Annotated in this window: 103 protein-coding genes, 3 pseudogenes and 1 CRISPR repeat array (2 of these 107 cut by a window edge); of the genes and pseudogenes, 54 read left to right on the plus strand and 52 right to left on the minus strand. The window is 66.7% G+C overall.

Features of this window, described 5'->3' with window-relative positions; translation table 11 throughout:
* Positions 1-283: a CRISPR direct-repeat array (repeat unit 29 nt; unit sequence CGGTTCATCCCCACACCCGTGGGGAACAC) (it extends 356 nt beyond the left edge of the window).
* 260 nt (positions 284-543) lie between these two features.
* Entirely contained in the window at positions 544-3120 is a 2577-nt protein-coding gene (locus ACM0M4_RS20320; RefSeq protein WP_003082532.1) for a PAS domain-containing protein, read from the plus strand.
* 22 nt (positions 3121-3142) lie between these two features.
* Here ACM0M4_RS20320 and ACM0M4_RS20325 read toward each other — a convergent pair whose 3' ends face one another.
* Entirely contained in the window at positions 3143-4915 is a 1773-nt protein-coding gene (locus tag ACM0M4_RS20325; protein WP_003086721.1) for a S8/S53 family peptidase, read from the minus strand.
* Between the two features lie 79 nt (positions 4916-4994).
* A complete protein-coding gene (locus ACM0M4_RS20330; protein WP_003086720.1) occupies positions 4995-5555 on the minus strand; it encodes a TetR/AcrR family transcriptional regulator in 561 nt (186 codons plus the stop codon).
* Between the two features lie 164 nt (positions 5556-5719).
* Here ACM0M4_RS20330 and ACM0M4_RS20335 point away from each other — a divergent pair, with 164 nt between their 5' ends.
* The 5 genes from ACM0M4_RS20335 to ACM0M4_RS20355 all read left to right on the plus strand — a co-directional run bounded on the left by ACM0M4_RS20335 (position 5720) and on the right by ACM0M4_RS20355 (position 11938).
* Complete coding sequence (locus ACM0M4_RS20335; protein WP_054376198.1) at positions 5720-6517, plus strand: crotonase/enoyl-CoA hydratase family protein; 798 nt, start codon at positions 5720-5722, stop codon at positions 6515-6517.
* 56 nt (positions 6518-6573) lie between these two features.
* Positions 6574-7458: an alpha/beta hydrolase family protein gene (locus ACM0M4_RS20340; RefSeq protein ID WP_003086717.1), complete on the plus strand. Its 885-nt coding sequence runs from the start codon at positions 6574-6576 to the stop codon at positions 7456-7458.
* Between the two features lie 382 nt (positions 7459-7840).
* On the plus strand, positions 7841-9289 hold the full coding sequence (locus ACM0M4_RS20345) for an efflux transporter outer membrane subunit (protein ID WP_004348732.1): 1449 nt from the start codon (positions 7841-7843) through the stop codon (positions 9287-9289).
* The gene (locus ACM0M4_RS20350) at positions 9286-10437 is read left to right on the plus strand and encodes an HlyD family secretion protein (protein WP_023096883.1); all 1152 of its coding nucleotides are present in this window, start codon (positions 9286-9288) and stop codon (positions 10435-10437) included. Before ACM0M4_RS20345 ends, ACM0M4_RS20350 begins: the two co-directional genes overlap by 4 nt.
* Positions 10427-11938, plus strand: coding sequence for an MDR family MFS transporter (locus ACM0M4_RS20355; protein WP_003082523.1), 1512 nt, complete (start codon positions 10427-10429; stop codon positions 11936-11938). The genes ACM0M4_RS20350 and ACM0M4_RS20355 overlap by 11 nt, the downstream gene beginning before the upstream one ends.
* 2 nt (positions 11939-11940) lie before the next feature.
* Here ACM0M4_RS20355 and ACM0M4_RS20360 read toward each other — a convergent pair whose 3' ends face one another.
* The gene (locus ACM0M4_RS20360) at positions 11941-12723 is read right to left on the minus strand and encodes an AraC family transcriptional regulator (RefSeq protein WP_003123116.1); all 783 of its coding nucleotides are present in this window, start codon (positions 12721-12723) and stop codon (positions 11941-11943) included.
* A 191-nt stretch (positions 12724-12914) separates the two neighbouring features.
* Between ACM0M4_RS20360 and ACM0M4_RS20365 the strand changes: the two genes are divergently transcribed.
* Positions 12915-13418 (plus strand): thioredoxin family protein, encoded by a 504-nt coding sequence (locus tag ACM0M4_RS20365; RefSeq protein ID WP_003123117.1) that lies wholly within the window; start codon positions 12915-12917, stop codon positions 13416-13418.
* A 21-nt stretch (positions 13419-13439) separates the two neighbouring features.
* Here ACM0M4_RS20365 and ACM0M4_RS20370 read toward each other — a convergent pair whose 3' ends face one another.
* From ACM0M4_RS20370 to ACM0M4_RS20385, 4 genes are read right to left on the minus strand one after another with little or no spacing between them, the layout of a single operon-like run.
* Positions 13440-13697 (minus strand): DUF2790 domain-containing protein, encoded by a 258-nt coding sequence (locus tag ACM0M4_RS20370; protein ID WP_003107483.1) that lies wholly within the window; start codon positions 13695-13697, stop codon positions 13440-13442.
* Positions 13694-15733 (minus strand): FUSC family protein, encoded by a 2040-nt coding sequence (locus ACM0M4_RS20375; RefSeq protein WP_016851868.1) that lies wholly within the window; start codon positions 15731-15733, stop codon positions 13694-13696. The genes ACM0M4_RS20370 and ACM0M4_RS20375 overlap by 4 nt, the downstream gene beginning before the upstream one ends.
* Positions 15733-16641: an efflux RND transporter periplasmic adaptor subunit gene (locus ACM0M4_RS20380; protein ID WP_003112442.1), complete on the minus strand. Its 909-nt coding sequence runs from the start codon at positions 16639-16641 to the stop codon at positions 15733-15735. Before ACM0M4_RS20380 ends, ACM0M4_RS20375 begins: the two co-directional genes overlap by 1 nt.
* Positions 16642-16653: 12 nt before the next feature.
* A complete protein-coding gene (locus ACM0M4_RS20385) occupies positions 16654-16851 on the minus strand; it encodes a DUF1656 domain-containing protein (RefSeq protein ID WP_003082517.1) in 198 nt (65 codons plus the stop codon).
* 133 nt (positions 16852-16984) lie between these two features.
* Here ACM0M4_RS20385 and ACM0M4_RS20390 point away from each other — a divergent pair, with 133 nt between their 5' ends.
* Together ACM0M4_RS20390 and ACM0M4_RS20395 are read left to right on the plus strand one after the other, a co-directional pair.
* Entirely contained in the window at positions 16985-17791 is an 807-nt protein-coding gene (locus ACM0M4_RS20390) for an AraC family transcriptional regulator (RefSeq protein ID WP_003082516.1), read from the plus strand.
* Between the two features lie 109 nt (positions 17792-17900).
* A complete protein-coding gene (locus ACM0M4_RS20395; RefSeq protein ID WP_003082515.1) occupies positions 17901-18251 on the plus strand; it encodes a hypothetical protein in 351 nt (116 codons plus the stop codon).
* A 76-nt stretch (positions 18252-18327) separates the two neighbouring features.
* Here the strand turns inward: ACM0M4_RS20395 and ACM0M4_RS20400 are convergent, their stop codons facing one another.
* Together ACM0M4_RS20400 and ACM0M4_RS20405 are read right to left on the minus strand one after the other, a co-directional pair.
* The gene (locus ACM0M4_RS20400; RefSeq protein ID WP_079741970.1) at positions 18328-19176 is read right to left on the minus strand and encodes an aminoglycoside phosphotransferase family protein; all 849 of its coding nucleotides are present in this window, start codon (positions 19174-19176) and stop codon (positions 18328-18330) included.
* 38 nt (positions 19177-19214) lie between these two features.
* A complete protein-coding gene (locus tag ACM0M4_RS20405; protein ID WP_003133652.1) occupies positions 19215-19823 on the minus strand; it encodes a TetR/AcrR family transcriptional regulator in 609 nt (202 codons plus the stop codon).
* Between the two features lie 105 nt (positions 19824-19928).
* Between ACM0M4_RS20405 and ACM0M4_RS20410 the strand changes: the two genes are divergently transcribed.
* Positions 19929-20555 (plus strand): NAD(P)H-dependent oxidoreductase, encoded by a 627-nt coding sequence (locus ACM0M4_RS20410; RefSeq protein WP_003082512.1) that lies wholly within the window; start codon positions 19929-19931, stop codon positions 20553-20555.
* Between the two features lie 7 nt (positions 20556-20562).
* Here ACM0M4_RS20410 and ACM0M4_RS20415 read toward each other — a convergent pair whose 3' ends face one another.
* On the minus strand, positions 20563-21342 hold the full coding sequence (locus tag ACM0M4_RS20415) for an NAD(P)H-dependent oxidoreductase (RefSeq protein ID WP_003112444.1): 780 nt from the start codon (positions 21340-21342) through the stop codon (positions 20563-20565).
* An 84-nt stretch (positions 21343-21426) separates the two neighbouring features.
* Here ACM0M4_RS20415 and ACM0M4_RS20420 point away from each other — a divergent pair, with 84 nt between their 5' ends.
* From ACM0M4_RS20420 to ACM0M4_RS20490, 15 genes are all read left to right on the plus strand, one after another.
* Positions 21427-22320, plus strand: a complete 894-nt coding sequence (locus ACM0M4_RS20420) for a LysR family transcriptional regulator (protein WP_046602377.1) — start codon at positions 21427-21429, stop codon at positions 22318-22320.
* A gap of 95 nt (positions 22321-22415) precedes the next feature.
* A complete protein-coding gene (gene mltA / locus ACM0M4_RS20425) occupies positions 22416-23573 on the plus strand; it encodes a murein transglycosylase A (protein WP_014603159.1) in 1158 nt (385 codons plus the stop codon).
* Positions 23574-24356: 783 nt separating this feature from the next.
* Positions 24357-26114 (plus strand): non-ribosomal peptide synthetase, encoded by a 1758-nt coding sequence (locus tag ACM0M4_RS20430; protein ID WP_223818589.1) that lies wholly within the window; start codon positions 24357-24359, stop codon positions 26112-26114.
* Positions 26111-27373, plus strand: a complete 1263-nt coding sequence (locus ACM0M4_RS20435; RefSeq protein ID WP_010793931.1) for a hypothetical protein — start codon at positions 26111-26113, stop codon at positions 27371-27373. The genes ACM0M4_RS20430 and ACM0M4_RS20435 overlap by 4 nt, the downstream gene beginning before the upstream one ends.
* Positions 27367-27981: an alpha/beta fold hydrolase gene (locus tag ACM0M4_RS20440; protein WP_016253705.1), complete on the plus strand. Its 615-nt coding sequence runs from the start codon at positions 27367-27369 to the stop codon at positions 27979-27981. Before ACM0M4_RS20435 ends, ACM0M4_RS20440 begins: the two co-directional genes overlap by 7 nt.
* Positions 27978-28856, plus strand: a complete 879-nt coding sequence (locus ACM0M4_RS20445) for a phytanoyl-CoA dioxygenase family protein (RefSeq protein ID WP_003082507.1) — start codon at positions 27978-27980, stop codon at positions 28854-28856. The genes ACM0M4_RS20440 and ACM0M4_RS20445 overlap by 4 nt, the downstream gene beginning before the upstream one ends.
* Entirely contained in the window at positions 28853-30220 is a 1368-nt protein-coding gene (locus ACM0M4_RS20450) for a 2-isopropylmalate synthase (protein WP_003082506.1), read from the plus strand. The genes ACM0M4_RS20445 and ACM0M4_RS20450 overlap by 4 nt, the downstream gene beginning before the upstream one ends.
* Positions 30217-30963, plus strand: coding sequence for a class I SAM-dependent methyltransferase (locus ACM0M4_RS20455; RefSeq protein WP_003112447.1), 747 nt, complete (start codon positions 30217-30219; stop codon positions 30961-30963). Before ACM0M4_RS20450 ends, ACM0M4_RS20455 begins: the two co-directional genes overlap by 4 nt.
* 9 nt (positions 30964-30972) lie before the next feature.
* Entirely contained in the window at positions 30973-32451 is a 1479-nt protein-coding gene (locus ACM0M4_RS20460) for a class I adenylate-forming enzyme family protein (RefSeq protein WP_034076029.1), read from the plus strand.
* Positions 32451-34049, plus strand: coding sequence for an asparagine synthetase B family protein (locus ACM0M4_RS20465; protein WP_003123124.1), 1599 nt, complete (start codon positions 32451-32453; stop codon positions 34047-34049). The genes ACM0M4_RS20460 and ACM0M4_RS20465 overlap by 1 nt, the downstream gene beginning before the upstream one ends.
* Positions 34046-35005 (plus strand): clavaminate synthase family protein, encoded by a 960-nt coding sequence (locus tag ACM0M4_RS20470; protein ID WP_003082503.1) that lies wholly within the window; start codon positions 34046-34048, stop codon positions 35003-35005. Before ACM0M4_RS20465 ends, ACM0M4_RS20470 begins: the two co-directional genes overlap by 4 nt.
* Positions 35002-36231, plus strand: a complete 1230-nt coding sequence (locus ACM0M4_RS20475; protein ID WP_003082502.1) for an MDR family MFS transporter — start codon at positions 35002-35004, stop codon at positions 36229-36231. Before ACM0M4_RS20470 ends, ACM0M4_RS20475 begins: the two co-directional genes overlap by 4 nt.
* A complete protein-coding gene (locus tag ACM0M4_RS20480; protein ID WP_019372014.1) occupies positions 36228-36863 on the plus strand; it encodes an alpha/beta fold hydrolase in 636 nt (211 codons plus the stop codon). The genes ACM0M4_RS20475 and ACM0M4_RS20480 overlap by 4 nt, the downstream gene beginning before the upstream one ends.
* A 117-nt stretch (positions 36864-36980) precedes the next feature.
* Entirely contained in the window at positions 36981-37679 is a 699-nt protein-coding gene (locus tag ACM0M4_RS20485) for a pirin family protein (RefSeq protein WP_003086661.1), read from the plus strand.
* 169 nt (positions 37680-37848) lie between these two features.
* Positions 37849-38784, plus strand: coding sequence for a DedA family protein/thiosulfate sulfurtransferase GlpE (locus ACM0M4_RS20490; protein WP_003112452.1), 936 nt, complete (start codon positions 37849-37851; stop codon positions 38782-38784).
* 16 nt (positions 38785-38800) lie between these two features.
* Here the strand turns inward: ACM0M4_RS20490 and ACM0M4_RS20495 are convergent, their stop codons facing one another.
* The 7 genes from ACM0M4_RS20495 to ycaC form a co-directional block, all read right to left on the minus strand.
* On the minus strand, positions 38801-40300 hold the full coding sequence (locus tag ACM0M4_RS20495) for a flavin-containing monooxygenase (protein ID WP_003159806.1): 1500 nt from the start codon (positions 40298-40300) through the stop codon (positions 38801-38803).
* A 166-nt stretch (positions 40301-40466) separates the two neighbouring features.
* Positions 40467-42308 (minus strand): glutathione-regulated potassium-efflux system protein KefB, encoded by a 1842-nt coding sequence (gene kefB, locus ACM0M4_RS20500; RefSeq protein ID WP_003112454.1) that lies wholly within the window; start codon positions 42306-42308, stop codon positions 40467-40469.
* Between the two features lie 2 nt (positions 42309-42310).
* Positions 42311-42784, minus strand: a complete 474-nt coding sequence (locus ACM0M4_RS20505) for an SRPBCC family protein (RefSeq protein ID WP_003082488.1) — start codon at positions 42782-42784, stop codon at positions 42311-42313.
* A gap of 159 nt (positions 42785-42943) precedes the next feature.
* Positions 42944-43891, minus strand: coding sequence for a pirin family protein (locus tag ACM0M4_RS20510; RefSeq protein WP_003145400.1), 948 nt, complete (start codon positions 43889-43891; stop codon positions 42944-42946).
* A gap of 26 nt (positions 43892-43917) precedes the next feature.
* Positions 43918-44475 carry an NAD(P)H-dependent FMN reductase gene (locus ACM0M4_RS20515; RefSeq protein ID WP_003082483.1) on the minus strand — a complete coding sequence of 186 codons (558 nt, stop codon included), beginning with the start codon at positions 44473-44475 and terminating at the stop codon, positions 43918-43920.
* A 27-nt stretch (positions 44476-44502) separates the two neighbouring features.
* On the minus strand, positions 44503-44910 hold the full coding sequence (locus ACM0M4_RS20520; RefSeq protein ID WP_003082478.1) for an OsmC family protein: 408 nt from the start codon (positions 44908-44910) through the stop codon (positions 44503-44505).
* Between the two features lie 142 nt (positions 44911-45052).
* Positions 45053-45670 (minus strand): isochorismate family cysteine hydrolase YcaC, encoded by a 618-nt coding sequence (gene ycaC, locus ACM0M4_RS20525; RefSeq protein WP_003082476.1) that lies wholly within the window; start codon positions 45668-45670, stop codon positions 45053-45055.
* Between the two features lie 300 nt (positions 45671-45970).
* Here ycaC and ACM0M4_RS20530 point away from each other — a divergent pair, with 300 nt between their 5' ends.
* Positions 45971-46885 (plus strand): LysR family transcriptional regulator, encoded by a 915-nt coding sequence (locus tag ACM0M4_RS20530; RefSeq protein WP_003082475.1) that lies wholly within the window; start codon positions 45971-45973, stop codon positions 46883-46885.
* Between the two features lie 7 nt (positions 46886-46892).
* Here the strand turns inward: ACM0M4_RS20530 and ACM0M4_RS20535 are convergent, their stop codons facing one another.
* The 5 genes from ACM0M4_RS20535 to ddaR form a co-directional block, all read right to left on the minus strand.
* Positions 46893-47555, minus strand: a complete 663-nt coding sequence (locus tag ACM0M4_RS20535; RefSeq protein WP_003086626.1) for an O-methyltransferase — start codon at positions 47553-47555, stop codon at positions 46893-46895.
* 19 nt (positions 47556-47574) lie between these two features.
* Complete coding sequence (locus ACM0M4_RS20540) at positions 47575-48108, minus strand: C40 family peptidase (protein WP_003082473.1); 534 nt, start codon at positions 48106-48108, stop codon at positions 47575-47577.
* 82 nt (positions 48109-48190) lie between these two features.
* Positions 48191-48808 (minus strand): C40 family peptidase, encoded by a 618-nt coding sequence (locus tag ACM0M4_RS20545; protein WP_003082470.1) that lies wholly within the window; start codon positions 48806-48808, stop codon positions 48191-48193.
* A gap of 65 nt (positions 48809-48873) precedes the next feature.
* Positions 48874-49644: an NAD-dependent deacylase gene (locus ACM0M4_RS20550; protein WP_003112457.1), complete on the minus strand. Its 771-nt coding sequence runs from the start codon at positions 49642-49644 to the stop codon at positions 48874-48876.
* Positions 49645-49656: 12 nt separating this feature from the next.
* Positions 49657-51057: a transcriptional regulator DdaR gene (ddaR, locus tag ACM0M4_RS20555; RefSeq protein ID WP_003112458.1), complete on the minus strand. Its 1401-nt coding sequence runs from the start codon at positions 51055-51057 to the stop codon at positions 49657-49659.
* A 210-nt stretch (positions 51058-51267) separates the two neighbouring features.
* On the opposite strand from ddaR, the gene ddaH reads away from it, so the two are divergent.
* A complete protein-coding gene (gene ddaH / locus ACM0M4_RS20560; protein ID WP_014603162.1) occupies positions 51268-52032 on the plus strand; it encodes a dimethylargininase in 765 nt (254 codons plus the stop codon).
* A gap of 104 nt (positions 52033-52136) precedes the next feature.
* Positions 52137-53555 carry a basic amino acid/polyamine antiporter gene (locus ACM0M4_RS20565; protein ID WP_003112459.1) on the plus strand — a complete coding sequence of 473 codons (1419 nt, stop codon included), beginning with the start codon at positions 52137-52139 and terminating at the stop codon, positions 53553-53555.
* Position 53556: 1 nt separating this feature from the next.
* Here ACM0M4_RS20565 and ACM0M4_RS20570 read toward each other — a convergent pair whose 3' ends face one another.
* Positions 53557-54228, minus strand: coding sequence for a DNA-3-methyladenine glycosylase I (locus tag ACM0M4_RS20570; RefSeq protein WP_003086605.1), 672 nt, complete (start codon positions 54226-54228; stop codon positions 53557-53559).
* Positions 54229-54274: 46 nt separating this feature from the next.
* Positions 54275-55099 carry a tRNA 2-thiocytidine(32) synthetase TtcA gene (ttcA, locus tag ACM0M4_RS20575; RefSeq protein ID WP_003082462.1) on the minus strand — a complete coding sequence of 275 codons (825 nt, stop codon included), beginning with the start codon at positions 55097-55099 and terminating at the stop codon, positions 54275-54277.
* 102 nt (positions 55100-55201) lie between these two features.
* On the opposite strand from ttcA, the gene ACM0M4_RS20580 reads away from it, so the two are divergent.
* The 3 genes from ACM0M4_RS20580 (at position 55202) to ACM0M4_RS20590 (ending at position 57218) form a co-directional block, all read left to right on the plus strand.
* A complete protein-coding gene (locus tag ACM0M4_RS20580; RefSeq protein WP_003082458.1) occupies positions 55202-55795 on the plus strand; it encodes a DNA-J related domain-containing protein in 594 nt (197 codons plus the stop codon).
* A 158-nt stretch (positions 55796-55953) separates the two neighbouring features.
* Positions 55954-56553 (plus strand): Yip1 family protein, encoded by a 600-nt coding sequence (locus ACM0M4_RS20585; RefSeq protein WP_003082455.1) that lies wholly within the window; start codon positions 55954-55956, stop codon positions 56551-56553.
* Positions 56554-56720: 167 nt separating this feature from the next.
* Positions 56721-57218 (plus strand): SprT family zinc-dependent metalloprotease, encoded by a 498-nt coding sequence (locus ACM0M4_RS20590; RefSeq protein WP_003082453.1) that lies wholly within the window; start codon positions 56721-56723, stop codon positions 57216-57218.
* 1 nt (position 57219) lies between these two features.
* Here the strand turns inward: ACM0M4_RS20590 and ACM0M4_RS20595 are convergent, their stop codons facing one another.
* The 4 genes from ACM0M4_RS20595 to ACM0M4_RS20610 all read right to left on the minus strand — a co-directional run bounded on the left by ACM0M4_RS20595 (position 57220) and on the right by ACM0M4_RS20610 (position 61376).
* Positions 57220-58401: a CaiB/BaiF CoA transferase family protein gene (locus ACM0M4_RS20595; RefSeq protein ID WP_003082450.1), complete on the minus strand. Its 1182-nt coding sequence runs from the start codon at positions 58399-58401 to the stop codon at positions 57220-57222.
* Between the two features lie 88 nt (positions 58402-58489).
* Complete coding sequence (locus ACM0M4_RS20600) at positions 58490-59629, minus strand: acyl-CoA dehydrogenase family protein (RefSeq protein ID WP_003145419.1); 1140 nt, start codon at positions 59627-59629, stop codon at positions 58490-58492.
* Between the two features lie 101 nt (positions 59630-59730).
* The gene (locus ACM0M4_RS20605) at positions 59731-60750 is read right to left on the minus strand and encodes an LLM class oxidoreductase (protein WP_003112461.1); all 1020 of its coding nucleotides are present in this window, start codon (positions 60748-60750) and stop codon (positions 59731-59733) included.
* On the minus strand, positions 60747-61376 hold the full coding sequence (locus tag ACM0M4_RS20610; protein ID WP_003112463.1) for a glutathione S-transferase family protein: 630 nt from the start codon (positions 61374-61376) through the stop codon (positions 60747-60749). Before ACM0M4_RS20610 ends, ACM0M4_RS20605 begins: the two co-directional genes overlap by 4 nt.
* Before the next feature lie 201 nt (positions 61377-61577).
* Here ACM0M4_RS20610 and ACM0M4_RS20615 point away from each other — a divergent pair, with 201 nt between their 5' ends.
* Positions 61578-62468, plus strand: coding sequence for a LysR substrate-binding domain-containing protein (locus ACM0M4_RS20615; RefSeq protein WP_054376209.1), 891 nt, complete (start codon positions 61578-61580; stop codon positions 62466-62468).
* A 74-nt stretch (positions 62469-62542) separates the two neighbouring features.
* Here the strand turns inward: ACM0M4_RS20615 and dctA are convergent, their stop codons facing one another.
* A complete protein-coding gene (gene dctA, locus ACM0M4_RS20620; RefSeq protein ID WP_003082442.1) occupies positions 62543-63853 on the minus strand; it encodes a C4-dicarboxylate transporter DctC in 1311 nt (436 codons plus the stop codon).
* 335 nt (positions 63854-64188) lie between these two features.
* Between dctA and ACM0M4_RS20625 the strand changes: the two genes are divergently transcribed.
* Positions 64189-65190, plus strand: a complete 1002-nt coding sequence (locus tag ACM0M4_RS20625; RefSeq protein ID WP_003106595.1) for an AraC family transcriptional regulator — start codon at positions 64189-64191, stop codon at positions 65188-65190.
* Positions 65191-65193: 3 nt separating this feature from the next.
* On the opposite strand, the gene ACM0M4_RS20630 is transcribed toward ACM0M4_RS20625, so the two are convergent.
* The 4 genes from ACM0M4_RS20630 to ACM0M4_RS20645 all read right to left on the minus strand — a co-directional run bounded on the left by ACM0M4_RS20630 (position 65194) and on the right by ACM0M4_RS20645 (position 71360).
* Positions 65194-68556, minus strand: a complete 3363-nt coding sequence (locus ACM0M4_RS20630) for a diguanylate cyclase (RefSeq protein WP_003082440.1) — start codon at positions 68554-68556, stop codon at positions 65194-65196.
* A 101-nt stretch (positions 68557-68657) separates the two neighbouring features.
* Positions 68658-70004 (minus strand): two-component system sensor histidine kinase PhoQ, encoded by a 1347-nt coding sequence (gene phoQ / locus ACM0M4_RS20635; protein ID WP_003082438.1) that lies wholly within the window; start codon positions 70002-70004, stop codon positions 68658-68660.
* A complete protein-coding gene (gene phoP, locus ACM0M4_RS20640) occupies positions 70001-70678 on the minus strand; it encodes a two-component system response regulator PhoP (protein ID WP_003082436.1) in 678 nt (225 codons plus the stop codon). The genes phoQ and phoP overlap by 4 nt, the downstream gene beginning before the upstream one ends.
* A gap of 79 nt (positions 70679-70757) precedes the next feature.
* Positions 70758-71360, minus strand: a complete 603-nt coding sequence (locus tag ACM0M4_RS20645) for an outer membrane protein (protein ID WP_003082431.1) — start codon at positions 71358-71360, stop codon at positions 70758-70760.
* Between the two features lie 221 nt (positions 71361-71581).
* Between ACM0M4_RS20645 and napE the strand changes: the two genes are divergently transcribed.
* Genes napE through ACM0M4_RS20675 form a run of 6 tightly spaced genes read left to right on the plus strand, consistent with a single transcriptional unit; the run spans position 71582 to position 76165 of the window.
* Positions 71582-71749, plus strand: coding sequence for a periplasmic nitrate reductase, NapE protein (gene napE, locus ACM0M4_RS20650; protein WP_003082429.1), 168 nt, complete (start codon positions 71582-71584; stop codon positions 71747-71749).
* Between the two features lie 8 nt (positions 71750-71757).
* Complete coding sequence (gene napF / locus ACM0M4_RS20655; protein WP_003116340.1) at positions 71758-72249, plus strand: ferredoxin-type protein NapF; 492 nt, start codon at positions 71758-71760, stop codon at positions 72247-72249.
* A complete protein-coding gene (locus tag ACM0M4_RS20660) occupies positions 72242-72571 on the plus strand; it encodes a chaperone NapD (protein WP_003082422.1) in 330 nt (109 codons plus the stop codon). The genes napF and ACM0M4_RS20660 overlap by 8 nt, the downstream gene beginning before the upstream one ends.
* A complete protein-coding gene (napA, locus tag ACM0M4_RS20665) occupies positions 72552-75056 on the plus strand; it encodes a nitrate reductase catalytic subunit NapA (RefSeq protein WP_003107632.1) in 2505 nt (834 codons plus the stop codon). The genes ACM0M4_RS20660 and napA overlap by 20 nt, the downstream gene beginning before the upstream one ends.
* A gap of 10 nt (positions 75057-75066) precedes the next feature.
* Positions 75067-75558, plus strand: coding sequence for a nitrate reductase cytochrome c-type subunit (locus ACM0M4_RS20670; protein ID WP_003082414.1), 492 nt, complete (start codon positions 75067-75069; stop codon positions 75556-75558).
* Between the two features lie 10 nt (positions 75559-75568).
* Complete coding sequence (locus ACM0M4_RS20675) at positions 75569-76165, plus strand: cytochrome c3 family protein (protein WP_003082412.1); 597 nt, start codon at positions 75569-75571, stop codon at positions 76163-76165.
* A gap of 31 nt (positions 76166-76196) precedes the next feature.
* Here ACM0M4_RS20675 and ACM0M4_RS20680 read toward each other — a convergent pair whose 3' ends face one another.
* Positions 76197-77393, minus strand: coding sequence for a lytic murein transglycosylase (locus ACM0M4_RS20680; protein WP_003106696.1), 1197 nt, complete (start codon positions 77391-77393; stop codon positions 76197-76199).
* 456 nt (positions 77394-77849) lie between these two features.
* Here ACM0M4_RS20680 and ACM0M4_RS20685 point away from each other — a divergent pair, with 456 nt between their 5' ends.
* Positions 77850-78584 (plus strand): TerC family protein, encoded by a 735-nt coding sequence (locus tag ACM0M4_RS20685; protein WP_003106697.1) that lies wholly within the window; start codon positions 77850-77852, stop codon positions 78582-78584.
* A gap of 43 nt (positions 78585-78627) precedes the next feature.
* On the opposite strand, the gene ACM0M4_RS20690 is transcribed toward ACM0M4_RS20685, so the two are convergent.
* The 3 genes from ACM0M4_RS20690 to ACM0M4_RS20700 form a co-directional block, all read right to left on the minus strand.
* Positions 78628-80685 (minus strand): lipoxygenase family protein, encoded by a 2058-nt coding sequence (locus tag ACM0M4_RS20690; RefSeq protein ID WP_030046548.1) that lies wholly within the window; start codon positions 80683-80685, stop codon positions 78628-78630.
* Between the two features lie 77 nt (positions 80686-80762).
* A complete protein-coding gene (locus ACM0M4_RS20695; protein ID WP_003082401.1) occupies positions 80763-81083 on the minus strand; it encodes a hypothetical protein in 321 nt (106 codons plus the stop codon).
* Positions 81084-81582: 499 nt separating this feature from the next.
* Positions 81583-82254: a polysaccharide lyase family 7 protein gene (locus ACM0M4_RS20700; protein ID WP_003082396.1), complete on the minus strand. Its 672-nt coding sequence runs from the start codon at positions 82252-82254 to the stop codon at positions 81583-81585.
* A gap of 175 nt (positions 82255-82429) precedes the next feature.
* Here ACM0M4_RS20700 and ACM0M4_RS20705 point away from each other — a divergent pair, with 175 nt between their 5' ends.
* The gene (locus ACM0M4_RS20705; RefSeq protein ID WP_023096898.1) at positions 82430-83218 is read left to right on the plus strand and encodes a dienelactone hydrolase family protein; all 789 of its coding nucleotides are present in this window, start codon (positions 82430-82432) and stop codon (positions 83216-83218) included.
* Positions 83219-83444: 226 nt separating this feature from the next.
* Positions 83445-84173, plus strand: a complete 729-nt coding sequence (locus ACM0M4_RS20710) for a 4'-phosphopantetheinyl transferase family protein (RefSeq protein WP_003082383.1) — start codon at positions 83445-83447, stop codon at positions 84171-84173.
* Here the strand turns inward: ACM0M4_RS20710 and tcdA are convergent, their stop codons facing one another.
* Complete coding sequence (gene tcdA, locus ACM0M4_RS20715; RefSeq protein ID WP_003082382.1) at positions 84174-84986, minus strand: tRNA cyclic N6-threonylcarbamoyladenosine(37) synthase TcdA; 813 nt, start codon at positions 84984-84986, stop codon at positions 84174-84176.
* A gap of 211 nt (positions 84987-85197) precedes the next feature.
* On the opposite strand from tcdA, the gene ndvB reads away from it, so the two are divergent.
* From ndvB to ACM0M4_RS20735, 4 genes are all read left to right on the plus strand, one after another.
* Complete coding sequence (gene ndvB / locus ACM0M4_RS20720; protein ID WP_034001278.1) at positions 85198-87807, plus strand: glycosyltransferase NdvB; 2610 nt, start codon at positions 85198-85200, stop codon at positions 87805-87807.
* Positions 87808-87921: 114 nt separating this feature from the next.
* Positions 87922-89073 (plus strand): succinyl-diaminopimelate desuccinylase, encoded by a 1152-nt coding sequence (dapE, locus tag ACM0M4_RS20725; protein WP_034001280.1) that lies wholly within the window; start codon positions 87922-87924, stop codon positions 89071-89073.
* Entirely contained in the window at positions 89073-89876 is an 804-nt protein-coding gene (locus ACM0M4_RS20730) for a putative RNA methyltransferase (RefSeq protein ID WP_003101808.1), read from the plus strand. The genes dapE and ACM0M4_RS20730 overlap by 1 nt, the downstream gene beginning before the upstream one ends.
* A gap of 17 nt (positions 89877-89893) precedes the next feature.
* Positions 89894-90277 carry a hypothetical protein gene (locus ACM0M4_RS20735; protein WP_003163102.1) on the plus strand — a complete coding sequence of 128 codons (384 nt, stop codon included), beginning with the start codon at positions 89894-89896 and terminating at the stop codon, positions 90275-90277.
* Positions 90278-90382: 105 nt separating this feature from the next.
* On the opposite strand, the gene ACM0M4_RS20740 is transcribed toward ACM0M4_RS20735, so the two are convergent.
* The 3 genes from ACM0M4_RS20740 to ACM0M4_RS20750 all read right to left on the minus strand — a co-directional run bounded on the left by ACM0M4_RS20740 (position 90383) and on the right by ACM0M4_RS20750 (position 93322).
* A complete protein-coding gene (locus ACM0M4_RS20740; RefSeq protein ID WP_003082372.1) occupies positions 90383-90592 on the minus strand; it encodes a cold-shock protein in 210 nt (69 codons plus the stop codon).
* Between the two features lie 319 nt (positions 90593-90911).
* On the minus strand, positions 90912-92528 hold the full coding sequence (locus ACM0M4_RS20745; RefSeq protein ID WP_003449089.1) for an ATP-binding protein: 1617 nt from the start codon (positions 92526-92528) through the stop codon (positions 90912-90914).
* 83 nt (positions 92529-92611) lie between these two features.
* Positions 92612-93322 carry a winged helix-turn-helix domain-containing protein gene (locus ACM0M4_RS20750; RefSeq protein WP_003082360.1) on the minus strand — a complete coding sequence of 237 codons (711 nt, stop codon included), beginning with the start codon at positions 93320-93322 and terminating at the stop codon, positions 92612-92614.
* 732 nt (positions 93323-94054) lie between these two features.
* Between ACM0M4_RS20750 and ACM0M4_RS20755 the strand changes: the two genes are divergently transcribed.
* The 4 genes from ACM0M4_RS20755 to ACM0M4_RS20770 all read left to right on the plus strand — a co-directional run bounded on the left by ACM0M4_RS20755 (position 94055) and on the right by ACM0M4_RS20770 (position 100961).
* Positions 94055-96946: a ribonucleoside-diphosphate reductase subunit alpha gene (locus tag ACM0M4_RS20755; RefSeq protein WP_003159790.1), complete on the plus strand. Its 2892-nt coding sequence runs from the start codon at positions 94055-94057 to the stop codon at positions 96944-96946.
* Positions 96947-97209: 263 nt separating this feature from the next.
* Positions 97210-98457 (plus strand): ribonucleotide-diphosphate reductase subunit beta, encoded by a 1248-nt coding sequence (locus ACM0M4_RS20760; RefSeq protein WP_003086547.1) that lies wholly within the window; start codon positions 97210-97212, stop codon positions 98455-98457.
* 112 nt (positions 98458-98569) lie between these two features.
* Positions 98570-99508 (plus strand): 5'-nucleotidase, encoded by a 939-nt coding sequence (locus tag ACM0M4_RS20765; protein ID WP_023090736.1) that lies wholly within the window; start codon positions 98570-98572, stop codon positions 99506-99508.
* Positions 99509-100331: 823 nt separating this feature from the next.
* Positions 100332-100961 (plus strand): BRO-N domain-containing protein, encoded by a 630-nt coding sequence (locus ACM0M4_RS20770; protein WP_181883754.1) that lies wholly within the window; start codon positions 100332-100334, stop codon positions 100959-100961.
* Here the strand turns inward: ACM0M4_RS20770 and ACM0M4_RS20775 are convergent.
* The 10 genes and pseudogenes from ACM0M4_RS20775 to ACM0M4_RS20820 form a co-directional block, all read right to left on the minus strand.
* A protein-coding gene (locus ACM0M4_RS20775) for an IS3-like element IS222 family transposase (RefSeq protein ID WP_101476525.1) occupies positions 100892-102054 on the minus strand; the annotation gives its coding sequence in 2 pieces (ribosomal slippage) (positions 100892-101799 and positions 101799-102054; 1164 coding nt in all). The two genes, ACM0M4_RS20770 and ACM0M4_RS20775, sit on opposite strands and share 70 nt — an antisense overlap.
* Before the next feature lie 276 nt (positions 102055-102330).
* Complete coding sequence (locus ACM0M4_RS20780) at positions 102331-102564, minus strand: pyocin S6 family toxin immunity protein (RefSeq protein ID WP_003116336.1); 234 nt, start codon at positions 102562-102564, stop codon at positions 102331-102333.
* Positions 102561-102813 (minus strand): annotated as a pseudogene (locus ACM0M4_RS20785) (colicin E3/pyocin S6 family cytotoxin). The gene ACM0M4_RS20780 and the pseudogene ACM0M4_RS20785 overlap by 4 nt, the downstream one beginning before the upstream one ends.
* 166 nt (positions 102814-102979) lie before the next feature.
* On the minus strand, positions 102980-103252 hold the full coding sequence (locus ACM0M4_RS20790) for a colicin immunity domain-containing protein (protein WP_015648363.1): 273 nt from the start codon (positions 103250-103252) through the stop codon (positions 102980-102982).
* 16 nt (positions 103253-103268) lie between these two features.
* A complete protein-coding gene (locus ACM0M4_RS20795; protein ID WP_003082347.1) occupies positions 103269-103613 on the minus strand; it encodes a hypothetical protein in 345 nt (114 codons plus the stop codon).
* A gap of 157 nt (positions 103614-103770) precedes the next feature.
* Positions 103771-104030: pseudogene (locus ACM0M4_RS20800) on the minus strand (hypothetical protein).
* Positions 104031-104128: 98 nt separating this feature from the next.
* Positions 104129-104392: a pyocin-S1/S2 immunity protein gene (gene imm / locus ACM0M4_RS20805; RefSeq protein ID WP_023129045.1), complete on the minus strand. Its 264-nt coding sequence runs from the start codon at positions 104390-104392 to the stop codon at positions 104129-104131.
* Between the two features lies 1 nt (position 104393).
* Positions 104394-105266: an S-type pyocin domain-containing protein gene (locus ACM0M4_RS20810; protein ID WP_170292257.1), complete on the minus strand. Its 873-nt coding sequence runs from the start codon at positions 105264-105266 to the stop codon at positions 104394-104396.
* Positions 105230-105610 (minus strand): hypothetical protein, encoded by a 381-nt coding sequence (locus ACM0M4_RS20815; RefSeq protein WP_170292258.1) that lies wholly within the window; start codon positions 105608-105610, stop codon positions 105230-105232. Before ACM0M4_RS20815 ends, ACM0M4_RS20810 begins: the two co-directional genes overlap by 37 nt.
* Positions 105603-106468, minus strand: a pseudogene (locus tag ACM0M4_RS20820) (hypothetical protein). The gene ACM0M4_RS20815 and the pseudogene ACM0M4_RS20820 overlap by 8 nt, the downstream one beginning before the upstream one ends.
* 475 nt (positions 106469-106943) lie before the next feature.
* Here ACM0M4_RS20820 and ACM0M4_RS20825 point away from each other — a divergent pair.
* The 4 genes from ACM0M4_RS20825 (at position 106944) to ACM0M4_RS20840 (ending at position 112511) form a co-directional block, all read left to right on the plus strand.
* A complete protein-coding gene (locus ACM0M4_RS20825; protein WP_003159786.1) occupies positions 106944-107312 on the plus strand; it encodes a DUF2195 family protein in 369 nt (122 codons plus the stop codon).
* Positions 107313-107561: 249 nt separating this feature from the next.
* A complete protein-coding gene (toxA, locus tag ACM0M4_RS20830) occupies positions 107562-109478 on the plus strand; it encodes an exotoxin A (protein WP_115288838.1) in 1917 nt (638 codons plus the stop codon).
* 259 nt (positions 109479-109737) lie between these two features.
* Entirely contained in the window at positions 109738-111228 is a 1491-nt protein-coding gene (locus ACM0M4_RS20835; RefSeq protein WP_003082330.1) for an APC family permease, read from the plus strand.
* Positions 111229-111329: 101 nt separating this feature from the next.
* A complete protein-coding gene (locus tag ACM0M4_RS20840) occupies positions 111330-112511 on the plus strand; it encodes an iron-containing alcohol dehydrogenase (RefSeq protein ID WP_003101834.1) in 1182 nt (393 codons plus the stop codon).
* A 4-nt stretch (positions 112512-112515) separates the two neighbouring features.
* On the opposite strand, the gene ACM0M4_RS20845 is transcribed toward ACM0M4_RS20840, so the two are convergent.
* Positions 112516-112752, minus strand: partial view of a LysR family transcriptional regulator gene (locus tag ACM0M4_RS20845; RefSeq protein WP_003116332.1) — the 3' portion only. Its footprint extends 666 nt past the window's final position; the window shows 237 of its 903 coding nt (coding positions 667-903); its start codon lies off the right edge, out of view — the gene reads right to left on this strand; it ends in the stop codon at positions 112516-112518.

Genomic DNA, 112752 nt, shown 5'->3' on the forward strand with positions numbered 1-112752 from the left:
CGATGATCGCCGGTTCATCCCCACACCCGTGGGGAACACGACTTGGCGCCGATCATGGCCTCCAACTCCTCCGGTTCATCCCCACACCCGTGGGGAACACTCTACATGGAGGGCCGCTGAAGCTCGTAAACACGGTTCATCCCCACACCCGTGGGGAACACATGAGAGTAGAGGCGGCGCTAGCCTGAGCAGCCGGTTCATCCCCACACCCGTGGGGAACACGTAGTCCTGGCCACGCGGGCAATCGCGGCGGACGGTTCATCCCCACACCCGTGGGGAACACCCTTACCGTATCCCATTGTTTTAAAAAAAGAAAAACAACAGCAAAATTCCACCGGGCCAAGCGGCCCTCGCGCCGCTCCTGGAAATGAGGGCCGTACTCATCCCACAGCCTAATCCGGCAGCTCCCTCGGGACCAGTCGAAACCTACCCGCATCGGGATCCCGCGGTCCCCCAAGCTGATTGAACGCAAGCGCACCCACCGCCCTCCTATATTCCATACGACCCACCACCTCAACCGGAACCGAGCAAGACTCCGCAGACATGGCACAGCCTTTCACCATCGAACCGGACCCGAACACCCTCGACCATCCACCGGCCTTCCTGGCCAACGGAGGAGCGGTCGGGAAACTGTTGCTCAGCCTCGACGCGGCCAGTTCGCCCCTCGGCCCGCCGGACGCCTGGTCGGCGAGCCTGAAGACAACGATGGCCACGCTGCTGCCGGCCAAGGCGCAGATCGTGCTGTTCTGGGGCGCGGAATTCGTCGCCCTGTACAACGATGCCTACGCGCCGAGCATCGGCGACAAGCATCCGCGCGCCCTCGGCCGGCCGGCGATAGAGAACTGGCGGGAGCTGTGGGATGACCTCGAACCGCTGCTGCGCGGGGTGTACGAGACCGGTGAAACCTTCGCGGCAAAGGATCGGCCCTTCTACATCGAACGCCATGGACGCGGCGAGACGGTCTATTTCGACGTGTCCTATTCGGCGGTGCGGGAAACCGACGGTTCCGTCGGCGGCGTGCTGTGCATCGTCACCGAGACCACCGAGCGGGTGCGTTTCGAACGCCGCCAGGCGTTCCTCCTGGAACTGGGCCAGACCCTGCCGTCCCTGGCCGATCCCCTGGAGATCGAAGCCACCGCCCTGCGCCGGCTCGGCGAGGAGCTGGGCGCGTCGCGGATATTCTTCGGCGAGGACAACGGCGACGGCATGACCTTCCAGGTTCATCGCGACTATCTCCACGACGGCCGCTCGGCGGTCGGTCGGCATCGCTACCTGTCGTTCGGCGCCACCCTGTCCGGCGAACTGCATGCCGGACGCAGCGTGGCGCGGGAAGACCTCGCCGGGGAGCGCGGCATGAGTCTCGACGAGGCGGCGAGCCGCGCGCGCCTGGGGCTGGGCGCCACGCTGCACGTCCCGGTGCTGCGCCACGGCCGGCTGGAGGCGCTGCTGGCGATCCACTTCGCCCATCCGCAGGCGCTCGGCGAAGATCCGCGCCGCCTGGCGGAGGAAGCCGCCAAGCTGGCCTGGACCTCGCTCACCCATGCCCGCGCGGAGCTGGCGCTGCGCACCAGTTCCGCGCAACTGGCGGCGATGTTCGACCAGGCCAGCGCGGGCATCGCGGTATGCGACCGGAACTGGCGCTTCACCCGGGTCAACGATCGCTACTGCGAGATCGCCGGCCGTTCGCGCGAGACCCTGCTCGGCCTGCGCATGCAGGACATCCTCGACCCCGCCGACTTCGCCCTCCCCGCGGCGCCAGGCGGAGCGACCGGCGCGGCGTTCGAGATGAGCGGCCGCTACGTTCGCCCCGACGGCGATACGGTGTGGGTGCAGAACCAGGTCACGCCGCTGGTGGACGAGCAGCATGCCGCCAGCGGCCTGCTCTGCGTGTGCATGGACATCAGCGCGCGGGTACGCGCCGAGAACGAGCTGCGCGAACTCAACGAAAGCCTGGAAGAACGTGTCGCGACCATGCTCGCCCAGCGCGAAAGCGCCCTGGCGCAGCTTCACGAGGCACGCAAGATGGAGATGGTCGGCCAGTTGACCGGCGGCATCGCCCATGACTTCAACAACCTGCTGACGCCGATCATGGCCTCGCTGGAACTGATCCGCCGGCGGCTCGACGACGCCCGCTCCACCGACCTCATCGACGGAGCGCTACAGTCCGCCGAACGGGCGCGGAACCTCGTCGGTCGCCTGCTCACCTTCGCCCGCCGGCAAACCCTCAAGCCGCAGGCGGTGGCCCTGCGCGAGCTGGTCGAAGGCATGCACGACCTGATCGAGCGCTCGCTCGGCCCGACCATCGAGGTCCGCATCGAGATCCCGGAACGCCTGCCGGCGGTGGTGGTGGATCCGCACCAGTTCGAACTGGCCATCCTCAACCTCGCGGTGAACGCCCGCGACGCCATGGGCGAAGGCGGCCGCCTGGAAATAGGCGCGCGGACCGACCTGGTGATCGACGGCGCAGTGGACGGTCTCGGCGCCGGCCGCTACGTGTGCCTGGAAGTCGCCGACAACGGCGGAGGCATGCCCGCCGAGGTGCTGGCCCGCTGCATGGAGCCGTTCTTTTCCACCAAGGGCGTGGGCAAGGGCACCGGCCTTGGCCTGTCGATGGTCCAGGGCCTGGTCGCCCAGTCCGGCGGCGGCCTGGGCATCCACTCGGAGATCGGCAAGGGGACCCGGGTGAGCATCTGGCTGCCGATCACCGCGGAGCAGACGCAATCCACCGCAGAAAGCTGCCCGGACGCACCGGAAGCGTTGCGGCCGACCCACGTGCTGCTGGTCGACGACGACAGGATGGTGCGCTACACCACCGCGCTGCTGCTCGGCGATCTCGGCTACCAGGTCAGCGAGGCGGCGTCGGCGGAGGAAGCCCTGGGCGAGGTCGAGCGCGGCCTGGCGCCCGACCTGCTGGTCACCGACCATCTCATGGCCGACAAGACCGGCGTGCAGCTTGCCGAGGAACTGCGCCAGCGCTTCCCGCAATTGCCGGTGCTGGTCATCACCGGCTACGCCAACCTCAGGCCCGAGCAACTCAACGGCTTCGAGGTGTTGACCAAGCCGTTCCGCCACAACGAACTCGCCGAACGCCTCGCCCGGCTGCTGGAAGCCTCGCCGTGAGGCCCCGGGCCGGCGGAACGCCTCAGCGCACGCGCTCGCGGCTCTTCACCGCCAGGTCCAGGGCTTTCTGCATGTCCAGCCGCGCCGAGCGGCCGACGTCGCGGTGGTCCAGGCGGTAGCCGCGCTCCGAGGGCAGGATCGGTGCGGTGAGGTCCTCGGCATCGGCCGGCTCGAAATCGTAGTCGCCGCCGATGGTCATGGCGCTGCGCCGGAGCAGCATGCGGATCTCCTCGGGTCGCAGCCGCGGGTTGAGGGAAAGCATGGCGGCGACCGTGCCGGCGACCATCGGCGTGGCATAGGAGGTGCCGCAGTGCACCTCGCCCCGCGCGTCCCGCTCCAGGGTCGAGGCATGGGTACAGGCGGCGGCGGTGACATCCACCCGCATGTCGACGTTCGAGGTGCTGCGCTTGACCGCGTAGGCCGGGTCGTCCACCGCCAGGCCTTGGCGCTCGCTGCGCTGGTGGCCGCCCACCACCAGCAACTGCTCGGTGACGAAGGAGGACGGCAGGCGGTATTCGTCGGTACCGGAGTAGGACGAGCCGTTGCCGGCGGAGTTGACCACCAGCACGTCCGGATGCTCCTTGCGCAGCCAGAGGAAGAACTCCTCGAGCAACTCCTCGTAGCCGCTCATGGCAATCCCCGAGCGCACCAGCGAATCCACCTCGTCGCCATCGACGTCGCGAGCGCCGACGCGGTGGATGCCCCAGCTCCAGTTGAGCACCCGCACGCCATCCTCCACCAGGTTCACCGAGGCGGCGACGTTGGCCGTGATGCCAGCATCCGAATTGCGCTCGACGATCACTTCGAAACCCTGGCTGGCGCGGTCCAACCCACGCAGGAAACCACTGTTGCCGCCCTGGTCCCAGCGCGCGGCGAGGATGCCGGCGACCGTCGAACCGTGGTTGTCGGGACGTTCGGCATCGCGCGCGTAGAGGCAGGTACGCGGTGCGGGCGCCTTGCAGGGGCCGAGGTAGTCGGCGAAGTCGGGAGCGTCGAAGTCGACGTCGCGCTCGATCACCCCGATGCGCACCGGGCGGGTTTCCAGCGGCGCCTGGCGGGCGCGGACCCGACGCTGGTAATAGTTCACCGCGTCCATGAAACGATTGGCCGCCCACTCGTCGGAGTCGCTGTCCGGCTTGTCCACGGGCCGGCGCGCCGCCTCGGTTTCCTCGCCCTTCTCCGGCGCGGACTCCTCCACCACCACGGCGTCCACGCTGGTCTCGCTGCCGATGCGGAGGACCAGCGCGTCGCGCTGGACGAGGTCGCGCGCCGGCAGGCGCAACTGGTAGAGGTTCAACGGCGGGATCGCGCCGACCACCCGCGCGCCATATTTATCGGCCAGGCGTTCGGCCTCCCGGCGACCGTCGTGGTTCTCCTCGATCAACAGGCTGACCAGGTCGACGTAGGTGGTCAGGCCATCCATGTTCTTCGCCACCTCGTCGGGACCGGCGGCGAGCACATGACTGCCGTTCAGGGTCAGCCATACCGGATTGCTGCTGCGCCCGCCCTGCTCCAGCCAAAGCGGACCGCTGGCGTGGCCACGGCGGTCCAGGCGGAGCCGCAGGCCGTCGCCCTCGCGCCGCAGGGCGGTGGCCGGCAGTTCGCGGCCGTCCAGCAACAGGCGCGGCAGGCCGGCGCCCAGGCCGCGCACGCGCAGGCACCACTCCTGCCGCTCGCTGGCCAGGAGATCGCCGCAGCGCTCCAGGCGCTCCAGGCGCAGGGGTGTTTCGGCGGCGACCAAAGGACTGCCCAGGGACGCGAAAAGGATGGCGAAAACGGCACGGCGCAGCGGCATGGACTCAGCTTCCGGAACGGGGACCTGTTGTTCCGACCGCCTGGCGAAACGCTTCGTTCAGGTTGAAGGCGGGCGCAGGCTAGCCCGCCAGTTGCTCCAGCGCTCGCCGGGTGACGCCATCGATATAGCCCGGCTCGCCATAGATGCGCGCCAGCAGGATGGCGCCTTCGAAATCGGCCACCAGTTGCCGGCCGCGCTCCAGCGCCTGCGCCTCGTCGAAGGCCGGGCGGTAGAGCTGGGCGAAGGCTTGCGCCCAGTCGTCGAGGAAACTGCGGATCGGCGCCATCAGCTCGCTGCGACCATAGCTGGCGTCGACCGCGACCACGCCCATCAGGCAGCCGATGCTGTCGTCCTGGAACAACCGGGCGGCCTTGCGGCCGAGTTTTTCCAGGCGCTCGCGGGGCGTCAGCAGCGGGTCGTAGGCGATGCTGAAGAGCGTCTCGGCGAGCCGCTGGTGGGTCCATTCGAGAACGTCGCGGAGCAAGGCTTCCTTGTTCGGGTAGTGGTGGTAGAACGAGGCCTTGGTCAAGCCGCAGGCGCTGGACAGCATTTCCATGGTGGTGCCGTGGTAGCCGTAGCGACGGAAGGTGCCGGCGCAGCGCTGGAGAAGCTCGTCGCGGGAGATTTTCAACGGACGCACGCAAGGTTCCTGCTCTCGATCAAAGGCGTTGATTCTATGCCATAAGCCTTGGCGCCTCAATTTGACGGTTACCGAATGTTTGTTTAGTTTTTACAAACCGAATGCTCGGTAGGTAACTAGAAGAAGTTTCCGCTCCACCAACCCAAGCACAGGAGAGAGGCATCATGAGCGAAGCCAACAGCGGCCCGGGCCGCGTCACCCGAGAGCAGCGCGGTCATCTGTTTCTCATCGGCCTGGACCGCGCGGGCAAGCGCAACGCCTTCGACAGCGCAATGCTGGCGGACCTGGCGCTGGCCATGGGTGAATACGAGCGCAGCGAGGAATCCCGCTGTGCCGTGCTCTTCGCCCATGGCGAGCACTTCACCGCAGGGCTCGACCTGATGGAACTGGCATCGAAGCTCGCCGCCAGCGGTTTCCGCTATCCGGACGGCGGCGTCGATCCCTGGGGCGTGCTCCAGCCGCGTCGGAGCAAGCCGCTGGTGGTCGCGGTGCAAGGCACCTGCTGGACCGCCGGGATAGAGCTAATGCTCAATGCCGACATCGCGGTGGCCGCGCGCGGCACGCGCTTCGCCCATCTGGAGGTGCTACGCGGCATCCCGCCGCTGGGCGGATCCACCGTGCGCTTCCCGCGCGCGGCGGGCTGGACCGACGCCATGCGCTACATCCTCACCGGCGATGAGTTCGATGCCGACGAAGCCCTGCGCATGCGCCTGCTCACCGAGGTGGTGGAACCCGGCGAGGAACTGGCACGGGCCCTCGAATACGCCGAGCGGATCGCCCGGGCCGCGCCGCTGGCGGTGCGCGCCGCGCTGCAATCGGCGTTCCAGGGGCGCGACGAGGGGGACGATGCGGCGCTGTCGCGGGTCAACGAGTCGCTGGCCGCGTTGATCGGCAGCGAGGACGTCCGCGAGGGCGTGCTGGCGATGGTGCAAAAGCGCGCGCCGGCGTTCAAAGGCCGCTAGCTCCCCTGCGGGTCGACCCCCGGTCGCTCCGCTCCATCTCTCCTGCGGAAACCGACATGACTTCGTTGACTCAACATTCCGCAGCGCCGGTGCGGATGGAACGCCTGGCCCTGCCCGCGACCGACGGCTATCCGCTGTCCGCCTACCGCTACCACGCGCCGGGCCACGCCCATGGCAACCTGCTGGTGGCCGGCGCGACGGGCGTCGCCCAGCGCTTCTACCGGCGTTTCGCCGAACACGCCGCGCGCCAGGGCTTCGACGTACTCACCCTGGACTATCGCGGCATCGGCGAATCCGCGCCGGCAAGCCTGAAGGGCTTCGCCATGTCCTACCTGGACTGGGCCTACCGGGACCTCGCCGCCGCCGTCGAGCTGCTCGGCCGGGAGGAGCGGCCGCTGTACTGGATCGGCCACTCCTTCGGCGGCCACGCCATCGGCCTGCTGCCCGACCATGGGCGGCTCGCCGCCTGCTACAGCTTCGGCAGCGGCGCCGGCTGGAGCGGCTGGATGTCGCGCCGCGAAGCGCTCAAGGTGCGCCTGCTGTGGACCCTGGTGCTGCCGCCGCTGGTGGCCTGGAAAGGCTACATGGCCTGGAGCCTGCTGGGCATGGGCGACGACCTGCCGCTGGGGGTCTACCGCGACTGGAAGCGCTGGTGCCGCCATCCCCGCTACTATTTCGACGACCCGGCGATGCGCCACCTCCACCAGCGCTACGCCGCAGTGCGCACGCCCTGTCTGTTCGCCACCGCCCTGGACGATCCCTGGGCACCGCCGCGCTCGCGGGACGCCTTCGTCGAGGCCTACCGCAACGCACCGCTGGAAACCCTCGACCTGCGACCCGACGGTGGACCGCTCGGACACATGGGCTACTTCCGCGCCGGTGCAGAGGCGCTGTGGGACGACGCCCTGCGCTGGCTGAGACGGCATCCGGAGAACGCCTGAAAGACCAGCGAGCGCGCGCCATGCACCCGTTGCCGTTGTCCCTTCGCCTGTTCGCCGTCGCATTCTGGCTGGGCGTGGTCGCCGTGGAGTTCCTTCTCGAACGCAGCCGCGCCGAAAGCCGCGACCGGGGTTTCGCCGGGAGACCGCCACCAAGGCCGACAGCTTTGCCGGGGTGAACCGCTACTCCCGGCAGATCGCCCGCATCTCCCTGCTGGCCATCCCGGCCGGGCTGCTGGCCCTGGGCTGCGGCCCGTACCTGATGCGACAACGCTGAAAAATCCGCCGACTGTCCATTTCGCGACGATGACTGGCGCTTTTGCCGGCGCAGGCCGCCTGCGCCTGCCTTACCGTTCCCCGCTCTTTCAGACACGGGAGCAGGGCAATGCCGCTTGCCAGTCATCTGCGTTGCGTGGCGCTGGCGCTGGGGATCTCCACCGCGCTGGGCTGCGCGAACCGCAACCAACCCGCGCCACGCGCGGAAAGCCTCGACCCTGGCCTGTCGAGGGTGGCGGGAACCCGCGGCGACGCGCTGCCCGCCCAGTGGTGGACGCTCTACCAGGACCCTGGGCTGAACCACCTGGTGGCCGCCGCGCTGCGCCACAACCGCGACCTGGCCGCAGCCGATGCCCATGCCCGCGCGCTCCTCGGTCATCTGCGCGGCGCACAGGGCGAACGCTGGCCACGGACCGAGGTCGGCTATGGCTACCAGTATGGGCGCGACGGCGACGACCAGACCCTCGCCGAAGCCACCGACGAGGACCTGCGCAGCCAGTGGAAACACACCGCCCGCCTCGACCTGTCCTACCAGTTGGACCTGTGGGGCGAAGTCCGCGCCCGCATCGCCGCGGCGAAGGCGGATGCCGAAGCGGCGCAAGCGGCGCGCGACCTGCTCAGGGTCAGCGTGGCCAGCCAGACCACCCTCGCCTACGTCCGCGCCTGCGCCCTGGCGCGACGGGCAGAGGTACAACGCCGATCGGTCGGTCTACTCGACGCGAGCCTGGCGCTGAGCGAACGCCAGCTCGCCGCCGGCCTTTCCAGCGAGCTGCAGCGACGCCGGCTGCTGGCCTTGCGCGAGCGGACCCGCGCCGCGCTGCCGATGCTCGAGGCGCGGCGGCGCGCGGCACTCTACGAACTGGCGCTGCTCAGCGGGCGCTCGCCGCGCCAGTTGGACGCTCCTGCCGCGACCTGCGCCGGCATACCGCAACTGCGCCGTGCCCTGCCCACCGGCGACGGCTGGAGCCTGCTGGCGCGCCGCCCGGACGTCCGCGCGGCCGAGCGCCGGCTCGCCGCCGCCGACGCCCGGCGCGCGCTGGCCAAAGCCGAGCTGTACCCGCGCATCAGCTTCGCCGTCGGCGCCGAAACCTCCGCAGTGACCCTCGCCGGCCTCGGCGGCAGCGGCGCGCTGGCCTACGCGGCCGGCCCGCTGCTGAGCTGGCGCTTCCCCAACCGGGAAAGCGCGCGAGGCCGCCTGGACAGCGCAGCGGCAGAGCGCGACGCCGCCCTGGCGCGCTTCGACGGAGCGGTGCTCGGCGCCCTGCGCGAGGTCGAGCGTGCCCTGGCGCTGTATGCCGGCGAGCGCCAGCGGCGTGCCGACCTCCAGCGTGCCCTCGACGAGCAGCGCCACGCCTACCGGTTGGCGCGCAGCAACTATCGCGCCGGCGCCCTCGATGCCCTCGAGCTGCTCGACAGCCAACGCAGCCTGGTCGCCGACCGGGCGCGCCTGGTCGACGCCGAGATGCGCGTCGCCGAGCGCCAGGTCGAACTGTTCCGGGCTCTCGGCGGCGGCTGGCAAGCCGCTCCCAGCCCCTCCCACCAGGAAAACGGACAATGAACCAGGCAATCAGGGAACCCATCGAACACACCACTGGCGAAACCATGCCAGCAGCCACGCGCCGGCGCCGAACCTGGCTGCTGAGCGGCCTCGCCGGCGCCATCGCGCTCGCCGCCCTGCTGGCCTGGTGGTGGAGCAGCGGACGCTTCCTGGAGGGCACCGACGATGCCTATGTACGCGCCGACTGGGTGGCGGTCAGCGCGCAGGTCTCCGGCTACGTCGCCGAGGTGCTGGTGGCCGACGACGCCGACGTCCAGGCCGGCGACCTGCTGCTGCGCCTGGACCCGCGCGACTTCCGCCAGCGCCTGCGCGCCGCCGAGGCCCGCGAAGCGGCGGCGCAGGCGGCGCTGGAAGCCCAGCGCGCGAAGCTGGAGACCCTCGATCGGCAACTGCTGGAGCAGGCGCAGACGATCAGCCGCGCCCGCGCCGATGGCGAAGCGGCGCGAGCCGAATGGCGCCGCGCCGAGACCGACTGGCGACGCTACCGGCAATTGGCCGACGAGCATGCCACCAGTCGCCAGCGCCTGGAGAACGCCGACGCGGCGCACCAGCGAGCGCGGGCGGCGGCGCGGCGGGCAAGCGCCGAGGAAGGCCGCCAGCGCGCCGCCAAGGACGTACTGAAGAGCCGGCGACGCGAGGCGGAGGCGGCGCTCGCCCAGCGCCAGGCGGAGCTGCAGGAAGCCGCGGCGGCGCGCGAACTGGCGCGCCACGCCCTGGACGATACCGAAATCCGCGCCCCATTCGCCGGCCGCGTCGGCCAGCGCAAGGTGCGCCTGCGCCAGTACGTCACGCCGGGGCTGCCGCTGCTGGCGGTGGTGCCGCTGGAGCAGGCCTACGTGGTGGCCAACTACAAGGAGACCCAGCTCGAACGCATCCGTCCCGGGCAACCGGTAGAGCTGGAGGTGGACACGTTCGGCCGCCGCTGGCGCGGCCGCGTCGACAGCGTGGCGCCGGCCTCCGGCGCGGTATTCGCGCTGCTGCCGCCGGACAACGCCACCGGCAACTTCACCAAGATCGTCCAGCGCTTCCCGGTGCGTATCCGCCTGGACGCCGACGCCGCCGAGCGGGGCCGGCTGCTTCCGGGGATGTCGGTGATCGCCACCGTGGACACTCGCGAACCGGACGGAGCCTCCGCCGATGAGCGCTGACGACAAGGTATCGCTGCGTGCCTGGGTCGCCGTCACCGGCGGCCTGTTCGGCTGCTTCATGGCCGGCATGAACGTGCACGTCACCAGCGCGGCGCTGCCGGAGATAGAAGGCGCGCTGGGAGCCACCTTCGAGGAGGGCTCGTGGATCTCCACCGCCTATCTGGTCGCGGAAATCAGTATGATCCCGCTTACCGCCTGGCTGGTGGAAGTGTTCTCCTTGCGCCGGGTGATGCTCCTCGGCTCGCTGGTGTTCCTGCTCAGTTCGCTGAGCTGCGCGCTGGCGCCGAACCTGTCGACGCTGATCCTGATCCGGGTGATCCAGGGGGCTTCGGGGGCGGTGCTGATCCCGCTGTCGATGCAACTGATCCTCACCGAGCTGCCGTCCAGCCGGATACCCCTCGGCATGGCGCTGTTCAGCCTTTCCAACAGTGTGGCCCAGGCCGCCGGCCCGTCGATCGGCGGCTGGCTGGCGGATGCCTATTCCTGGCGCTGGATCTTTCTCCTGCAACTGTTGCCGGGGATCGCCCTGCTGGCCGCGGTGGCCTGGTCGATCCGCCCCCGCGACGGCGACCGCGAACGCCTGCGCCAGGCCGACTGGCTCGGCATCGGCGCGATGGTCGCCGGCCTCGGCGCGCTGCAGATCGTGCTGGAGGAAGGTGGCCGCCGCGACTGGTTCGAGTCCGGCTTCATCCGCACCTTCGCCGTCCTCGCCGTGCTCGCCCTGCTGCTCTTCGTACAGCGCCAACTGTGGGGCGCGCGGCCGTTCATCAACCTGCGCCTGCTGGGCAGCTACAACTTCGGCGTGTCCAGCCTGGCGATGGCGGTGTTCGGCGCGGCGACCTTCGGCCTGGTGTTCCTGGTGCCCAACTACCTGTCCCAGTTGCAGGGTTTCAACGCCCGGCAGATCGGCGACAGCCTGATCCTCTACGGCCTCGTGCAACTGCTCCTGGCGCCGCTGCTGCCGCGCCTGATGCGCTGGCTGAACCCCAAGCTGCTGGTGGCCGGCGGCTTCGCGATCATGGCCCTGGGCTGCTGGATGGGCGCGCACCTGAACGCCGACGCGGGACGCAACGTGATCATCCCCTCCATCGTCGTGCGCGGCATCGGCCAGCCGCTGATCATGGTCGCGCTCTCGGTACTGGCGGTGAAGGGCCTGGACAAGGCCCAGGCCGGCTCGGCCTCGGCGCTGATCTCGATGCTGCGCAACCTCGGCGGCGCGATCGGCACCGCGCTGCTGACGCAACTGGTCTCGCTGCGCGAGCGCTTCCACTCCGAGCGGATCGGCGAGACCCTGACGATCTTCGACGGCGCCCTGCAGCAGCGCCTGGGCGGTGGCCAGGTGCGGATACAACTGCCGGAGCAGCAGCAGGCGCTGGCCCTGCTCGACCACGGGGTGCGCCAGCAGGCCTACCTGATGGCCTACTCCGACGCCTTCTACCTTTCCTGCGTGGCGCTCCTGGCCTGCGCCCTGGCCTCGCTGATGCTGCGCCAGAAGGACTGAACTCAGTCGCCCTCGGCCACTCCGTAGGCGGCGCCGCGGCCGAAATAGAGGCTCGGCGAAACGCCCAGGGTCCGGCGAAACATGGCGCTGAAGGCGCTCTGGCTGTCGTAGCCGAGGTCCAGTGCGACCTCGAGGATCGAGTGCCCTGCCGCCAGCGCATCGAGGCTGGCGAGCAGGCGCATGCGCCGCAGCCACTGGACGAAGCTGAGACCGGTTTCGCGCTGGAAGGCGCGGGTCAGGGTCCGTGGGCTGACGCCCAGGCGACGCGCGGCATCGCCCAGGCTCCAGTCGGCGGCCGGCTCGGCGCGCAGGCTGCGGCACAGCGCCGCCAGTCGCGGATCGACCGGCTGTGGCACGTGCAGGGCGAGGATCGGCAGCACCCGCAGTTCATCGAGGATCAGCTCCATCACCCGCTCGTCGCGGCCACCCGGCGGGTAGTCCGGGGCGATCCGCATCGCCGCGACGATCAATTGCCGCAGCAACGGCGGCACGTCCACCACCCGGCAGTCCCGCGGTAGGTCGTGGCGCGCCTGCGGGGCGATGAACAAGGTGCGCATGCGCACCTGGCCGGCGAAACGCAGGCCATGCTCGATACCGGCCGGCAACCAGACACCGCGTCCCGGCGGCACCACCCAGGTGCCCTCGGCGGTGCCGACCGTGACCACCCCGCTGAGCGCATGGATCAATTGCGCGCGCGAATGCCGGTGCAGCTCGACGCGCTCGCCGTGGAGATAATCCTGGGCATAGGCGAAGACCGGACGGGTGGAAGGCAGGTCGATCAGCATCGGGCGGGCCTTGGCGGGCAGTGGGGGCGCTGTCTTTTTACCAGCCGCGCCATGCTAACGACCAGTCCCGGCGAAGCACGCCGGCGCTCGCCGCGACGCGGCGAGCGCGCTACCCTGGCCGCCCCGGCGTGGCGCGACTACCTGGCGTATCCGCCGCGCCATCCCTCCCCAAGCACAGGAGCGAAACCAGCATGGCCTCTTACGCGGAACTGTTCGATATCGGAGAAGACTTCGCCGCCTTCGTCGGCCATGGCCTGGCCACGGAACAGGGCGCGGTCGCGCGGTTCCGGCAGAAGCTGGAAAGCGACGGGCTGCCGAGCGCGCTGACGGAACGCCTGCAACGCATCGAACGGCGCTATCGCCTGCTGGTCGCCGGGGAAATGTGGTGCCCGGACTGCCAGATCAACCTGGCCGCGCTGGACTTCGCGCAGCGCCTGCAACCGAACATCGAGCTGGCGATCATTTCCAAGGGCCGCGCCGAGGACGACCTGCGCCAGCGCCTGGCGCTGGAGCGAATCCCGATTCCGCTGGTACTGGTGCTGGACGAGGAGTTCAACCTGCTCGGACGCTTCGTCGAACGGCCGCAGGCGGTGCTCGACGGCGGTCCGCAGGCGCTTGCGGCGTACAAGGCGGGCGACTACCTGGAGCACGCCATCGGCGACGTCCTGGCGATCATCGAAGGCGCGGCGCGCTGAGACAGCGCCTGCGCCCGCTTCTCAGTGCCGCGAACAGCCCGCGCCAAGGCCTCGGTACTGCAAGCGATGTAGGCGTCCGGCGCTGTCGCGGTAGAGCATCACCAGCGGCACCACGCCACAGGTGGCCGGCACCGGCGTGACGGAAAGCACCCGCTCGATGTCCAGCGGCATGCCGTAGTCGTAGCGCTCGATCGGCGGCAACTCTTTCCCGTCGTCGTCCGCCGCCTGGACCTGGGACCAGCAGGACAGCAGCAAGGCCAGCAAGAACGAGGTTTTCATGAGGTCTTTTCTCCATGCTGCGCCCCGTCGGACGAGACGCTTTGCGAATAGGCCCGGAGCAACCAGGCGAGGTCGGTGAGGATCGCGGCCAGGCGCCACTCGCCGGCGGCCGCCAGGCGGGCGCCGGCACGGCGTGCGTGCCGCGCGGCGAGCGGCGGATCGCGATGGCGGACGGCGATGGCTCGCAGTGCGCGCTCGATCCACCGCGCCTCCGCGGCGGCCGGGTCGAGCCCGGCCAGGGCGCGCCACAGGCGCCGCGACTCGCGGCCGAGTTGCAGGGATACGAAGCCCAGGCGCAGGGCCAGCGCGCTGCGCGGATGTTCCATGCCATGCAGCGCGCCCAACTGGGCGATGCGATGCTGCTGGCGGGCCTGCCAGGCATGCGCGTCGAAACCGGCGCGACGACGCAGCAAGGCGAGGGTCTCGCGGCGCAGATGGTCGAGCAGCGACGCCGAATGCCGTTCCAGGTCCTTCGGCAGCAGGCGGTAGACCAGCAGGCTGATGCAGAGCGCCAGCACCCAGGCGCAGGACTGGTTGGCGAAGTCGCCGAAATCGAAGCGGGCGAGATTGCCGGTGGCGACCAGGGTGTTGAAGGCGATCAGGTAGGCGATTCCCTGCAACGCCCGCCTGGGCACTGTGGTGGCCTGGATACCGAACGACCAGAAGAAGGCGAGGCACAGCAGCAGCAATGGAAAGCCGTTGATCAGCGGTAGCAGAAGGAATTTGCAGAGCAATGCGGCAGGTATCGCGTAGAGCGTGCCGCGAATGAAATTGCGCGTGCCCTCGGCGGGAAAGGGCGAGGCTGCCAGCAGCGTGCAGTAGGGGCCGAGCACCGCCAGCAGGGTCGGCCCCTGGTCCCACCCGCTGAGGAACCACAGGGCGCCGCCGACCAGCATCGCCAGCCAGGCTCGCGCGCCGTTGCGCAAGGCCTCGCGGTAATGTCGATGGAAGGCCGCTGGGCGGACGTCGGCGCGGGCCCGGCCGTCGAGCCGGGCGAACCCCCGCAGGGCGGCCTGCAGGTCATCCAGTTGCTCGTCGAGACGCTCCATGAACAGCCCTTCGCGACAGGCATCCGCTTGGTCTGTCGGAAGTCCGCGCCGAATCGCCGCCAGGCGACCGCGCAAGCTCGCGAGCCGTCGCGCGGCGCCGGCGAAGTCGAGCTCGCCGCGATCCAGTTGGCCGCCCAGCAGGCGCAGGTCGTCGGCCATCGGCAGCGCCAGTCCACGCTCCGCCAAGCGCCGGGCCCAATGCGTCTCGCCGGCGAAGCGGAACTCCATCAGCGTGGAAAACAGCGCCGCCAGGCCACCGCGGATCGCCGGGAGCGCAGCGCTCAGCGCCCGCGACTCGGCGCGACCGACACCCAGCAGGTCGTCTACCGCGTAGACCTCGCCGGCCAGCGTCCGGCGACGGCGCTCCAGTTCCCCGTCAGCCGCACCGGCATGCCGCGCAGCGACCAGCGCCAGCGTCGCCGCGCAGAGCGAGACGAGACGCTGGCGCACCCGCCCGGACACGGTCCTGCGGCTGAAAAGCACGGTCACCAGGCTCAGGCAGCAGACCCCGACGATTACCGCCGAGGCGCGGGTGACGATGTGCTCGAAGGCCGCCTCGGGCTCGACCATGGCCGGTCCCAGCGCCAGGCACACGGTGTAGCCGGCGACCACCGCGGCGGTGGCGTAGAAGTGCCGGACCAGGCTCATGACGCCGACGCAGAGACCCAGCCAGAAACCCAGGGCGACGACGAACAGCAGCATCTTCTGGGTGAACAGCGCGGTCAGGACGAAGGCAGCGAGCGTGCCGACCAGGGTACCCACGGCGCGCCACCAGCCCTTGCCGACCACCGCTCCCTGCACCGGATTGATCAGCAACAGCACAGTGGACGCCGCGGAAAACGGCGAATCCAGTTGCAGGTAGAGCCCCAGGCCGAGCGCCAGAGCGGCAGCGCCGATGCTGCGCAGCACGTAGTCCAGGCTGTCGGTCCGCCAGGGCAACGGCAACGCCGCGTACCAATCGCGCCCGCCGGACGCCGACGCCGCCATCAAAGGTACTCCTGCAACCAGCGGGTCAGCCGCCAGTGCCGCGCGGTCCCCGCCTGCAGCACCTCGACACTGCCGGTCATGCCGGCGGCAAGCACCACGCCCGCCGGTACCCGGTCGAGTTCGATGCGCACCGGCACGCGCTGCGCCAGGCGTATCCAGCTGAAGTTCGGGCTGACCTGCGGCAGGCCGCTGTCGGCACGGCTTTCGTTGAGGTCGGCGACACCGCGACCGATGCTCGCGACATGGCCGTCGAGCAGCGGATCGAACCCCATCAGCTTGATCGTCGCCGGCGCGCCGACCTGTACATTGCGCAGCTTGGTTTCCTCGAAATAGCCGGTGACCCAGAAGCTTCGCCGATCGACGATGAAGATGTTGGTCCGGCCCGCCGCCGCGTAATCGCCGGGCTGCACGCGCAACTGCGTCACATAGCCGTCCACCGGCGAGCGCAACTCGCTGCGCCGCAGGTCCAGCCGCGCCTGGTCGAGCGCCGCCCCGGCGGCCTCGGCGCGGGCGCGGGCGATACGCAGGGCGCGACCGGCGTTGGCGACCTCCTCGCGCGAAACCGCGCCGGCCAACTGCATGCGTCGGCGCCATTGCTCGTCACGTTGGCGCAGGGTTTCCCGCGCCTGCTCCAGCTCCGCCTCGCGCTGGCGCACGGCCAGGCGATAGCTGCGCGGATCGATGCGGTACAGCGGATCGCCGCGGGCCACCCGCTGGTTATCTGCGACGAACACCGCCTCGACGCTGCCGGAGACTTCCGGCGCGATGCGGATCACCTGCGCGCTGACCCGCCCGTCGCGGGTCCAGGGCGCCAGCACGTAGGCTTGCCACAACTGCAACGCCAGGCACAGGGCGAGCAGGCCGCAGGCGAAGGTCGCAGCCACCTTGGAAAGACGAACGATGGACATGGGGACCTCGGCTCAGAACTTCAGCACCAGCACGGACAGCACGATGAACGACAGGAAGAAACGCAGCAGGCCGGGATGCCAGGCGCATTCCAGCCAGCGCCAGGCGAGGCGCTCCAGCAGCAGGTAGAGCGGCATCGCCAGGCACAGGTAGAGGAACAATGGCGGCACGTAGAGGCCGGAAACGGAGACTTCGCTCAGCATGCAGGGCACCAGGGTATCGAGGGCGCGGAGCGGTCGGCCGCTCCTGTCGGGTTGAGGAGCACAGGCTACGGGTCGTGGCGATTTGCAAATATCGACTACTCAGCCAGAAAATAATCGAATTCGGACAACCACAGGACCTGCCGTGAGCCGTGAACCGCAGACCTACCTCGCCCAACGCTTCGATCCCGACGCGCTCGGCCAGCCGGCCCTGGCCCTGCAGCTGGAGGCCCGGCACAACGACACCGAAGTGCCGGTGCACCGGCATCGCAAGGGCCAGCTGGTGGTGGCCTGCCGCGGCGGCATCACCTGCACGGTGCCCGATGGCCTGTGGATGGTGCCGGCCGGTTTCGGTGTGTGGATTCCCGGCGGCATCGCCCATAGCAACCGGGTCACCGCCAACGGCAAGGTCTGCTTCCTCTTCGTCGAGCCGGGGGCGGCACGCCTGCCGAGCGACTGCTGCACCCTGGCCCTGTCGCCGCTGGTCCTCGAACTGATCCTGCACCTGAGCGCGCAACCGCAGGACTATCCGCACGACGGCCCGCTCGCACGTCTCGCCGGGGTGCTGCTGGAACTCCTGGAACAGGCGCCGACCGAACAGCTCTACCTGCCGCTGCCGGACAACCGCGGCCTGCGCCGCATCGCCGACGAACTGACCCGCGCCCCCGGCGACCGCGCCAGCATGGCCGAATGGGCCAGGCGAGTGGCGATGAGCGAGCGGTCCCTGGCGCGGATGGTGCGCCGGGAGACCGGCATGACCTTCGGCCAGTGGCGCCAGCAATTGCAGATCATCATCGCCCTGCAGCAACTGTCCGCCGGCGTTTCGGTGCAACGCACCGCCGAGATCCTCGGCTACGAGTCGGTCAGCTCGTTCATCGGCATGTTCCGCAAGGCGCTCGGCAGCCCCCCGGCCCGCTACGTGCGCGACAGCATGCGGCGGCCAGCCGACTGAACGAAGGTCGACGGAAAGGTCTTGCAGTTCGTCAGCTGTTCTCCCCCGAGGCTGGCACTCGAAGACACTTCTGGGAATAATGCCGCCCTTTTTTCTCCAGGAGGATCAGATGGTTACGCACTTCTTGAGCGAATCCGGCCAGGCAGCCTGCGGGCGCGGCGACAGCAACGTGAACGGCTCGAGCGACGTCGGCCAGGTCAGTTGCAAGACCTGCCGGCGCACCAACGCCTTCGCCCAGGCCCAGGAAAACGCCGCTCCGGCCAGTGCCCCTGTCACCCCCACCGCCGCTGCGCCAGTGATCGACAAGGCCGCGCCGCGGCCGAAAGCCGAGGCCAGGCTCGCCGCCGCGCAGCGCCAGGACCGCGATGCCGCCCGCAAGGCCTGGCAGGCGCGTCTCAACGAATTGTCCGGGAAGAACCGCATGCCGCGCTCGCGGCGCCGCGCGCAAGCCTATCTCTGAGCGGTAGCGGTACTTCGCGGCGAATGTCCGCACGCGGGCATATCCGTCCTGCCCAGCACGACCGCGCGTCCCCTCATCAGGCCAGGCCCTGCGCCTCCGCCAGGGCCAGGCCGTCGAGGGCGCCGGCGAGCATGTCCGGCAGATGGCGCGGGTCGTCGGCCAGCTCGGCCAACTCCGACAGCCGATGCGCCGCCGTCAGCAAGGCGATCCGCCGACGCTCCAGGCGCCGACCGCTGAAGCGCTCGTAGGCGGCGACGATGCGCTCGGTGAGGTCGGCATCGATGAACGCGGAATAGATGAATTCCTGGTGCAGCGGACCGATGCCCGCGTCGGCGAAGTCGTACACACCGTTCAACCGCCCGGCCTCGCTATCGAATGCCATGTTCCAGCCATGGCCGTCGAAGAAGCCGAAGATCGAACCCAGCGGATCGGCAGGCAGCTTGGCATATTCCCGCACCAAGCGTTCCGCGCGTTCGCGCCTTGCCGCAGGCAGCAGCGGCAAGGCGCGCCTGCGCATCGCCGCGGGCGACTCCCAGGGACGCACCGGCAAGGCTCCAACCGCCCGCATGCGCGCCGGTGGCAGTCGATGCAGCTCGGCGTAGAAGCGCCCCAACGCATCGCCGACCGCCTGCCGTGCGGGTTCGTCCAGGCGCCGGTAGTCCTCGCCCAGGAGGTAACCGCCAGGCAGTTTCTCGTGGCGGGAAAACAGCGGCGGTCCCGCAAACACCTGCGGCGCCGGCACCGGCAGGCTCACCGCCGGACGCACCAGGCGTAGCACGGCGGCCTCGCGCAGCAGCGCCGCCTCGGCCTCCGCGCCGCGCGGAAACTTGAACACCCAGCGCCCTCCGACCTCCACCGCCGTGGAATGCCAGCCCGAGGCCAGGATGGCGAAAGTGGCGTCCGCCAGTTCCGGACAGGCCGCCACTATCGCCCGGCGATATTCCTCCAGGGCACGCGGTTCCTTCACCGACGACTCCGCGCGACCATCGCCACGATCGCCTCGTACAGTTCCCGCCGCGCCTCTTCCGGGGCGATCTCTTCGGTGGCGGCCGCGTGCGACAGCGCTTCGGCGGCGCCGATCATTGCGCGCAGAGCGGCGACGGTCAGCCGTCCGCCGCCGGCGAAGGGCTCCAGCACGGCGCGGCACTTGTCCATGAAGAGAACCTCGTAGTCGCGCTTGATCCGCTCCAGCTCCGGCGAGCTGGCGAGGGCCGCGACCACCCCGGGAATCTCCCGGCCTTGTTGCATCACGCAGTCGACATAGGCGCGGGCGATGACGTCGGCGCGCCCCTCCAGGGTCGCCTCGCTCGCTTCCAGGGCAGCCTCCATCAGCGCCGTCTGGCGCAGGTCGTAATCCTGGTAGAGCGCCGCCAGCAGGCCTGCGCGGGTGCCGAAGTGGTCATAGACCACCGGCTTGGTCACCCCGGCCTGCTCGGCCAGGCGTCCGAGGGTCAGCGCCTCGGTACCTTCTTCGCGGACCAGCCGCCAGGCCACCTCGAGCAACTGGCGCTGGCGCTCGTCGCGGGACAGGCGGCGGCGTGGCGACGGGTCGTCTGGGGAGTGCATTGACATAGATAACCTACTAAAAGTAACTTACTAAAGGTAACCTACAGAAGGTAGGTTTTACCCAGACTATCGACTTGCCCCCCTTCCCGCAATTCCCGGAGGAATTCGCCCATGCATGCCCTGATCGTCGTCGCCCATCACCATCCTCGCTCTCTCACCCACGCCCTCGCCGCGCGCATCGCCGAAGGCGTGGTCCGCGCCGGTCATTCCGCGGAAACCGCCGACCTGGCGGCGGAAGGCTTCGAGCCGCGCTTCGGCCTGGCCGACCACGCCGTGCATCGCGGCCAGGCGTCGCCTCCCGCCGACGTCCTCGCCGAGCAGGCGCGCATCGATCGCGCCGATACCCTGGTGCTGGTCTACCCGATCTACTGGTGGTCGATGCCGGCCCTGCTCAAGGGCTGGATCGATCGCGTGTTCTCCAATGGCTGGGCCTTCGACTACAGCATCGGCGGCGACCTGCGGAAAAAGCTGCAGCGCCTGCGCGTGGTGCTGGTCGGTGTCGGCGGCGCCGATGCCGGCACCTTCGAGCGGCACGGCTACGCCGGGGCGATGCGCACCCAGATCGACCATGGCATCTTCGATTACTGCGGCGCACGGGTGGTCCGTTCCGAACTGTTGCTGGAGTCGGAGAGCGCCGATCCGATCCGGCATCTGGACCAGGCCCTGCACATCGGCAGCCAGCTCTTCGCCGCACGCGGCGCGCAGGGGGCCGCCCAGGCGCAGCCGCTGGAGGCCTGACCCCAGGTCATTCGGCCAGGTGCATGGCGAAACCGGCCCGCTGCGGGGCAAGTTCGTCGCGCAGGGTCAGCGCCGGGATCAGGTAGTCGCCGCCGTTCTGCCGGCGGAACGGGATCGGCGCAGCGCGCTGCAGGTCATCGAGGCGCCGGCCCAACTGCTCGCTCAGCGCGGCGAAACGCTCCGCGTCGATCCGGCCGCTGCGATAGACGACGAACGGCGGCAATACCTCGAAGCCGGGGTAATGCAGGATGCCGTGGTGGATGGGGAACAGCAGGTCGTCCATCGGTCCGTTGATACCGCGCGCGGCGTAGTGCGACTCCCAGCCGCCGGCGGTGACTACCAGCATCGCCCGCTTGCCCTGCATCCGGCCCTCGCCGTAGCGGTCGCCCCAGTGGCTGTCGGAATGTTCGCCGACCCCGTAGGCGAAGCCGCAGGCATAGACGCGATCGATCCAACCCTTGAGGATCGCCGGCATGCTGAACCACCAGAGCGGGAATTGCAGGATCAGCGTATCGGCCCAGCGCAGCTTGTCCTGCTCACCGGCGATGTCGACGCTCTGCCAACCGTTCTCGAAGGCGCGCAGGGAAGTTGCGGAAGGATCGAAGCGTTCGCTGGCCTCGCGCTCGAGGCTGTCGCCGGCATCGAGCACGGCCTTCCAGCCCATCGCGTAGAGGTCCGAAACCTGCACCGCATGGCCGGCCGCCTCGAGGCGGGCGACCGCGAAGTCCTTGAGCGCACCGTTGAGGGAGCGCGGCTCGGGATGGGCATAGACGATGAGTACGTTCATGGCGGGTCTCCGGCAAAAGGTGGGCGCAGGATCGGCCATCGCCGGATATAGTTGAAATGAATATCTGCAATTCCAGGTATATGGATGATTAATCTCCGGCGACTGGACCTGAACCTGCTGGTGACCCTCGACGTGCTGCTCACCGAACACAATGTGACGCGCGCGGCGGAACGCCTGAATTTTTCCCAACCCTCGGTGAGCGTGCACCTGGCCAAGCTGCGGGCGATCTTCAACGATCCCTTGCTGCTTCCCGGCCCGCGCGGGATGCGCCCGACGGCGCGGGCGGAGGAGCTGCGCGAGCCGTTACGCCTGGCCCTGGAAGCCCTGGAGCAGGCGGTGGCGCCGGCCGCGCCGTTCGATCCGACGCAGTCACGGCATACCTGGCGCGTCGCCGCCACCGACTACGCCGAGTCGGCGATCCTCCTGCCGATCCTCGCCAGTCTTCGCCGCCAGGCGCCGGGCAGCCGCCTGGCGGTGCTGGAGCTGGCGCCGACGCGAATCGTCAGGCAGGCGGAACGCGGCGAGATCGACCTGGCCTTCCACACCCTCGAAGAAGCGCCGCCGGGACTGCGCTGTCGCCGGCTGTTCAGCGAGCGCTATGTGCTGGCCGGGCGCGCCGGGCATCCGGGGCTGCGTCGGCGACCGACGCTGAAGCAGTTCTGCCGCCTCGAGCAGGCGATCGTCTCGCCCGACGGCGGCGGCTTCCTAGGTCCCACCGACCAGGCGCTCGCCGAACTCGGCGCGGAACGCCGGGTGGCGTTGTCGGTGCCGCACTTCCTGTTCCTCCGCGCGGTGCTGGAAAGCACCGACCTGGTGGCGCTGCTGCCGTCGCGACTGGTACGCGAGCGCGACAGGTTGCGGGTGGTCGAGGCGCCCCTGGAGGTGCCCGGCTACGACCTGGCCATGCTCTGGCACGAGCGCTCGCACCGCGATCCGGCCCATCGCTGGCTGCGCGAACTCATCGCCGCCTCGGTGTAACGCGGCGATACGCTTCGGTCGTCGCCGCGGTTTGACGCACCGTCGCGCTTTGCCCAAGCTAGCGGGCTTCGATCCACCACCAGGAAGTCCTTGGCGTGAAGTTTCCGTTCCATCCCTGGCGCCGCCTGCTGCTCTGCGCGCTCCCTTTCGCCGCCCTGCTGACCGCATGCGACGACGGCAAGAAAGAGCCCCCGCCCAAACCCGCCGAAGTCACCACCTACAACAGCGTGCCCTGGGACGCCCTGCCGGCTACCAGCGACGCCGACCTGCTCGCCGGCTTCAATGCCTGGCGCTCGGCCTGCGCGCGGCTGGCCAAGGACCCGGTATGGGGCGAGCCCTGTGCGAGCGCCACGACGGTCGCCGCCGATCCGACGGCGGTGCGCGCGTTCCTCCAGGAGCGGATGCAGGTCTATAGCCTGCGTTCCTCCAGCAACGGCGACCAGGGCCTGATCACCGGCTACTACGAACCGGTCTACCACGGCAGCCTGAGCCAGGGCGAAAAAACCCCGGTGCCGGTCTACGGCGTACCGGACGACCTGGTGGTGGTCGCGCTGGAAAGCGTCTACCCGGAACTCAAGGGCAAGCGCCTGCGCGGACGCCTGGAAGGCCGGGTGCTGAAACCCTACGACGACGCCGCGACGATCCGCGACAACGGCTCCAGCGCGCCGGTGCTCGCCTGGCTGGGCGACCCGATGGACCTTCAGTTCCTGCAGATCCAGGGTTCCGGGCGCATCCAGCTGGAAGACGGCCGGCAACTGCGCATCGGCTACGGCGACCAGAATGGCCACCCGTACAAGCCGGTCGGCCGCTGGCTGGTCGAGCAGGGCCTGGTGCCGAAGGAAGAGGTCAGCATGAAGCGCATCCGCGACTGGGCCGAGGCCAATCCGCAGCGGGTCTCCGAACTGCTGGCGAGCAATCCCAGCTTCGTGTTCTTCAGCCTGCGCCCGGACAGCGACGAAGGTCCGCGCGGCTCGCTGAACGTACCGCTGACCGACGGCTACAGCGTGGCCATCGACCGCAAGGTGATTCCGCTGGGCAGCCTGATGTGGCTGTCCACCACCCGCCCTGACGACGGCAGCGCGGTGGTCCGTCCGGTGGCGGCCCAGGATACCGGCGGGGCCATCGTCGGCGAGGTCCGCGCCGATCTGTTCTGGGGCACCGGCGACGCCGCCGGCGAACTCGCCGGACACATGAAGCAGCCGGGCCGGCTCTGGCTGCTATGGCCCAAGGGCGCGCCGCTGCCCGCCTCCTGAAAACCTCCGGCCGGTGCCGACGCACCCGGCCGGGACGGCTGGCCAACGCAACGCCAGCGAGCGCCCGACACCGCAGACCAGCATCGACGGCGCCGGGCGCGCTTGCGGCAGCAACCATTCAAACGATGAATGACGCCGCAGAATCCTCTGTGATGATCGCCGCGCCAGCCGGACCTCCGCGCCTCGCCGCAGCGGCCAGGCCCCCCGACACCACTTGTCCGTGCTACCCCCGGCAGGCGTAGCCGCGGCAGCCTGCCTCGGCAAAAAGCCATCAGCCGGCGCGCTTCGACACCCCTCATACCGCCCTTTCGCCAACTACCAATTCTCATAGTTGTGAGGGGAAATTTGTATCTTATTTTAAATACCCACGAAACATATAAAAACACACACAGCGAAACACTTCGGAAACCCAACGTAAGGTGGAAGTGCAATGCGTGACCGTGAATCCATTCTCATCGCTTTTCTCTCTTTCCTGACGATAAGACTGCATGGCAGCAGTTGACTGCCCTTGAGTCGACGGCACTCCGTATTTCCATAACGTTTTTTCCGGGCAAGGCGCCTCGACGCTTGCCGCTCGCGTGAGCGAGCCGGTGGGCGGCGGACGACTGGCAGTTCCCGGGAAGACTCGGCCGCTGTCCTCACGAAAAACCAAAAACCCTTCATTTAGCCGAAGAAGCCGGCATATGGACTCATTTTTTCAAAAAAAAGGCGATTGCCAGAATGTCCCAGAACTCCCTGCTCGACCTGTACGCGCACCCAACGGTGGTGGCCCGCTTCAGCGAAATGGCAGCGCTTCATCCCCATCGCGAAGCCATCAGGGACCGTTTCGGAAGTGTCGACTATCGGCAACTCTTGCATAGCGCCGAACAACTTTCAGACTATCTTCTCGAGCATTATCCGCAGCCGGGAGTTTGTCTTGGAGTGTACGGCGAATATTCTCGGGAAAGCATTGTCTGCCTGCTCGCCATACTATTATCCGGCCATCACTACTTATATATAGACCTGAAACAACCGGCGGCCTGGAATGCAGAGTTGTGCCGGCAGGTCGACTGCCGCCTGATCCTCGACTGCTCGACCACGCCGACGCCCGCCAACGGTCTTCCCTGCGTCCCGGTCAGGCACCTGCCTGCCGCTCCAGCCTCGGTCGCCCGGCCATGCTTCGCGGCGGACCAGATCGCCTACATCAACTTCTCCTCGGGCACCACCGGCCGCCCGAAAGCCATCGCCTGCACCCACGCCGGCATTACCCGTCTGTGCCTGGGCCAGTCGTTCCTCGCGTTCGCTCCGCAGATGCGCTTCCTGGTCAACTCGCCGCTGTCCTTCGATGCGGCGACCCTGGAGATCTGGGGCGCGCTGCTCAACGGCGGCTGCTGCGTGCTGAACGACCTCGGCCCCCTCGACCCGGGCGTGCTGCGCCGGCTGATCGACGAGCGCGGAGCCGACAGCGCCTGGCTCACCGCCTCGCTGTTCAACACCCTGGTGGACCTCGACCCGGACTGCCTCGGCGGCCTTCGCCAGTTGCTCACCGGCGGCGACATCCTCTCGGTGCCGCACGTGCGCCGGGCGCTGCTGCGGCATCCGCGACTGCACCTGGTGAATGGCTACGGACCGACGGAGAACACCACCTTCACCTGCTGCCATGTCGTCACCAACGACGACCTCGAGGAAGACGACATCCCCATCGGCAAGGCCATCGCCGGCACCGCGGTGCTCCTGCTCGACGAGCACGGACAGGAGATCGCCGAGCCCGACCGGGCCGGGGAGATCGTCGCCTTCGGCGCCGGCCTGGCGCGGGGTTATCGGAACGATGCGACGCGCACCCGCGCCAGCTTCGTCGAGTTGCCCTATCGCGGCCGCCTGCTGCGTGCCTACCGTACCGGCGACCGCGCTCGCTACGACGAGCAGGGTCGGCTGCGCTTCATCGGCCGCGGCGATGGTCAGGTCAAGCTGAACGGCTATCGCCTCGACCTCCCCGCCCTGGAACAGCGCTTGCGCCGCCAGCCGGGCATCCTCGACTGCGCCCTGCTGGTCCGCGAGCGCAACGGCGTCAAGCAACTGCTCTGCGCCTGGACGGGAAAAGCCGACGCCAGCCCGCAGGCCCTGCTCCGCCAACTGCCCACCTGGCAGCGCCCGCATGCCTGCGTCCGGGTCGAGGCCTTGCCCTTGACGGCGCACGGCAAGCTGGACCGCGCCGCCCTGCTGCGCCGCCTGGAAGAACCGCTGGAGCGCTGCGCCAGCGCGCTCGATCCCGACCAACGCGGCTGCGCGCAGCTGTGGAGCGAATTGCTGGGTTGCGAGGTCGGCGCCGCCGACCAGGATTTCTTCCTCTGCGGCGGCAACTCGTTGCTCGCCCTGCAACTGGTCGCCCTCTGTCAATCGGCGGGTGCGGGAGCAAACCTGGGACTCGCCGACTTGCAGGCAAACTCGCGCCTCGACCAGTTCAGCCGTCTCCTGCGCAGCCACGGCCTGGCGCCGGAGCGTCTGCTGGAACGGGCGGCGACGCCGGAGCAGCCGCTGGTGCTGTCGAGGAGCGCGGCATGAACGTCGGTCTCTCCGCGGAGGTGCGCTACCACTGGTTCCGCGAGCACCTGGTGGTGGTCGGCGATTGGCACCGCCTGTCCCCCTCCGAGCGCGACCGCCTGCGGCACCAACCGATGCCGGATGAGGCCGCGCAGTCCTTGCGCGTCGACCTGTCGCCCTGGTCCTGCGGGATGGTCTTCAGCGAGCTGCTCGGCGCCGACCTGACCCGCTTCGGCCTCTGCTACCTGGCTCCGGCCGAGGTGCCGGCATCCGACCTGACGCGCCTGGGGCGGCGCCTGCGCGAAGAGTTCCCGTTGCTCGACAGCCAGGTGGACAGCGGCGCGGAAGGTTTCGAACTGGTCGTCCACGGGCAGCCCGAGGAGAGCCCGGCGCTGGAAGTCGGCCCCTTCGCCGACGAAAACACGCTCATCGCAGCGCTGCTGCAACGCCCGCATTCCCTGTTCGAGCGCGGCCTGCTGCGACTGTTCCACGGGCGCTGCGGAGGACGTGCGCGCTGGGGCGTCTGGCTGCATCACCTGGTCGCCGACGCCGACTTCGCCAGCGTGCTGCTGGCCCGCCTGGCCGTGCTCAACGCCGACCCCACGACCGAAGCGGCGGCCCCCGAGTTCGGATTCCTCCAGCAGCAATGGCGCCTGGAGCGCCAGCTGCGCGAGCGCAGGACCAGGCTGGAAGACTACTGGAGCGAGCGCGGCGAGGCGTTCCGTGAACTGGCGAGCCTGCCCTGGGCGGAGCTCGCCAGCCATTGCGAGGATTTCCGCTTGGCTGCCACGCCAGGAGGCGGCGAAGCCGCCCTGCTGACCCGGCTCGCCTGCGCCCTGGCTCTCGCCCTGGCCAGCCAGGGCGCCACCGGCAAGGTCCTGGCGCTGACCCCGGTCAGCCTGCGCAGTCGCCGAGGCACGGCGGTTTCCGGTTGCTGGCTGAACCTGGTGCCGCTGTTGCTGGACGCCGCGACCGCCGAGGACACCTTCGAACGACACAGGCTCGAGGCCTTCGAGCACAGCCTGCTGCCGGCGGAGGCCATCGCCGAACGGGCCGGGCTGCGCTATGCCGACGCCCAGGTGATGATCAATGTCATCGACCAGCCATTCCGCAGCGCCGGGTTCATCCACCGGCCGACACTGAAGAGCCGCCTGCCGCTGACCCTGACCCTGGTCCGGCGCGACGACGGCGGCTGGGACGCCAGCCTGGCCAGCCGCTTCGGCCGCGAACGGACCCTGGCGCTGGCGGCGGCCATGGCCGAGGCGCTACGCCCATGCTGATCCTGCTGCCTGACTTCATCGGCCACCCGAGCTGCTTCCGCGGGCTGCTGGCACGCCTCGGCGCAACGGACTGCCGGCTGGTCGACTACCACCGGCTGGATGCCTACGCCAGCATCGAAGCCCTCGCCAGCCAGGTACTCGACGGCCTGGCGGAAGAACCGGACTGGCTGATCGGCTATTCCTTCGGCGGCCTGGTCGGCTACGAGATGACCCGCCAGTTGCCGGCCAGCCGCCTGCTGATGATCGACAGCCACCTGCCCTGGCCGGCCCTGCGGCGAATGCCGCCGAGCGAGCAATACCAGCGCTGGCTGAGCGCCGAGATGCGCGAATGGATCGCCCTGATGAGCGAGCTTGGCGAACTGCGCGAAGAGGTCCTGCTGCGCAATGTCGAGCTGTTCGGCCGCTGGCAGCCCCGCCATCGCCTCGCCCGCGCCAGCTGGGTGCGCTGCCGGGACGACGCCGGCCGCGACCCGGCCGCCGAACGCTGGTGCGACCTGATCGAGCGGCTCGACACCTTCCCCTGCGAGCGTCCGCACCACCTGGCCCTGCAGGACCCGGCGGTGATCGATTTCATCGTCCACACCGTCAGCAAGGAGTCCGTCCAATGAAACACTATCGGCAGGTGGTATCCCCGCAATTGCGCCAACAGGCGCTGGACTGGATCCTCGCCGCGGCGCAGCGGCCGGACCCGGCGCTGGAACCGGAATTCGACATCGCCGACGACGAGCGCCGCGAGGCGAAGAAGGTGCGCAACCTGCACCGCCACGACCCGCTCTTCTGGGACGACTGGTTCGCCCGCTCCGGGCTCGACGCGCTGGTCCGCGACCATCTGCGCAAGCCGCGCCTGCTGCGCCACGCGGCGTTCATCAAGCGCCACGCCGACGAGTCCTACATCCCGCTGCACCAGGACATCGCGCTATGGGAGAAGCGCTACGAAAGCGCGCAGACCTTCTGGGTCGCCCTGACCCCGTCGCGGAACGACAACGGTGGGATGTTCTATTACCCCGACGACCGCACCATCTTCCCCCACGAGTTCGACCTCGCCTACCCGATGTTCAAGTGCATCGACCTACAGGCCAACGGCATTTCCCGCGAGCAACTGGTGGATGCCGAGCTGGACGCCGGCGACGTCCTGGTCTGGCCCGCCCGCACCGCACATGGCAGCCACAACAACCGCAGCGGCCAGCTGCGCATCGGCATGCCGATCGTCTTCGTCGAGGACGACGAATTCCACCAACTGAATCGAGAGGACAGCATGAAAACCTGGATCGCTTCCAACCTGAAAAGCGTGTTCCCGGACGAGGCAATCACCGAGGACAACCTCGACCACTATCTTCCGCAGCTGTGCGACTACTCGCTGAAGATGGTCACCTTCCTCGCCCGTTTCTCCCGCCAGTTCGGCCATGCGCCGAAGATCCACGACTTCATCAGGGAGCCGCGGCTGGCGACGCTGTCGGCCTCGGACGCGGGAGCGAGACGATGATCCGGGTCATCGACTGCACCCTGCGCGAGGGGTGCCAGGCCCGCCAGTGCAGCTTCGACAGCGCGCAGTCGGTCCAGCTGGCGAGGGAAATCGCGGCGCTGGGGGTGGATATGATCGAGTGCGGCCACCCGCGGATTTCCGCGGACGAACGCGAGCGGGTACGCGCCGTGGTGGCGGCGGTTTCCACGCCGGTGCTGGCCCACGCCCGGGCGCGCCGGGAGGATATCGACGCGGTGCTGGAAACCGGTGCGCAGTGGGTCGGGCTGTTCGCCTCGATCAACGCGATCTCGCTGGAAACCAAGTTCAAGGGCATGAGCCGCGAGGAGGTGCTCGAACTGTTCCACGACGCGATCCGCTACGCCCGCGAACGCGGCCTGCGGGTCCGGGCCACGGTGGAAGACGCCGCGCGCACCTCGGTCAGCGACCTGGTCAGCATGATCGCCACCGCGCGCGACGCCGGCGCCGATCGCATCTGCTTCGCCGACAGCGTCGGCATCCTGCTGCCGGACGAGACCTTCGACGTGCTCTCGCTGCTGCGCCACGAGTTCCCCGACGTGGTCTTCGAGTACCACGTGCACAACGACCGCGGCCTGGCCCTGGGCAATACCCTGGCGGCGATCCAGGCCGGGGTCCAGTGGCACTCGGCGAGCTGCAACGGGATCGGCGAACGCGCCGGGATCACCGACACCTTCCAGTTGCTGACCCTGCTGCACACCAAGTTCGCCGCCGACCGCTTCAACCTGAAGAACGTCCTCGCGGTCTCCGAGCTGGTCGAGGCGCACAGCCGGATCAAGCGTTCACCGATGCACCCGGTGGTCGGCGAGAACGCCTTCGTCCATGTCGCCCGCCTGCACCAGTTGGCCATGCAGGAAAACCAGGACGCCTACAGCGCCTTCGATCCGGAACTGATCAACGGCCGCGTCTCGCTGCAACGCTACACGCCGATGCACCGCCAATCCCTGTTCCTCACGCCTTTCGAGAAATCCGCCAGCGAACTGAAGTACCACCGCCACGGCCCCGGCAAGCGCTTCGTCATGCTCGACCGGCGCCTGCTCGACGGCTCGCCGTTCTACTTCATCGCCCGCCAGTTCCACGACGTCGGCGACGGCGGGCCGGGCCACGTCGACAGCCACGTGCACAACTGCGACTCGGTGTTCCTGTTCCTCGGCAGCGACGAGGACTACCGCGGCCTGGAGGTGGAAGTCCTGCTCGGCGGCCAACTGCGCCGTTTGCAGAGCCCGGCCAGCGTGTTCATCCCCGCCGGCGTCGAGCACAGCTACCGCTACCTCGGCGGCAGCGGCACCTACATCAATTTCGTCCACAAGGGCGATTACCACGAGAGCCTACTGGAGATTACCCAATGAAGCAGTTCGACAAGCACGCAGACGCCTACAACGTGGTCCGCGGCAAGATCGCCTATCCGGATTCGCTCTACCGCAACCTCGCCGAACGCGCCCCGGCACGCGAAGCGGCGCTGGACATCGGCTGCGGCAACGGCGTCTCGACCGTCCGCCTGCAACCCTGGTTCCGCTACGTGGAAGGCAGCGACCTGGGCGAGGCGCTGATCGCCAAGGCCCGCGAGAACTACCCGGAGATCCGCTTCAGCGTGTCGCCGGCGGAAACCTTCGCGCCGCAACGCCGCTTCGACCTGGTCACCAGCGCCACCTCCTTCTACTGGATGGACCGCAAGCAGGTGCTGACGCGCATGGCCGACTGGCTGACCCCCGGCGGGCTGTTCTGCGCCTACAAGTACGACTTCCCGATCGCCTACGGGCCGCTGCGCGACTTCATCGAGCACGAACTGGTGAACAAGTGGGCCAAACACCGTGATCCGCGCCTGACCCGCTATGACGACACCCTGGAGATCATGGGCAGTTGCCCGCACCTGCGCGACTGCCGCCGCGAAGTGTTCGCCAACATCATCTTCCTCAGCCCGGAGGAGGTCGCGCTGTTCTTCCTCTCCACCAGCTACGTGACCCGCTACATCGAGCAGGAAGGCGGCGAAGACTACGCCGACCGCTTCATCGCCGCGGTGCGCGAGATCGAGAGCGCGCCGCAGGTGGCGGTGAACTTCGACATCCACGCCTTCACCGCGCTGAATCGCTGAGGAGCCGGCATGAGCAGCCTCCCCGTACCCGTATCGCTCGACAGCACCCTCCGCCATCTCGGCAGCGCCGACCCGCGGCGGCCGTTCCTGATCGACGCCCGCGAGCCGGAGCGACCGCTGGAATACACCTGGGGCGACGCCGACCGCCAGGTCGATGCCCTCGCCGAGCAGATCGCCGCGCATGCCTGCCGCAGTGTCGGCGTGCTGCTCGACAACAGCTACCGCAACCTCTGCCTGATCTATGCGGTCATGCGCGCGGGCAAGCATCTGGTGCTGATCGATCCCGAGTGGGGGGAGGCCGCGAAGCAGGCCATCGTCGACGAGATGCGCCTGGACGCGCTGGCCAGCGAACATCCGCTCAAGGGCGCGCTGGCCGGGCTGCGCCTGGCGCTGGACTTCGAGCGCAGCGCGACGCGCCGGCTCGACCGCGCCGCGCACAGCCACATGATCCTGTTCACCTCGGGCACCACCGGCCAGCCGAAAGGCATCGAACTCAGCCAGCAGGCCATGCTCCATGCCTACCGCATCGGCCGCGACTGCCTGGGCATCGGCGAGCACACGCGCTCCGGTTGCTTCTACCGGATCAGCGGCCTGGGCATCCTCGGCATCAATTTCCTCTTCCCGCTGCTGTACGGCGGCAGCGCGGTGCTCCTGCCGCTGCACTGCTGGGCCGACAGCGAAGGCTTCTGGGAATACGTGGAACGCTTCGGCATCAGTTTCCTCTACCTGGTGCCGCCGGTGGTCAACCACATGGTCAAGGAAGGCACTCCGCCGCCGCGCCGCTTGCCGTTGCAGCGCCTGCTCTGCGTCGCCGGCTCGGCGCGCCTGGACGCCGACCTGCAGGCGGCCTTCCAGCGCGACTACGCGGCGCTGGCGAACATCTACGGCCTCAGCGAGTGCGGCTTCGCCTTCCTCTTCGGCAAGCGTCGCGGCGATGCGTTCGACAACTCGGTGGGACCTGCCGTCGGCCTGGAACTCAAGCTGACCGACCCCGATGGCCGCCCGCTGGAGGGCAGCGGCGAACGCGGGCGCCTGTGGGTGCGCACGCCGAGCCTGTTCTCCGGCTACGTCAACCGCCCCGACCTGACCGCCCAGGTGCTCGAGGACGGCTGGCTGAACACCCAGGACCTCGCCTACTTCGACGAGGACCGCTGCGTGCACGTCCTCGGCCGTTGCGACGGCACCATCAACAAGGGCGGCAACCTGTTCCACCTGAATGAATGCGAAAGGGCGCTCAACGGCCTGGACGAGGTGATCGACGTCTGCTGCCTGAAGGTCGACTGCCCGCTCTATGGCGAAGACTATGTCGCCGTGATCCACACCGCGCCGCAGGTCGAGTTCGCCTTCCTGCCCTGGCTCCAGCAGCAGCTCGGCACCCTCCGCGCGCCACAGCGCGTGGTGCTGTCGCACCAGGCCCTGCCGCTGAACGGCGCCGGCAAGCACGACCGCCGTGCGCTCGCCGCCCTGCTGCAACGGGAAGCCTCGTGATGTGCGGCATCCTCGGTTACGTCGGCACCGGTTTCAGTGTCTCGCGCTTCGCCGGAGCGCTACGCCTGCTGGCCCATCGCGGCCCGTTCGGCGAGGGCATCGCGGCCCTGCCGAACGGCGCCATCGGCATGACCCGCCTGCCGATGTCCGGCGCCGCGGCGGTACCGCTGCCGCCGCAGGAGGGCCAGCGGCGGGTCGCCTACAACGGCGAGGTCTACCAGGCCGGCTGCGAAATCCATGGCGAGATCCGCCTGCTGCTCGACGGCTTGCAGCGCGGGGTACTGCCGGACGGCATGTACGCCCTCGCCAGCTGGGACCCGCAGACCCGGCAATTGACCCTGCTGCGCGACGAGTTCGGCATCAAGCCGCTGTACTACAGCTACCAGCCCGAGCGCGGCCTGCTGGCCTTCGCCTCCGAGCCGCGGGCGCTGCTGCACCTGCTCGGCGGCGCCCGCGCCGACGCCGAGGCGATCGCCCAGGTGGTCGCCGCCGGCGTGCCGCTGGAAGGCCAGACCCTGTTCCAGCAGGTCCGTCTGCTGCTGCCCGGCGAGGTGTTGCGCTTCGATCTCTCCCAGGAGCGTCCGCGCCTCTGCCAGCGCCAGCGGCTGGCCACCGCCCCGGCCAGCGAGGTGGACAGCCTCGACGAGCAGCTCGGCGAAACCCTCGAACGCTGCCGCCAGACCTTCCGCCCCTGCGCCCTGCTGGTCAGCGGCGGGGTCGATTCCAACCTGCTCGGCAGCTACCTGGACCCGCAGTTGCAACGCTTTCACCTGTGCCTGGAAGGCGACGAGGAAAGCCTGCTGCCACACCCTCGGCTGCAACGCTTCGAGCTGCGCCAGGAAGCCTTCATGCCGCTGCTGCGTCGCGCGGTCGGCAACTTCGGCGGGGCGACACGGATGTCCAGCCTGCTGATGTACCAGCGCCTGGCCGACGGTATCGGCGAGCAGGGCTATCACTGCGTGCTTCTCGGCGAAGGCGCCGACGAACTGTTCTGGGGCTACCCGCGCCATCTCGAACTCTGGCGCCGGCGCGACGCACCGGAACCGCGGCGCTTCGCCGCCGCCTGGTTCGGCGAGTACCGGCGCAAGGCCGCGCTGCTGGCGGAACCGGCGGGCCGACGGGTCGCCGAGCGGATCGAGGAACTCGCCCACGAGGCCCTCGGCCAGGGCCTCGAGGCGGCGATCGGCCAGTTCGACCTGCACTACTCGCTGGAGCCGCTGCTGCGCCGCGCCGACCATCTGCTGATGTCGCGCACCATCGAAGCGCGCACCCCCTACCTGCATGGCGCCCTGGCGCAGCGCGCCGGGCGCCTCCAGCGGATCGTCGGCGACACCGCCAAGGCACCGCTGGTGGCGCTCCTGGAGCAGCGCGAGAAACGCTGGCAGGCGCAGCCGAAACGGCATTTCCGCCTGCCGTTCGAACGTTGGCCGCAGGCCCTCGGGGAAATGCGCCGGCACCTCGCCGAACGCCTGCCGGCGCTCCACGACCTCGGCCTGGAAGGCCTGGATGCACCGAGCGTCGCGGCGCTGCCCGGCGACCAGTTGTTCACCCTCACCACCCTGTCGCTCTGGCAGCAGGAATACGGAGCCTCGCTATGACAACCATCCATCGTCGCCCCGCGCCCTGGCGGGGCAACGCGGTGTTCTGCGCTTCGGCCGCTTTCGCCGCCGGCCTGGAAACGCTGTTCGCGCGCCTGCTGGAGCGGCGTCCCGCGGATAGCGCGGAGGCTCTCCTGCGCCAGCGCCTGCATCACGAACTGGAGCATGGAAGCGGCGTGCTGCTGCACGATTCCGCGCTGCTGCGCGGACTCGCCGAGGACGAATTCCAGCGGGTGTTCCGCGCATTCTGCCAATGGCTGGGACGCACCGTGGCGATCAACCGCAACGGCGAGTACCTCAAGGAAGTGCGCGACCTCGGCCTGCGCGACGCCCGCGACGCGCCGCAGCGCGGCCACCTGACCAGCCAGGAACTGGCCTTCCACTCCGATCGCGCCGACCTCACGGTGCTCGCCTGCTGGTCGCCGGCACGCCGGGGCGGCGCCTTCCGCATCCGTTCCTCGGCCGACGTCCTCGCCACCCTGGAAGCCGCCAATCCGGCCTGGCTGCCCCTGCTCGGCCAGCCGATCCCCCACGACCTGCGCGACGAAGGCGACGCCGACTACGCGCTGGTGCCGCTGCTCACGGAAACCCCGCGGACCTTCGTCTTGCGCTATATCCGCAAGTTCAACGAATCGGTGACGCGCCACGGGCTAAGCCTCGCCCCGCAGGTGCGAAGCATGCTCGACGGCCTGGACGAGGCGATCGAACGCGCCGACGGCTATGCCGAACTGGACTTCAGCAAGGGCATGCTGGTGCTGGTGAACAACCACACCACCCTGCACGCGCGCACCGAGTTCAGCGACGACGAGCGGCAGCGCCGCTGCCTGCTGCGCTGCTGGCTGAGCAGCGAATTCACCCGCGAACTGCCGGAAAGCTTCCTGCCGCTGTTCCACCAGGTAGCCGCCGGCAGCCTGCGCGGCGGCATCCGTCCCCTCGCCCAGGAGCCCCGCCCGTGAGCGACAACACCTTCAGCGTGCAACGCTTCCGCGCCCTGCCGACGGAAATCCACGTGATGCTCGTCGGTACGCTGCTGACCCGCGGCGCCTACTTCATGGTCTGGCCGTTCCTGGCATTGCTGCTGTGGCGCGAGTTCCGGCTGTCCGCCAGCGCCATCGGCCTGCTGCTGGCGCTGGCGACCGTCTGCGGCGCGCTCAGCGGCATCTACACCGGCTGGCTGTCGGACCGTTTCGGGCGCAAGCGCCTGATCTTCTTCGGCACCAGCCTCAGCGGGCTTTCCTTCGTGTTGCTGGGCTTCAGCGGCCAGCCGCTGTCCTACGGACTGGCGATCTCCGGGGTGAGCATCGGCTGCGCCCTGCTCGAATCCAGTTGCAAGGCGCTGATCGGCGACCGCGTCGAGGATCGCCGCTCGCGGGAACTGGCGCTCTACTGCCGGTACTTCCTGATCAACCTCGGCGCCGCCCTCGGCCCGCTGATCGGCCTGACTCTCGGCGTCGCCGCCCAGGCCGGCACCTTCCTGGTCACCGCGCTGGTCTACTTCTGCTACGGCCTGCTGCTCTGGCGCCTGCTGCACCACCTCGAACTTAAGCGGCGCAGCCTTGCCCCGCGATCCTCGACGGGGTTCCTCGAAGCCTGCCTGAGCATGGCCCGGCATCGCGCCTTCACCCTGCTGTTGCTGTGCAACATGCTGGCCGCGCTGATCTACGCCACCTTCGATTCGACCCTCGTGCAGTACCTCACCCGCAGCGGTCTGCCCGACGTGGTCAACAGCATCGCCCTGCTGGTGACCATCAACGCGCTGACCATAGTGGTCGCCCAGTTTCCCCTCCTCCGCCTGCTGGAAAACACCGGCACCGGCGGCCGCCTGATGCTCGGCATGCTGCTCATGCTCCTGGCCCAGCTAGGCTTCGCCTGGACCCCGGTGACCCTGTTCGCCGGCCTGGCGCTGGCCACGGTGGTACTCAGCCTCGGCGAACTGATCGTGTTCCCGACCTTCAGCGTGGAGGTCGACCAACTGACCCCCGACGACTTGCGCGGCAGCTATTTCGGCGCGGCCAATCTCTACAGCCTCGGCACCGCGCTGGCACCGCTGTACGGCGGGATCATGCTCGACCATGCCGGCAGCCAGGCGCTGTACCTCGGCCTGGCCGCGCTGTGCGGGGTGATCATGCTGCTGCAGGTCGGCGCGGTCGGCCTGCGCCAGGCCGAGCGGGCCGGCGGATGAGCGGCGTGCTGCTGGTCTCGGGATTTTTCCTGCGCCGCTCCGCCTGGTCCGTGGAAGGCGCCGGCTGGCGAAGCTGCGACCATCTGCGCGACGCGCCCGGATGCGACCTGGCGCATTGGCTGGACCAGGCCGCCGCCACGCTGGCCGGCGAGGAGCGGGTGATACTCTGCGGCCACAGCTTCGGCGGCTACCTGGCGCAATGCCTGGCGGCCCGCCTGGGCGAGCGCGCCGCGCACCTGTACCTGTTCAGCGCGCTGGTCAGCGAGGGCGGCGGCGCGCTGGAAAGCTACCAGGACAGCGGCCAGGACAATCTCCTCGGGCTATGCCGCCTCGACCCGCTCGGAGGGCGGGTCCGCCTGGAAGACCGCGCCGGCTTCCTCGAACTGCTCGGCGCCGAGGTGCCGACCAGCGCCAGCGAACCCGCGCAATTGCTGATCGACTCGCCGCGGCAGGTTCGTCCAGCCTGCCCGGTCACCTACGTTGTGGCGGCCGCCGACCGGCTCAGCCCGCCGCCGCTGCAACGTACCTTCGCCCACCGCCTGGACGCGCGAGTGCGGGAATACCCGGGCGGGCACCTCGCCGCACTGGCGGACCCGCGCTTCCTTCGCGCCCTGATCGAATCTAATAATTAGATATATAAAGCCGAAAATACGCGCTTTTTTATCGCAATGATCTGACGGATGATGACCCCATCAACCGCCCGCACCCTCGCGCAAACGAGCGGCGACGGGCCCAATGGAGATCCGATCATGATCGAACGTCGTCCCTTCGACCGTCTGGGCCATGCCAACCACGGCTGGCTGAACGCGCGTCATCATTTTTCCTTCGCCGACTACTATGACCCGGAGCGCGAGGACTGGGGCCGCCTGCGGGTCTGGAACGATGACGAGATCGCCGCCGGCAGCGGCTTCCCGCCGCACCCGCACCGCGACATGGAGATCATTACCTATGTCCGCGAAGGCGCGATCACCCACCAGGACAGCCTGGGCAACAAGGGCCGCACCGAGGCCGGTGACGTGCAGGTGATGAGCGCCGGTACCGGCATCGTCCATTCGGAGTACAACCTGGAAGCCGAGACCACCCGGATCTTCCAGATCTGGATCATCCCGGACCGCCGCGGCGACCAACCGCGCTGGGGCTCCAAACCGTTCCCGAAGGCCGAGCGCGACGGTCGTTTCGTCACTCTCGCCAGCGGCGACGAGCAGGACAGCGAAGCGCTGCACATCCGCGCCGACGCCGAGGTCGCCGCGGTGACCCTGAAGGCCGGCCAGAGCGCCGAGTACGCCCTGGAAAACGGTCGCCGCGCCTACCTGGTGCCGGCCACCGGCAGCATCGAGGTCAACGGCGTGCGCGCCGAGGCCCGCGATGGCCTGGCGGTACGCGACGAACCGACCCTGAAGGTCACCGCCCTGGAAGACAGCGAAGTGCTGCTGGTGGAAGTGGCCTGACCCGACAGCCCCTCGCCCCCACGGGCGAGGGGCTGCTTTCGTTGCGCCCCAGCCTCTCTCGACGCAGCGGCGTTATCCGCCGCAACGCCTCCGGCCCTGCCGACTGGGTTCTTCCCAGCTTCACGCTTCGCGCTCACACTACCCGCAGAAGAATTCGAGAGGCTCCGCCATGCGTGAACTGCAACCCCTGCTGGAGAACCACGGGCTGCTCCTGCTGTTCCTCAACGTGCTCTGCGAGCAGGCCGGGCTGCCGATCCCCGCCTACCCGGCGCTGATCGTCGCCGGCGCGCTGGCCATGCAGGGCGTCGGCGCGCCGCTGGGCGTGGTCCTGCTGGTGGTGGTGCTCGCCTGCCTGCTGGCGGACGTCGCCTGGTACCTGGCCGGACGCCGCTACGGCGGCTTCCTCCTGCGCAGCATCTGCAAGGTCTCGCTGTCCCAGGACAGTTGCATCCGCCAGAGCCAGAACATGTACCTGCGGGTCGGTCCGAGGGCGCTGCTGATGTCGAAGTTCCTGCCCGGCGCCAGTGCGTTGTCCACCACCCTGGCCGGCATGACCCGCACCCACCTGCGCCGCTTCCTCGCCTACGACGCCGCCGGCTCGGCACTCTGGGCCGGTTCCGCGCTGCTGCTGGGGGTGATCTTCAGCGATGCGGTAGACCACCTGCTGGCCCTGCTCAGCGACTACGCGGCCATCGGCGCGCTGCTGATCGCCGGCGCCTTCGCCGCCTTCATCGCCTGGAAGCTCTGGCAGCGCCAGCGCCTGCTGTCGCGCAGCCGGCGGATTCCGCGAATCAGCGTGGAGGAACTGGAAAACCTTCGCGAACAGGGGCAATTGCCGGTGATCCTCGATGTCCGCGCCCATCACGAAGACGAGCCAAGCGGCATTCCGGGAGCCATCCCGGTGGAGCTGAACGTGTCGCTGAAGGACCTCCCCGGCGACCTCAGGGACGCCAGCATCGTCATCTATTGCGCCTGTCCCCACGAACTTTCCGCCGCGATGCTCGCCCAGCGCCTCAACGCCTCCGGCTTCACCCGCACCTGGGCGTTGGCCGGCGGCCTGGACGCCTGGCGCAAGGCCTACGGGCAGGTCGTGGCGAACGCCTGAGCGACGCCCACCGGGTTCAGCCCAGGGCCTGCACCGCCGCGCCGCCGGCTTGCCGCTGCGGCGCCGGCGAGGAGAACACCAGGTAGCCGTCCTCGACCTTGCCGTAGCGCAGCAGCGCCAGGTCGAGGACGTAGTTCTGGTAAAGCTTCCAGGGCATCCGGTCGCCCTGCTTGGGCATGCGCTCGGCGGCGCGCTGGATGTAGCCGGAGTCGAGGTTGAGGAAGGGCTCCTCGCGCACGTCGCCGGTGCTGTCGCGGGCGGTCACCTGGCGCATGCCGGTGGCATCCATGTGATTGATCAGGCGGCAGAAGTATTCGCTGGAGAGGTCCGCCTTGAGCGTCCAACTGGCGTTGGTATAGCCGACCACCGCCGCCAGGTTCGGCAGGTCGCGCAGCATGATGCCGCGATAGCCCATGCTCTGGTTGACCAGGAACGGCTTGCCGTCGACCGCCAGCTCGGCGCCGCCGAACATCACCAGGTCGAGGCCGGTGGCGGTGACGATGATGTCCGCCTCCAGCACCTCGCCGGTCTTCAGGCGAATGCCCCGCTCGACGAAGCGGTCGATGTGCTCGGTGACCACCGACGCCTTGCCCTTGCGCAGCACCTTGAACAGGTCGCCGTCCGGCACCGCGCAGACCCGCTCGTCCCACGGCTTGTAGCGCGGGCTGAAGTGACGCATGTCGAAGCGTTTGCCCAGTTGCAGGCTGGCCAGCTTGAGCAGGGCCTTGCGGACCAGGCCGGGGAAGGTCCTGGCGAGCATGAAGAAGACCATCTGCATGGCCACGTTGCGCGCCCGCGCCTGGCGGTAGATCCAGGTTTCCGGAAGGAAGCGGCGGAGGAAATTGGAGATCGCGTCCTTCTGCGGCAGGGTGATCACGTAGGATGGCGAGCGCTGCAGCATGGTGACGTGGGCGGCCTTGTCGGTCAGCGACGGCACCAGGGTCACGGCGGTCGCGCCGCTACCGATCACCACCACCTTCTTGCCGCTGTAGTCGAGGTCCTCGGGCCACAGCTGCGGATGGACGACCTGCCCGGCGAAGTCCTCGCGACCGACGAATTCCGGGGTATAGCCGGCCTCGTAGCGGTAGTAGCCGGTGCACATCAGCAGGAACTGCGCGGTCATGCGCAGCGGCTCGGGCTCGTCGCCGCGCTGCACGTCGAGGTTCCAGCGCGCATTGGCGGAATCCCAGTCGGCCCTGAGCACCCGGTGGCGGTAGCGGATCTTCCGGTCGATGCCGTTCTCCCGTGCGGTCTCCTCGATGTAGCGGCGGATCGACGGACCGTCGGCGATGGCCTTAGGATCGCTCCATGGCTTGAAGTTGTAGCCGAGGGTGAACATGTCCGAGTCGGAACGGATGCCGGGGTAGCGGAACAGGTCCCAGGTACCGCCCATCGCCGCGCGCCCTTCGAGCAGGGCGAAGCTCTTGCCGGGGCAATGCTTCATCAGGTGGTAGGCGGCGCCGACGCCGGACAATCCGGCGCCGACGATGAGTACGTCCAGGTGTTCGACAGGCATAAGGTTCCTCGATCGGCGGAAGCGTCCAGCCGTCTGCTGGGCTGATGCCCTCCACCCTACAGAGGGGATGCCGCGCGGGTATCCCAACCTTCGTACTGCGATATCCGCAAAGTATGGACCCAGGCGTGGGAATCACCCATGCCGGCGTACCGGCATGGGTCGGGCGCTAGGAGGCGCGGGAAGGTTTCTCCGGGGTCTCCGCCGCTACCGCGCCACGGTCTTCCAACTGGTCGGTCTGGAACAGCGTCTCCAGCTCGACCCGCGCCTCGCGAGCGCTTTTGATCAGCGCGTCGCGGTCGTTGTAGAACAGGTGCTGGGAGGCCAGGACCTCTTCGTCGTGCCGGCGGAAACGACGGATCCGCGCGTCCGCCTGTTCCTCGCTCAGACCCAGGCCGCAGAGCACCATGCGGCTCATCTCCAGGCTGGAGAAGAAGGTCTCGCGCACCGGCTCGACCCCGGCGTCGAGCAACAGGTGGACGTGCTGGCGGTTACGCGCGCGAGCGATGATCTTCAGGTGCGGATACAGCTTGCGCACGCGCTTGGCCGTCTCGATGTTGGTCTCCGGGTCATCGGTGGCGATGACGAAGAACTCGGCCTTCTCTACCTGGGCCGCGCGAAGGATCTCCGGGCGCATCGGGTCGCCGTAGAAGATCGGGATCGCGCCGAGGGTACGGGTCAGCTCGATGGTCTCCACCGAGGTGTCCAGGGCGATGAACGGCACGCGCTGGGCGCGCAGCACGCGAGCGACGATCTGGCCCATGCGGCCGACCCCGGCGATCACCACGCGCGGGGTGTCGTCGTTGTCGATGCGTTCCATTTCCGGCGGCGGCTTCGTCGCCTCCGGCTCCTTCGCCAGCAGGCGCGCGAGGCCGAGTACCAGCAACGGGGTCAGGGCCATCGACAGGGTGATGGAAAGCACCAGCAGGTTGTGCAGGTCGTTCTGGAACAGGCCCTGGTCGCGGGCCATCTTGAACACGACGAAGGCGAACTCGCCGCCGGCCGCCAGGACCACGCCCAGGCGCAGCGCCGAGGCCTTGTCGAGGCCGCCGGAAATGCGTCCGACGAAGTACAGCACCGGCGCCTTCAGGGCGATCAGCAGCACGGTCAGGCCGAGCACCATCCACGGCGACTTGAGCAGCAGGCTGATGTCCGCGCTCATCCCCACGCTGATGAAGAACAGGCCGAGCAACAGGCCCTTGAACGGCTCGATCTGCGCCTCCAGTTCGTGGCGGTACTCCGAGTCGGCCAGCAGCAGGCCGGCGAGGAAGGCACCGAGGGCCATGGACACGCCGGCCAGCTCCATCAGCAGCGCGGTGCCCATCACCACCAGCAGCGCGGTGGCGGTGGACATGTCCTGCAGCTTGGTCTGGGCGACGATGCGGAACACCGGGCGCAGCAGGTAGCGGCCACCGACCACCACCGCGGCGATGCTGCCGACCACCTTGAGGGTCTGGGTCAGTTCGCTGCCGCCGGCGTCGCTGTGCGCACCGCTGAGCAGCGGGATCATGGCGATCAGCGGGATCGCCGCGATGTCCTGGAACAGCAGGATGGCGAAGGCCAGGCGGCCATGGGGCTGGGTCAGTTCCTTGCGCTCGGCGAGGATCTGCAGGCCGAAGGCGGTGGACGACAGCGCCAGGCCCAGGCCGAGCACCACCGCGCTGTTCACCGGCTGGTCGAAGCCGACCAGGGCCACGGTGCCGATCACCAGGCCGGTCAGCAGCACCTGCAGCAGGCCGACGCCGAACACCGACTTGCGCATCACCCACAGGCGCCGCGGCGACAGCTCCAGGCCGATGATGAACAGCAGCAATACCACGCCCATCTCGGAGATCTGCGCGACGCTTTCCGGGTTGTCCACCAGGCCCAGCACGCTGGGACCGATCAGCACGCCGGCCAGCAGGTAGCCGAGCACCGCGCCCAGTTGCAGACGCTTGGCCAGCGGCACCATGAACACCGCCGCGATCAGGAAGACCACGCCGGACTGGAGAAAACTGCTTCCGTGTTCCACGCTCAACTCCCGCTGGCGGCGCTGGCGCCGAACCGGTCGCGGATGGTGGCGATGGTCTCCACATCCATGGCGATATAGGCCTGCTTGACGAAGGCGTCGTAGGGTAGTTCGTCGCCCAGCGGCTGCAGGTAGCGGGTGCAGTAGGCGAAACGCACGAACAGCGAGCCGGGTTCCGGCTCCTCGATGGTCATGTCGAGGCTGCCGCCGGCCACCTCGGCGCTCGGCTTGATACTGTAGTGGGCACTGTCCGGCGCCTTCAGCACGACTTCGTCCTCGACCACCAGACCCGGCAGGTACAGGCGCCGGTGCAGGCGGTCGCCGTCATCGACGAGGATCTCGAAACGCTCCAGGCCGACGACGAAATACTGTGGCTCGCGCGCACGGCAGACCAGGCCTTCCCAGAGTTGCAGCCGGTCGAGGACCGGCAGGTCGACAAGTGTCCGGTCGTTGACCTGGACCAGGTGTTCGAATTGCATGTGGCTCACTTCCTGTTCGGTGCATGCGATAGGCGAGTTCTGACCGGCGATGGGTGCAGAAAGTTTTCCCGCTGCCGGCGAATCGCCAGGCCGCAGGTCCACAACGATCGCCGACAGGCATTCGAGGACGCCGCCGGGGCACCCGGCGGCACATCGACCTCACTCGGCGTCGATCTTCCAGGGAATCGGCGGAGCGCTCAAGCGCGGCCCTTCCAGGGCGTCGAGCCGGCCGAAGCGGGCATCCCCCTCCTCCCAGGCCTTCTGCGCCCGGGCGATCTCGCCCTTGCTGTGGCCGACGAAGTTCCACCACATGAAGATCTCCGCACCGAACGGTGCGCCACCCAGCAACAGCACCCGCGCGCCAGGGTCGAGTTGCAGTTGCAGGCCGTCGCGGCCGTCGCCCAGGTAGGCCAGTTCGTTCACCGCGAAATGCTCGCCGCCCACTTCCAACCCGCCTTCCAGCGGCAGCAGGCCGTACTCGAAGTGCGGGTCGAGCGTCAGTTGCAGGGTCGAGGCGTCGTGGCAGGCCAGGTCGGCACCGAGCAGCGGCGAGTAGAGCCGGCACGGCGCCTGTCGCCCGGCCAGCGCACCGGCCAGCAGGGTGAAGGTGACCCCCTGCTCCTGCCAGCGCGGCAGGTCGGGATGATGGTCGAAGGCCGGGGCGATGTCGCGCTGCTCGTAGGGCAGCGCGATCCACAACTGCGCGGCGTGGGCGTGGCGCTCGTCGGGCAGCGACTCCTCGGTGTGGGCGATGCCATGACCGGCGGTCATCAGGTTGACCTGGCCGGGGCGGATCACCTGGACGTTGCCCAGGCTGTCGCGGTGCAACGCCTCGCCCTGGATCATCCAGGTAAAGGTCTGCAGGCCGATGTGCGGGTGCGGGCCCACGGCCAGTCCGCCGCCAGGTTCGAATTCGGCGGGACCGGCATGGTCGAGGAAGCACCAGGCACCGATCATCCGCCGCTGGCGCGACGGCATCAGCCGACTGACGGTGATCCCGCCGCCGATTTCCGCGGCACGCGCGGTGACCCGTTGCAGCAGGTGTTCGCGGCGCTCCGGACAGTCCCGCGAGGAGGACAGGTCGCAACGCTCTTCGGTATTGCTCATGTTCAGGCTCTCCGGTGACGAGGCATTCAACCGCGCAGGCGGCGCACCCATAGCTGCAGGGCCTGCAACTGCTGCTGGATCAGCTCGCGCGCCTTGTCGTCGAGCAGCCGGCCCTGGGCGTCGAAGGCGTTCTGCGCGCTGGAGATCATCACTTCCGGCTTGTTCAGCGGATGAACGTCGAGGAACACCAGCGTCTGGCGCAAGTGATACTGCGCCCGCGCGGTGCCGAAACGCCCGGCACTGGCACCGAGGATCGCCGCCGGCTTGCCGGAGAACGGCTGCTCCGGCGGCCGCGAGGCCCAGTCGATGGCATTCTTCAGCACCCCGGCCATCGAATAGTTGTATTCCGGGGTGGCGAACAGCAGCGCGTCCGCCGCGCGGATCTGCTCGCGGAAGCGTTCCACCGCGGGCGGGAAGCCGAGGGCGTAGACGTCCTCGTTGTACAGCGGGATGCCGGAGATGTCCGCCAGCTCGATGCTCATGCCCGGCGGGACCAGGCCAATCGCCTCCTGCAGCGCCGCGCTGTTGTAGGAGCCGCTGCGCAGGCTGCCGGAAATGCCCAATACCTTGATGTCGTCGCTCATGCCGTGCTCCTCGTTGTGCGTGCGGGTTCAGTCGCGTAGCTGGCTGCTGACGCTGACCTCTCCGGAGAGTACACGATGGATCGGGCAGGCATTGGCGATCTCCAGCAGACGCTGGCGCTGCTCGGCGTCGAGATCGCCGGCCAGGCGGATGTCGCGGCGGATATGGGTGAAGGGCTCCGGCTTGGTGCGTTCCTCGACGATGTTCAGTTGCACGTCGATACCCTCCAGCGGCCACTCCTTGCGCTGCGCGTACATCGCCACGGTGATCGCCGTGCAGGCGCCCAGCGCCGAGAGCAGGATCTCGTGCGGCGAGGGACCGCTGTCGGCGCCGCCGAGGGCGGCCGGCACGTCGCTCAGCCACTGGTGGCTGTCGTCGCCGAGGGTCACGCGATAAGGGGTGGTGCCGAGGGAAGCGTTGACGACCTGGGTAGCCATGGGGTTTCTCCTGTGCATGGGGGGCGTGCCGGAACCTCGGGTTCCGGCGAAGCGGCGTTCCGATGAAAACATCTGGACGGAAAACGACACAAGGCACCCGATGGTCGGAGTGCCTTGTGTCCGGGACAGCGGCGAAGCCGGCTTACTTCTTCGTGCCGAAGCTCTGGATCAGGTTGGCGTACGCCGGCAGGTGGCCGCCGAGGATGGCACCGAAGCCTTCGATGTCGTTGCGCCAGTCGCGGTGCAGTTCGCAGCCGACGCTGAACCAGTTCATCAGTTGCGCGCCGGCGGCGGTCATGCGCGCCCAGGCGGCGTCGCGCACCACCGGGTTGAAGGTGCCGGAGGCGTCGGTGACGACGAATACGTCAAACCCCTCCTCCAGTGCCGAGAGGGTCGGGAAGGCTACGCAGACATCGGTCACCACGCCGGCGATGATCAGTTGCTTCTTGCCGGTGGCCTTGACTGCCTTGACGAAGTCCTCGTTGTCCCAGGCGTTGATGTTGCCGGGGCGGGCGATGTACGGGGCCTGCGGAAACATTTCCTTGAGTTCCGGCACCAGCGGGCCGTTGGGGCCATCCTCGAAGCTGGTGGTGAGGATGGTCGGCAGGTTGAAGAACCTGGCGATGTCGGCCAATGCCAGGACGTTGTTCTTGAACTCGTCCGGGCTGAAATCGCGGACCAGGGAGAGCAGGCCTGCCTGGTGGTCGACGAACAGCACCGCCGCATCGTTCTTGTCGAGTCGCTTGTAGGTGAAGGACATGGTGTTTCTCCGGTCTCGGGCGGCGTCCGTCGCCGCGCGGTGTGAAACGAAGCGCCTCCTGGGAGGCAAGCATGGGCGGTCTCGGGAGCGCACGCCGCCCATCAAGAGTAGTGACAGCGACAGCGATTTACCGCCCGGTAAAATGCGAAAACGGTGTTCTCGATACGAGAACAATTCCATTCCCCGGGCGCGCTACGCTTGCCCTGCCATTGTCTTTCCCGTACGTGCGACGCGCGCATCCCCTTACCAGGAGTTCTCCCGCATGCGACAGTCTGCCTCCCGATTGTTTCGAGATTCGCCATGAGCCTGCGCCTTGAAGACATACAGGCCTTCCTCAACGTGGTCGAGCTGGGCAGCATCAGCGCCGCCGCCGAACGCATGAGCCTGTCCAAGTCCGTGATCAGCAAACGCGTCAGCGACCTGGAGCGCCACCTCGGCGTGCGCCTGCTCTACCGCTCGACGCGCAACGTCGAGCCGACCGAGGCCGGCGGCTTCTTCTACAAGTCGGCCAAGGCCTCGCTGCAGGACCTGAACAACGCCGCGGAAAGCGTGGCCCTGCGCGAGAACGACCTGTGCGGGGAATTGCGGGTGATGGCGCCGATGAGCTTCGGCACGCTCTGGCTGGGGCCGCTGGTGATGGAATTCATGGCGCGCAACCCGCGCCTGGAAGTGGTCCTGCAACTGGACGACCGGATCGTCGACTTCGAGAAGGAAGGCTACGACCTGGCGATCCGCATCACCCGCCTGCAGGACAGCTCGCTGATCGCCCGCCAACTGGGCACCAGCCGCCGGGTAGTGTGTTGCAGCCCGGAATACCTGGAACGGCACGGCCCGCTGCAACGTATCGAAGACATCCTCTGCCATCCCTGCATCGGCTACAGCCACAACACCCCGTCGCAGCTATGGAGCTTCGAGCCGCGGGTGGCCGGCGAGCCGGCGCGGATGATCACCCCGCGCGGACGCTTCAACACCAACAACGGCCAGACCATGCGCGACGCCGCGGTGCGTGGCCTGGGCCTGGCGATGCTGCCGCTGTTCATCGCCGCCGAGGACCTGGCCGCCGGCCGGCTGGTCGAGGCCCTGCCGCAGGAGCGGCCGCTGGACGACCTGATCTACGCCATGTATTCGCGAGCGGCAACCCTCTCGCCGAAAGTGAAGCTGTTCGTCCAGTTTCTCCAGCAGGCCCTGGGCAGCCCGCCGTGGGGCGTGCGCTGAGCCTCGCTCAGCGCTTGCGACAGACGCTCAGCCCGTCGCCGATCGGCAGCAGCGAGTAGTCCACCCGCGCGTCGTTCTTCAGCGCCAGGTTGAGCTGCTGGATGCCGCGGGTATCCGCACTCTTCGGCTGCGCTTCGAGCACCCGGCCGCTCCACAGCACGTTGTCGAAAAGCACCAGCCCACCCTGGCGCACCAGCGCCAGCGCGGCCTCCAGGTATTCGGGGTAGTTGGCCTTGTCGGCGTCGATGAAGGCCAGGTCGAACTGCCCGGCCAGGCCTTCGTCGAGCAACGCACGCAGGGTTTCCAGGGCGGGCCCGAGGCGTAGCTCGATGCGCTCCTCGACAGCGGCTTCGCGCCAGTAGCGGCGCGCAGTCAGGTGGTAGTCGCCGGGCAGGTCGCAACAGGTAAGACGCCCCTGCTCGCCAAGGGCGGTAGCCATGCACAGGGCGCTGTAGCCGGTGAAGGTGCCGACCTCCAGCGCCCGCCGCGCGCCGATCAGGGTCAGCAGCAAGGCGATGAACTGGCCCTGCTCGGGGGCGATCTGCCAGCGTGCGTTGGGCAGCTTCGCGGTTTCCTCGCGCAGGCGGGTCATCAGCGGGGTTTCCCGCAGCGAAACGTCCAGCAGGTAGCGGTAGAGGTTGTCGTCGAGGTTGAGGGTGCGGGTGGTCATCGGCCCGGACCTCCCCGCCTCAGGGCACCCGCGCCAACGGCGACGGCGCGACCAGCACGCGCTTGGCGTCCAGGTACGCGCGTTGCCAGTAGCTGTTCTGCAGGCTGTCCAGGCGCACCGTGCCGCCGGTGCGCGGCGCATGCACGAAGCGACCCTCGCCGACGTAGATGCCGGCATGGCTCACGGTGCGACCACCGGAGGTGGCGAAGAACACCAGGTCGCCGGTCTGCAGGGCCTGCACCGGCACGCTGGGCGCGCGCATGGAAATCATCTCGCGGGTCGAGCGCGGCAGCTTGATGCCGGTCATGTCGCGGTAGACGAAGTTGATCAGGCCGCTGCAATCGAAGCCCGAATCGGGCGTGTTGCCGCCCCAGCGGTAGGGCGTGCCGACCAGGCCGAGGGCACGGAACAGCACATCGTCGGCGGCGGGCGAGAAATTCGTCGCCGGACGGAATACGACCTGTTTGGCGGGCGCGGGGGGCGGCGCTTTGCTGGCGCAGGCGGTAAGCAGCGCAGCAAAGGCGAGGATCGAGAATCGGGCCAGTGCATGCATAGTGGAAGCCTTCCTGGTGAGGAATGCTTCCACTTTGCTACGACAAGGAGTTAAACGCAATACTTAAAGTAAAACTTTAAGTTTAGCGCTTGCTCGTCAGGGCATCCTTGTAGCCGGGTTCGAGCACCCGCTTGGCTTCCATGTAGCTCAGGCTCCAGTAGCTGGAGTCCAGGCTGTCCACCCGCACCCCGCCGCCGCGACGGCTGGCGGAATGGATGAACTGGCCATCGCCGATGTAGATGCCGGCGTGGCTGACGCGGCCACGGCCACGGTTGTTGAAGAACAGCAGGTCGCCGGGCTGCAGCTCGTCCTTGGAGACCAGCGGTACGTCCATATCGATGAGTTCGCGGGTGGAGCGCGGCAGCTTGATGCCGGCCTCCTCGCGGAACAGGTAGCCGACGAAGCCGCTGCAATCGAAGCCTTTCGCCGTCGTACCGCCGAAACGGTACGGCGTACCGATCAGTTCGAAAGCGCGCTCGAGGATGCTGGACGCCAGCGCAGGCGTACCAGCCGATGAATTGTCCGCCCCTTCGTCCTCAACATCCTGCCAAGCGATCGCGTCGCGTTCGACGTCGATGCTGCTCTTGGCTGCGGTCGGCTCTTTGGCGACCTGCGGCTCCGGCGAATGGCTGGCGCAAGCGGCCAGCAGCAGAACGAAACTCATGGGCACGAGGGGTGCTAAGCGTTTAAGCATGGGCACGACCGTGTCTCATTAGTTTTACTAGCGGGCTAATTTGCCTTCTCGATCAATCCTATGCAAGTTTTTTATCGATAAATGTGACTTACCACCTGCGGCATGATGTCTAAGGCTCGTCCTGTCATTTTCACATCGACCCGCTCGCTGAGGTCGGTCACGCCAGGATTCACCTCCGCGGTGAAGCCTCCCGCCTGCCGCGTGCGCAGCACCGGTTCGACGATATAGGGGAAGCTCGCGGTGGTTCCCACCACCAGCACCGCATCGAAGCCTTTGCGCAATTCGCGGTACAGGGTATCGATCGCCTCTTCCGGCAACATTTCCTCGAACAGCACCACCGGCGGCCGCAGCACCCCACCGCAAGCGGCGCAGCGCGGCGGCAACTGGCCGTGCAGATGCTCCTCCAGGCCGCCGCTCTCGGCACCGCAGGACTGGCAGTAGAGCGGCGCCAGTTCGCCATGGATCTCGATCAGCCGCTCGGCCGGCGAGCCGGCCTGGCGATGGAAGCCGTCGATGTTCTGGGTCAGCACCCAGCATTCCGGCTTGTGCTTCTGCAACTCGGCGATGGCTTCGTGGCCGGCGTTGGGTCGGGCCGCCAGGCAAGCCTTGCCGAGTTCCGCGAGGTACTTCCAGCACAGCGCCGGATCGCGCCGCAGCATCGGTCCGGAAAGTGCCGCCTCGATCGGCAGGCCCTCTTCCGTGCGACCGTTGTAGAGACCGCCTAGGCCGCGATAGGTGGGCATACCGGAATCCGCGGAGAGGCCGGCGCCAGTGATGACCAGGATGCGTTCGGCGCGCCGCAGGGCCTGGGCGACGGTGGCGATCGGGCTGTGGCTGTCCATGGTTGGCTCCTGTCAGGCTGGCGGATCGAGGGAAGCCGGCAAGCCGAGCCGGCGCATGCGCCCGAGCAGGGTCGTGCGCGGAATCCGCAACCGGGCGGCGGCCCGGGAGAGATTGCCGCGCGCCTGGCGCAAGGCGTCTTCTATCAGGTTGCGCTCCTGTTGCGCCAGCGCCTCGCGCAGGCCTCCGACCGCCGCGCTGTTCATCGAGAGCGCGGCCTCGCCGCCCACGGCCTCGGCGCCGTCGTCGGCGAACGCCACCTCATCCAGCAGTGCGCCGCCCTCCCCGTGCAGCAACAGGCTGCGCCGGATCACGTTTTCCAGTTGCCGGACGTTGCCCGGCCAGTCGCAGGCCAGCAACTGCGCCAGCGCCCGCTCGCCAAGAGCGGTGACACGCGGGTTGAGGCTGCGCGCATCGCGACGGACGAACGCCCGTGCCAGCAGTTCCACATCGCCGGGGCGCTCGCGCAGCGGCGGGATGCACAGGCTGCCCACGTCCAGACGGTAGTACAGGTCCTCGCGCAGGCGTCCCTCGGCGATCGCCTGGCGCGGCGGCTGGTTGCTCGCCGCGATCAGGCGCACATCGGCCCGCTGCGGGCTCAGGCTGCCCAGAGGCAGGTAGCTGCCGTCCTGCAGGACCCGCAGCAGCTTGCTCTGCATGGCCATCGGCATGGAATTGATCTCGTCGAGGAACAAGCTGCCGCCCTGGGCCAGGGCGAACATGCCCTTGCGGTTCTCGGCGCCGGTGAAAGCGCCGCGGGTGGTGCCGAACAGGGTACTTTCCAGCAGCGTCTCGGGAATCGCTGCGCAGTTCAGGCTGATCATCGGACCGCTGCGTCGCGGGCTCAGGGCATGGGCGCGACGGGCGAACAGTTCCTTGCCGGTGCCGGTCTCGCCATGGATCAGCAGCGGCAGGTCGGTGGCGGCGAAAACGTCCAGGCGCTGCAACTGCCGCAGCAGGCTCGGCGCCACGCTCAGGATGTTCGGGCAATCCGCCAGGCCTGCGGCCTCTTCGGTCTCGGCGACGACTTCGCCGAGTTCCATCGCGCCGAGCAGGCAACCGTCGCGCCCGCGCAGCGGGATCGCCCGGTGGCGATACTGCAACAGCTCGCCGCCGGCCCCCACGTAGGCCTGCAGCGTATCGATCGACGGCCGCCCTTCGGCCAGGCAACGCAACAGCGTGCTTTGCTCGGCCGCCAGCCAGGGAGCGCTCTGCAACAGGTGCATACCCAACGCCCGCTGCGGGTCGAGACCATCGAGCAGGCCGCTGGCACGGTTGTAGTAGACGAAGCGACCGGAGGGGTCGACCACCGTGACCGGTTGCCGCAGGCCGTCGAAAATCGGCGCCAGGCAGTCCACCAACCAGGCCAGTTCACCGCTTCGCGTGGAAATCGTCGGCTCCTCGACAAGCGCCATGCTCTCCCCCTCGGTTTCCCGGATGTCGAAATCTCGTCAGTTGTCCCATCTTCGACGCAGCGCGACCGAGCATCCTTGGCGTGGATCAACCAAGCCCTCGGAAAACCAGGAAAATCCTCCGATTTATCAAGGATTTCCAAGGCAATTCCCGGGCGTTGGCTGGCGCGTGGCTTGCAACGACCTCGTCGTCCCCACACGAGGAAAATCGTCATGTTCAAGCACATCATCGCTCGCACGCCCGCCCGCAGCCTGGTCGACGGCCTGACCTCCAGCCACCTCGGCAAGCCGGACTACGCCAAGGCCCTGGAGCAGCACAACGCCTACATCCGCGCCTTGCAGACCTGCGACGTGGACATCACCCTGCTGCCGCCGGACGAACGCTTCCCCGACTCGGTGTTCGTCGAGGACCCGGTGCTCTGCACCTCGCGCTGCGCCATCATCACCCGCCCCGGCGCCGAATCGCGGCGCGGCGAGACCGAGATCATCGAGGAAGCCGTGCAGCGCTTCTATCCGGGCAAGGTCGAGCGCATCGAGGCACCCGGCACGGTGGAAGCCGGCGACATCATGATGGTCGGCGACCACTTCTACATCGGCGAATCGGCCCGCACCAACGCCGAGGGCGCCCGGCAGATGATCGCGATCCTGGAGAAACATGGCCTCAGCGGCTCGGTGGTGCGCCTGGAAAAGGTCCTGCACCTGAAGACCGGGCTCGCCTACCTGGAACACAACAACCTGCTGGCCGCCGGCGAGTTCGTCAGCAAGCCGGAGTTCCAGGACTTCAACATCATCGAGATCCCCGAAGAGGAGTCCTACGCCGCCAACTGCATCTGGGTCAACGAAAGGGTGATCATGCCCGCCGGCTATCCCCGGACCCGCGAGAAGATCGCCCGCCTCGGCTACCGGGTGATCGAGGTGGACACCTCCGAATATCGCAAGATCGACGGCGGCGTCAGTTGCATGTCGCTGCGCTTCTGAACCATGCCGCGGCGGACCGACCCGCCGCCTCCCGCCGTCGCACCCCGGCGCAGGCTCCGCCTGCGCCGGGCGCGACATACCGGATGCAGTTTCGGAGGTGCCACATGGCCGATTCGGACAAGGGAAAACTGGGGCTGCCGGCGCTGACCGCGCTGGTGGTGGGCGGCATCATCGGCAGCGGCATCTTCAGCCTGCCGCAGAACATGGCCGAAGGCGCAGGCGCCGGCGCGATCCTGATCGCCTGGGCGATCACCTTCGTCGGCATGCTGACCCTGACGCGGATATTCCAGTGGCTGTCGACCACCCGCCCCGAACTGGACGACGGCGTCTACGGCTACGCCCGCGAAGGCTTCGGCGAATACCTGGGGTTCAATGCCGCCTGGGGCTACTGGATTTCCGCCTGGGTCGGCAACGCCGGCTACCTGGTGGTGCTGTTCAGCGCCCTCGGCTCGTTCGGCGCGCTGGCCTTCTTCGGCGACGGAACCACCTGGCCGGCGCTGCTCGGCGAATTGACGGTGCTCTGGCTGATGCATGCCTTCGTCCTCCACGGCGTGCACAACGCGGCGATCACCAACGCCATCGTGACCCTCGCCAAGGTGGTGCCGATCGCCCTGTTCATCCTCTGCGTAGCCCTGGCCTTCCGCATCGAGACCTTTCACCTGGACTTCTGGGGCAGCCCGGCCCTGGGCAGTGTCACCCGCCAGGTGGAAACCACCATGCTCTACACCGTCTGGGTATTCCTCGGCATCGAGAGCGCCACGGTCTATGCCAGCCACGCGCGGCACGCGGCCGATGTCAGCCGCGCAACCCTGCTCGGCTTCGTGGTCACCCTGCTGTTGCTGGTCTGCGTCTCGGTGCTGTCGCTGGGCGTGGTGCCGCAGCACGAACTGGCGCAGATGAAGAACCCCTCGATGGCCCAGGTGATGGCCGCGGCGGTGGGCCCCTGGGGCGCCACGCTGATCAACGTCGGGTTGATCGTCTCGGTCGGCGGCGCGCTGCTGGCCTGGACCATGCTCGCGGTGGAAATGCTCTACCTGGCCAGCCGTGGCCCAACGCACACCGCGCCGGCACTGTTCGGCCGCACCAATGCGGTGGAAACCCCGGCGCCGGCACTGTGGCTAACCAGCACGCTGATCTCTGCGCTGCTGCTGGTGGCCTTCCTCAACGCCTCGGGCTACAACGCGCTGATCCAGTTGGCCACCTCGATGGCGCTGATCCCCTACCTGCTCTGCGCCGGCTTCTGCCTGAAGCTGGTGGCGCGCCGCCCGCACTCGGGCGCGATGCTGGCGCTGGCGCTGTTGGGGACGCTCTACGGGGTCTGGCTGATCTACGCCGCCGGGCTGAAATACCTGCTGCTGTCGATGATCCTCTACGCGCCAGGCCTGGGCTTCTTCCTGCATGCCCGTCGCCAGCGCGGCCTGCCGGCGTTCGGCAATCGCGCCGAAGGCAGCGTCGCGGCGCTGGTACTGGTCCTCGCGCTGGCGGCGCTGTGGATGATCGGCAGCGGTCGGCTGACCCTCTAACTCAATGATTGACCGTATGTGCCAGCATCACCGACAGCTGGCACAGCGGCCGGCCGCTCTCCTCGCGCCACTGGTTGAAGGCTCCCTGGACGGCCGCCAGGTCCTTGAGGCTGGTGGGCGGTTTGTCGATGATCTCCTGGGCCTTCAGCGCGGCGACCATGTCGTCGCTGGGAATGAAGGTGTCCTTGCCGGCCATCCGCAGGAAACGCGGCGCCGACAAGCCGCCGAGCTGGTTGCCGCGCTTGCTCAGCAGCTTCCACAGGCCGACGATGTCGGTTTCCGGCCAATCCGCGAGGAAGTTGCCGAAGCTGCCATGTTCGCGGGCCAGGTCGAGCACCATCTGCGCATTGCGCGGCACGCTCTTGAGCTTGCCCAGGTGGCGGATCAGGCGGGCGTCCTGCATCAGCCGCTCGAGATGCTCGGCGCTCATGAGCACGACCTTCTGCGGATCGAAGCCGAAGAACACTTCCTCGAAGGCCGGCCACTTGGCGTCCACCAGGCTGTGCTTGAGGCCGGCGCGGAAGATCCGCAGGCTGATCAGCGACAGGTAGCGGTCGTCACCCACCGCGCGCAGCTCGGCGGCGCTCTTCGGCTGCGGCAGGCGCGCTTCCAGCGCCTCCCTGGAGCCGAAGCGGTTCAGGCAGTATTCGTACATCCAGGCGTAGTCGCGCATCGGGAATCCTTGCAGACCGGAGAGAAGAACTGACTCGCGGCGCGACTCAGAGGTTCATCACGTCGAGGAAGCGCGGCGTGGCGTTCTCGTCGATGCGCAGGTTGGCGAAGTCGAACAGGTTGCGGTCGGCCAGTTGCGACGGCACCACGTTCTGCAGGGCGCGGAACATGATCTCGGTACGCCCCGGCGATTTGCGTTCCCATTCCAGCAGCATTTCCTTGACCACCTGGCGCTGCAGGTTCTCCTGCGAACCGCAGAGGTTGCAGGGGATGATCGGGAACTCCTTGAGCTGGGAATAGGCCTCGATGTCCTTCTCGCTGCAATAGGCCAGCGGCCGGATCACCACGTTGCGCCCGTCGTCGGCCAGCAGCTTCGGCGGCATGGCCTTCAGGGTTCCGCCGTAGAACATGTTGAGGAAGAAGGTCTCGAGGATGTCGTCGCGATGGTGACCGAGGGCCATCTTGGTCGCGCCGATCTCGTCGGCGAAGGTGTACAGCGTGCCACGGCGCAGGCGCGAGCACAGCGAGCAGGTGGTCTTGCCTTCCGGGATCTTCTCCTTGACCACCGAGTAGGTGTCCTTCTCGACGATGTGGTACTCGACGCCGATCGACTTCAGGTACTCCGGCAGGACATGCTCGGGAAAACCGGGCTGCTTCTGGTCCATGTTCACCGCGACGATCTCGAAGCGGATCGGCGCGACCTTCTGCAGGTAGAGCAGGATGTCGAGCATGGTGTAGCTGTCCTTGCCGCCGGACAGGCAGACCATGACCTTGTCGCCATCCTCGATCATGTTGAAGTCGGTGATGGCCTCGCCGGCCAGGCGGCGCAGGCGCTTCTGCAGTTTGTTCTGATTGACCGAAAGGGTGCCCATGGTGCTCTGGAATCCGGGTGTTCGAGGAGAAAAGCTGGCTATTTTACGCACAAAGCGACGCCGACCCCAGCCCCTCCCGACGCCCGATGCTAGTCTTGTCCCATGACTCCCGACCTCGACCACCGCCTCGACCTCGCCGGGCAGATCCTCTGCCTGCTGCGCGAGCATCCCGAGGGGCTTTCCGAATACCAGTTGATCCAGCTGCTGAAGGCCCGCCATTCGACGCATATCCCCCATCGCGAACTGGCCGACAAGCTGGTGCTGTTCCGCACCCATTTCCTCCTGTTCAACGCGCTCTACCACCTGCGCGACCACCTCTGGGCCGAGCGCGAGGCGCACCTGGAGATCAGCCCGCTGAGCCTGCGCCTGCATCCTTACGTGGATGGCACGCAGGCGCTGGAACAGGGCGATCCGCTGCGCGACTACTACCTCGACCTGCGTCACCTGGGGGAGACCAGCGAGGCCGACGTCGAGCGGCTGCTGCAGAGTTTCTGGACGCGCATGCAGGGCAGCGAGGAGAAGGCCGCCGCCCTCGCCCTGTTCGAGCTGGAAGGCGCGGTCGACTATCCCGCCATCAAGCTGCGCTACCGGCAACTGGTCAGCCAGCACCATCCCGACCGCGGCGGCAGCACTGCGCGCCTGCAATCGATCAACAAGGCGATGGAAATACTGCAACGCTATTACAGCCGGCCGTGAAGCTTCGATTTGCTCTAAACCCGCGAGCGACGCGGGCTCGGGCCGTTCCTATACTGCGACATAAGGTCGCATAGGTCGGCCGAGCACCGGGTGGCGCTGTCCATGCGCGCCCGGCGCTTCGCTGGGGGGCGACCACATAAGAACGAGGAGGAAACGGCATGATCCATCATGTATGGGGGCTCTTCACCCATCCCGATCAGGAATGGCAGGAAATCCGTGGCGAAGAAGAAAGCATCAGCCACATGTACCTGACCCACATCCTGATCCTGGCTGCCATTCCGGCGATTTCCGCCTATATCGGCACGACCCAGGTCGGCTGGGTGGTCGGCGGCGGCGATCCGGTCAAGTTGACCCAGGCCAGCGCGTTGCAGATGACGGTCCTCACCTACCTGGCGATGCTCGCCGGGGTGGCGGTGATGGGCGCGTTCATCCACTGGATGGCGCGGACCTACGACGCCAACCCGAGCCTGACCCAGTGCATCGTGTTCGCCGCCTACAACGCCACGCCGCTGTTCATCGCCGGGCTGGCGGCGCTGTATCCGCACCTCTGGCTGGGAATGATCGTCGGGGTGGCGGCGATCAGCTACACGGTCTACCTGCTCTACGTGGGGATTCCCACCTTCATGAACATCCACAAGGACGAAGGCTTCCTGTTCTCCAGCTCGGTGCTGGCGGTGGGCCTGGTGGTGCTGGTGGCGATGATCGCCCTGTCGGTGATCCTCTGGGGCAGCGGGGTCGGCCCGGAATACACCAGCTGACGTCCAGCGAACGCATCGTACGACCGGGCCGCGGGCAACCGCCGCCCGGTTTTTTCTTGCCCGCCGCCGCGCTTGCCTGATCCTGCACCCCGGACGAGCGGTCGTCCCGACGCCTGCGCCCGCCCTCCTGTCTCCGGCATAATCGCCCGCTGCTGGAGTCTTCCCGAATGCCCGAACACCTCAACGCCCGCGTCGAGGCCTGCTATCGGCAGGCCGAACACTTCTTCCAACGCAGCTTCCCCCGCCCGACCGTCAGCTTCCGCCTGCGCGGCCAGAAAGCCGGGGTCGCCCATCTCGACGAGAACCTGCTGCGCTTCAATCCCCAGCTGTACCGCGAGAACCGCGAGCACTTCCTGGAACAGACCGTGGCCCACGAAGTCGCGCACCTGATCGCGCACCAGTTGTTCGGCCCGCGCATCCGCCCCCACGGCGAGGAGTGGCAGTTGATCATGCGCGGCATCTACGGCCTGCCGCCGGACCGCTGCCACACCTACGCGGTCAAGCGCCGCGCCACCACCCGCTACCTGTACCGCTGCCATTGCCCGGAGCACAACGACTTCCCGTTCTCCCCACAACGCCACACCCTGGTGGCCAAGGGGCGCCGCTACTACTGCCGGCGCTGCAAGGCGACCCTGGTGTTCACCGGCGAAGTGCTCCGCGAGTGATTCAGGCGATGGCCCCGGCCGCCTTCAGCTCGGCGATCCGTTCGGCGGAGTAGCCCAGGCCTTCGAGCACCGCCACGGTGTCGGCGCCGAGCGCCGCGCCGATGTGGCGAGGCGCCGGCAGGCCGGCGGAAAACTTGATCGGACAGGCCATCTGCGCCTGGCTGCCGCCGTCCGCCAGCGGCACCCGGGCGACCAGCCCGCGCGCCTGCAACTGCGGGTGTTCCAGCGCCTCGGAGAGCGGCAGCAGCGGCTCCACGCAGGCATCCAGGGCGGCGAACACCGCCTGCCATTCGGCGAAGTCGCGTTTCTCGAACTCCATCTCGATCTCGCGCTTCAGCGCCCGCTGCTCTTCCGGCTTCGGCGACAGGCCGCGGGCGGCCAGTTCCGGGCGGCCGATGGCGGCGCAGAACTGCTGCATGAACTGCGGTTCCAGGCTGCCTACCGAGAACCAGCGGCCATCGCGGGTGCGGTAGTAGTCGTAGAAGCTGCCGCCGTTCAGCGCCAGCGCCTCCATCTCCGGCTCGACCCCGGCCGCGAGATAGCCTGCACCGGCCATGCCGTTCAGGCTGAAGGCGCAGTCGGTCATGCTGATGTCGACGAACTGCCCCTCGCCGGTCTGCTGCCGGTGGATGACCGCCGCCAGCAGGCCCATCACGCCATGCAACGAACCGCCGGCGAGGTCCGCCAGTTGCACCCCCAGCGGCAACGGGCCACGCTCGCGGCGCCCGGTGTAGCTGGCGACGCCGGCCAGCGCCAGGTAGTTGATGTCATGCCCGGCGCGCTCGCGGTACGGCCCGGTCTGGCCGTAGCCGGTGATGGCCACGTAGATCAGCCGCGGGTTCGCCGCCTTCAGCGCCTCGTAGCCGACGCCGAGCTTGTCCATCACCCCCGGACGGAACTGTTCGAGGACGATGTCGTATTCGCGTACCAGCTCCAGCACCACCTCGCGCGCGCCCTGCCGCTTCAGGTCGAGGCCGATGGAACGCTTGTTGCGGTTCAGGTAGGCATGGCTGGCCGAGGTGCCGTCGACGTGCGGCGGCAGCACCCGCACCAGGTCCATGCGCCCGGGCGACTCCACGCGCAGCACGTCCGCCCCCATGTCGGCCAGCAGCAGCGAGGCGAACGGCCCCGGCAACAGGGTCGAGAAATCCAGCACTTTCAACGATGACAACGGGCCTTTCATGCTCCCTCCTCTGGGTCGCCGGGCATTGGTCGGGATCGCCTGCCGAGCAGCCTATCCACCCGCCGCGCGGCGCGACATGGCCGTGGCGTCAGAGCTTCATGCCGCGGCTGATGATCTCTTTCATGATCTCCGAGGTACCGGCGAAGATCCGCTGGATGCGGGCGTTGGCGTACATCCTGCAGATCGGATACTCCCACATGTAGCCCCAGCCGCCATGCAGTTGCACGCCTTCGTCGACCACCTTGCCCAGCAGCTCGGTGGTGAACAGCTTGGCTTCGGCGGCGACCTCGGGGGACAGCTTCTTCTGGTTGTGGTCCATCACGCAGCGGTCGGTGAAGACCTGCGCCACGTCGATCTGGGTACGCATTTCGGCGAGCTTGAAGCGGGTGTTCTGGAAGTGCGCCACCGGCCGGCCGAAGGCCTGGCGCTCCTTCACGTAGTCGATGGTCGCCTGCAACGCCGCCTCGGCCCCGGCCACCGCGCCGCAGGCGTTGGTCAGGCGCTCCTGGGCGAGCATGTTCATCAGGTAGAAGAAGCCGCCCTTGGCGTCGCCCAGCAGGTTTTCCTTCGGCACCCGCACATTGTTGAAGAACAGCTCGGCGGTGTCCTGGCTCTTCATGCCGAGCTTCTTCAGGTTGCGCCCGCGCTCGAAGCCTTGCATGCCGCGCTCCACCAGGAACAGGCCCATGGCGTGCTTGTTCGCCGGATCGGTCTTCGCCGCGACGATCACCAGGTCGGCCAGCAGGCCGTTGGAGATGAACACCTTGGAGCCGTTGAGCAGCCAGTGGTCACCCTTGTCCACCGCGGTGCTGCGCATGCCGGCCAGGTCGGAGCCGGCGGACGGCTCGGTCATGGCCACGGCGAGGATGGTCTCGCCACGGACGATCCCCGGCAACAGGCGGGCCTTCTGCTCGGCGCTACCGTATTCGGCGATGTACGGCCCGCACAACGCCGAGTGCAGCGGGATCATGAAGCCCGGTTCGTTGATCCGCGCCAGCTCCTCGCACATGATCTGCTCGTAGCGGAAGTCCTTGAGCCCGGCGCCACCGTACTCCTCGTCCGCCCAGGGCAGCAGGAAGCCCATCTCCCCCGCCTTCCTCCAGACAGCGCGGTCGACCACCCCGGCCTCTTCCCAGACGTCCTGGTGCGGCACCACCTCTTTGTCGAGAAAGGCGCGGAAGGCATCGCGGAACAGGTTGTGTTCGGTCTCGAAGATCTGCCGTTGCATGTACGGGGACTCCCTGCGGTCAGTGGTTCCGCAGGGTAGGCGGCGCCAGCCGGCGCCCTCAATGACGCGAGCGCTCAGGCTCGGTTGACCGAATCGGTCAGCTACCAGTCCATGCTCGCCGGCTGCACGCCCGGGTGGGACGGGAACAACGGCAGCACCTCCTCGGCCAGTTCCTGGATGACTTCCGCTGCCGGCCTGGCGGCGAACTGGATGCCCAGGGCGGCATGGTTGACGCCCGCCGCGCGCCATTCGCCGAGCAGCTCGATCAGGCCGTTGCGCCCGGTGCGCAGGACGTAGCCGCCGTGCAACGGCGTACGCGGATACGCCGGGTCGTCCACCAGGTCCAGCCATTCGTTGGTCATGTGCGGGCGGAACCCGCCGTCCGCGATGGACATCCTCCAGGCGCGGATCTTCCGGGCCAGGCGACGTGGTCCGGACGCATCGACAGTCGACTCCGGATAGGTCAGCCAGCCATCCGCCTGGCGTGCCAGCCAGTCCGCCGGCTGCCGCGCGGAGCCGGTGACGACCAGCGGGATGGCGCCGGCCGGCGGACGCGGCAACAGTTCGGCGTCGTCCAGCGTACCGAGCGGCGAGGCGACGTGCCGGCAGCCGTGCAGCAGTTGGCGCAGGTAGTCCAGGCCCTGGGCGAACCGCTCGCCGCGCTGCGCATGCTCCAACCCGTAGGCGGGGAACTCCACCGGCCGGTCGCCGGAGGCGAGGCCCAGCACCAGGCGTCCGCCGGACAACCGGTCGACGCTCGCCGCGGCCTTGGCCAGGTCGACCGGTTGGCGCAGGGCAAGCACCGCGCTGCCGGTGGCCAGGGCGATACGGCGGGTCCGCGCGGCCAGATAGCCAAGGTAGGTGAACGGGTCGAACACTTGTCCGGCATCGCCGAAGCGTGGGTCGAACAGCGGTACGTCGCGTACCCAGACGGCGGCAAATCCCAGTCGATCGATTTCTTCGACCAGCCGCGCCTGGCCCAGCAGCACCCGCATGTCGCCCTGGTAGAAACGCAACGGCAGGAACAGGCCCAGGGTCAGCGCGTCTGCGGCGAACATGCGCCGATAGCCAGGGTGCCCGACGAAGGCCGGCGCCGAGGCGCCTTGCAGCAGGGCGCTCATGGACCCACCGCCGGTTCCGGCAGGAGGATCCCGCGCTGCACCGCAGGCCGCAGGGCCATGCGCCGGTGCCAGTCGTCCAGGTGGCGATAATGGCTGAAGTCGAAGTCGACGATCCGCGCCGTATGGGTCCAGCCGAAGGTGGCGATATCGGCGATGGAGTATTGCTCACCGGCCAGCCAGGGCCGTCCGGCCAGGCGCTGGTCGAGGGTGGCGAAAACCTCCTCGGAGAGCCGCCGATAGCGTTCGATGGCCGGCGGGTACCGCTCTTCGGCGAATATCTCGAAATGCACGCGCTGGCCGAGGATGGGCCCCATGCTGGAAGCATGGAAAGTCAGCCAGGTCAGGGCCTCCCAGCGTTCCCGGGGGGCGTCGGGAAGCAACCGCCCGCTGGTCTCCGCCAGGTACTGCAGGATCGCCGCCGACTCGAACAGGGTGATGCCGGCGGCCCGGTCTACCAGCACCGGTATCCGGCCATGTGGATTCAGGCGCAGGAATTCCGGGCGGCGTTGCTCGCCATGGTCGATGCGAACGTGGTGCAGTGCGTAGGGCAGCCCCAGTTCCTCGAGGGCGATGGTGATCTTGAATCCGTTGGGTGAACTGTCGCTGTAGAGCTGGAGGGAAGGCATGGCAAGTATCCTTGCAGCGCTGGACTATCCGGCGCCTGGGCGATGGGGGCGGCGCCGACCGGGGAAACCGCCTCGGCCGCTTCCCGCACACCGAAGAAAGCAGCTAGGCTAAAGTCTCTCGTTTCGCCACACATGCTGAAGCCCAGGCCGGCGGATGAAAAACGATCCTTTCTACAACCTGTTTATAGAAAAACTGAATTCATGGGTGCCGTCCTCCCGCTTCTCGCGCTACGCGCTTTCGTCGAAACCGCCCGCCATGGCAATCTCACCCGCGCGGCCGCGGCCATGGGCGTCACTCCCGGCGCGGTAAGCCAGCAGCTCAGGGCTCTGCAGGCGCGCACCGGCGTCGTCCTGTTCCAGCGCTTCAGCCATGGCATGCGCCTGACGCCGGAGGGCGAGCAGGTCTATCCCGGCCTCCGCCAGGCCTTCGAGCAGATCACCGCGAGCCTTGCCCAGCTGGAGGCGATCAATGCCCGCCAGACCCTCACGGTCAGCACCGAGCCCTCCTTCGCCGCCACCTGGCTGGTGCCGCGCCTCGGTCAATTCAGCGCGTCGCACCCGCAGGTGGAAGTCCGCGTGGAGGCTACGGCACTGCTCGCCGACCTGCGCCGGGAACGAATCGACGTCGCCATCCGCCACGGGCTCGGCGACTACCCCGGACTCGACGTGCAGGCACTGATGGCCCCGCCGCTGATCCCGGTGGCCAGCCCGCGCCTGCTGGCGGAAGGTCCTGAGATCCGCGAAGCGATCGATTGCCTGGCCTACCCGCTGTTGCAGGAGTCGGAGCGCAATGACTGGCGCCTGTGGCTGCGGGCGATGGGGGTGGAGGACGACCCGCGCAGCGAGAGAGGTCCGGCTTTCGCCGACGACCTGCTGCTGGTTCGCGCCGCCGAGGCCGGCCAGGGTATCGCGCTGGTACGGGAGATCCATGCCCGCGCCGAGATCGCCAGCGGCCGCCTGGCGGTCGCCCTCGAGCGGCCCTGGCCGAGCCGCTTCGCCTATTACGCGGTGAGCCTGCCAGGAGCGGCGCAACGAGCGCCCCTCTCGCTGTTCCTCGCCTGGCTGCGCGAGCAGGCCACCGCCGAGGCATAAAAAAACCCGCCACGAGGGCGGGTTCGAAGGGCGGCAGGGAGCTCTTCACTTCCCCCTGCCGAACAGGTTTGAGCTTAGACCGCTTCGCGGCCGCCCACCGGAATATCGCTGGCAGGCGACGAAGCGTTGCCCTCGCCGGCCAGTTCGCGCTGCAAAGTGCCCTCGTCGAGCTGCTTGCACCACTTGGAAACCACTACCGTGGCCACGCCGTTGCCGACCAGGTTGGTCAGCGCGCGGGCTTCGGACATGAAGCGGTCGATGCCGAGGATCAGCGCCAGGCCGGCGACCGGCAGGTGGCCGACGGCGGAAAGGGTCGCGGCGAGCACGATGAAGCCGCTGCCGGTGACGCCGGCGGCGCCCTTGGAAGCGATCAGCAGCACCAGCAGCAGGGTGATCTGGTGGGTGATGTCCATCGGTGTATCGGTGGCCTGGGCGATGAACACCGCGGCCATGGTCAGGTAGATCGAGGTGCCGTCGAGGTTGAAGGAGTAACCGGTGGGAATCACCAGGCCGACCACCGACTTGTTGCAGCCGAGCTTCTCCATCTTGTCGATCATCCGCGGCAGGGCCGACTCGGAAGACGAGGTGCCCAGCACGATCAGCAGTTCCTCGCGGATGTACCTGATGAAGCGCAGGATGCTGAAGCCGTGGGCGCGGGCGATGCCGCCGAGGACGATGAGCACGAACAGGATGCAGGTGATGTAGAAGCACAGCATCAGTTGGCCGAGCTGCACCAGCGAACCCACGCCGTAGGCGCCGATGGTGAAGGCCATGGCGCCGAACGCGCCGATCGGGGCGACCTTCATGATCACGTTGATGATGTTGAACATCACGTGGGAGACGCGCTCGATGAACTCGAACACCGGCTTGCCGTAGCTGCCCAGGCGATGCAGGGCGTAGCCGAAGAGCACGGAGAAGAACAGGACCTGGAGGATGTCGCCGTTGGCGAACGCGCCGACCACGGTGCCGGGGATCACGTTCATCAGGAAGTCGACAGTGCTCTGCTTCTCGCCGGCAGCGGCGTAGGCAGCGATCTTGCTGGTGTCGAGGGTGTTCGGGTCGACGTGCATGCCGGCGCCCGGCTGGACCACATTGACCACTACCAGGCCGATGATCAGGGCCACGGTGGAGACGACCTCGAAGTACAGCAGCGCCATGCCGCCGGTCTTGCCGACCGACTTCATGCTCTGCATGCCGGCGATGCCGGTGACCACGGTGCAGAAGATGATCGGCGCGATGGCCATCTTGATCAGCTTGACGAAGCCGTCGCCGAACGGCTTCATCGCCACCGCCGTTTCCGGGTACCAGTGGCCGAGCGCGATACCGATGGCGATGGCGACCAGAACCTGCACGTACAGGCTCTTGTAGAAGGGTTGTTTGGTCATGGGCAGAGTCCTCACGGGGGCGCTTCGCCAGTTCCCTGGAACGCGCTCACCGGTAGCGTTACCCCCCTTGCTGGGGAGATTTTTTGTCGTGAACCGCCGCGGCGGAACCTTGCCCAGGCATTGCAGAGGCTGTGCCAGGATGCTCTTTCTCCAAATAAAATCCTTATATATCAACAAGTTAAATAAAAAATGAAAATTGCATAGCGGGCTAAGCGTGGCGGATTACCGCCCGGCGGGCCGGCTGTGCCGCGCGAGCATGGCGGGAGTCCGCCACCACCCTTGTCGTCTTCCGGGTGGCGCCCTACCATCGCCGTTCCAACAACAAGGACGCCGCCATGCGTGAGCGCACCATCGCCAGCCATTTCGTCCGCGCCGCGTTGCGCGGGGCCACGCGCCAAGGCCTGGACGGCCCCGCCCTGCTGCGTCGCGCCGGCATCCAGCCGGCCCTGCTGGACGAACCGCGGGCACGCATCGCGCCGGAGCAGTTCACCCGCCTGATGCAGTTGCTCTGGGAAGTGCTGGACGACGAATACATGGGCTTCGGCGAAGTCCGCAGCAAGCGCGGCACCTTCGCCATGATGTGCCACACCCTGATTCATTGCCGGACCCTGGAAAAGGCCCTGCAGCGCGGCGAACTGTTCTACGGCCTGTTCCCCCAGGCGCCGCTGATCCACCTGCGGCGCGACGGCGACCTGGTGCGCCTGAGCCTCGAGGAACGCCACCTGTCGGACCCGGATCACTTTCTCGCCGAAAGCCTGCTGGTGATCTGGCACCGCCTCGCCAGTTGGCTGATCGGCCAGCGCATCCGCCTGGAGGAAGCCACCTTCAGCTACCCGGCGCCGGACCACCAGGCCGAGTACGACCTGCTGTTTCCCTGCCCCCGGCGGTTTTCCGCCGGCTGCACCAGCCTGCTGTTCGCCGCCCGCTACCTGGGGATGCCGCTGCTGCAGGACGAACGCACCCTCAAGCAGTTCCTCCAGCACTCTCCCGCCGACCTGCTGGCGCGCCCGGACGGCGGCGACAGCCTGACCAGCCAGATCCGCCGCCTGCTCGGCCGCGACTGCCGGCGCTGGCCGGACCTCGACCAGGTCGCCCGCCAGCTGCACATGAGTTCGCAGACCCTGCGACGCCACCTGCGCGAGGAAGGCGGCAGCTTCCAGCAACTCAAGGACCACCTGCGCCGCGACCTGGCGATCTACCACCTGGGTCGGGACGAGCTGTCGATCCAGGACATCGCCGAGCAGCTCGGCTTTTCCGAGCCCTCGGCCTTCCATCGCGCGTTCAAGAAGTGGACCGGCCTCACCCCCGGCGCGTACCGGCACCAGGCGGAAGCCTGAAGCTCAGCCCAGCTCCTGGCGACGAAGCCCGCTGCGCAGTTGGTCGAGCACCGTGGCGAACGGCTGCGGCCGCCCGACCGCGTAGCCCTGGGCGAAATCCACCCCGAGGCGCGCCAGGTGATCTAGGATTTCCCGGCTCTCGACGAACTCGGCCACGGTCACCGCGCCCAGGCGGTGGGCGATCTGGTTGATGGAGTCGACGATGGCCTGGTCCACCGGGCTCTTGTCCAGGTTGCGGACGAAGCTGCCGTCGATCTTGATCACGTCGACGACAAAATTCTTCAGGTAATTGAAGGAACTCAGGCCGGAGCCGAAGTCGTCCAGCGCCACCTTGCAGCCGAGGTCGCGCAGCTTGGCGACGATCCGCGAAGCCACCGACAACTGGTTCATCAACGCCGTCTCGGTCAGCTCGAAGTACAGGCGCTCCGGCCTCAGCGGCGAGTGTTCGATGCGATCCAGCAGGTAAGGCAGGAACAGCGGGTCGTTGAGCGAGTTGCCGGACAGGTTGATGCCGATGCTCAGGCCCTCCACCGCGGCGATCCGCGCGCCGAAGTTGATCAGCGCCTCGTTGATCACCCAGCGGTCGATGCTGGCCATCAGGTTGAAGCGCTCGGCGGCCGGGATGAAGGCGCCCGGCGGAGTCATCTGGCCATCCGGATCGTACAGTCGCAGCAGCAGCTCGTAGTGCCGGTCGCCGTCGCGGCGGGGGCCGACCGGGACGATCTCCTGCGCCTGCAACTGGAAGCGGTCGTTCTCCAGGGCCTCGCGCAGCCCGCTGGCGAGGAGTATGTCGCGGTGCTGGCGCTCCACTTCCTCATGGCCGAACTGGTACACCGAAACCCGGTTGCGCCCGGCATGCTTGGCCGCGTAGCAGGCCACGTCGGCCTGGCTCATCAGTTCGCTGGTGCTGCGCGAGGTGGCGGTAAGGGCGGTGATACCGATGCTCGCGCCCACGTCGTAGAGCCGCCCTTCCCAGGGGAAGCGCACCGAGCAGATCTGCTCGATGAGCTTGCTCGCCACCTGCTCCGCCTCCGCCAGGTCGCAATCGAACAGCAGCAGGCCGAACTCATCGCCGCCCAGCCGCGCCAGGGTGTCGGAGGCGCGGGTGCGGTCGGCGAGAATCCGGCTCAGCTCGCGCAGCAGCATGTCGCCCGCCGCGTGCCCGGCGGAATCGTTGACCACCTTGAAGCGGTCGAGGTCGATGAAGCACAGCGCATGCTGGGTCGCCCGCTCCTGGGCGTTGGCCAGGGCGCGTTGCAGCTCCTCCTCGAACTTGGTGCGGTTGAACAGCCCGGTGAGGGCATCGTGGGAGGCGTGATAGCTCAGCTCGCGCTGCATCGCCCGGGCCTTGGTGACGTTCTGGAACACCAGCACGGTGCCGATGATCTCGCCATCGCGGGTGCGCACCGGCGCCGCGCAATTCTGGATATCGTGCTGCTCGCCCTTGCGGCTGATCAGCGTGGCGCCGTCCTCCAGGTAGAACACCCGGGTGTTCTGCAGGCAGCGTCGCACCGGGCTTTCCAAGGCCTCGCCGGTGTCGCTGTCGAGCACGTTGAAGACCAGTTCGTGGGGCGCGCCGATGGCGTCCTGCAAGGTCCAGCCGGTCATCGCCTCGGCCACCGGGTTCATGAAGGTCACGCGGCCGCCGGCGTCGGTGGTCAACACGGCATCGCCGATGGAATACAGGGTCACCTGCAGGCGTTCCTTTTCCTCGTGCAGGGTTTCCGCCAGGGTGCGGATCTCGGTGATGTCGCTGTTGATGCCGATCATCCGCACCGGCCGATTGTCCTCGTCGCGCGTCAGCGTGGCGATCGCCCGCAGGTGGCGAACCTCGCGGTTGGGGCGGACGATACGGAACTCGCAGTCGAATTTCTGCAACCCGCTGACGGCGCGCTCCAGCTCGCGCAGCACGCGGTCGTGATCCTCGGCATGCAGGCTCGCCTTCCACTGCTCCACCGTGGTCTCCCCCGGACCGCTGCGGATGCCGTACAGGTCGAACATGCGGAAATCCCAGTGCAGGCGGTTGCGCGCCAGGTCCCACTCCCAGATGCCGATCTGCCCGGCGTCGGTGGCCAGCTTGATCCGTTCGGCGAGGCGCTCGCGCTCCAGCTCGGCACGCTTGCGACTGTCGATATCCTCCACCTGGGTGACGAAGTACTGGGCGACTCCCTCCTCGTCGCGCACCAGCGACACGCTGATGCGCGCCCAGAAGGTTTCGCCGTCCTGGCGCAGGTAGCGCTTCTCCATCTGGTAGGAGTTGATACGCCCGGCGAGCAGGTCGCGCACCAGGTCGAGGTCCAGTTCCAGGTCGTCCACATAGGTGATCTCCTGGAACGACAGCTCGCCCAGGCGTTCGGCGGAATAGCCGAGCATCCGGCACAGCGCCTCGTTGACCTTGAACAGCCGCCCCTCCAGCGACACCAGGGCCATGCCGATCGCCGAGAATTCCATGGCGCCGCGGAACTGCGCCTCGCCGATGGCCACCTGATGCTGCTCGCGGCGGCTGCGCTCCATGATCACCGAGACCAGGAAGGCGGGAATGAGGGTCAAGGCCATCGGCAGGTACAGCAGCGGCTCGCCGAAACGCTGCTGGGACGACTCGGGGAGGAACACGCCGAGGGCGATCAGCACGGCGATGAAACAGGTGTTCAGGCAACCGATCAGCGCGGTACCGAACACGCTGGTGCTGGCGGCGGCCACCAGCAGCGGCAGGAGCACGTAGATGAAGGCGTAGGGCAGGCGCGTCAGGGCCACGAAGCTGATCACCAGGGTCACCAGCAGGAGCATCGCGTTGTCCACTCCCGCCCGCCCCGACAGAGCGTGACGCCAGGCCGCCAGGTTGCTGGCCATGCACAACGGCAGCAGCGCGAGCATGCCCATCGCATCGCCCACGTACCAGCGCGCCCACATTTCCGGGAAACGCCCCATGCCGAAGACGCTGACCAGCACCGCGCCCACCGAGGCGCCGAGCAAGGGCGGGATCAGCGCGCCGGCCCAGAGCACGCGAACCGCCGAATGCAGGTTGAATTCGAAGTCCTCGCGCACCCGGTTGATGCGTAACAGCATCGCGGCGAAGATCGCTTCGCTCAGGTTGGCCGGCAGGAACGCCGCGCTCATCCACAGGCTGTCGCCATACAGGCGGTTGGCCGCCAGGTTGGCCACGGCGGAGCAGAGCAGGATCGCCGGCCACTGGCGCAGCGGCGCGCGCAGCAGGGCGGCGGTGAGGATCGCGTTGGGCAGCCAGATCGCCGCGATGGTGGCAGGCTGACGCGACAGGTAGATGCAGGCCAGGGCGGCGAGAAAGAACAGCACACCGGCCTGGATGCCCGCCCACAAGCCCCTGTCGTCGGTTTTGCCACTGAACATCCGCTCGAATCCCCGGTACCTGCGTCAAAGGAACTGCGCCAGCCGAACAGACTTCAGCGTAGCGCGGAAACACCTCAGACGTAGGTAACGGCCGCCAAGTCTCAGACTGTAGCGAAACGTATGCGGAAGCAGGCGCCGCCCAGCTCGGAATCGTCCAGGCTCAGTTCGCCGTCGTAGCTCTCGATGATGTCCAGCGCCACGGCCAGGCCGATGCCCTGCCCCGGGTGCTGGGTATCGGCGCGCTCGCCGCGGCGGATGATTCGTGCGCGCTGTTCGGCAGGCACTCCGGGACCATCGTCCTCGACCCACAGCTCCGAGTAACCCGGCCCCAGCCGGGCACCCACGCGGACCCGGCCCAGGCACAGGCGATAGGCGTTCTCCAGCAGGTTGCCGAGCAGTTCCAGCAGCGCGCCGCGCTCCACCGGCACGCTGAAGGACGGCGAGAAGTCCCGCTGCAGGCTTACCCGCTTGTCGCGATAGACCTTGTCCAGCGCGTCGCACAGGGTCTCCACCAGCGGCGCCAGTTGCTCGCGATGGCGTACCAGGCCGCTCTTGCGCAGGCTGGCGCGCTGCAACTGATAGCCTATCTGCTGGCTCATGCGCTCGATCTGGCCCTGTAGCACCCGCACCTGCTCGCGGTTGCCGGGCTCCTCGGCGAGCTGGTCGCCGACCCCCTGCAAGACCGCCAGCGGCGTCTTCAGGCTGTGCGCCAGGTCGCCGAGGGAGTGGCGGTAGCGCTCGCGCTGCTTGTGCTCGCTGCGCAACAGGCGGTTCAGCGAGTGGGTCAGGCGCAGCAGCTCGCGCGGATGCTCCTCGCTCAGGCTCTCGCGCTCGCCGGATTCGATCTGGTCCAGCTCGGAACTCAACCCGCGCATCGCCCGGAAGCCCCAGGTCAGACCCAGCCAGAGCAGCCCGAGCAAGACCAGCAGGGCGCCGCCGAGCCACAGGTAGAGCTGCTCGCGGAACCCCTTGAGCAGGCTCTCGAACTCGCTGACCGATTGCATGGTGACGATGCTGTAGGCCGCCTGCTTGCCGCGCAGCAGGTCGATCTCGACGTCGAACACGAAGAACTCCTCGCCCTTCGCATCGCGGGTGGTGTGGAATTCGTTGCCGCGGCCGTCGTAGCGCGGCGTGTAGTTGATCGACTCGTCGGCCGCCGAGGTGGAGCGCCAGAGCAGATCGCCATTCTGGTCGTAGATATAGCCGAGGACCTTGGCCTCCGGCAGGTTGAACTCCTCCACCGGCAGGTGCTCGGGCATCACCAGGCGGCCCTTCTCCACCCGCGCCGCCGAGACCAGGGTCGCCACGTCGGCGGCCAGGCGCTGCTCGATGGTGTTCTCCAGGGCGATGCCGAAGGCCCGCTGCAGGGCCGGCAGCAGCGCCAGCATGAACAGCACCGCCAGGGCGGCGGCGCCGAGCATCAGACGGATGCGCAGGGAACGGATCACCGGCAGCGCTCGGTGAACAGGTAGCCCTGGCCGCGCACCGTATCGATCGGCTTGAAGCCGCCGCAGGCCTCCAGCTTGCGCCGCAGGCGGCCGACCAGCACCTCGATGACGTTGGCGTCGCGCTCCTCGTCGTCGGGGTAGAGCTGTTCCATCAGGCGTTCCTTGGCCACCACCTGCTGGTGATGCCGCATGAGGTATTCGAGGATGCGGTATTCGTAGGCGGTCAGCGCCACCGGTTGCTCCTCGACCAGCGCCTGCTTGCGGTTCAGGTCGAGGACCAGGGGGCCGGCCTCGATGGTCGACTGGACGAACCCCGAGGAGCGTCGCAGCAACGCGTTCAGGCGCGCTTCCAGTTCCTCGAACTGGAACGGCTTGACCACGTAGTCGTCGGCCCCGGCGGCCAGGCCTTCGACCTTGTCCTGCCAGTTGCCGCGGGCGGTGAGGATCAGGATCGGGAAGGACTTGCCCTGCGAACGCAGCTCGCGGATCAGGTCCAGGCCGCTCATGCCCGGCAGGCCGAGGTCGATCACCGCCAGGTCGTGGTGGTATTCGCTGACCCGGTAGAGGGCTTCCTCGGCATCCGGTACCGCGTCCACCACGTGCCCCTGTTCACCCAGGCGGGTATAGAGGTGGTGGCGCAACAGCGCCTCGTCTTCCACTACCAGCAGTTTCATGAGGTTCCTCCGGATGAGATGCGGCCGGACCTTCCGGCCCGGCCATCGAAGCATGCCCTCGCGGGCGCTGCGCGGTCATTTAGAACTTGTAGTTGGCGCCCAGGTAGAATTGCGAGCTGCTGTGCAGGTCCAGGGAGCCCAGCTTGTTGCCGCCATGCGGGGTCATCTCGGTGCTGGCGTTGGTGCGCAGGTAACGATAGCCGCCTTCGATCGAGGCATTCTTGCTCAGCTCCTGCAGGATACCGGCCTGCAGCCCGGCAGCGTAGCCGACATCGCTGTCGCGCTTGAAGCCCTTGCCGTCCTGTTCCAGCTTGACCAGGCCGAGGGTGGCACCGCCGAACAGCTTGGTGTTGTTGTCGCCGATCGGCAGGAAGGCGTCGTAGCTGCCGAGCAGGTTCTGCTGGCGCAGCTTGTTGCCGCTGCTGGTGTCGGAGATGTTCTCGTAGGTCGCGTAGTAGCGGCCCTGCTCGAACTGCTGGCCGGCGCGGATGCCCCAGGTGCCGGTGTTGTCGATCACCTTGTCGAGGTTCGGGCTGTTCAGGTTGCGGTTCAGCGACTTGGATTTCTGGATGTTGTTGCTGGTCTCGCCCCAGGTCAGGCCGACGAAGTTGTCGGCGGCCTGGACGCCGGCGGCGGAACCCAGCAGGGCGGTGGCGATGAAGAGAGTCTTGAGTGCTTTCATGGTGTTTCTCCGTTCTGCGAGAGTCGTGTCGTTCACGGCTTGCAGAGTACGGACAGGGTACTGAACCGCCCCTGAACGCTTGCTGAACCCGGGCTGAACGACTCGCGTTTGCCGGCGAACGCTCTGTTTCCAGGCTGCCGCGCGCCGGCTCGGCGAGGTTTTTGCCCGTACTGCAAGTAGGGTCTAGGCTTTCTACAGTCGCCTGCATAGAGGCTGGGCCAATGAACGAACAACCCGACCAGGGACGCGTCAAGGGCATGGAAGCCAGGCTCTTCCTGTTTCTCGTGATCTGCCTGTTCCCGCTGCTGTCCGTCGCACTGGTCGGCGGCTTCGGTTTCTGCGTCTGGATGTACCAGCTACTGGCCGGCCCGCCCGGGCCGCCGGCCTGAGGTCGGGTATGAGCAGTCGCCGAGAGCTGTTCCGCCGCCTCGGCGGGCACCCGCCGACGCGTCGCCCGCCGTGGACCGCCGCCGACTTCGCCGCAGGCTGCACAGGCTGCGCCGCCTGCGTCGAGGCCTGCCCGGAAGGCGTGCTGAAGCTCGGCGCCGGTCGGCTCGTCGAACTCGACCTCTCCAGCGCCGGCTGCACGCTGTGCGGGGAATGCGCCAGCCGCTGCGAGGCCGGCCTGTTCGATGGCGCGCGCCCGGCCTTCCCCTGGATCGCCACGATCGGCGAAGCCTGCCTGGCCCTGGCCGGGATCCACTGCCGCAGTTGCCAGGACGCCTGCGAACCCGCCGCGATCCGCTTCCGCCCGGCCCCCGGCGGCGTCGCCCTGGCCGAGCTGGACAGCCAGCGCTGCAACGGCTGCGGCGCCTGCCTGGCGCCCTGTCCGAGCCAGGCCATCCAACTGCGCGCGCTATCCACCAAGGAGTCTCCACGACATGCCTGAAGCCCTGCAGATCGCCAGCCTCATCCTGCATTGCCGACCCGAGCGACTGCCGGCGGTGAAGGCCAACCTGGCGCTGCTCGACGGCCTGGAGATCTACCAGGAAAGCCCGCAGGGCAAGCTGATCCTGGTGCTGGAAGCCGAACGCGAAGAACAGATTCTCGACACCCTGGGCCAGTTGCAGAACCTGCCAGGAGTGCTCAACGCCGTGCTGGTCTACCACGAGATCCTGCACGACGACGATAGCAACGACGCGGCGGCCATGACCGACCGCGCGATACCGTGCTCGCCCGAGGAGACAATCGATGAACCTCACCCGTCGTGAATTCGCCAAGGCCAACGCCGCCGCCATCGCCGCGGCGGCGGCCGGCCTGCCGATCCTGGTCCGCGCCAGCAACCTGGTGACCGAGGCGGACGTCACCAGCCTGGTCTGGAACAAGGCCCCCTGCCGCTTCTGCGGCACCGGTTGCAGCGTGATGGTCGCCACCCGCGACGGCCAGGTGGTGGCCACCCATGGCGACATCAAGGCCGAGGTCAACCGCGGGATCAACTGCGTGAAGGGCTACTTCCTGTCGAAGATCATGTACGGCAGCGACCGCCTGACCCGCCCGCTGCTGCGCATGAAGGACGGCAAGTTCGACAAGCAGGGCGAGTTCCAGCCGATCAGTTGGGAACAGGCCTTCGACATCATGGCCGAGAAGTTCAAGGCCGCGCTCAAGGCCAAGGGACCGGAGTCGGTCGGCATGTTCGGCTCCGGCCAGTGGACGGTCTGGGAAGGCTATGCGGCGAACAAGCTGTTCAAGGCCGGCCTGCGCAGCAACAACATCGACCCCAACGCCCGCCACTGCATGGCCTCGGCGGTGATGGGCTTCATGCGCAGCTTCGGCATGGACGAGCCGATGGGCTGCTACGACGACATCGAGGCCACCGACAGCTTCGTCCTCTGGGGCTCGAACATGGCCGAGATGCACCCGGTGCTCTGGTCGCGGGTCACCGACCGCCGGCTCAGCGCGCCGCAGGTCAAGGTCGCGGTGCTGTCCACCTTCGAGCACCGCAGCTTCGAGCTGGCCGACCTGCCCATGGTGTTCAAGCCGCAGACCGACCTGATCATCCTCAACTATATCGCCAACCACATCATCGAGAGCGGCGCGGTGAACCGCGACTTCGTCGAGCGCCACGTGCGCTTCGCCCATGGCGCCGAGGACATCGGCTACGGCCTGCGCCCGGACGACCCGCTGGAGAAGAAGGCGAAGAACGCCGACAAGGCCAACACCTGGAGCGATATCGACTTCAAGGCCTTCGCCGAGTTCGTCAAGCCCTATACCCTGGAGCGCACCGCGCGCGAAAGCGGCGTGCCGGCCGAGCGGCTGAAGGCCCTCGCCGAACTCTACGCCGACCCCAAGCGCAAGGTGGTGTCGTTCTGGACCATGGGCTTCAACCAGCACACCCGCGGGGTCTGGGCGAACAACCTGATCTACAACATCCACCTGCTCACCGGGAAGATCAGCGAACCGGGCAACAGCCCCTTCTCGCTCACCGGCCAGCCCTCGGCCTGCGGCACCGCGCGCGAGGTCGGCACCTTCTCCCACCGGCTCCCCGCCGACCTGGTGGTGACCAACCCGAAGCACCGGGAAACCGCGGAGAAGATCTGGAAGGTGCCGGCCGGCACCATCCAGGAGAAGGTCGGCTTCCACGCCGTGCAGCAGAGCCGGATGCTCAAGGACGGCGTGCTCAACGTCTACTGGACCCAGGTCAGCAACAACATGCAGGCCGGTCCCAACGTGATGCAGGAAGTGCTGCCCGGCTGGCGCAACCCGGACAACTTCGTGATCGTCTCCGACGTCTACCCCACCGTCTCGGCCCAGGCCGCCGACCTGATCCTGCCCAGCGCCATGTGGGTGGAGAAGGAAGGCGCCTTCGGCAATGCCGAGCGCCGCACGCAGTTCTGGCACCAGTTGGTGAAGGCACCGGGCGAGGCGAAGTCCGACCTCTGGCAGCTGGTGGAATTCTCCAAGCGCTTCACCACCGACGAGGTCTGGCCCGCGGAACTGCTGGCGAAGGCCCCCGAGCTGAAGGGCAAGACCCTCTACGACGTGCTGTTCCGCAACGGCCAGGTCGACCGCTTCCCGGCCAGCGACCTGGCCAAGGGCTACGCCAACGACGAGGTCGACGCATTCGGCTTCTATATCCAGAAGGGTCTGTTCGAGGAATACGCCGCCTTCGGTCGCGGCCACGGCCACGACCTCGCCCCCTTCGACGCCTACCACGAGGCGCGCGGCCTGCGCTGGCCGGTGGTGGACGGCAAGGAGACCCGCTGGCGCTACCGCGAGGGCTACGACCCCTACGTGAGCAAGGGCAGCGGCGTGCAGTTCTATGGCTATCCGGACAAGAAGGCGATCGTCTTCGCCCTGCCCTACGAGCCGCCGGCCGAGGCGCCGGACCAGGACTACCCGTTCTGGCTCGCCACCGGCCGGGTGCTCGAACACTGGCACACCGGGAGCATGACCGCGCGGGTCCCGGAGCTGTACAAGGCGGTGCCCGACGCGCTGGTCTACATGCACCCGGAGGATGCGCGCCAGCTCAAGCTGCGCCGCGGCAGCGAGGTCAAGGTGGTGAGCCGGCGCGGCGAGATCCGCGCGCGGGTCGAGACCCGCGGGCGCAACAAGCCGCCCCAGGGGCTGGTGTTCGTGCCGTTCTTCGACGCCAACAAGCTGATCAACAAGGTCACCCTGGACGCCACCGACCCGATTTCCAAGCAGACCGACTACAAGAAGTGCGCCGTTCGCATCGAACTGCTCAACCTGGCCTGAGGAGCGCGCCATGAAACCTCTGCTGACTGCCCTGCTCCTCGTCCTGCTCGGTGCCCCCGCGGCCTTCGCCGCCGACCTCGGCTACCCGCTGGACGCGCCCGCCCCCGACGGCCGCCGCCCCGGCGGCACGCTGGCCGAAAGCCGCCCCGCGCCGCCGCTGGCGGCCGAGGAAAACAAGGACCTGAAACGCGAGCGCAACTACCCCGAGCAGCCGCCGACCATTCCCCACAGCATCGTCGGCTATCGCATCGACAAGGACAGCAACAAGTGCCTGTCCTGCCACAGCCGCGCCAACAGCGCGCGAACCCAGGCGGTGATGATCAGCATCACCCACTACATGGACCGCGACGGCCAGCCGCTGGCCGCCGTCTCGCCGCGCCGCTACTTCTGCGTGCAGTGCCATGTGCCGCAACAGGACGTAAAGCCGCTGGTCGACAACCGCTTCGAGAACATCGACCAGATCCTCGAGAAAGAAGCCGCCAATGCGGCGCGCAAACCCTGAGGGAGGCCGCATGAAAGCACTCATCGCCTGGCTGGCCGGTTACTGGCGGGTCCTGCGTCGTCCCAGCGTGCATTTCAGCCTGGGCTTCCTCACCCTCGGCGGCTTCATCGCCGGGATCGTCTTCTGGGGCGGCTTCAACACCGCCCTGGAGGCGACCAACACCGAGACCTTCTGCATTTCCTGCCACGAGATGCGCGACAACGTGTTCGTCGAACTCAAGGACACCATCCACTACAGCAACCGTTCCGGAGTCCGCGCCACCTGTCCCGACTGCCACGTGCCACACAAGTGGACCGACAAGATCGCGCGCAAGATGCAGGCCTCCAAGGAGGTCTGGGGCAAGATCTTCGGCACCATCAACACCCGCGAGAAATTCCTCGATCACCGCCGCGAGCTGGCCGAGCACGAATGGGCACGACTCAAGGCCAACGATTCGCTGGAATGCCGCAACTGCCACAACTTCGAGTTCATGGACTTCACCCGGCAGAGCGTGCGCGCGCGGCAGATGCACTCCACCGCCCTGGCCAGCGGCGAAGCCACCTGCATCGACTGCCACAAGGGGATCGCCCACCACCTGCCGGACATGACCGGGGTGAAGGGCTGGTAGCGCCGCCCGCGGACCGGGCGGCGCGGCGCAATCAGGGCTGGGCGCCCTTCAGCGCCTCGAGGATCTTGCGCCCGGCGCGACCGTCGGCCGGGGTCAGGCCGAGGCGCTTCTGCTCGGCCTGGATCGCCTTGCGCGTGCTGGTGCCGATCAGCCCGTCGGCCTCGCCGATGTCGTAGCCGCGCGCCAGCAACGCCTTCTGCAATTGCTTGCGCTCGAGCCGGCTGATGCCCGGGTCGTCGGTCGGCCAGGACGCCACCAGGCCGCTGCCGCCGCGCAGGCGGTCGGAAAGCAGGGCGATGGCCAGCGCGTAGCTTTCCGCGGCGTTGTAGGAATAGATCGCATCGTAGTTGCGATAGACCAGGAAGGCCGGGCCCTGGGCCCCGGTCGGCAGGAGGATCGCGGCCTTCTCGTCGCCGCCCGGCAGCGGCTGGCCGTCGACCCGCCTCACCCCACGGGCGACCCAGGCCGACAGCGGCTGGCGCTTGCCGCGCCCGGCCAGGCTGGCGGGGAAGTCGGCCGGCACCTTCACTTCATAGCCCCACGGCTGTCCCGTGCGCCAGCCAGCCTTCTTCAGGTAGTTGGCGGTGGAACCGAGGGCATCCGGCACGCTGCCCACCAGGTCGCGGCGACCGTCGCCGTCGAAGTCCACGGCGATCCGCGCGTAGGTCGATGGCATGAACTGGGTATGGCCGAAGGCCCCGGCCCAGGAGCCGGTGATGCCGGCGTCGCGGATGTCGCCGGCCTGCAACAGCTTCAGGGTGGCGAGGAACTCGCCCTGGAAGAACGACTGGCGGCGCCCGTAGCAGGACAGGGTCGACAGCGAGGTCAGCAGCGGACGCTTGCCGAAGATCCGCCCGTAGTCGCTTTCCACGCCCCACACCGCCACCACCGTGTACTTGTCCACGCCGTAGCGCGCGGCCACCTGGTCGAGCAGCTTGTCGTGCTGGGCGAGCATCGCCTTGCCATCGCTGACCCGCTGCTCGTCCACCAGACCGGCCAGGTAGTCCCACAGCGGGGTGGTGAACTCCGGCTGCGCGTCGAGCAGGTCGAGCACGCTGAGGTCGGCCTGCAGGCCGCTGGTGAAGCGCTCATAACTGTCGGCGGAAATGCCCTGCGCCTGGGCCTTCTTCTGCAGGCCGGCGAGGCAGGAAGGGAAGCTCGAGGCGTCGGGTTGCGCCAGGGCCAGGGCGGGTAGCAGGGCCAGCGAGGAGAGAAGAAGACTGCGCATGGGGTTTCCTTGTACGGTGAACGGTCATCCATGGCACCGGCGGGCTTCCCCCGGCGCCGAAGGCCTGGCGGCCTGTACGGTTGACTCGGTGATCGGCGTTCGACTGGTCGAGTCAGCCACACGGGCCACTAGCCTACCGTCCCGCCGGGTGCGGCGCCATCTCCGCCCTGAAAGGCGGGTGAAACCTTGCTCGGGCAGACTGGCGGCGGAATACGCATGCCGGGTGTCTCGCGGCCGATCCGCCGCGTCACATCCGTGCCCGAACGCGCTGCGCCACCCGCGCGTCCGTTTTCCGGGCACTGGCCGGGCGTTCGCCGGTCCAAGCAGTGTTCCCCGCCTCCGTCCACAAGCCGGAGCCGGCCCCGACGGTCCCAGACCACCGCAGGAAAGCCGGGCGGCCGCCACCCGCCACCGCCCCGGGCTTTCCACCCTCACTACACGTTTCGGAGTACAACCTTGATCCACTGGTTGAGCGACCCGACGTTCTGGACAGCCCTGCTGCAGATCGTCGCCATCGATATCCTCCTGGGCGGCGACAATGCCGTAGTCATCGCCCTCGCCTGCCGGCACCTGCCGGCGCACCGGCGCAAGCAGGCGATCTTCGGCGGCGTCGCCGGTGCCATCCTGATCCGCATCCTGCTGCTGTTCTTCGCCCTGCACCTGCTCGACCTGCCCTACCTCAAGGTAATCGGCGCGCTCCTGCTGCTGTGGATCGGCATCAAGCTGCTGCTGCCGGAGGAGGAGAACGGCGACGACATCAAGGGCAGCACCCACCTGCTCGGCGCGATCAAGACCATCATCATCGCCGACGCGGTGATGAGCCTGGACAACGTCATCGCCCTGTCCGCCGCCTCGGCCGGGGATTTCTTCCTGGTCTCCCTGGGCGTGCTGATCAGCATCCCGATCATCGTCTGGGGCAGCCAGCTGATCCTGCGCCTGATCGACCGCTTCCCGCTGATCATCCTCTTCGGCGGCGGCCTGCTCGGCTGGATCGCCGGCGGCATGCTGCTCACCGACAGCGCCCTGAAGCCCTGGCTGGCGCCCTACGCGCAATGGGATTCCTACCTGCACTACGGCGCGGCGGCCTTCGGCGCGCTGTTCGTGATCCTCCTCGGCAGCCTCCTGGCGCGCCGCCAGTTGAAGCAGCGGCATGCCGCGCCGGCGGACGCCGCCGAAAGCGAAGGCCGCTAAGAGCAACGGGGCGCCCGGGGGCGCCCCGTCCTCTTTCTCCGGCTCAGATATTGGTGCTCGCCGGGATCCGGCTCGGCAACAGGTACTCGTAGGGCCTGCGGCGCGCCTGGTTGCGCGTGCGAATGGTCGCCTCGACCTCCTTCAGGCGTGCCTGGAAGCGCTCCAGCGGGCCGCCGCTGGCGGTCACCCGCCTGTCCGAAAACACCGGCGCGTAGGGGAACCCGGTCTGCCGGTAGTCGCCCAGGCGACCGTGGTAGACCGAACCGAGCAGGTGATAGATGTTCACCTTCTCCAGCGCCACCAGGGTCGGCGGCATCATCTTCAACCAATCGGCCTCGCTCTTGCCGCTTGGCGAGTCCGGTGCCGGCGCCGCGCTCATGGCACAGATGGCTGGTGCGTAGGTCATCATCGAAGGCTGGGGAAAATTGACCGCCGCATGCTGCGCGGAGGCAGTGAAGATCACCATGGTCAGCACCTCGACCAGTTGGCTGCGACCGGTGATCGGGCGGAACCCGGCCACCTTGCCGCTGCCGATCACTTCGCCGACCCAGGCCGCCAGTTCGACGTCAGCGGTGACGTCGCCGTCGCTGGCGTAGTACACCGCCACGTAGTCGGCCGCCCACTGGCGGATGGCATTCCATACCAGCAGGCCGTCGTCGCGATAGGGGTAGTCCGGTAGCGCCAGCGGGTCGTCGACGTTCCGCGCCTTCAGGCTCTCCGGCAACATGCCGCGGTAGAAGTCGAAACCCAGCCGATTGCCGCCGGCGGTGGCCTGGGTGTCCTGGATCGGCGCGGCGAACATCACGTCGATGAAGCCCGCGCTGGGCAACAGGATCCGCGCCGCCCCCTCGTTGATGAACAGGGTGCCCTCGAAGTGCGGGGCGAGCAGGACGTGCAGCGGATGGCTGGGCGCCAGGGTGCGCTGGGTGGCCAGGCAGAACGCCTCGCTCACCAGGTGGGTCTGGGCCAGGTGGACGAACATCTCGTGGTAGTTCTCCTCGGCGACCTGGACCACCGTCTTGGCCATCTGCCAACCCCAGTACAGATCACTCTCCGACTCGGCGGGACGCACGAACATCGGATGGGTAGCGGGGTCCTGACCACACTGGATGGCCACCGGCAATAGCCTCGCCCGATCCTTGCCAAGGGCGAACAGGGCGATCGGCGCATAGGCGAAGCCCGTCCCGGTGAGCAGTTTGTCCACCGCTCCCGACGGCGCCAGCTTGCCCAGCTCGGCGTAGTCCAGCAGATACAGGCGGCGGCTGGCGGCGGCCTCCAGCAAGCTGTCGTCGGCGCCCATCACCCGGCGGAACTGCTCCTCGCCCAGCGGAAAGTTGGCCGGCAGCGCATCGACGCGACGGATCAGCAGCGGATTAGGCCCGGCCACCCGCCAGTAGGCGAACGCTTCGTCGTCACGGAAGCTGTCGGCGACCTCCGGCAGGCGCAGGGTGCCGAACACCGCGCGGAAGCGATTCAGGCCGTCGCCCTGCCCCCCCTGGGTAACCAGGTTGCTGGCGCTCTTGAGAATATCGTCGACCAGCAGGCCGACCCGCGTCAGTAAGGCGATCACCCGCGTCTGCAACTCCGTGAAGCGCAGCAGCAGGCTGCCGGCCGCGGCCGGATCGTTCTTCGCCTCCTCCAGCAACGCCTCGTGGACCTGGCGCGCCGCCTCCAGGTCACCGCTGAGCCCGGTGGCGATCCGCTCGCACTGCGCGGCGGCCGACGCCGGCAACGAGGCGACGAAATTGACGATCAGCTCGACGATCACCCCGGCGGTCTTCAACAGCCAGTCGACATTCGGCAACTCGCCCAGCGGCACCGAGCGGGCCATCGGCACGCCTTTGACATTGACGAAGTTCTCGGTCCAGACATATACCAGTTTCTTGCTGGTCAATACCGCACGCCGCGCCAACTTTCCGGCCAGGTTGTCATATTGCGGCAAACTCGGCGGAATCAGGTTGTCCAGCAAACTTCGCGAGGCATCGATAGATCGCTGTTGTTCCGCCCCGAGGTATTTCAAGGGTGAAAAGAATATCGAGTCATTGGCCAGTGCGGTTCCACTCAGGGCGACACCCGACAAGAGCACACTCCTGCGTTTCATATCATCGACTCCATCAATGCATTAACCAGGAACGACTCGATGCCTGAGCATCGAATCGCTCTTTCAACAGGTTGCGATCAGCTGTAAAGCCCTTCGCCGCTTTCCTTGTTGTAATGCAACGGAACATTATGGTTGTCGGTCCCGCCGAGAATCTTGCCGACGGTGATCGCCGCCACCGAAGGCACCTGGAAGGCCAGCAGGTCGACCAGCTCGTGGGTACGGTTGAGGCCGATGGCGCTGGCCGCGTTGCCGATGCTGGAGAACAGCGGCGAGTTCAGGAAGGAGTTGGCCGCGTAGACGCCGTTGATGATGGCATCGCCCAGGAAAGTCCCGGCGCCAGAAACTTGTTCGATTTCACCCACACTTAGAACCGCCAGGGCATTCACCTGATTTTTCATTTCTGAATCTCCACATATTCGAATTGTTGAAACGAATGGTTCTCGCTGAAAACAGCAAAGAAACCTGTACGCCCGAACTTCTTCGGAACGTGGAGAAAGCAATAGCGAGAGGAAAAACCGGCAATAAGCTGACGCTTCGCACAGTTGACAGGAAAAGCCTGGAACAATAGTTATCCACAATAATTATTGACGGCGAACTTTTGACTTGCAAAGAACTACGCTGGCCAGCGGCAAGAGTGAATTTCATCCAGCCAGGGCTATACCAATCGTGCAAACCCGGAAGGGCGCTGCGCAAAACGTCACATTTATTCGGGGCGATACGCCAAGGCGGCTCCCTGTACTGAAGTACCAGAATCGCCAGATCGCGCGGCCTATTTCCCCTTGGAAAAATACGGATATTTTTTTCCGAGCCAGGTTTTCCTTCTTCCGCGCCTGCCAGATCTGGCAGTTGCGAAGCGCCACGACAACGCGAAGTCCGCGGCGCAGACGCCTCGACCGCTCATTGATGGCTAACGCGCAGCTCGCTGAATGTCGCCCGCCCGCCCTCGCTGGACGGTCCGCGGTTGTCCTGCAGGTAGAGTCCGGCCTTGAAATAAAGGCCCTGGTAGGCCCACTGCGGGTCCAGTTGCTGCTCCAGGGCGCTACCATTCACCGACACGCTGAGCAATCCGCTGCGAGACACGCCGATGCGGTAGCTGAATGACTGGCCGAGAGGAATCCCGTCCATCAGTGTGTAGGCTCTGGTCCCGCCGTCGTCCGGCCGCTCGCGGACCAGCGCCTGGACCCGCCCCTGGTCGAGCCGCAACTGGTAGAGCAGCTTCACCAGCGGCGCGGCCTGGCCGCTATTGCTGCCATCGCTGTGGATCTGGCCGATGATCATGCGCCGGGTCGAGGGCACCGCCTCGATGCGCAGGGTCGCCTCCAGCCAGTTGTCGGCCCTGGCGTAACGCCAGTTGTAGGGCCTGCCGCTGGACAGGGTCTCGCGCAACTCGCTGCGCGGAAACTCGCTGTTGCGCGTGTGGCTGCCGTTCACCGGCACCCAGAAGCGAATGCCGTCGGCGGTGCGCTGGAAATAGTCGCTGCGGTAGTCGCGCTGCAATTGGCTGGTGGAGATGGTGATGGCCGGGCGGCCCTGGGGAATGGTCAGGTTCCAGGTACTCAGGTCAGGCATCCAGACGGTGTCCTAGCGAGGGGAAGGGACTCGCCCATAGGGTAGATGAGCGGCGCACGCTTTGCCTGGCCGAATGGCCCGCGTTTGAGCGGCGCAAGGCCGGCACCGAGGGTTTTCCCCGCGTCCCGCGCACAAGCGTCTATCTTGATCGGGGACCCTTTCACGGAGAGATGCCATGCGCCTGTTCTGCGCCCTGCTGCTCATCGCCTGCGCCGCCAGCGCCCAGGCCGCTATCCAGACCCGCGAGATGCCTTACCGGAGCGCAGACGGCACGCGCATGGTCGGCTATTTCGCCTACGACGACAGCAAGCCGGGGATCCGCCCTGGGGTCATCGTGGTCCACGAATGGTGGGGGCTCAACGACTATGCCAAACGCCGCGCCCGCGACCTCGCCGAACTCGGCTACAGCGCCCTGGCCATCGACATGTACGGCGAAGGCAAGCACACCGAGCACCCGCAGGACGCGATGGCCTTCATGCAGGCCGCGACCCGGGATGCCGACGCCGCCAAGGCGCGCTTCCTCGCCGGCCTGGAACTGCTGAAGCGGCAACCGCAGACCGATCCCAGCCAGATCGCCGCGGTCGGCTACTGCTTCGGCGGCAAGATCGTCCTCGACATGGCCCGCCAGGGCCTGCCGCTGGCCGGCGTGGCGAGCTTCCACGGCGCCCTCGGCACCGCCACCCCGGCCAGCAAGGGCAGCGTCAAGGCGAAGATCCTGGTGGAGCACGGCAGCGCCGACAGCCTGGTCCCGGCCAAGGACCTCGACGCCCTGAAACAGGAACTGAACGCCGCCGGCGCCGACTACCGGGTGGTGATCCAGGACGACGCCAAACACGGCTTCACCAACCCCGACGCCGACGCGCACAAAGGCCACGGCCTGGACATCGGCTACGACCGCCAGGCCGACCAGCGCTCCTGGGCAGACCTGCAGGCGTTCCTCAAGGACATCTTCGGGCAGGGTTGAACCCTGCGCCGACGCATAAAAAACGGGAGTCCCCGGAGGGACTCCCGTCTTGAAAGGTCGAGACAGGACAGTATCCCGTCATCAACAAACAACCTCACCTGCATTCCACAGGAATGCGCGGCGCAGTCTGTCAAAACCGGGCCTCGCGGTCCGTTTTCCTTTGTTGCGCTTTTGCAATCTTGTGTAAGCGCCGCGTGACTGGTGGGCCACGTCGGGAACCGGCACAATGCGCGCCATGAACGACCGTCTCCCCTCCTTCTGCACCCCACTGGACGACCGCTGGCCGCTGCCCGTCGCGCTGCCCGGCGTGCAACTGCGCAGCACCCGCTTCGACCCGGCGCTGCTGCAACCCGGCGACTTCGCCCTGGCCGGCATCCAGCCGCCGGCGAACATCCTCCGCGCGGTGGCCAAGCGCCAGGCCGAGTTTCTCGCCGGGCGCCTCTGCGCACGCGCCGCCCTGTTCGCCCTCGATGGCCGCGCCCAGACGCCGGCCGTCGGCGAGGACCGCGCACCGGTCTGGCCGGCCGCGATCAGCGGCTCGATCACCCATGGCGACCGCTGGGCCGCCGCCCTGGTGGCGGCGCGCGGTGACTGGCGCGGGCTCGGCCTGGACGTGGAAACCCTGCTCGAAGCCGAACGGGCGCGCTACCTGCATGGCGAGATACTCACCGAAGGCGAGCGCCTGCGCTTCGCCGACGACCTGGAGCGACGCACCGGCCTGCTGGTGACCCTGGCGTTCTCGCTGAAGGAAAGCCTGTTCAAGGCGCTCTATCCGCTGGTGGGCAAGCGCTTCTATTTCGAACATGCGGAACTGCTGGAATGGCGCGCCGACGGCCAGGCCCGGCTGCGCCTGCTCACCGACCTGTCGCCGGAGTGGCGCCACGGCAGCGAGCTGGACGCCCAGTTCGCCGTGCTCGACGAACGCCTGCTCAGCCTGGTGGCGGTCGGCGCCTGATCAGGCGTTCCCCGGCGTGCGCCGCGACGGCCGCAGCGCGCGGCCGTCCGCCAGGCGCTCGACGGCGCGGGCGGCGGCGACCATGCCGAAGGTGGCGGTGACCATCATCACCGCGCCGAAGCCGCCGGCGCAGTCCAGCTTCACCCCTTCGCCGACGAAACTCTTCGACTGGCACACCGTGCCGTCCGGCTTCGGGTAGCGCAGTTGTTCGCTGGAGAACACGCAGGGCACGCTGTAGGTGCGCCCCGGCGTGCGCGAGAAGTTGTAGTCGCGGCGCAGGGTGGAACGCACCTTGGCCGCCAGCGGGTCGTTGAAGGTCTTGTTCAGGTCGGCGACCTGGATCTGCGTCGGGTCGACCTGGCCACCGGCGCCGCCGGTGGTGATCACCGGGATCTTGCGCCGCTTGCACCAGGCGATCAGCGCGGCCTTGGCGGCCACGCTATCGATGCAGTCGATCAGGTAGTCGAAGTCGACGATGTACTCGGCCATGGTCTCGCGGGTGACGAAATCGGCCACCGCGTGGACCCGGCAGGCCGGGTTGATGGCCCGGATGCGCGCCGCCATCACCTCGACCTTGGCCTTGCCCACCGAGCCTTCGATGGCATGCACCTGGCGGTTGGTGTTGGTCACGCAGACATCGTCGAGGTCGAACAGGGAAATCTCGCCGACGCCGCTGCGGGCCAGCGCTTCCGCCGCCCAGGAACCGACCCCGCCGATGCCGACCACCGCGACGTGGCTATCGGCCAGGCGTTGCAGCCCCTCGCGACCGTACAACCGGCCGATACCGCCGAAGCGCTGTTCATCCACCTGCATCACCAACCACCTCTGAAACCGAATCGCGGATTGCCGCGCGCATTATAAAAAGCCGCGGCCGCCGCGTCGCCTGCGTTCTTACGGCTCGTCGCGCAGGCCGGACTAGACTTGCAACAGACCCGCCGGCCCGGTGCCTGTACACCCCGGGGGGTGCGGGGTAGCATGCGCCGCCCCGTGTTCAGCGAAACATCCGGAACCTGGTTTCATCTCTATGTCTTCACGCAAGATCGGGCTCAACCTGGTGGTCATCGTCGCCCTGGCCGCCCTCTTCACCGGCATCTGGGCCCTGTACAACCGTCCGGTCAGCGTACCGGACTGGCCGGAACGCATCTCCGGCCTCTCCTTCTCGCCGTTCCGCCTCAACCAGAACCCGCAGAGCGGCCGCTACCCCAGCGCCGAACAGATGCGCACCGACCTGGAACTGGTCGCCCGGCACACCCACAGCATCCGCACCTATTCGGTCCAGGGCGCGCTCGGCGACATCCCGGCGCTGGCCGAGGCGTTCGGCCTGCGCGTCAGCCTGGGCATCTGGCTCGGCCCGGACCTGGCCAGCAACGAGGCCGAGATCGCCCGCGCCATCCGCATCGCCAACGAGTCGCCGAGCGTGGTGCGAGTGATAGTCGGCAACGAGGCGCTGTTCCGCCGCGAGGTGACGGCGGAACAGTTGATCGCCTACCTCGACCGGGTCCGCGCGGCGGTCAAGGTTCCGGTGACCACCGCCGAACAGTGGCACGTCTACCGCGAATACCCGGAACTGGCGCAACACGTCGACCTGATCGCCGCCCACGTCCTGCCCTACTGGGAGGCCACGCCGGTGGCCGACGCGGTGGACTTCGTGCTCGAACGCGCGCGCGAACTCAAGGCCGCCTTCCCGAGGAAGCCGCTGCTGCTCGCCGAGGTCGGCTGGCCGAGCAACGGGCGCATGCGCGGCAGCGCCGAGGCGACACCCGCGGACCAGGCCATCTACCTGCGGCGCCTGACCAACGCGCTCAACGGCGAAGGCTACAGCTACTTCGTCATCGAAGCCTTCGACCAGCCCTGGAAGGTCAGCGCCGAAGGCTCGGTGGGCGCCTACTGGGGCGTCTACAACGCCGACCGCAAGGCCAAGTTCAACTTCACCGGGCCGGTGGTGCCGATTCCCAAGTGGCGCGCCCTGGCCATCGCCTCGGCGGTACTCGCGGTACTCGCCTTCACCCTGCTGCTGATCGACAGTTCCTCGCTGCGCCAGCGCGGGAGGACCTTCCTCGCCGTGGTCTCGTTCGCCTGCGCCTCGGTGCTGGTGTGGATCGCCTACGACTACAGCCAGCAGTACAGCACCTGGTTCAGCCTGACCGTCGGCGCGTTGCTGGGCGTCGGCGCGCTGGGGGTGGTCATCGTGCTGTTCACCGAGGCCCACGAGCTGGCCGAGGCGGTCTGGACGCGCAAGCGGCGCCGGCCATTCCTGCCGATCACCGCCGCGCAGGCCTATCGGCCCAAGGTGTCGATCCACGTGCCCTGCTACAACGAGCCGCCGGAACTGCTGAAGCAGACCCTCGACGCCCTTGCCCGCCTCGACTACCCGGACTACGAAGTCCTGGTGATCGACAACAACACCCGCGACCCGGCCGTCTGGCAGCCGGTCGAGGCGCACTGCGCGCGCCTGGGCGAGCGCTTCCGCTTCTTCCACGTCGCCCCGCTGGAAGGCTTCAAGGCCGGCGCGCTGAACTTCGCCCTGGGCCACGTGGCGGCGGACGTCGAGGTGGTCGCGGTGATCGACGCCGACTACTGCGTCGACCCCGACTGGCTCAGGCACATGGTGCCGCACTTCGGCGACCCGCGGATCGCCGTGGTGCAGTCGCCGCAGGACTACCGCGACCAGCACGAGAGCGCCTTCAAGCGGCTCTGCTACGCCGAGTACAAGGGCTTCTTCCACATCGGCATGGTCACCCGCAACGACCGCGACGCGATCATCGAGCACGGCACCATGACCATGATCCGGCGCAGCGTGCTGGACGAGCTGAGATGGCCGGAATGGTGCATCACCGAGGACGCCGAGCTGGGCCTGCGGGTGTTCGAGAAGGGCCTGTCGGCCGCCTACTTCGAGCGCAGCTACGGCAAGGGGGTGATGCCCGATACCTTCATCGACTTCAAGAAGCAGCGCTTCCGCTGGGCCTACGGCGCGATCCAGATCATGAAGCGGCATACCGACGCCCTGCTGCGCGGCCGCAGTCCCGACGGCAGCCGCCTGACCCGCGGCCAGCGCTACCACTTCGTGGCCGGCTGGCTGCCGTGGATCGCCGACGGCCTGAACATCTTCTTCACCCTCGGCGCGCTGCTCTGGTCGGCGGCGATGATCATCGTGCCCAAGCGCGTCGACCCGCCACTGCTGATCTTCGCGATCCTGCCGCTGGCCCTGTTCGTCTTCAAGGTCGGCAAGATCCTCTTCCTCTACCGGCGCACCGTCGGCGTCGACCTGCGCGACTCGTTCTTCGCCGCCCTCGCCGGCCTGGCGCTCTCGCACACCATTGCCAAGGCGGTGCTGTACGGCTTCGTCACCCGCGGCATCCCGTTCTTCCGCACGCCGAAGATGCGCTCCAGCCACGGCCTGCTGGTGGCCCTGGCGGAGGCCCGCGAGGAAGTCTTCGTGATGCTCCTGCTGTGGGGCGCGGCGGCCGGCATCGTGGCGGTTCAGGGCGTGCCGAGCCGCGACCTGCTGATCTGGGTCGCCATGCTCCTGGTGCAATCGCTGCCCTACCTGGCGGCGCTGGTCATGGCCCTGCTCTCGTCGCTGCCGAAACCGCGCGAGGAACTGGCCGGCGGCGCCGAGCGGATCGGCGGTTGAGGTCGAGCGAGGCGTCGGGACAGCCGGCTCCGCTCGCCTAAACGGCGTCCCTTCGCCCGCGTTTATGCTTTAAGATTCCCCCTTTCCGCTCGACCCGCTCAGGATGCACTCCCCATGACCGCCTCTTCGCCGAGTCTCTCGCCGACCCTCGAACTCGCCTGCGAGTTGATCCGCCGCCCCTCCGTCACGCCCCTCGACGCCGACTGCCAGGCCCTGATGATGCGCCGCCTGGAAGCCGCCGGCTTCGCCCTGGAGCCGATGCGCATCGAGGAGGTGGACAACTTCTGGGCACGGCGCGGCGGCGACGGCCCGGTGCTGTGCTTCGCCGGGCACACCGACGTGGTCCCCACCGGCCCGCTGCAGGCCTGGCAGCACCAACCCTTCGACGCCCTGATCGACGACCAGGGCATGCTCTGCGGGCGCGGCGCGGCGGACATGAAAGGCAGCCTGGCGTCGATGATCGTCGCCGTCGAGCGCTTCGTCGCCGACCACCCGGAGCACAAGGGTGCCATCGCCTTCCTCATCACCAGCGACGAGGAAGGCCCGGCCCACCACGGCACCAAGGCGGTGGTCGAACGCCTCGCCGCACGCGGCGAGCGCCTGGACTGGTGCATCGTCGGCGAACCGTCGAGCACCAGCCTGGTCGGCGACGTGGTGAAGAACGGCCGCCGCGGCTCCCTCGGCGCCAAGCTGACCATCCGCGGCGTACAGGGCCATGTGGCCTACCCGCACCTGGCGAAGAACCCGATCCACCTGGCCGCCCCGGCGCTGGCCGAACTGGCGGCGGAACACTGGGACGACGGCAATGCCTTCTTCCCGCCGACCAGCTTCCAGGTTTCCAACCTGAACTCCGGCACCGGCGCCACCAACGTCATCCCCGGCGAACTGACCGCGCTGTTCAACTTCCGCTTCTCCACCGAATCCACCGTCGAAGGCCTGCAGAAACGCGTCGAGGCGATCCTCGACAAGCACGGCCTGGACTGGCACGTCGAATGGGCGCTGTCCGGCCTGCCGTTCCTCACCGAGCCGGGCGAACTGCTCGATGCGGTGGCCGCCAGCATCAGGGTGGTCACCGGCCGCGAGACCCAGCCCTCGACCAGCGGCGGCACCTCCGACGGACGCTTCATCGCCACCATGGGCACCCAGGTGGTCGAACTCGGCCCGGTCAACGCCACCATCCACCAGGTCAACGAGCGGGTCCTGGCCAGCGACCTGGAGCTGCTCACCGAAATCTACTACCAGACCCTGGTGAGGCTGCTCGCCTGATGCTGATCTGCCCGCTCTGCTCCGCCGCCCTGGGCGAGGTCGACAACGGCGTCGCCTGCCCCGCCGGGCACCGCTTCGACCGCGCCCGCCAGGGCTACCTGAACCTGCTGCCGGTGCAGCACAAGAAAAGCCTCGATCCGGGCGACAACGCCGCCATGGTCGAGGCCCGTCGCCAGTTCCTCGGCGCCGGCCACTACGCGCCGCTGGCCCGGCGCCTGGCCGAACTGGCCGCCGAACGCGCGCCGCGACGCTGGCTGGATATCGGTTGCGGCGAGGGCTACTACAGCGCCCGGCTCGGCGAAGCCCTGGCAGGCGCCGAAGGCTATGCCCTGGACATCTCCCGCGAGGCAGTGAAACGCGCCTGCCGCCGCGCGCCGCAGTTGTCCTGGCTGGTGGCGAGCATGGCCCGGCTGCCGCTGGCCGACGCCAGTTGCGAGCTGATCGCCAGCGTGTTCAGCCCCATCGACTGGAACGAAGCCGTGCGCGTCCTCGCCCCCGGCGGCGGCGTACTGCGCCTGGGCCCGGCCAGCGCGCACCTGCTGGAACTGCGCCAGCGGCTCTATGACGACGTGCGCGACTACGCCGACGACAAGCACCTCGCCGGCCTGCCCGCGCAACTGCGCCTGCGCCACACCGAGACCCTCGAGTTCCGCCTGGCGCTGGACAGCTACGACGCGCGGGAAAACCTCCTGGCCATGACCCCGCACGGCTGGCGGGTCAACCCCGAGCGCCGCGCGCGAATCCTGGCCGAACCCTTCGAAGTCAGCGTGGCGGTGCGCTACGATTGGCTGCAACGCGACTGACCGTCCCCGAGGACCCCATGCGCCAACCGGATATCGAGATCTACCTGAAAGACGCCGAGCACGCGGCCGTCGCCGCCTGGCTGGAACAGGCGCTGGGACCCTGCGGCCCATGGCAGGAGCGCGGCCAGACCCTCAAGTGCACCGCCCGCGGCGAGCACGGCGCGGTGCGCGTCACCTGGCTGCCGAAGGCGGTGGGCAAGTGGCACAGCCTGTTCTTGGAGAGCGACAGCACGCCCTGGGACGACGACCTCGCCTGCGCCAGGGCCGCGCATGCCGCGCTCGGCGTGGAGATCCGCTGCGCGCCGGGCGGCTGGGAGGAAAACCAGGGCGAAGAGGACGCCGACCGCTGGCTGCGGGTCGACGCCGGGGGCGTCGAGGAAATTACCTGGCGCACCGCCTGAACGACGAAAACCCCGCGCTGCGAGGGGCCACCCAACGGGGGCCTGGCGGGGTGGATGCGCTGGATGACAAAAGCCCGTCTCGCGACGGGCTTTTGCTTGCGGGAATCAGACCTTGGAGACGTCTTCCGCTTGCAGGCCTTTCTGGCCCTGGATCACCGAGAATTCCACTTTCTGGCCTTCCACCAGGGAGCGGTGACCCTCGCCGCGGATGGCGCGGTAGTGAACGAACACGTCCGGACCGCTATCGCGTTGAATGAATCCATAACCTTTGGCGTCATTGAACCACTTGACGGTTCCGACCTCACGATCAGCCATTACCACACTCTCCAACTTGCAATTTTTTATAAGTGGCCTTCCCAATCCGGGAAGACTTCGACGGTTCGGCTGCGCAACGCTGTTCTTGTTATCCGACCCCGGCAAAATGCCGTTGGAGCGGGCATTTCGAATGGCGTTCCACTAGCCACCGCGTCCCGGAGTATAAACAAACGAGTCCAACTGAAAAGGACTTTTTTAGCCCCTGGCGGAATACTCGCCACGCCCGGCGGGACTGGCCTTTCGATATGTTTTCGCTACGCCTGGAATACGTCTGCGCATGCACTTGCAGATAGCTAGCCGCCATATTTCCGTCGGCTTTTCAGCGGTCGCGCAGACCCGCCTTGCGCGGCCAGGCCAGGGTGAAGCAGGCACCGCCCAGAGTCTCGCTGCGGCCGATGGAGGCCCGGCCGCCATGCCAGTAGACGATCCGTCGGACGATGGACAGTCCCAGGCCATGCCCGCCGGAAGCACGGGTCCGGCTATCGTCCAGGCGTAGGAATGGCGTAAAGAGCCGCTCCCATTGCGCCTCCGGCACCCCCGGCCCGTCGTCCTCGACATCCACCCGGCAACGCTCCAGGCTGACCCGGTAGCTGATCCTGACCCGACGATCGGCATGCCGCAGCGCATTGGTCAGCAGGTTCTGCAAGGCCCGATGCAGGTAGCGCGGCTCGGCCTCGATCCAACTGCCCAGCTCCTCAGGCACCAGCGCGCCCTCCTCGCAACTGACCAGCACCTCGCGGCGCAGCGGGGCGATCTCCTCCACCACCTGGCGCACCAGCACGCCCAGCTCCAGGCGCTGGTAGGTCAGCGGCGGCGAGCCCTGTTCCAGGCGCGCGTAGGTGAGCATCTCGTCGACCAGCTTGTCGAGGTCCTGGATATCGTTGTCCATGCCCTCCAGGTACTTCAGGCGGGCGCCGTCGGTCTCGGCGGTCTCGATCATCTCCAGGCCGAAGCGCAACCGCGCCACCGGCGTGCGCAGCTCGTGGGACACCGCGCGAACCATCTCGCGCTGCACCGTCAGCAGCCGGTGGATGTGCTCGGCCATATGGTTGAAGGCCGCGCCCAGGCGTCCCACCGAGTCGCCTCCGCGCACCTCGACGCGAGTATCCAGGCTGCCGCGGGCGATCCGCGTGGCGGCCGCCTCCAGGCTGCGCAGGCGCTGCTCCAGGCGACGCACCAGCAGGTAGGTGATCAGGCCGATGAAGCTCAGGCACAGCGCGCCGAGCAGCAACAGCAGCTGCGGCGGATAGGGGTTCATCTGGAACAGCGGGCCCAGCTCCAGCACCCAGGGCGTGTCGAGGATGCCGGCGAAGATGCGGATCGAGTCGCCGTCCTTGCCCAGCGCCATCACCGTGTCGCCCTCCACCACTCGCCGGCGCTGGTCGTCGTCGAGGTCCAGTTCCTTGACCTGGAGCAGGTGCACCGGGAAGCCGAAGCGCTTGTCGCGGACGATCCGCGCCAGGTGGTAAGGCTGTTCGCTGGCCGGGTAGCGCACCAGTTCGTCCATCAGCAGGTACACCGTGGCCCGCGCCAGTTGCTCGCTGACCTGCTGCACCTCGCCGCTGAGCACCAGGTTCTCGGCGGCGCTGGCCTGGGTATAGACGGTGACGGCGTGCTCGGCGGTCTGCTTCACCAGCACCTGGCCGTTCATCAGGCGCGCGCGGCTGCGTCCGTCCATCCGCAGCTCATCCAGCCCGTGCAGTTGCAGGGGAATACCCAGCAAGCGGCTCCACTGCGCCAGGGCGCGCTTGCGCTCGGTGGCGGTCATCGGTTGCAGGTTGTCGGCCATCAGGCGGAAGGTGCCGCGCGCCAGCTCCTCGCGGTAGTGCTCGCCGCGCACCTCGTTGATCCAGTGCAGGCCGAGCAGGCCCAGGCCGCTGACCAGCAGCAGGGCCAGGAGCATGCCGCCATAGATGCGCAGGAAGATGGATTTCATCGGCGAGCCCCCGGCCGCTGTCCGCTGCTGTTGATTCTGGCCGACCGGGACGCCCGCGCCCCGGCCCGCAGGAAAAAAGCGCCTCAGCCCTCGCCGACGAACAGGTAGCCCTTGCTGCGTACGGTCTTGATCAGCCGCGGGTGCATCGGGTCGTCGCCGATCTTCGGGCGGATCCGCGAGATGCGCACGTCGATGGAGCGGTCCTGGCCGTCGTACTCGATGCCGCGCAGGGCGTTGAAGATCTCCTCGCGGGAGAGAATGCGCCCGGCGTTCGCCGCCAGCAGCCAGAGCAGGTCGAATTCGGCGCTGGTCAGCTCGATGGTGGTCCCGTCCAGCCAGGCCTCGCGCATCGCGTTGTCGATCACCAGGCGACCGAACGCCAGGCGTTTGCTGTCCGCCGCCGGGGCGCCCGCTTCCGGCGCCTCGCTGCGCCGCAACAGGGCACGGATGCGCGCCAGCAGCACACGCGGGCGCACCGGCTTGCACACGTAGTCGTCGGCGCCCATCTCCAGGCCGAGTACCTCGTCCATATCGTCGGTGCGCGCGGTGAGCATCAGGATCGGACCGTCGAACTGCGGGCGCACCTGGCGGCAGATGGACAGGCCGTCCTCGCCCGGCAGCATCAGGTCGAGCACCACCAGGTCCGGGCGTTCGGCGAGGATACGCGCCGCCGCCAGTGCGCCGTTGGCTTCGATGTCGACCTTCAGGCCGTTGCCTTCCAGGTATTCCCGGGTCAGCTCGGCCAGGCGTCGATCGTCCTCGACGATCAGGATGCGCCAGGCTTCTTGCTCCACACAGCCTCCTCGTATCGCGGTCCCGGAGCCGCCGTGCGGCCCCCTCAGAGCGGCCCGCATTGTAGCCAATACGGGGGCCGCGCGGCAGCACGCGAGGAACATCTTGCAAACACTACATATTGTGGGTAGGGTGCGCGCCCCGAAAGGTTGGGGAGTAGGTCTGCGCCGGTGCTTTCCGAGGGCGACGAATGGCATTCTCCAGCGCTGCCGCGGCCTACGGACGCTTCCTAGGACTCACGCACAGAAGACCCACACTTTATCCACAGGTTTCCCCCAGACTGTCACCTTGCAAACACCCCATTAGCGCATTATCTTGTATCCCCATCGTCGCCACCCCCTATATCTTGGGTTTCAAGCGCACGAACGGCTACAACGGAACCAACCGCGCACGGACCACTCTGATGGCTCCGGCGGCTCCGCAAAAAAGCATTTTCCAGACGTACTGAAAGCATCGACGGCGCTCATCGCAAGGAGCCCTTCATGACGTTGGAAAAGCGGTACGGGTGTTGCAACGGACGCTGTAAACAGACAGTCAACACCACTAGGTATTGTGTTCGGCGGCAAAACGCCACGAACCCGCCAGGGCCAGGGAGGCACTCACAGTCCCCACCCTCAGCATTCGAATGAAGCAGCCGCCGCGAGGCCGGCTGCCCGGCTCTTTATCGATTCAAGGGAATGGGCGCCCCGGCGCCCGCTAGCAAAACCATTACGAGAACGTGGAGATACCCACCCATGCATACCGACACCACACGCGAGAACCCGCAGGCCAGCGCGCCGCAGGCCGCCGATTCGTCGCAGGATCTGGCCGCCACCGCGCCGGGCCAGCTGCGCGTGATCAAGCGCAACGGCACCGTAGTCCCCTACACCGATGACAAGATCACCGTGGCCATCACCAAGGCGTTCCTCGCCGTGGAAGGCGGCACCGCCGCCGCCTCGTCGCGTATCCATGACACCGTGCGCCGCCTGACCGAGCAGGTCACCGCCACCTTCAAGCGCCGCATGCCGTCCGGCGGCACCATCCACATCGAAGAGATCCAGGACCAGGTCGAACTGGCCCTGATGCGCGCCGGCGAGCAGAAGGTCGCCCGCGACTACGTGATCTACCGCGAAGCCCGCGCCGCCGAGCGCAAGAACGCCGGCGCCGCCAGCGACGTCGCCCAGCCGCACCCGAGCATCCGCATCACCCGCGCCGACGGCAGCCTGTCGCCGCTGGACATGGGCCGCCTGAACACCATCATCAGCGAAGCCTGCGAAGGCCTGGCCGAGGTGGACGGCGCGCTGATCGAGCGCGAGACCCTGAAGAACCTCTACGATGGCGTCGCCGAGAAGGACGTCAACACCGCCCTGGTGATGACCGCGCGCACCCTGGTCGAGCGCGAGCCGAACTACTCCTACGTCACCGCCCGCCTGCTGATGGACACCCTGCGCGCCGAAGCCCTGGGCTTCCTCGGCGTGGCCGAGAGCGCCACCCATCACGAGATGGCCGAGCTGTACGCCAAGGCCCTGCCGGCCTACATCGAGAAAGGCGCCGAGTTCGAGCTGGTCGATGCCAAGCTGAAGGAATTCGACCTGGAGAAACTGGGCAAGGCCATCGATCACGAGCGCGACCAGCAGTTCACCTACCTCGGCCTGCAGACCCTGTACGACCGCTACTTCATCCACAAGGACGGCATCCGCTTCGAACTGCCGCAGATCTTCTTCATGCGCGTGGCCATGGGCCTGGCCATCGAGGAGAAGGACCGCGAGGCACGTGCCATCGAGTTCTACAACCTGCTGTCGTCCTTCGACTACATGAGTTCCACCCCCACCCTGTTCAACGCCGGCACCCTGCGTCCGCAGCTCTCCAGCTGCTACCTGACCACCGTGCCGGACGACCTGTCGGGCATCTACGGCGCCATCCACGACAACGCCATGCTGTCGAAATTCGCCGGCGGCCTGGGCAACGACTGGACCCCGGTGCGCGCGCTGGGCTCCTACATCAAGGGCACCAACGGCAAGTCCCAGGGCGTCGTGCCCTTCCTGAAAGTGGTCAATGACACCGCGGTCGCGGTCAACCAGGGCGGCAAGCGCAAGGGCGCGGTCTGCGCCTACCTGGAGACCTGGCACCTGGACATCGAGGAATTCCTCGAGCTGCGCAAGAACACCGGTGACGACCGTCGTCGTACCCACGACATGAACACCGCCAACTGGATCCCCGACCTGTTCATGAAGCGCGTCTTCGACGACGGCTCCTGGACCCTCTTCTCGCCGTCCGACGTCCCCGACCTGCACGACCTCTACGGCAAGGCCTTCGAGGAGCGCTACGAGTACTACGAGGCCCTGGCCAGCTACGGCAAGCTGAAGCTGCACAAGGTCGTCCAGGCCAAGGACCTGTGGCGCAAGATGCTCTCCATGCTGTTCGAGACCGGCCACCCGTGGCTGACCTTCAAGGACCCGTGCAACCTGCGCAGCCCGCAGCAGCACGTGGGCGTGGTGCACAGCTCGAACCTCTGCACCGAGATCACCCTGAACACCAACAAGGACGAGATCGCCGTCTGCAACCTGGGCTCGATCAACCTGGTCAACCACATCGTCAACGGCAAGCTGGACACCGCCAAGCTGGAGAAGACCGTCAAGACCGCGGTACGCATGCTCGATAACGTCATCGACATCAACTACTACTCGGTCCCGCAGGCGCAGAACTCCAACTTCAAGCACCGTCCGGTCGGCCTGGGCATCATGGGCTTCCAGGACGCCCTGTACCTGCAGCACATCCCCTACGGTTCGGACGCGGCCATCGCCTTCGCCGACCAGTCCATGGAAGCCATCAGCTACTACGCGATCCAGGCTTCCTGCGACCTGGCCGACGAGCGCGGCGCCTACCAGACCTTCCAGGGCTCGCTGTGGTCGCAAGGCATCCTGCCGATCGACTCGGAGAAGAAGCTGATCGAAGAGCGCGGCGCCAAGTACATCGAAGTCGACCTGTCGGAAACCCTCGACTGGGCGCCGCTGCGCGAGCGCGTACAGAAAGGCATCCGCAACTCGAACATCATGGCCATCGCGCCGACCGCGACCATCGCCAACATCACCGGCGTCTCGCAGTCGATCGAGCCGACCTACCAGAACCTGTACGTGAAGTCGAACCTCTCCGGCGAATTCACCGTGATCAACCCCTACCTGGTGCGCGACCTCAAGGCCCGCGGCCTGTGGGACCCGGTCATGGTCAACGACCTGAAGTACTACGACGGTTCCGTGCAGCAGATCGAGCGCATCCCGCAGGACCTCAAGGACCTCTACGCCACCGCGTTCGAAGTCGAGACCCGCTGGATCGTCGAAGCCGCCAGCCGTCGTCAGAAGTGGATCGACCAGGCCCAGTCGCTGAACCTGTACATCGCCGGCGCCTCGGGCAAGAAGCTCGACGTGACCTACCGCATGGCCTGGTTCCGCGGCCTGAAGACCACCTACTACCTCCGTGCCCTGGCCGCCACCAGCACCGAGAAGTCCACCATCAACACCGGCAAGCTCAACGCCGTGTCGGCCGGTGGCAACGACGGCCTGCAAGCCGCCCCGGCCGCCGAGCCGAAGCCGGCGCCGGTGCCGCAGGCATGCAGCATCGACAACCCCGACTGCGAAGCCTGCCAGTGATCGCGCGTCGCTGAACGGCGTCCGTGTCGCGGCCGGGCAAGCCGGACTCCTCGCGTGGGTTCGGCCTGCCCGGCGCCTGACGGTCGCTCGTCCAGCGCCACGCTGGCAGCGCAAGGCCCCTCGCCAGGGCCAGGAACAATCCCCTTCTTCCCTCCGGGGGAGAAGAACGGCCCGGCCAGACCGTGCCGGACCACCGCTTTCGCGTGCACCTCACGCCCCATATCCAGGCCGCCGAGACGGCCGCCAGACCAGGAGAGAGCAAGATGCTGAGCTGGGACGAATTCGACAAAGAAGACCCGACCGAAGCCAAGGCCGCGCCCGCCGCCGCCCAGGCCGTTGCCCAGGGCCATGACAAGCTGGACGACGAAGCCGCCGGCTCGGTGGAAGAAGCGCGCGCCGTTTCCGCCGACGACTCCGACGCTGTCGCCCGCGCCAAGAAGGCCCTGAACGACCTCGACATCCAGGAAGGCCTGGACGACCTCGAAGGCTCCGCCGCGCGCGTGCAGGTCGGCGACAAGCAGATGATCAACGCCCGTGCCGACCTCAACCAGCTCGTTCCCTTCAAGTACGACTGGGCCTGGCAGAAGTATCTGGATGGTTGCGCCAACCACTGGATGCCGCAGGAAGTCAACATGAACGCCGACATCGCCCTGTGGAAGAGCAAGGACGGCCTCAGCGAAGACGAGCGGCGCATCGTCATGCGCAACCTCGGCTTCTTCTCCACCGCCGACTCGCTGGTCGCCAACAACCTGGTGCTGGCCGTGTACCGCCTGATCACCAACCCCGAGTGCCGCCAGTACATCCTGCGCCAGGCCTTCGAAGAGGCGATCCACACCCACGCCTACCAGTACTGCATCGAGTCGCTGGGCATGGACGAGGGCGAGATCTTCAACATGTATCACGAGATCCCCAGCGTGGCGAAGAAGGCCTCCTGGGGCCTGAAGTACACCCGCTCGATCTCCGACCCGATGTTCCAGACCGGCACCCCGGAAACCGACCGCCAGTTCCTGCGCAACCTGATCGCCTACTACTGCGTGCTGGAAGGCATCTTCTTCTACTGCGGCTTCACCCAGATCCTCTCCATGGGCCGCCGCAACAAGATGACCGGCACCGCCGAGCAGTTCCAGTACATCCTCCGCGACGAGTCGATGCACCTGAACTTCGGCATCGACGTGATCAACCAGATCAAGATCGAGAACCCGCACCTGTGGGACGCCCAGATGAAGGACGAGGCGACCCAGATGATCCTCCAGGGCACCCAGCTGGAGATCGAATACGCGCGCGACACCATGCCGCGCGGGGTGCTGGGCATGAACGCGGCGATGATGGAGGACTACCTGAAGTTCATCGCCAACCGGCGCCTGACCCAGATCGGCCTGAAGGAAGAGTATCCGGGGACCACCAACCCGTTCCCGTGGATGTCGGAGATCATGGACCTGAAGAAGGAGAAGAACTTCTTCGAGACGCGGGTTATCGAGTACCAGACGGGCGGAGCACTGAGCTGGGATTGAGATTCTCGATTTAGGTCAAGACCGTTAGACGCTGTAGCCGGAAAGGGACTTTTGGGGCAGTGGTAGAAGATGAAAACCCCGCCTTGTGCGGGGTTTTCTTTAAGGAAGCACTATGCCGTACGATTTAGAAAAGAGATTAGTAATAGGTTTAGCCTCAAGCGCCCTCTTTAATCTTGAAGAGTCAGATAGTGTCTTTAGATCAGAAGGAGAGGATGCCTACAGGAAATATCAAAGGGAAAATCAAAACAAACCACTCCCCCATGGGGTAGCATTCTCCTTTATTAGAAGACTACTTTCCCTAAACAAACTTTCCCCTAAAGACCCACCAGTCGAAGTCATCTTACTTTCGCGAAACGATCCAGATACAGGCTTAAGAGTCATGAAATCAATTGAGCACCATGGCTTACCTATGACTAGAGCAGTATTTCTACAAGGAAGGTCACCACAAAACTATATACCTGCCTTAAAAATCAGCCTATTCCTTTCAGCAAATGAAACAGATGTAAAACAAGCAATGATTGCTGGCTACCCTGCTGGACAAGTACTAAAGACTGCCGCATATGACGACCCTGAAGATAAAGAGCTAAGAATAGCTTTCGACTTTGACGGTGTAATTGCTGATGATGAAGCGGAGTCAATTTATCAAGAAACGAGAAATTTATCTGACTTCCACGATCATGAGCAAAGTCTTGTCAATACACCACACAACCCAGGTCCACTTGCAGAGTTCCTTAAAAAAATATCAACCATACAAAAATTAGAGCAGGAACAACAAGAAAACGACCCCACATACTCTCCAGTACTTAACATCAGCATTGTTACTGCTAGAAATGCCCCTTCACATGAGCGCGTAATTAATACAATGCGCCACTGGAACATAAGAGTAAATTCCGCATTTTTCTTGGGCGGAATCGAAAAAAAATCCGTATTAGAAGTATTGAGCCCTCACATATTTTTTGATGACCAAAGACTACATCTAGACCCTGCCTCATCTGTACTACCGTCAGTCCATATTCCCTTTGGCGTGGCTAACAACATAGCCAAAGAGTGAACGTATCTCTCTACAAAATTCTGAAACTTCCGTAGATACCGTATTACCTGCTCCCAGCTTCCCAGTTGTTTCCCCAAACCCGCAGTTCGCTGCAAGTCTTTGTTTCGCCTTCCCAGGCGAGTCACTTTCTCAGTCGCGAGAAAGTAACCAAAGCGCTTGCCCCTGCATCCGGCCCCAGTCGCTTTGCGACTGGGGTTCCCTCCCTCCATCGCCGTTCCGGGGGCACGCCGCCACGGTCCTTCGTGGACCGAGGCGACTTTCGCGGCCTCCTGCCGCTCAACCCCCTACACGACGATTCCGCTCGGCCTCCTGATGGGGCGGGCCGGAGCGTCGGATATTTCTCTGGAAGACGTAGGGCAAATCATGCAAAGCGTGATTCGCAAGATGGGGCAAAGCGGCTAAGCGCCAGACGACGCGGAACTGGTCAAAATGCCCTGTTCCATATGGTTTCTTTGATAGAGAAAGTCTTTCAACTTCGCTCGTTCAGCTCGGTTGTTTCGTCCCTCTTGCCGCAATAATCTGCCACCGGCGCCTAAGAAACGCCCAACTACCTAGCGGCCAAGCCGCTCCCGACAAGCAAGCGGCTTTTTTGAGTCTGCGGTACTCTCTCGCCCTCAAAAACCTCTGTAATGCCGGGAGTGGACTAATAAAAAACCCGAAAGGGAAATATGTCCGGCCCTCTAGCTAGGTAGTAGGGTTTCTTAGCTCCCGGCGCCCAGCTTTCAACGCTGTTTTGCCATCAGCAGAGGTAACGGAAATGCCTATCACCACCCTCATATCTCCACCCACATCGCTTCACCCAGCACTTCCCCGGAGGTGCGCCATGTCTGACGCCCCCCTCCACTACAGCCGTTTCACCCACCACCATCGGGTCCTGCGCGCCGTGCTGCTGGATGAGGAAGGCTGGTTCGTGCTCTCCGACCTGGTACGGCTGCTGGGCTGTTACCTGGGCGGTCGGGCGCCGGCGGCGTTGTGTGACGAGGCGCCGTGGCCGCTGGCGACGGCGGCACAGCGCGAGCGCTTGTTCGCCCTCTGCCATACGCTGGAACGGCACCTGGACGCCGACCAGTGGCGGCTCGCCTGGCTCCATGACGAACGCCACGGGCCACGCCAGGACTGCCTGGTCAGCGAGTCCGGGCTCTACGCTCTGCTCTGGCTCGCAGTGCCTGGCGCGGCACGGGGTTTGCGCCGTTGGGTCAGCGGCTCGGTGCTGCCACGCCTGCGCAGCCAGTCCCGCCCCAACGCCACGCCCCAGCGCGCCGTGCTGCACTGGAAAACCGCCGAGATCGACACCCTGCACTGGCAAGGCAAGACCTGGATCCCCCTCTCCGACTGCCCCCAACTCCTCGACAGTCCACGCCCGCTGATCCGGGCCTGTAGTGGTCAACCCATCCCGGACAGTGGGTTGAGTTTTTCTTCGGCCACCGCAGGTGGTAACCCGTCGTTGAATTGATGCGGCCTGATCCAGTTGTAGCGGTGCATCAAGTAATGACTGATGTCCCGTTGGGCCTCCTGCGCCGTCAGGTAACCCGTTGACGGGACCCACTCCGACTTCAGACTGCGGAACAGGCGCTCCATCGGCGAGTTATCCCAGCAATTCCCTCGGCGACTCATGCTCTGCTGCATCCGATAGCGCCAGAGCCGTTGCCGAAACAGGCGGCTGGCGTACTGGCTGCCCTGGTCTGAATGGAACAGCACCTGCTGTGGCTTGCCGCGCTGTTCGTAGGCCATGTCCAGGGCCTTGATCACCAGTTCGGCATCCGGCTTGGCCGAGAACGCCCAGCCGATCACCCGCCGGGTATGCAGATCCAGCACCGCGGCCAGGTAGTGCCAACGGCCTTGCGCCCAGACGTAGGTGATGTCGCCACACCACACCTGATTGGGATGCTCGGTCGCGAATTTGCGGTTCAGCCGATTCGGGATATCCGGCCGCTCAACCGTGGCCTGTTTGTAGGCGTGCGAGCCCGGTTGCTTGCTGACCAGGCCCAGCTCACGCATCAACCGACGCACTCGGAAACGGCCGATGGTCACGCCCTCTTCGCGCAGCATGCCCAGAATGCTGCGGCTGCCGGCCGAGCCCCGACTCTGGCTGAACAACTGGTTGACTTGGCTGCGTAGCGCCACGCGGCGAGCATCGACACGCCGCCGTCGAAGACGGTGGACGTAGTAGCAAGACCGCGCCACATCGAAAGCTGAACAGACCACTTCCACCGACTCCTGCTCACTCAACTGGTCTATCAGCGCGTACGATCGAGTTCGTCCGACATCAAGAGAGCGGTAGCCTTTTTTAATATCGCTTTCTCCCGCTCCAACCGGTTGATCCGGGCTTCCAGCTCCTGGATCTTTTGCTGCTCAGGCGTCAACGCCTTGCTCTTCGGGGTCACACCCTGGCGCTCCGCCTCGAGCTGCTTCACCCAACGGCGCAAGGCCGAATCCACCACCCCCAGCGAACGGCAGGCGTCGATATGGCTGTAGCCTTGGTCCAACACCAGGGCCGCGGCCTCTCGTTTGAACTCGGCGGAAAACGTACGTCGTTGCTTGCTCATCAGACACCTCTCTCACGGCGAGGATTCTCGCCTAAATCGGTGTCCGGGATCAGTAGACCACTACAGCCTGACCCCGTCATACGCCCTGAAAGGAGTCAGGGCTTGAAGCAACAGAGTGATCTTTTCCCTCATGACCACTAAAAATCTAGATTTTTCCAGTAACGCTCTCTTTCTTTACAACTATCAGGCCAAGGAAGAGCACTCTATTGCCAAATAGAATATTTTTAAATTTAAAAAGAACCCCCATGCAGCAGGACCTTCCTCTACAATCTATAGTTAGGCGTAAACCCCAATAAAATACTCCAATCCAACCGGAAGCTTTTCGCCTATAACCTCCTCAATCCTTACAACATCATCATTCTTAATAGGATATTCACCCTCAATATTCTCACCCTTCTTCCAACGCATCACCTCCATAACTTGCGAAATATATTCGAAAGGAACAGTTTTTTCATATTTCAAGGACTCATCATTTCCCGATGGTAGGTACCCAGAAATCAATACAGTCATGTTTCTACACTCCTTTTTGGATCAGCAGACTTCGTGCGAGCACCAGTATTAGAATCAAACCCTCCCAAGTGCCACCCTCTCTTGTCATACATCTCAAAACTGCCATGCTGAGAATCCCATTTATAGATATTCCCTTTTATCCTTCCAGCGCTTCCGCAACCCACCACCACCTTGAATAGAAGTTTTTGGCTTAGCTCTCAAGGCGTCGGGGAAGGCAGGTAGTGTTGCCGGAGCAGGATAGTAATACACAAGGCTTTCAATTCAAAATCGCAGACTCACGCATTTTGCGAGTGACGCACTAACTGACAATTCGGCGATTTACATCTGCTCTCGAAGCATGGATTGGCTAAGAAACAGGCGAAGCCCATAAACTGACTTCGCCTAATCTATATCTTCGGATATAAAGGATCATCAGCTAGATATATTTATATTTCTTCAAAAGCCCTCTAACTTCCTGCTTTAGCTCCTCTTCATTTATCTCACCATCATTATCCTTCGGTCCATCCGTGAAGCAATCTGCCATTCCAAACATAAGCCTGAGGCAAGCGCCAAGATTATCATCATCCTTTTTCAGCAAGCCTGACGCACCTTCGCTACGCCACATTTCAAAGAATTTTTTTGTGAAACTCTTTCCGCTTAACGATCCATCCAAAAAATTTCTTGCAAGATCAATAAGTGCCATGCTCATTTAAATCACCTCATTCTCAAAATAGTTTTTTCCTGTCTGCTTCCTGGCTCAAGATACCACCCTGACAAAAACATTCCATCCTCTTTGAGAACAACCACAATACTAGTATCAGGACTGTAAAATAATTGGATCCTTGATACCTATGACAAACCCCTTGCAAATTATGTCGTGCTTTATCGAAGCGCTCCTGCCTTATCTGCATGACTTCTTCATAAATGTATGATTTGGCGTTGTCGCCTTCAGCTTCCCGCTGGACTCCCTTGACCTTACGAGTCATCCGCTCGTAATCTTCCGGCCACAACGCTTGCTCCATGCGCAACGATGCCTGACCCAGCAAATGCAGCAGGCCGAACAGGCGCATATCGTTGGTGGCAACGATGTGTTCTCGAATCCACTCTTGGGTTACTCCGCAGACCAGATGTGTTTCTGGCGTTGATGTGCTGTCATAGTCGGCTCGGAATCCCGCTTCTTTGGCGAGCTGTGCCCAGTGCTGGCCAATGCCTGGATGTTGGATGTACTCATTTGCTCATCCACTTGCGCAGCAGGCGCTTTTTCAGGGACGCGCGTTCTTGCGGGTTGTGTCCCTTGAGGTTAGCGACACGATCTGCCGTAGCAGCCTGGCGTATGAGGGGCCAGTAGGAACGCCCATCCTTACGTGGCACCAGTGTTATTGACCTGACTTTCCAGTAGGGAGAGGTGGGCTGCTGGCCAACGTGGAGAGCTCGCTACGGCAGCTCGTGCGCCCGACGATGGGTGTTTTGCGGTGGTTGCGGCTCATAATGTGATTGTCTTCAAGAATATTCAGGACAGACTGTCAAGATAGAGCAGCGTCAACATGGAACAAGCCCCGTCGAAACGGGGCTTGTTGATGGCCAACTAACCGGCCTTAAAGCCAGGAAGCCCCTTGGAAGCACGCCATTCTTTAACTTCCTTTACAACTCCAGCTGGGCTATCTTCTCTATTTTCGCTGGGGTAGTAAAGAAGGTCTGAGCCGCTTGGGTGTTCCGTTAGTTTTTTAAATTCAAGCACGGCTTGAATATGAGACTCCTCGGTAGGGAACTTTTTCTTATTGTTTGTGTATATGTCTTTAACAAACTCAAGAAACTCTTTTTCCGTATATTCGGAAATCTTGGACTTCATATCACTTCCCTCCCTTGTGGATTTCTATATGACGTTTTGGCGTTACTGCAACAAGGTTCCCCATATTGTAAACGCCGCCTCCATCTGCTATTCGAACCTTGTGGTGGATTTCGATCTTTATTCTCCCGCCAGCCTGTTCTGACTCTCTGGCATAAGGAGCCCCTCCATCTCTCATTACAGCTAAACTACCAGGATTAAACTGTTTACTTAACTCAGGATCATTAGCCACAGCTATCCAGAATTGTTCCCGAAAGTCCCGCCAGTTTTTGAATGTCTTACCACGTAGTTTATCCGCAATCTGGCTTGGAATTGGAGCCCCCTCACCTTGAGAGGCGGCGCCGAGCCAATTACCGCTGACGGGCTGTCCCTTGCCAGTCGCAGCACCAGGTACATCCCGCGGATCCCTGAACATCACATAGATCGGCTTGATCCCCGAGTCGGCCGGGAAGCCGATGATCAGGTCTTCCGGTAGTGTAATCACCCCAGGATAGGTTTCCGGGGTAGCCTTCACCGGTGTAAGGGTCGCTCCCTCATATACCGGCACCGGCACCGGCTTCGGTACGACCGGAGTGGTACTCGAAGGGTTCTGGTTTCCTGGAGGACTCGCCGGCGTCCAGGTCAGGATCAGTGGCGGCGCTTCTGCGGTCGTAGAGGGAACCGTAACCTCGTACAGGCCTGTCGTGGCATTGTAGGCCGCCATCCGGACCGGAACGGCTTTCGGAACGCTCACACCATCGGTGCTGACCACCGAAAGGGTCGTCGTGTTGCCTCGTGCCTCGTTGGTCAGGCGCATCGGCAGATCGACGGTACCGCTGGCTTTTGCAACCGCGTTCAGGTTTACGCTTGGGGGAAGCCCCAATTTAGCGGCATCCATGCCCAGGGCGTAACGACGCTATCGGGCGTTTGGTCCTGCCATTGCTCGGCAGTCCGGGAGGAGTAGGTCAGACTGGCAAAGCCCACGGCCATCACCGAGGGTGCTGAAGCCAGGACCCGGCCCAGGACGGCAATCGCATCGGAGATCGCTTGAGCAAGGGATGCGGCGCCTTGTGCGACCTGGATCAGACCCCGGCCTGCGGCGGTGGCGACAACGCTGCCATTGGCTGGCATGGCATAAGTATTGGCAGCCCTGATCGCCGCTTGACGAGCGATTTCCTTGCGCCTTGCCGTTTCGGCGTTCAGCTTGTCCAGCCGGGCTTGCAGGCTGGCGATTTCATCCACCAGGAGATCGGCGTTGTAGGTTGCCTTTTGTTTCTCCAGTGCATTGGGTGCCTTGGCAATCAAGGCATTGTTTGCAGTCTGCAATTTCTTCTTATTGGCGATCGCCTGCGTAACCAGTTGAGTAGCGCGTTCAAGCCACTGCTCTGGCGTTGGATTGGTCAGTTGAGGCAAAGCATTCCCAGCCTGGTCAAGCTCGGACTGCACTTTTTTCTCGACATCTGCCTTCCTGGCCTTGTAGTCCGCCTCCACCTCAGCAGCGGCTCGCTGGGCTTCTGCTTCCAATGACCGGGCTTTATTCTCCAGCTCTTGAGACGTTTGTTTCAAGATAGCGATTTGCGCCTTATAGATATCGGCGCTGTACGCTTTGGCCAGCTCACTCATATGGCGATCCAGGAACTCTCCATAGAATTTTCGGCTGGCCAGCAACTGACTCTGGTACATCGACTCTGACTTCTGAGGAAAGTCTGAAGCCGTATAAAGATTGGCCGGGCGATCCTCAATGACCTTTAGCGATTTTGCTTTGGCATCCATGAGTGCATCAACGATACTCTTTTCATCGCGGATGTCATTGGCACTGACCGCTTTACCTGGCAACCCCGCTTCATTCTTGAGTTCATCAACCTCCTTCAGGGTTTCATTTTTCAGGTTTTTCTTGAGCTCTGAATGGGACTTATCAAGCGTACTTCTTAGCTTCCTGTACTCCTGCATTCCAGTACCGACATACGGACTTGGTCCTGGTGGGACAAATGGTGGAGTACCGTAGCTTGATCGAGCAGGAATATACTGGATTATGTCACGCCCACCACCCTGCACATGTGTAATAACCATCGAACCAGGTTCGTAATCATTGACAGCCATAGATCGCCCCTACATTAATTTGAAAGTGTAATGTATTGAGCGACTCCCACCTAGAGAACCCTCTCCCAGTCAATAAGTCCCAATGCATCGGCAATACACTGCAATCAACTTCAATATCCCGTGTTTAGATGATCCAGAAGGTGCGCTCTCTCTCCTCTTATAATCGCGCCTGCGTCAAACGGTCATTTCCTTAACGCACACCTCATCTACCCCGGCCAGTCACGGAAGCCGCATACCTTCGGTTCATTAACGAACTCCCACTTTCAAAATTCATCCATGCCGCCCCTTCGCGAGCTTCCGGACAAAACCACGCTGATTGCGAGCCCAGCGTTTTTGATTGCAAGCCGCTGCACTTGGTCAGGCCGTTTCCGCAGCGCATGAAGTCCTGGCCGATCTACCGGCAGGGCCAGCCATCGTTCGACGAATAAAGCCACCTCAGCCATGATGCCCTTTCCATCCCCAGCGGAACCCCGACATGGACGCCAAAGCCCTGCTCCTCGGCAGCCTCTGCCTGGCCGCTCCATTCGCCGACGCGGCGACGCTCGACAATGCCCTCTCCGCCTGCCTCGCCGCCCGGCTCGGTGCACCGCACACGGCGGAGGGCCAGTTGCACCTGCCACTCACCCTTGAGGCCCGGCGCTCCACCGGCGAATGCGGCTGTACCTCAGCGCTGGTGCGATATCGGCTGCTGGCCAGGGGCGCCAGCGCCGACAGCCTCGTGCTTCAAGAGGGGCTGCTCGATAGTCGCCAAGACACGCCGCGCACGCTGACCCTGGCGGCGGACACCGGCTTGGCGAGCGGCCGCGAACTGGTCGTCACCCTGGGTTGCCAGGCGCCTGACTGACAGGCCGGGCTGCCACCACCAGGCCGAGATGGACGCCCTGCATGCACACGCCGATCGGCAAGCCTCCCGTTCGCACATTCACCACTCTGCAATCCAGTTCATAAATCCCATAAAAGCCCTCTTCCGCTCCCCGCCAGCCTCCCCGCATCCCGCACCCTAGACGCCCCGCCGCTCTCCGCCGGCTCGCCCGACAAGAAAAACCAACCGCTCGATCAGCCTCATCCTTCACCCATCACAGGAGCCATCGCGATGCACCTGATACCCCATTGGATCCCCCTGGTCGCCAGCCTCGGCCTGCTCGCCGGCGGCTCGTTCGCGTCCGCCGCCGAGGAAGCCTTCGACCTCTGGAACGAATGCGCCAAGGCCTGCGTGCTCGACCTCAAGGACGGCGTGCGTTCCAGCCGCATGAGCGTCGACCCGGCCATCGCCGACACCAACGGCCAGGGCGTGCTGCACTACTCCATGGTCCTGGAGGGCGGCAACGACGCGCTCAAGCTGGCCATCGACAACGCCCTCAGCATCACCAGCGACGGCCTGACCATCCGCCTCGAAGGCGGCGTCGAGCCGAACAAGCCGGTGCGCTACAGCTACACGCGCCAGGCGCGCGGCAGTTGGTCGCTGAACTGGCTGGTGCCGATCGGCCACGAGAAGCCTTCGAACATCAAGGTGTTCATCCACGAACTGAACGCCGGTAACCAGCTCAGCCACATGTCGCCGATCTACACCATCGAGATGGGCGACGAGTTGCTGGCGAAGCTGGCGCGCGATGCCACCTTCTTCGTCAGGGCGCACGAGAGCAACGAGATGCAGCCGACGCTCGCCATCAGCCATGCCGGGGTCAGCGTGGTCATGGCCCAGGCCCAGCCGCGCCGGGAAAAGCGCTGGAGCGAATGGGCCAGCGGCAAGGTGTTGTGCCTGCTCGACCCGCTGGACGGGGTCTACAACTACCTCGCCCAGCAGCGCTGCAACCTCGACGATACCTGGGAAGGCAAGATCTACCGGGTGCTCGCCGGCAACCCGGCGAAGCATGACCTGGACATCAAGCCCACGGTCATCAGTCATCGCCTGCATTTCCCCGAGGGCGGCAGCCTGGCCGCGCTGACCGCGCACCAGGCCTGCCGCCTGCCGCTGGAGACCTTCACTCGTCATCGCCAGCCGCGCGGCTGGGAACAACTGGAGCAGTGCGGCTATCCGGTGCAGCGGCTGGTCGCCCTCTACCTGGCGGCGCGGCTGTCGTGGAACCAGGTCGACCAGGTGATCCGCAACGCCCTGGCCAGCCCCGGCAGCGGCGGCGACCTGGGCGAAGCGATCCGCGAGCAGCCGGAGCAGGCCCGTCTGGCCCTGACCCTGGCCGCCGCCGAGAGCGAGCGCTTCGTCCGGCAGGGCACCGGCAACGACGAGGCCGGCGCGGCCAGCGCCGACGTGGTGAGCCTGACCTGCCCGGTCGCCGCCGGTGAATGCGCGGGCCCGGCGGACAGCGGCGACGCCCTGCTGGAGCGCAACTATCCCACTGGCGCGGAGTTCCTCGGCGACGGCGGCGACGTCAGCTTCAGCACCCGCGGCACGCAGAACTGGACGGTGGAGCGGCTGCTCCAGGCGCACCGCCAACTGGAGGAGCGCGGCTATGTGTTCGTCGGCTACCACGGCACCTTCCTCGAAGCGGCGCAAAGCATCGTCTTCGGCGGGGTGCGCGCGCGCAGCCAGGACCTCGACGCGATCTGGCGCGGTTTCTATATCGCCGGCGATCCGGCGCTGGCCTACGGCTACGCCCAGGACCAGGAACCCGACGCGCGCGGCCGGATCCGCAACGGTGCCCTGCTGCGGGTCTATGTGCCGCGCTCGAGTCTGCCGGGCTTCTACCGCACCGGCCTGACCCTGGCCGCGCCGGAGGCGGCGGGCGAGGTCGAACGGCTGATCGGCCATCCGCTGCCGCTGCGCCTGGACGCCATCACCGGCCCCGAGGAGGAAGGCGGGCGCCTGGAGACCATCCTCGGCTGGCCGCTGGCCGAGCGCACCGTGGTGATTCCCTCGGCGATCCCCACCGACCCGCGCAACGTCGGCGGCGACCTCGACCCGTCCAGCATCCCCGACAAGGAACAGGCGATCAGCACCCTGCCGGACTACGCCAGCCAGCCCGGCAAACCGCCGCGCGAGGACCTGAAGTAACTGCCGCGACCGGCCGGCTCCCTTCGCAGGAGCCGGCCTTCTCGGGGCCTGGCCATACATCAGGTTTTCCTGATGCCAGCCCAATCGAATATGAATTCATCCTGATAGGTAATCCGCCTAACCTGCGTCTGCCACGCTTTCGCTCGTCCCGGAAGCGGCCATAACAATTCCAATAGCCGACGAGGACTCTCCATGCTCACCCATCGCATCGGTGGCATCCGCCTTTCCCCTTCCCCGCAGCGCTCGCCCGGAGACCGCCATGACTGATCTCCGCGATACCTCCCGCGACGAACGCCTGCTGGCGGCCCACGGCTATCGCCAGGAACTGGAGCGCGGGCTGAGCCTGTGGTCGTCCTTTTCCGTCGGCTTCGCCACCATCTCGCCGGTGGTGGGCATCTACTCGGTGATGTCCCTCGGCGCCATGAGCATGGGCCCCTCCTGGGTCTGGGTGGTGCCGCTGTGCCTGCTGCTGCAGTTCGGCGTGGCGCTGGTCTACGCCGAGCTGTCCTCGCAGTTTCCGCTGGCCGGCGGCTGCTACCAGTGGGTGCGGCGCCTGGTGGGCGACCGCCTGGCCTGGTTCACCGGCTTCCTCTACCTGGCTTCGGCGCTGGCCTCGCTGACTACCGTGGCCTACCTCGGTGGCTTCTGGCTCGGCCTGCTGGCGACCGGCGCGCCGCCGTCGGCCAACGGCCAGGTGCTCTGCGGCGCGCTGCTGCTGGCGCTGGGACTGGCGGTGAATCTGCTGGGGATCAACCCGCTGAAGTACTTCGTCAATGCCGGGATCGTCGCCGAGGCCATCGCCTCCATCGGTATCGGCGTGCTGTTGCTGCTGTTCTTCCGCAACCATCCGCTCGACCTGCTGTTCAGCGGCCCGGGCGGCACAGGCGATGCGGACGGTTCCTACCTGGACGGCGTGCTGACCGCGCTGGCGGTGGGCGGCTGGGCTTTCCTCGGCTTCGACGCCTGCTCGCAGATTTCCGAGGAAACCACCGATGCCCGCGTCTCCACTCCCCGGGCGATCCTGCGCTCGATGCTGGTGGTGGGATTCACCGTGATGCTCACCGCCTTCGCCGTGACCCTGTCCTACCAGGACATCGGCGCGGTGGTCAGCGGCCAGGTGGTCGACCCGGTCACCCCGGCGGTGGTGGACGCCTTCGGCGCCTGGGCCGAGCGGCCCTTCGTCGCAGTGGTGCTGATCGCCTTCGTCGCCTGCGTGGTGTCGGTGCAGACCTACATCGGCCGGGCGATCTTCGGCATGGCGCGCGACGCCATCCTGCCCGGCTCCGCCCTGCTGCGCCGGGTCGACCGGCGCAAGGTGCCGATGGCGGCGATGGTCTGCAGCACGCTGCTGGCCAGCCTCGGCCTGGCCCTGGGGCTGAACGCCACGGCGGTCGGCACGCTGATCGCGTTCGGCAGCGGCGGTTTCTTCGTGGTCTTCCTGATCGTCGCCGCCTGCGCTCTCTGGGCCCGCCTCGTCGGCCGCTGGGACCCGGACAAGGGCGCCTTGCGCCTGGGGCGCGCGGGGCTGGCGGTGAACGTCCTGGCAGTCGCCTGGCTGTCTTTCGAGGCGCTCAACGTCGCCTGGCCGCGGGCCAGCCTCGCCCCGCCCGACGCGCCCTGGTTCCAGGTCTGGGCGGTGGTCGTGGTGTTCTCCGCGCTGGCCGCGTTCGGCCTGCTCTACATGGTCATCGCCAAGCCGCATCGGCGCATCGCCACCAGCCTCAGCTTCGCCGCTCCGCCGGCGGACTGACCCGCACGCGCCGGCCGTTCCGGCGCCTCCTCCGGTTGTTCCCGCACGCTGGCTTCGCGCCCGGCGGGGCCCGGCTCATCCTGCTTTCACGGAGCATCGCCATGAGCGACCTGCATTACTGGAACTACCCCACCGATATCCTCTGCGGCGTCGGCGCCCTGGAACAACTGCCGAGGCGTTGCGCGCTGGCGGGCGCACGCCGGCCCCTGCTGGTCACCGATCCCGGCATGCTCGCCCTGGAGCCCCTGCGCCTGGTGCGCGAGTGCCTGGAACGCGCCGGCATCGACCATGACCTGTTCCACGAACTGTCGAGCAACCCCAGCCTCGCTGAAGTCCACGGCGGCGCCAGGCGCTTCGAGGCTGGCGGGCATGACGCGCTGATCGCTCTCGGCGGCGGCAGCGCCCTCGACGCGGCCAAGGGAATCGCCCTGCTAAGCCGCGATCCGCACGGCCTCGAACGCTTCGAATGGACACAGACGCTGCGCAGCTATCCGACCCTCGCCGACTACCCGCTGCTCGGCCTGCCGCCGCTGCTGGCGCTTCCCACGACCGCCGGCACCGGCTCGGAACTGGGACGCGAGGCGGTGCTGACCGACACGCAACTGGGCATCAAGCGGGTCGTCGGCCACCGCGAGCTGCTGGCCGCCTGCGTATTCCTCGACCCGCGCCTGACCCGCGGGTTGCCGCCGGCGCTGAGCGCCGCCACCGGCATGGACGCCCTCACCCATCACCTGGAGGCGCTGTTCTCGCCGCTCTACCATCCGATGTCGGCGGGCATCGCCCTGGAAGGCGTGCGCCTGGTCAGGCAGCACCTGGAAAACGCCGTGCGCGACGGCAACGACCTCGCCGCCCGGGAAGGCATGCTGGTAGCCTCGGCCAGCGCCGCAGTGGCATTCCAGAAGGGGCTTGGCGGGGTCCACGCCCTGGCCCACCCGCTGGGCGCTCGCCATCACCTGCACCACGGCCTGCTGAACGCCGTGCTGCTGCCCTACGTTCTGCTGGCCAACCGCCCGGCGATAGAAGCCGACGCCGCGCGCCTGGCGCGCTACCTGGAACTCGACGAAGCGAGCTTCGACGGCCTGCTGGCGTGGATCCTCGAACTGCGCGCGCGCATCGGCATCCCGGCGAACCTCGCCGCCCTCGGCCTGGATGGCGAGGACGCGCAATGGGTGGGCGAGCAGGCGCTGGCCGACCTGTCGTCCTCGGCGACCAACGCCCTGCCGCTCGATGCCCGGGATTATGCGCGCATCTACCGCCAGGCGGTGGCCGGGACTCTCGCCTGAGCGCTCAGGACCCCAGGCCGTGGACCTGCAGCAGGTCGTCGATGAAGGCGCGGGCGGCTTCGCTGAGGGGGCGCCCGGCATAGACGATCATGCTGTGCTCCACCGGATAGCTCAGCCGCTCCGGCAACAGCGCGCGCATCCGCCCGCGCTCGATCCAGGCTTCGGCGTAATGGGTCGGCAGGTAGCCCAGGTGGGTGCCGGCCAGCACGGCATGGGCGACCGCTTCCATGTGGTAGGCGGT

Origin of the sequence: Pseudomonas sp. 18-147 (genome assembly GCF_051048045.1) — a bacterium.
GTDB classification, from domain to species: Bacteria; Pseudomonadota; Gammaproteobacteria; order Pseudomonadales; family Pseudomonadaceae; genus Pseudomonas; species Pseudomonas aeruginosa.

Excerpts from the sequence above, each read along its gene's own strand:
- ACM0M4_RS20690 (WP_030046548.1), bottom strand. The coding sequence starts at position 80,685 with ATGAAACGCAGGAGTGTGCTCTTGTCGGGTGTCGCCCTGAGTGGAACC.
- ACM0M4_RS20350 (WP_023096883.1), top strand. The coding sequence starts at position 9,286 with ATGAACCAGGCAATCAGGGAACCCATCGAACACACCACTGGCGAAACC.
- ycaC (WP_003082476.1), bottom strand. The coding sequence starts at position 45,670 with ATGTCCTTCACCTACAAGCGACTCGACAAGAACGATGCGGCGGTGCTG.
- ACM0M4_RS20755 (WP_003159790.1), top strand. The coding sequence starts at position 94,055 with ATGCATACCGACACCACACGCGAGAACCCGCAGGCCAGCGCGCCGCAG.
- ACM0M4_RS20490 (WP_003112452.1), top strand. The coding sequence starts at position 37,849 with ATGCGTGAACTGCAACCCCTGCTGGAGAACCACGGGCTGCTCCTGCTG.
- ACM0M4_RS20340 (WP_003086717.1), top strand. The coding sequence starts at position 6,574 with ATGACTTCGTTGACTCAACATTCCGCAGCGCCGGTGCGGATGGAACGC.
- phoP (WP_003082436.1), bottom strand. The coding sequence starts at position 70,678 with ATGAAACTGCTGGTAGTGGAAGACGAGGCGCTGTTGCGCCACCACCTC.
- ACM0M4_RS20435 (WP_010793931.1), top strand. The coding sequence starts at position 26,111 with ATGAACGTCGGTCTCTCCGCGGAGGTGCGCTACCACTGGTTCCGCGAG.
- imm (WP_023129045.1), bottom strand. The coding sequence starts at position 104,392 with ATGAAGTCCAAGATTTCCGAATATACGGAAAAAGAGTTTCTTGAGTTT.
- dctA (WP_003082442.1), bottom strand. The coding sequence starts at position 63,853 with ATGACCAAACAACCCTTCTACAAGAGCCTGTACGTGCAGGTTCTGGTC.
- ACM0M4_RS20825 (WP_003159786.1), top strand. The coding sequence starts at position 106,944 with ATGGACGCCAAAGCCCTGCTCCTCGGCAGCCTCTGCCTGGCCGCTCCA.
- ACM0M4_RS20395 (WP_003082515.1), top strand. The coding sequence starts at position 17,901 with ATGGTTACGCACTTCTTGAGCGAATCCGGCCAGGCAGCCTGCGGGCGC.
- ACM0M4_RS20355 (WP_003082523.1), top strand. The coding sequence starts at position 10,427 with ATGAGCGCTGACGACAAGGTATCGCTGCGTGCCTGGGTCGCCGTCACC.
- ACM0M4_RS20495 (WP_003159806.1), bottom strand. The coding sequence starts at position 40,300 with ATGCCTGTCGAACACCTGGACGTACTCATCGTCGGCGCCGGATTGTCC.
- tcdA (WP_003082382.1), bottom strand. The coding sequence starts at position 84,986 with ATGCAGGTGGATGAACAGCGCTTCGGCGGTATCGGCCGGTTGTACGGT.
- ACM0M4_RS20630 (WP_003082440.1), bottom strand. The coding sequence starts at position 68,556 with ATGTTCAGTGGCAAAACCGACGACAGGGGCTTGTGGGCGGGCATCCAG.
- ACM0M4_RS20480 (WP_019372014.1), top strand. The coding sequence starts at position 36,228 with ATGAGCGGCGTGCTGCTGGTCTCGGGATTTTTCCTGCGCCGCTCCGCC.
- ACM0M4_RS20710 (WP_003082383.1), top strand. The coding sequence starts at position 83,445 with ATGCGCGCCATGAACGACCGTCTCCCCTCCTTCTGCACCCCACTGGAC.
- ACM0M4_RS20460 (WP_034076029.1), top strand. The coding sequence starts at position 30,973 with ATGAGCAGCCTCCCCGTACCCGTATCGCTCGACAGCACCCTCCGCCAT.
- ACM0M4_RS20375 (WP_016851868.1), bottom strand. The coding sequence starts at position 15,733 with ATGGCGGCGTCGGCGTCCGGCGGGCGCGATTGGTACGCGGCGTTGCCG.
- ACM0M4_RS20540 (WP_003082473.1), bottom strand. The coding sequence starts at position 48,108 with ATGCATGCACTGGCCCGATTCTCGATCCTCGCCTTTGCTGCGCTGCTT.
- ACM0M4_RS20465 (WP_003123124.1), top strand. The coding sequence starts at position 32,451 with ATGTGCGGCATCCTCGGTTACGTCGGCACCGGTTTCAGTGTCTCGCGC.
- ACM0M4_RS20795 (WP_003082347.1), bottom strand. The coding sequence starts at position 103,613 with ATGCGCCTGTTCGGCCTGCTGCATTTGCTGGGTCAGGCATCGTTGCGC.
- ACM0M4_RS20605 (WP_003112461.1), bottom strand. The coding sequence starts at position 60,750 with ATGAGCGCCCTGCTGCAAGGCGCCTCGGCGCCGGCCTTCGTCGGGCAC.
- ACM0M4_RS20625 (WP_003106595.1), top strand. The coding sequence starts at position 64,189 with ATGCGTGAGCGCACCATCGCCAGCCATTTCGTCCGCGCCGCGTTGCGC.
- toxA (WP_115288838.1), top strand. The coding sequence starts at position 107,562 with ATGCACCTGATACCCCATTGGATCCCCCTGGTCGCCAGCCTCGGCCTG.
- ACM0M4_RS20415 (WP_003112444.1), bottom strand. The coding sequence starts at position 21,342 with ATGAACGTACTCATCGTCTATGCCCATCCCGAGCCGCGCTCCCTCAAC.
- ACM0M4_RS20660 (WP_003082422.1), top strand. The coding sequence starts at position 72,242 with ATGCCTGAAGCCCTGCAGATCGCCAGCCTCATCCTGCATTGCCGACCC.
- ttcA (WP_003082462.1), bottom strand. The coding sequence starts at position 55,099 with ATGGGCACCCTTTCGGTCAATCAGAACAAACTGCAGAAGCGCCTGCGC.
- ACM0M4_RS20770 (WP_181883754.1), top strand. The coding sequence starts at position 100,332 with ATGTCTGACGCCCCCCTCCACTACAGCCGTTTCACCCACCACCATCGG.
- ACM0M4_RS20760 (WP_003086547.1), top strand. The coding sequence starts at position 97,210 with ATGCTGAGCTGGGACGAATTCGACAAAGAAGACCCGACCGAAGCCAAG.
- ACM0M4_RS20515 (WP_003082483.1), bottom strand. The coding sequence starts at position 44,475 with ATGAGCGACGACATCAAGGTATTGGGCATTTCCGGCAGCCTGCGCAGC.
- ACM0M4_RS20405 (WP_003133652.1), bottom strand. The coding sequence starts at position 19,823 with ATGTCAATGCACTCCCCAGACGACCCGTCGCCACGCCGCCGCCTGTCC.
- ACM0M4_RS20410 (WP_003082512.1), top strand. The coding sequence starts at position 19,929 with ATGCATGCCCTGATCGTCGTCGCCCATCACCATCCTCGCTCTCTCACC.
- ACM0M4_RS20645 (WP_003082431.1), bottom strand. The coding sequence starts at position 71,360 with ATGAAAGCACTCAAGACTCTCTTCATCGCCACCGCCCTGCTGGGTTCC.
- ACM0M4_RS20735 (WP_003163102.1), top strand. The coding sequence starts at position 89,894 with ATGCGCCAACCGGATATCGAGATCTACCTGAAAGACGCCGAGCACGCG.
- ACM0M4_RS20380 (WP_003112442.1), bottom strand. The coding sequence starts at position 16,641 with ATGTCCATCGTTCGTCTTTCCAAGGTGGCTGCGACCTTCGCCTGCGGC.
- ACM0M4_RS20585 (WP_003082455.1), top strand. The coding sequence starts at position 55,954 with ATGATCCATCATGTATGGGGGCTCTTCACCCATCCCGATCAGGAATGG.
- ACM0M4_RS20670 (WP_003082414.1), top strand. The coding sequence starts at position 75,067 with ATGAAACCTCTGCTGACTGCCCTGCTCCTCGTCCTGCTCGGTGCCCCC.
- ACM0M4_RS20765 (WP_023090736.1), top strand. The coding sequence starts at position 98,570 with ATGCCGTACGATTTAGAAAAGAGATTAGTAATAGGTTTAGCCTCAAGC.
- ACM0M4_RS20565 (WP_003112459.1), top strand. The coding sequence starts at position 52,137 with ATGGCCGATTCGGACAAGGGAAAACTGGGGCTGCCGGCGCTGACCGCG.
- ACM0M4_RS20740 (WP_003082372.1), bottom strand. The coding sequence starts at position 90,592 with ATGGCTGATCGTGAGGTCGGAACCGTCAAGTGGTTCAATGACGCCAAA.
- ACM0M4_RS20680 (WP_003106696.1), bottom strand. The coding sequence starts at position 77,393 with ATGCGCAGTCTTCTTCTCTCCTCGCTGGCCCTGCTACCCGCCCTGGCC.
- ACM0M4_RS20810 (WP_170292257.1), bottom strand. The coding sequence starts at position 105,266 with ATGGATGCCGCTAAATTGGGGCTTCCCCCAAGCGTAAACCTGAACGCG.
- ACM0M4_RS20780 (WP_003116336.1), bottom strand. The coding sequence starts at position 102,564 with ATGACTGTATTGATTTCTGGGTACCTACCATCGGGAAATGATGAGTCC.
- ACM0M4_RS20550 (WP_003112457.1), bottom strand. The coding sequence starts at position 49,644 with ATGGACAGCCACAGCCCGATCGCCACCGTCGCCCAGGCCCTGCGGCGC.
- ACM0M4_RS20745 (WP_003449089.1), bottom strand. The coding sequence starts at position 92,528 with ATGAAATCCATCTTCCTGCGCATCTATGGCGGCATGCTCCTGGCCCTG.
- ACM0M4_RS20600 (WP_003145419.1), bottom strand. The coding sequence starts at position 59,629 with ATGCAACGGCAGATCTTCGAGACCGAACACAACCTGTTCCGCGATGCC.
- ACM0M4_RS20370 (WP_003107483.1), bottom strand. The coding sequence starts at position 13,697 with ATGAAAACCTCGTTCTTGCTGGCCTTGCTGCTGTCCTGCTGGTCCCAG.
- ACM0M4_RS20675 (WP_003082412.1), top strand. The coding sequence starts at position 75,569 with ATGAAAGCACTCATCGCCTGGCTGGCCGGTTACTGGCGGGTCCTGCGT.
- ACM0M4_RS20535 (WP_003086626.1), bottom strand. The coding sequence starts at position 47,555 with ATGACCACCCGCACCCTCAACCTCGACGACAACCTCTACCGCTACCTG.
- ACM0M4_RS20705 (WP_023096898.1), top strand. The coding sequence starts at position 82,430 with ATGCGCCTGTTCTGCGCCCTGCTGCTCATCGCCTGCGCCGCCAGCGCC.
- ACM0M4_RS20320 (WP_003082532.1), top strand. The coding sequence starts at position 544 with ATGGCACAGCCTTTCACCATCGAACCGGACCCGAACACCCTCGACCAT.
- ACM0M4_RS20445 (WP_003082507.1), top strand. The coding sequence starts at position 27,978 with ATGAAACACTATCGGCAGGTGGTATCCCCGCAATTGCGCCAACAGGCG.
- napA (WP_003107632.1), top strand. The coding sequence starts at position 72,552 with ATGAACCTCACCCGTCGTGAATTCGCCAAGGCCAACGCCGCCGCCATC.
- ACM0M4_RS20695 (WP_003082401.1), bottom strand. The coding sequence starts at position 81,083 with ATGAAAAATCAGGTGAATGCCCTGGCGGTTCTAAGTGTGGGTGAAATC.
- ACM0M4_RS20790 (WP_015648363.1), bottom strand. The coding sequence starts at position 103,252 with ATGAGCATGGCACTTATTGATCTTGCAAGAAATTTTTTGGATGGATCG.
- ACM0M4_RS20840 (WP_003101834.1), top strand. The coding sequence starts at position 111,330 with ATGAGCGACCTGCATTACTGGAACTACCCCACCGATATCCTCTGCGGC.
- ACM0M4_RS20485 (WP_003086661.1), top strand. The coding sequence starts at position 36,981 with ATGATCGAACGTCGTCCCTTCGACCGTCTGGGCCATGCCAACCACGGC.
- ACM0M4_RS20590 (WP_003082453.1), top strand. The coding sequence starts at position 56,721 with ATGCCCGAACACCTCAACGCCCGCGTCGAGGCCTGCTATCGGCAGGCC.
- ddaR (WP_003112458.1), bottom strand. The coding sequence starts at position 51,057 with ATGGCGCTTGTCGAGGAGCCGACGATTTCCACGCGAAGCGGTGAACTG.
- ACM0M4_RS20530 (WP_003082475.1), top strand. The coding sequence starts at position 45,971 with ATGAGCCTGCGCCTTGAAGACATACAGGCCTTCCTCAACGTGGTCGAG.
- ACM0M4_RS20335 (WP_054376198.1), top strand. The coding sequence starts at position 5,720 with ATGAGCGAAGCCAACAGCGGCCCGGGCCGCGTCACCCGAGAGCAGCGC.
- ACM0M4_RS20570 (WP_003086605.1), bottom strand. The coding sequence starts at position 54,228 with ATGCGCGACTACGCCTGGATGTACGAATACTGCCTGAACCGCTTCGGC.
- ACM0M4_RS20700 (WP_003082396.1), bottom strand. The coding sequence starts at position 82,254 with ATGCCTGACCTGAGTACCTGGAACCTGACCATTCCCCAGGGCCGCCCG.
- ACM0M4_RS20505 (WP_003082488.1), bottom strand. The coding sequence starts at position 42,784 with ATGCAATTCGAACACCTGGTCCAGGTCAACGACCGGACACTTGTCGAC.
- napE (WP_003082429.1), top strand. The coding sequence starts at position 71,582 with ATGAACGAACAACCCGACCAGGGACGCGTCAAGGGCATGGAAGCCAGG.
- ACM0M4_RS20730 (WP_003101808.1), top strand. The coding sequence starts at position 89,073 with ATGCTGATCTGCCCGCTCTGCTCCGCCGCCCTGGGCGAGGTCGACAAC.
- ACM0M4_RS20455 (WP_003112447.1), top strand. The coding sequence starts at position 30,217 with ATGAAGCAGTTCGACAAGCACGCAGACGCCTACAACGTGGTCCGCGGC.
- ACM0M4_RS20420 (WP_046602377.1), top strand. The coding sequence starts at position 21,427 with ATGATTAATCTCCGGCGACTGGACCTGAACCTGCTGGTGACCCTCGAC.
- dapE (WP_034001280.1), top strand. The coding sequence starts at position 87,922 with ATGACCGCCTCTTCGCCGAGTCTCTCGCCGACCCTCGAACTCGCCTGC.
- ACM0M4_RS20835 (WP_003082330.1), top strand. The coding sequence starts at position 109,738 with ATGACTGATCTCCGCGATACCTCCCGCGACGAACGCCTGCTGGCGGCC.
- ddaH (WP_014603162.1), top strand. The coding sequence starts at position 51,268 with ATGTTCAAGCACATCATCGCTCGCACGCCCGCCCGCAGCCTGGTCGAC.
- ndvB (WP_034001278.1), top strand. The coding sequence starts at position 85,198 with ATGTCTTCACGCAAGATCGGGCTCAACCTGGTGGTCATCGTCGCCCTG.
- ACM0M4_RS20580 (WP_003082458.1), top strand. The coding sequence starts at position 55,202 with ATGACTCCCGACCTCGACCACCGCCTCGACCTCGCCGGGCAGATCCTC.
- napF (WP_003116340.1), top strand. The coding sequence starts at position 71,758 with ATGAGCAGTCGCCGAGAGCTGTTCCGCCGCCTCGGCGGGCACCCGCCG.
- ACM0M4_RS20345 (WP_004348732.1), top strand. The coding sequence starts at position 7,841 with ATGCCGCTTGCCAGTCATCTGCGTTGCGTGGCGCTGGCGCTGGGGATC.
- ACM0M4_RS20595 (WP_003082450.1), bottom strand. The coding sequence starts at position 58,401 with ATGAAAGGCCCGTTGTCATCGTTGAAAGTGCTGGATTTCTCGACCCTG.
- ACM0M4_RS20325 (WP_003086721.1), bottom strand. The coding sequence starts at position 4,915 with ATGCCGCTGCGCCGTGCCGTTTTCGCCATCCTTTTCGCGTCCCTGGGC.
- ACM0M4_RS20365 (WP_003123117.1), top strand. The coding sequence starts at position 12,915 with ATGGCCTCTTACGCGGAACTGTTCGATATCGGAGAAGACTTCGCCGCC.
- ACM0M4_RS20615 (WP_054376209.1), top strand. The coding sequence starts at position 61,578 with ATGGGTGCCGTCCTCCCGCTTCTCGCGCTACGCGCTTTCGTCGAAACC.
- ACM0M4_RS20360 (WP_003123116.1), bottom strand. The coding sequence starts at position 12,723 with ATGCTGATCGACCTGCCTTCCACCCGTCCGGTCTTCGCCTATGCCCAG.
- ACM0M4_RS20520 (WP_003082478.1), bottom strand. The coding sequence starts at position 44,910 with ATGGCTACCCAGGTCGTCAACGCTTCCCTCGGCACCACCCCTTATCGC.
- ACM0M4_RS20610 (WP_003112463.1), bottom strand. The coding sequence starts at position 61,376 with ATGCCTTCCCTCCAGCTCTACAGCGACAGTTCACCCAACGGATTCAAG.
- ACM0M4_RS20430 (WP_223818589.1), top strand. The coding sequence starts at position 24,357 with ATGGCAGCGCTTCATCCCCATCGCGAAGCCATCAGGGACCGTTTCGGA.
- ACM0M4_RS20470 (WP_003082503.1), top strand. The coding sequence starts at position 34,046 with ATGACAACCATCCATCGTCGCCCCGCGCCCTGGCGGGGCAACGCGGTG.
- ACM0M4_RS20510 (WP_003145400.1), bottom strand. The coding sequence starts at position 43,891 with ATGAGCAATACCGAAGAGCGTTGCGACCTGTCCTCCTCGCGGGACTGT.
- ACM0M4_RS20440 (WP_016253705.1), top strand. The coding sequence starts at position 27,367 with ATGCTGATCCTGCTGCCTGACTTCATCGGCCACCCGAGCTGCTTCCGC.
- ACM0M4_RS20450 (WP_003082506.1), top strand. The coding sequence starts at position 28,853 with ATGATCCGGGTCATCGACTGCACCCTGCGCGAGGGGTGCCAGGCCCGC.